Origin of the sequence: Mesorhizobium sp. M1406, assembly GCF_040317555.1 — a bacterium.
Classification (GTDB): domain Bacteria; phylum Pseudomonadota; class Alphaproteobacteria; order Rhizobiales; family Rhizobiaceae; genus Mesorhizobium.
The window spans coordinates 1-112,782 of the sequence record NZ_JAMYKW010000002.1; the positions used below are offsets into that span (position 1 = coordinate 1).

Genomic DNA, 112,782 nt, shown 5'->3' on the forward strand with positions numbered 1-112,782 from the left:
TGCTCGTCATTCTCAATGCAAAAGCACGCGACGCGCGCATCGATTTCGCAAATGCAACTTGACACCCCAGATAGTCGCTCATCCGTCTCGGCGCTGCGCGCCGATCCACCTTCTCCCACAAGGGGAGAAGGACAGGACTGCGCACTACATCCTCACCCGCTCCGACTTCGGGTCGTACATCGGCTTCAGCGATGCTTCCGCCGCAAAACGCTCGCCGGCGATCTCGATCTCGTAGGATGAGGCCAGCACATCCGCCTCGCTCTCTCCCGGGCACTTGATATAGCCCAGTCCGACGGCGCCGCCGAGATGATGGCCGTAATTGCCTGATGTGATCGGACCGACGATCTCGCCGTCGCGCAGGATCGCCTCGTTGTGGAAGAGCAGGGGTTGCGGGTCTTTCAGGCGGAACTGCACCAGCCTACGGCTCAGTCCGGCTTCCTTCTTGCGCAGCACGGCATCACGCCCAATGAAGTCGCCCTTGGCCGTTTTGACGGCGAAGCCAAGGCCGGCTTCCAGCACGTTGTCCTCATCGGTGATGTCGTGGCCGAAATGCCGAAAGGCTTTTTCGACGCGGCAGGAATCCAGTGTGTGCAGGCCGCAGAGTTTCAGGTCGACATCCGCTCCTGCCTCTTCGATCGCTTCGAACACATGGGCTGCCTGATCGGTCGAGACATAGAGTTCCCAGCCGAGCTCGCCGACATAGGTGACGCGGTGGGCGCGGGCTAGGCCCATGCCGATCTCGATCTCCTGGAACGTGCCGAACGGGTTGGTTTCGTTGGAGAAATCGTTGGGACTCACCTTCTGAATCAGCTTTCGCGCATCCGGTCCCATCAGGCAGAGCACGCTTTCGGCAGCGGTGATATCCGTGATGACGACGAATTCGTCGGTGTGGTGTTTTCTCAGCCAGGCGAGGTCGCGCTGCAGTGTTGCACCTGGGACGACGAGGAAGAAGGCCGTTTCCGACAGCCGCGAGACCGTCAGGTCGCTCTCGATACCGCCGCGCTGGTTGAGCATCTGAGTGTAGACGATCTTGCCCGGCGCCACGTCCAAGTCGTTGGCGCAGAGCCTTTGCAGGAAGGCGCAGGCATCGCGGCCCTCGACACGGATCTTGCCGAACGAGGTCATGTCGAACAGGCCGACCTTGTTCCTGACCGCGAGATGTTCTTCGCGCTGGTTATCGAACCAGTTCTGGCGCTTCCAGGAATAGCGGTATTCGCGCTCCTGGCCCTCGCGGGCGAACCAGTTGGCGCGCTCCCAGCCGGCGACTTCGCCGAAGACAGCGCCACGCGCTTTCAAATGCTCGTGCAGGGGAGAACGCCTGACATTGCGCGACGTCGCCATCTGTCGGTAAGGGAAATGGTCGGCATAGAGCAGGCCGAGCGTTTCGGAGACGCGCTCCCGGAGGTAACGGCGGTTCTTCTGGAACGGCTGGGCGCGACGGATGTCGACTTCCCACAGGTCGAAGGGGGCTTCGCCGTCATTGATCCACTGCGCCAGCGCCATGCCGGCGCCGCCGGAGGAGACGATGCCGATCGAATTGTAGCCGGTCGCCATCCAGTAGCCGGACAGCTCCGGCGCCTCGCCGAGATAGTAGCGGTCGTCGGGCGTGAAACTCTCGGGACCGTTGAAGAAGGTGTGAATGCCGGCGGTCGCCAGCATCGGCATGCGGTTGACGCCCATTTCGAGGATCGGCTCGAAATGCTCCATGTCCTCCGGCAACTGGTCGAAGCAGAAATCCTCGCGGATGCCATCCATGCCCCAAGGCTTTGCCACCGGCTCGAAGGCGCCGAGCATCATCTTGCCGGCGTCCTCCTTGTAGTAGGCGCATTCGTCGGGCACGCGCAGCACCGGCAGCCGACCCAGACCGGGGATCGGTTCGGTGACGAGATAAAAATGTTCGCAGGCATGCAGCGGAATGGTGACGCCGTTCTGGGCGCCCAGTTCGCGCGCCCACATGCCGGCGCAGTTGACGACGATGTCGGCTTCGATGGTGCCTTGTTCTTCGCCTTGCGCCCAGGACACGCCGGTGACGCGACCGGCCTTGGTGTGGACCTTGGTGACCTTCACATTCTCGACGATGGTGGCGCCGCGCTGGCGCGCGCCTTTGGCCAGCGCCATGGCGATGTTGGCGGGGTCGCACTGGCCGTCGAGCGGCAGATGCACGGCGCCGACGACGTCCGAGACATTGAGATGCGGGTACATCTCACTGACTTCATTGGGTGAAATCTCGCGGACATCGACATCGAAGGCGCGCCCCAGCGACGCTTGCCGATAGATCTCGTGTTTGCGCTCCTCGGTCAGCGCCACGGTGATGGAGCCGACCCGGCGCATGCCGGTGCCGACTTCGGTCTCGGCTTCCAGCTTGGCGTAGAGGTCGGCTGAATATTTCGCCAGCCGGGTCATGTTCTGCGAACCGCGCAACTGGCCGATCAGGCCGGCGGCGTGCCACGTCGTGCCCGATGTCAGCTGCTTGCGTTCCAGGAGCACGATGTCGGTCCAGCCGAGTTTGGCCAGGTGATAGGCGACCGAACAGCCGGAGACGCCGCCGCCGATGATGACGGCGCGGGCTTTGGCAGGGATGGCCTTGGCGGTCATGCGGCCTCGCGACGATAGCTGGAAGCGAAACGGCGCAGCCGAAGCGCTGCTTCTTGCAGCACGGGCTCCGGCTGGCAGAGGCTGATGCGAATGTGCCCGGCGGCCGCCTCACCGAAGCTGGAGCCGGGCATCACGCCAACCTTTTCCTTGTCGAGCAAGGCCCAGGCGAATTTCTCGTCGTCCGGTTCGACGGCTGAGATGTCGAGCATGACATACATGCCGCCCTCCGAACCGCGCACGGTGACATCGTTCATGCCACGCACCGCATCGAGCAGGACGGTGCGGCGCGCGGCGTAGCGCTCGGCGATCTCCTTGACGCCGTAACGATTCTCCAGTGCCTCGGCGCAGGCGATCGAGATGAAGGCCGGCAAGCCATAGGTCGTCACCAGGTTGAGGTTGATCAGCAGTGTGATCATCGCCTCCGGACCAGTCAGCCAGCCCATGCGCCAGCCGGTCATGCCGTGGCTCTTGGACATGGAATTGATCACCAGCGTACGCTCGGCCATCCCTGGCAGCGAGCGCGGCGAGACATGTTCGCCGACACCCAGCGTCCAGTAGACTTCGTCCGACAGCAGCCAGAGGTCGTGCTCCCGGCAAACCTCGGCCAGTTGCTCCAGCCGCTCGCGCGAATAGACAGCACCTGTCGGGTTGTTCGGCGTGTTGATCAGGATGGCGCGCGTGTTCGGTCGTAGCGCCGCGCGGATCGTCTCGGCACGCGGTTGGAAGCCGTCTTCGGCGGGCGTTTCGACGACGGTGAAACTGGCACCGGCGGCGCTGAACGTGTTGGGATAGGTGGCGTAATAGGGCGCCACGACGATGGCGTGGTCGCCCTGGTCGAGCACGCCCTGCACGGCCGCGTAGAGTGCGGCCTGGCCGCCCGGTGTGGCGATGACCTGATCCGGCGACGTCTCGACGCCGGTGCAGGCGCTCGAGGCTGCCGCCATCGCCTTGCGCAGGCGCGGCAGGCCGGGAAGCGGGGTGTAGTGATGATTGCTGCCGCGAACCGCGGCCACGCAGGCTTCGATCGTTTGCGAAGGTGTGTCGAAGTCGTGATCGCCGACCGACAGCATGATGATGTCGTCGCCGGCCTCCTTGCGCGTCCAGGCGGCGAAATGGACTTCCCAGCCGTCCTTGCCCGAAGGCACGATGCCGGAAATGCGCGATGATGGTCTAGGCATGCAAAACTCCTGAAATTTCGTAGCCGGCGTGTTCGAGCCGGTCGCGCAGAGCGGCGATATGCGGCGGTCCGACTTCGCAGCAGCCGCCAACGATGCTGGCGCCAGCCTCCACCCAGCCGATCGCCTGATCGGCATAGGCATCCGGGCCGAGGTCGTGACGAGCATGCAGCACATCGACTGTGCCGCCGTGCTTGAGTGCCTCGGTAGAGGTGAAGCCATTGGCATAGGCGCCGATCGGGCCGCCGAGGTCGATCAGCTCGGGCAAGGCCGCGGCGATCGCTTCCGGCCGGCAGCAATTGACCAACCGCGCCGCGACTGCGAGGCCGTCGAGCGCGCTTGCCGCGGCGGCTATTGCCTCGCCGCTGCGCAGCCGCGGTTTGCCGTGATCGGCCAGCGTCCACGACACCCATACCGGCTTGCCGCTTTCCGACGCCGCGGTGACGGCCGCGCGCGCCTCCTCGGCGGACGCCATGGTTTCGCACAGGAACAGGTCGACGCTATCCGCTTGCTCGGCAACGATGCGGCGGTAGATGTCGAGCGTCTCCTCGAAGGAAATGGTCAGTGCCGGCGCGTAGCTGCCGAAAAGCGGCGACAGGCAGCCGGCGATCGCCGCGTCGCCGGCCTCGTCGCGAGCCTGCCTGGCCAATTCGATGCCGCGCTTCTGCAACGGCTTGAAGAGGTCTTCCGCGCCCTCGCGCGCCAGGCGTTCGGGCGTCGCCGAATAGGTGTTGATGGTGATGACCCGGGCACCGGCACGGATGAATTCCGCGTGCAGGTCGCGCACCAGATCCGGCTCGTCGATCAGGACCCTGGCCGACCAAAGCGGCGTCGGCTCGGATTGGCTGCGGCGAACCAGTTCCTGTCCCATTCCGCCATCGGTGAGAATAACCTTCTTCATGCGCGCAGCCTCTCGTTCTTCGGATCCCACAGAGGCTCGTATTTCTGCACGACCGCCTGGAAACGCTCGCCGAAGATTTCGACCTCGACGGTCGTGCCGGGTTCGGTCAGGTCGGCGCGCAGCATGCCGAGCGCGATCGACTTGTCGACGCGGTGGCCCCAGCCGCCCGACGTCGTCTCACCAACGATCTGGCCGTCATGCCACAGCGTCGACATGTAGGGAGCGTCGCAGTCGCCGGGGTTTTCGACGACCAGCGTGACGAAACGTTTCTTCACGCCTTGCTGCTTCTCGTTCAGCAAAGCCGCCTTGCCGCGGAAGTCGGGTTTATCCCATTTGACAAAGCGCTCGAGCCCACCCTGCAGGATCGAATAGTCGGTCGACAGGTCGCCCTTCCAGGTGCGGTAGCCCTTTTCGAGCCGCAGCGAATCCAGCGCATACATGCCGAACGGCTTCAGTCCGTGCTGTTGTCCTGCAGCGCAGACCACGTCGAAGAGGGCGGCGGTGTCGTCGACCCTGGTGTGAATTTCCCAGCCGAGTTCGCCGGCGAAGGAGACACGCACAAGCTTCGCCCAGCGGCCGGCGATCTTCGTCTCCTGATGCGTCAGCCACGGCAGAGCGAGGTCGGCATCGCAGATATCGGCGAGGATTTTCCTCGAGTTGGGTCCGGCCAGGATCTGGGTGGAGAATTCCTCGGTCCGGTCGATCAGCCTGAAAGGCGCATCCTTGGGCATGCGCGATTTCAGCCACTCGAAATCATGCCATTGCGCGACCGCCGCGGTGATCAGCGTCATCAAATTCTCGTCGTGACGCACGACGGACATTTCGGTGACGATGCGGCCCTTGTCATCGGCGAAATAGACGAGGCCGATGCGGCCGGGCTTGGGCACCAGCCCGGTGACCTGCAGGCTCAGCCATTCGGCGGCGCCCGGGCCGTCGAGGTTGAAGCGCGAGAATCCGGGCAAGTCGAGGATGCCGGCGGCGTCGCGCACCGCCAGGCACTCCTCGCGCACGCGGTGTTGCCACGGTCCGTCGCGGCGGAAGGTCAGCGTCGCTTCCTCCGAAACATCGTCGCCGTCTTGCGCGTACCAGGTGGCGCGCTCCCAGCCATTATAGGCATCGAAGCGCGCGCCGAACGCCTTGATACGATCGTGGATCGGCGACAGCTTGCGGTCGCGGCCTTCAGGCCAGGCATGACGCGGAAACTGGATGGCGTATTCGTTGCCATAGATCTCCATGCCCTTGGCGACGCAATAGTCCGGCGCCGAGGCAAAGGACGTGAAGCGGCGCGGATCGCACGACCACATGTCCCATTCGGTCTGGCCTTCAGTCACCCATTCGGCCAGCACCTTGCCGGCGCCGCCGCCCTGGGCGATGCCGAAGGTGAAGACGCAGGCCTCGAAGGCGTTGGGAACGCCGGGCATCGGGCCGATCAGCGGATTGCCGTCCGGCGTGTAGGGAATCGGCCCGTTGATGACCTTGGACAGGCCGGCCGTGCCAAGGATCGGCACGCGGGCGACGGCGTCGGCCAGATAATGTTCCAGCCGGTCGAGATCGTCGGGGAACAGCTGGAAGGAAAAATCCTCCGGCATCGGATCATTGTGGGTCGCCCAATGCGCGCGGCAATTGCGCTCGTAAGGGCCGAGATTCATGCCGTTCTTCTCCTGGCGCAAATAGTAGGAGGTGTCGACGTCGCGCAGCAGCGGCAATTTCTTGCCCTGTTCCTTCGACCACGCCGCCAGTTCGGGGATCTCCTCGAACAATATGTATTGATGGCTCATCACCATCATCGGTACCTCGCGGCCGAACATCCGGCCCACTTCGGCGGCGCGGTAGCCGGCGGCGTTGACGACGATCTCGCAGCGGATCTCGCCTTGCGCTGTTACAACCACCCACTCGTCGTTCTCGCGGCGCACGCCTGTGACCGGGCAGAAGCGGATGATTTTCGCGTCCATGTCGCGCGCGCCCTTGGCCAGCGCCTGGGTGAGCTGCGCCGGATCGATGTCGCCATCGCTCGGGTCATAGAGCGCGCCCTTCAGATCATGCGTCTCGATGAAGGGATAGCGCCGCTTGATCTCGTCGACGCCGACGATGTCGATGTCCATGCCCTGATAGCGGCCCATGCCCTTGGCGCGCTGGAATTCCTGCATGCGCTCTTTCGCATGGGCAAGGCGCAGCGAGCCGGTGACGTGATAGTTCATGGGATAGTCGACCGCGTCGGCCAGCCCGCGATAAAGCTCGGTCGAATAACGCTGCATGTTCATCAGAGACCAGGACGAGGAGAAGGTCGGCACGTTGCCGGCGGCATGCCAGGTCGAGCCGGAGGTCAGCTCGTTCTTTTCCAGAAGCACGCAGTCGGTCCACCCCGCCTTGGCGAGATGATAGAGCGAGGAGGTGCCGACGGCACCGCCTCCGATGATCACCACGCGCGCCGTGCTCGGCAAACCCGCCATGTTCTTCTCCCAAACTTTAACTCAATAGACCGGCGGCGAAACCACCCAGATGACAATTGCCGGCTCGGCCCCCGGATTGCGCCAGCGGTAAGGCTTGCCTTCGAAGCGAAAGGAATCGCCCTCGCCAAGCCGATGCCAGACGCCTGCTATCTCGATGTCGAACAGTCCGGACGCGACGTATCCGGCTTCCTCGGTCGGCCGCTGCGCCTCGGCCTTCAGTTCCGCGCCCGGTGCGAAGACCGAACGCACCATCTCGAAGCTACCGCCGAGATCGGGCGACAGAAGCTCCTCCACCAGGCCGGATTCGCTTGTGCCAAGCGTGCGGCGCCTGCCGGCGCGCACAACCACGCCGCGCTCGCTTTCGACAGGTACGTCATGGCTGAAGAACAGGCTGATCGGCACGCCGAACAGTTCGGCGAAGGCCCTGAGGTCGCTGAGCGATGGCGTCGACAAGCCACGCTCGACTTGGCTGACCCAACCGACCGAACGGTCAAGCTTCAGGCCGATCTCTGCCAGCGTCAGACCACGCAGTTTGCGCAAGGCCCTGATATCGCCGGCCAGCACGCGTTCGTCAGGTCCCTGCAATGTTCTTGCGGCAGGCGAAGGCAAAGGGCTCACTTCGTGAAAAATTCCAGATAAATTTCATGAGAAGTCAAGCGCATGAAAAAATCAAGTGGATTTTCACAGATGCAGAAGATTTGCTTGCACGATTTTGACGGTTCATGCAAAGGCTCGGGCACGAACGGCGAGTGGGGACGTCTGGTCGAGACGAGGGTAAGGACGGCCCATGCTGGAAAACAACACTCGAATCGCGAGCGAAGCCGAGATTATCGACGAGGCGATTCTGTCGCGCCGTTCGGTGCGCGCGTTCCTCCCCGACATGGTCGACGACAATACGATCCGCGCCATTCTGGCGGTTGCGGCGCGCGCTCCGTCCGGTACCAACATGCAGCCATGGAAGGTCTACGTCACCAAGGGCGAGACCAAGCAGCGGATCACCGACGCCATTCTCAATTCCGGAATTCGCGCCGAAAAAGCCGATTGGGACGAATACCGCTACTATCCCACCCAGTTCTTCGAGCCTTATCTGACCCGCCGCCGCGCCAACGGCTTCGGCCTCTATGGTGCGCTCGGCATCGGCCGCCGCGAGGTCGACAAGATGCGCGCCCAGCACGACCGCAACTTCGTCTTCTTCGATGCGCCGGTCGGCATGATCTTCACCATCGACCGCCGGCTCAACCAGGGCTCGTGGATCGACTACGGCATGTTCCTGCAGAACATCATGGTCGCGGCGCGGGGCAGGGGTTTGCACACTTGCCCACAAGCAGCGTTTGCACCCTACCACCGGCAGATCAGGCCGGTGCTCAACATTCCCGACGAGGAGATCGTCGTCTGCGGCATGGCGCTTGGCCATGAGGACATATCCAAACCGGAAAACACCTTCCGCACCGACCGCGTGCCGCTGGAAGAGTGGGTGACGTTCAGCGAGTAAGCAAGGAAACCGGGTGCGCCTTGAGCGACACGCTCTATGCCGCGGCCCAAACAGAACGAAACCTGAAGTCATCCTGCGTGTGGAGCGTCCAATGAACGAGCTGGTGGCGGTTGTCCGCTTTTGGCGCGCCGTCGTGCAGCAGTCGTAGCCGACAGGGCGGAGTCTACTGCACCTCGTAGCCGACTTCCTCGCTCGCGTGACACAGCGCCTTCCAGAACGACCGCGCGAACGAGCGGAAGACATAGATGTCGAACTGGTCGGCGCCGGTGCGCTGGATCTGGGCGAAGACATCGTGATGGGCGGTCGAGCGACCGGCGCCGACCGGAAAGGCCGGCAGCGAAAAGTCGATGGCGAAGAACTTTGCCAGCACCCATTCGGCCTTCGGCCCGGCAATGCGGATGGCGGTGCGGCCATGCGAAAGGTCGGTGATCGTACCGATGGCCGGGGTGACCACCTTGGCAAAGGCAGCGGCCAACCCTTCGGCCTCGTCGGCCACGGTGAACTTTCCCGGCGCGAAGCCGAATACCGACTTCACGCCGTCGCTCAAGCCGCCGCCGGCGCCATCGGGCAGAGCAAGCCCGGTGACGGTTCGGATGGCTGATATCAGCTTCTTCTCCTCGCCAGGCCAGGCGGCGAGCTGTACGATCGAGCCCGGCTGCATCTCGGTCAGGATGATTTCGACGCCGTGCTCGAAATTGCCGTGCGAGCCGACATGAAATTCCGGATCGAGGGGCGATTGGCGCTCAACCATGCATGCGGCTCCCGTCCGGATCGAAGAAGTGGTTGGAGACGATCTCGACCGGTCCGAACCGGTTGCGCAAGGGATCGGAGACATGGGCGCGCGTGCCGCGCCGTGCCTTGCCGCCCTTGACCAGCGCCAGCGCGATATGCTTGCCGAGTGCCGGCGAATAACAGCACGCGGTGATGTGGCCGATCGAGCCGTGCGGATTGGCCTCGTCAACCTCTTCGACAATGTGCGCGCCGCCATTGAGCGGCCGGTTGTCGAGGGCGATCAGGCCGACCAGTTCCAGCCGGTCAGCCGCTATCAGGCCTTCGCGGTCCATCATCGCCGAGCCGATGAACGGCTTCTTCTTCGACAGCATCCAGTCGAGATGCAAATCGCGCGCAGTGGTGCGGCCATCGATCTCGGCGCCGGTGACATGGCCCTTTTCGATGCGCATCGTGCCCAGCGCCTCGAGCCCGTAGGTGACCAGACCGAACGGTCTGCCGGCCTCGATCAGCGCTTCCCAGACATGCGTGCCATGGCCGGCGCCGGAATAGACCTCGAACGCCATTTCACCGGAGAAGGAGAGCCGGCAAATCATCACCGGCACATCCGATATCTCGCCGCGAACGATGCCCATGAACGGCAAGGTGGCATTGTCGACCGATGTGCCGGTGACACAAGCGGCAAGGATCTCCCTGGCCTTCGGCCCGCCGATCGCGGCGCCCGCCCATTCGTCGGTCACCGAGGTGACGTGGACCTTCAGGTCCGGCCAGATCACGTCGAGGAAATATTCCAGGTGCTGCATCACCTTGCCGGCGTTGGCCGTGGTGGTGGTCATCAGGAAATCCTGCTCGCCGAGGCGCCAGGTGGTGCCGTCGTCGAAGGCGAGGCCGTCCTCGCGCAGCATCAGGCCATAGCGAGCCTTGCCGACGGCCAGCGTCGAAAACATGTTTGTGTAGACGCGATCGAGGAACGCAGCGGCGTCGGGCCCTTGCACGGCGATCTTGCCCAGTGTCGAGACATCGACGATGCCGGCGGTCTCGCGCGTCGCCTTGGCCTCGCGGACATAGGCTTGCTCGATTGTCTCGCCGGCAAGGCCGTAGATCATCGGACGGTACCAGAGGCCGGCGGAATACATGGTCGCGCCGTTAGCGAGATGCCAGTCATGCATCGGCGTCAGCCGCTCTGGCTTCAGGTCGCCAAAACGCTCCGCCGCCAGCGAGCCGATCGAAACCGGCGCAAAGGGCGGCCGGAAGCGTGTCGTGCCGACCTCGGGGATCGGCTTGCCCAGCGCTTCGGCCATGATGGCAAGGCCGGGGACGTTGGAACTCTTGCCCTGGTCGGTCGCCATGCCGAGCGTGGTGTAGCGCTTCAGATGCTCGACCGAGACGAAGCCTTCGCGGTGCGCCAGCCGAACGTCCTCTGCTGTCACGTCGTGCTGGAAGTCGACAAAGCTCTTGCCCTTGGCCCTGATCTCGAACACCGGAGCCGGATCGGGATCGCCTGGTACGGCTTCGACGGTCGGCAGCACGGACGGTGTGCTCTGCCCGCCGGCGGCGGCAAGGCCCGCGGCGCGGCCTTCGGCGAGTGCTTCGAGCGTCGAGAAACTGCCGGTGAACGCGCCGGCGCCGATCCATTTCTGTGTCGGCTTCGGCGGCAGGAAGGCTTGCCGCGCGGCATTCCATTCCGCCTTGGCGCCGGCCTGGCTGGCCAGATGGATGGTCGGCGACCAGCCGCCGGACATCAGCAGGCAATCGGCATGGATGCTGCGTGCGTCGCCGATGAGCGCGCCGTTGGTCATGTCGAAGCGTTGCAGCTTGAGGCCGGACAGCGCCTTGCCGCCTTCGGTGGCGACGACGGCATGGCCGGCGAAGATCTCTGCCTCGGCCTCTGCGGCCAGCTTGCGCATCTCTGGCGAAAGCTCCGGCCTGATATCGGCGATGGCGACGACCGCGGCTCCGGCTTTCTTCAAGGCGACCGCCGCCCGATAGGCGCTGTCGTTGTTGGTGAACAACGCGATCCGCTCGCCCGGCAGCACGCCGAACTCGTTGGCATAGCGCTCGGCGGCATGCGCCAGCATCACGCCTGGCCGGTCATTGCCCGGGAATACCAGCGGCCGCTCGAAAGCGCCGGTGGCCAGAACCACGGATTTGGCGCGTATCGCCCAGTAACGATGGCGCGGCTCGCCCTTGCCGGGCTGCTCCTTGTGGTCGCTGACCCGTTCGAGCGCGGCAAGCGTGTTGTTGTCGTAATAGCCCCACACCGTGGTGCGCGGTAAAAGCCGGATATTGTCGCGGCCTTCGAGCTGGGCGACGATGCGGCGGGCCCAATCGGCGGCCGGCGCACCGTCAATCGTTTCGTCGGACCAGTTGGCCGAGCCGCCGAAACGCGGCTCGAGATCGGCCAGCATGACGCGCGCGCCCTGATCGGCGGCGGCCTTGGCGGCCATCAGTCCGGCCGGGCCGGAGCCGACCACCAGCACGTCGCAAAAGGCGTTCATGCGCTCGTTGCGGGCCGGGTCCTTCGCCGATCCGGCGCTGCCGAGACCGGCGGCGCGGCGGATGAAATGTTCGCAGAACATCCAGAAGCGCGTGCCCTTCAGCGGGCCGAACGCCGGTCCCATGAAGGTCTTGTAGTAGAAGCCGGCCGATAGGATCTTGCCGCCGAGCTGGTTGACGGCGTTGATGTCCCAAGCAAGCGAGGGAAAGCGGTTCTGGCTGATGGCGACCAGCCCGTCATGGATCTCGACCATGGTCGCCGGAATGTTGGGCTCGCGGACCTCGCCCTTCAGCACCGTCACCAGGGCATTGGGCTCCTCGACGCCAGCCGTCAGCAGGCCGCGCGGGCGGTGGTATTTGAACGAGCGACCGAAGAGGGTGACGCCCTTGGCCAGCAGCGCCGATGCCAGCGTATCGCCGGCATGGCCGGTATAGGGCGCGCCGTCGAAGGTGAAGCGGATGGTTTTCACCCGGTCGATGCGACCGCCGATGTCGGTGCGGCGCGGGCTCATGACTTGCCCTCCGCCTTGCGGCGCGCGGCCGAGGTGTGATCGCCGCGCCCATGATCACCCCGTATGAAGGCGACGCTCAAAATCTCATGCGTCAGCGTGTTGCGCACGACCCTCAGATGCGCGCGGCAACCGCCGGAATGCTGCCAGATCTCGTTGTGGTCGCCGGCCGGGTTCAGCCTGTCATAGACGTAGGCGTTCCACGCCTCGAAATTCTGCGAGGCGGGGTCGGGACGCTCGCGGTTGCCGTCACCTTGATAGGTGAACTCGATGACGTCGCGCGGGCCGCAATAGGGGCAGGTGATCAGCACGGAATGCTCCTAATGAAGCCGCGGGTTTGCACCCTGGCCCTTGTCGTCGATCACCAGGCCGCGATGAAAGCGGTCGAGCGTGAAGGGGGCATTGAGATCGTGCGGCTGGTCCTTGGCGATGGTCCAGGCAAAGCACCAGCCGGAAGCCGGCGTCGCCTTGAAGCCGCCATAGCACCAGCCGCAGTTGAGATACATGCCGGGCAGGGGGCCGGTGACGATGATCGGCGAGCCGTCCATCGACATGTCGCAGACGCCGCCCCAGGAGCGCAGCATGCGAACGCGGGCAAGGCCCGGGAACAGCGCCAGCATCTCGCTCATCACTTCGTCGACGATAGGCAGATTGCCGCGCTGGGCATAGCTGTTGTAGCCGTCGATGTCGCCGCCATAGATGAGACCGCCCTTGTCCGACTGCGACATGTAGAAATGGCCCATGCCAAACGTCACGACGGTATCGATGAAGGGTTTCAGCGATTCGGTGACGAAGGCCTGCAGCACATGGCTTTCGATTGGCATCCTCTCGATGCCGGCCAGCTGCATGACGCGTCCGGTGCTGCCGGCGACCGCGACAGCCACCTTCTTGGCGCGTATGTCGCCGCGCGACGTCGTGACGCCTGTGATGCTGTCGCCATCGCGCAGGAAGCCGGTGACCTCGCAATTCTCGATGATGTCGACGCCGCGTCGGTCGGCGCCGCGCGCGTACCCCCAGGCCACCGCATCGTGACGGGCGGTGCCCGCGCGCCTTTGCATCAGGCCGCCGACCACCGGAAAGCGTGCGCTGTCGGAGATATCGAGCGCCGGTATCAGGCGCTTGATCCGCGCCGGCGTCATCAGCTCGGCGTCGACGCCGAGATGGCGCATGGCATTGCCGCGCCTTGCATAGTCGTCGAACTGGGCCGGCGTGTGTGCCAGGTTCAGGCAGCCGCGCTGCGAGAACATGACGTTGTAGTTGAGCTCGTGCGAGAGGTTCTCCCACATCTTCATCGAGTGTTCGTAGAAGCGGGTGTTAGCCGGCAGCAGGTAGTTCGAGCGCACGGCCGTCGTGTTGCGGCCGACATTGCCTGAGCCGAGCCAGCCCTTTTCCAGCACAGCGACATTGGTGATGCCGTGTTCCTTGGCGAGATAGTAGGCGGTGGCCAGCCCATGACCGCCGCCACCGATGATGACGACATCATAGGATGCCTTCGGGTCCGGCTTGCGCCAGGCCGGCTTCCAGTCCTTGTTTCCCTTGAGCGCGTTCGCGAGCAGCGAAAAGGCCGAGTACTCTGCCATCATTGTCATCCGGTTCGGGCGATGCGGCAGACTATAGAGCAGGCCGCATCCGCAAAGCCAATATTGCGCCATTGCCTTTCGACTGGCCGACGCCTGTGTGATCGGATGGGCCAGCGATGACTGCGACGGCTTGCCCCGTGATATGGCCGTCTTTATCAAGGACAGGCTTTCAAATTGCCTCGCCGCCCGTGAGTCGCCGTCAAAATCATGATCTTCCGATTGTTTCGCCTCATTTTGATTCTCGCGCTTGTCGTTTCGGCGACGCTGTCGTTCGACGCGGCGGCGCAAGGGCTTGGCCAGGCGCCAGCCGGACTGGTCGCCGACCAGCAGAAGATCATTCAGGGGCTGACGACCAAGACCGACAATTTCGAGAAGCAGATCCAGCAGGACGCCGAGGATGATGGCAGCCTCGTCGATATCCGGCTGCAGCTCGAGGAACTGTCGCGCCAATCGCTGACCAGCGCGCTGGCCTTCCGCACGCGCCTTGGCGAGATCAACAGCCGGCTTGAACAGATCGGGCCCGCGCCCGCCGCCGGCCAGCCGCCGGAGCCCGATATCGTCAGCGGCGAACGCCAGGCGCTGACATCGGAAAAGGCGGAGATCAACGCCGTTATCTCGCAAGCCCAGTCCTTGTCGATCCGCATCAGCGGGCTGATCGACAAGATCGGCAACATGCGCAGCGAGCTGTTCCGCAATGTGCTCACCAAGCGCTACGTGCTGTCCGACGCGCTGAGCCCGCAGGTTTTTTCGGACGCCAGGGACGAATTCGGCAATTTCTACAAGGCCGTGTCGTCCTGGCTGAGCTTCGCCTTCAAGTTCAAGTTCCAGGCCATCCTCGCGGCTACCTTCGTGGCGCTCGGGCTGGCTTTGGTGCTGCTGGTCGGTGGCAGGCGCCTGTTCGGGCGCGTGTTCGAAGCCGACCCCGCCAATGAAGATCCATCCTATCTCAGCCGTCTATCGGTGGCCTTTTGGTCTACCTTGCTGCCGACGCTGGCGGTCGGCGTGTTCCTGGCCTCCACGGTGTTCTTTTTCAATTATTACAATGTGTTGCGCGGCGACATCGGCCTCTTCTTGAATGCGCTCGCGGCCGTCATCGGCGTGGTGTTCTGCGTCAACCGGCTGACCAATGCGGCGCTTGAGCCGCGGCTGCCGAACTGGCGCCTTATTCCCGTCGAGACGGGGCCGGCGCGCTGGCTGGTGCGGCTGACGACAGCCATGGCCGTGGTCATCGGCGTCAACTATTTCCTGTCGGTGATCAACGACAAGATGGGCTCGCCGCTGTCGCTGACCATCGCCCGCAGTTTCGGCGCCACCATCATCGTCGGCATCATCCTGATCCTGATGGCGATGCTGAGGCCGTTCAAGGCGCGTGACGGAAGCTGGCGGCCGTGGCCGGCATGGCTGCGCTATACATCGCTCGCGCTCGGTCTTTTCACCATCGTCGCCGCGCTGCTCGGCTATATCGGCCTCGCCTTGTTCGTCTCGCTACAGGTCGTCGTCACCGGCACCGCGCTGATCACCGCCTATATCGGCTTCCTGTCGGCGCGGGCGATCGGCGAGGAGGGCGCTTTCGCCGACACCTCCGTCGGACGCTGGCTGTCGGCCAATTCGAGCTACGAGGACACCGCACTCGACCAGCTCGGCCTCGTCGTCAGCGTCGCCATCAATGTGATGATCGTGCTGGTCTTCCTGCCGCTGATCCTGTTGATGTGGGGCTTCCAGCCCGGCGATATCGAGGCCTGGGCCTACAAACTGGCAACCGGGATCAATCTCGGCTCGGTGACGATTTCGGTCACCGGCATCCTTTCGGGCATCGTCGTCTTCATCATCGGCTATTTCCTGACGCGCTGGTTCCAGGGCTGGCTCGACGGTTCGGTGATGGCGCGCGGCAAGGTCGATACCGGGGTTCGCAATTCGATCCGGCTGGCGGTCGGCTATGCCGGCGTCGCGCTGGCGGCACTGGTCGGCATATCGGCGGCGGGCATCGACCTCTCCAGTCTGGCGCTGGTCGCCGGCGCTCTTTCCCTCGGTATCGGTTTTGGCCTGCAGAATGTGGTGTCCAATTTCGTCTCCGGCCTGATCCTTTTGGCCGAGCGGCCGTTCAAGGTCGGCGACTGGATCGTCGCCGGCGATGTCAGCGGTACCGTGAAGAAAATCAGCGTGCGCGCCACGGAGATCGAGACCTTCCAGCGGCAATCGGTCATCCTGCCCAATTCGAACCTGATCAACAACGCCGTCGGCAATTGGACGCACCGCAACAAGCTCGGCCGCGTCGACATCAAGGTCGGCGTCGCCTATGGCAGCGACGTCAAGCAGGTTCATGCCGTCCTGCTGGACATCGCACGCGGCCATCCTATGGTGCTGAAAAACCCCGAACCCTTCGTGCTGTTTTCCAACTTCGGGCCTGCCGCACTCGAATTCGAGATCCGCGTGTTCCTGGCCGACGTGATGAACGGCAACATCGCGCAGAACGACATCCGATTTGCCGTGCTCGAAAAATTCAGCAGCGAGCACATCGAAATTCCATCGACGCCGCGCGCCGTCGTCGATGCCCACAAGCCCAAAGCCTGGCCGACCGACGACGACAAGATCGAGGCCGACTTCGCCGAACAGGAGCAGGCCAAGCTGGAAGCCGCGGCCGAAGCGAAACGGACCGCCAAGACAGGGCGCAAGCTGCGCAAGCCCGATCCCGACTAGGTGCCGATTGACGCGCTCGGACCGGCCAAAGCCAATTGCGGCATGAATGCGGCATTCAGTTGCGGTTCAGCTTCCATCTCATATAAGCTCCCATGCAAAGGCGAAAATGCCTTGCGAAATGCAACAGAGGCGGTGGGAACACCGATATTGCACCATGTGGAAGTCTCTCGTCGCTGCCGCCGCTTTGTTCGCCGTGAGCGGCTCGACCCATGCCGCAAGCGCGGTCAACAAGGACGCCGAGACCCGCACGCTGATCGTGACCGAGGGTGGCAGCAAAAGCGATCTGGCGCTGGCTGCTGGCGAAACCGTTGAATTCTGCCCGAATGGCTGTTTCGTCACCTTGCCCAATGGCGACCTCGAAGCCCTGACCGGCTCGGAAACGGTCGAAATCTCGGGTGGTGTCGCCCGCATCAAGTAATTTCGACGGCATGACAGGAAAGGCCGGGCATTTGCTCGGCCTTTTATCGTTTCCGGTATCGATTGTTTAACAATGAGGCCGGAAATACCGCCACGGCAGCCGTCTACAACCGTGCGTTTTAACGTTCGCTACGCCATCCCCCGCTATACCTGCCCTCAAGACGCCGAATAGCGGCGCGCAACGAGATTCCGGTTTCCCGGATCATACGCGGGCGGGGCAGGACGGACATGGATGCGCGGTCGGACAGGAACGCAATACCGCTTGCGGTCGATCTCGACGGCACGCTGATCGCGACCGACCTGTTGTGGGAAGGCCTGTTCATCCTTCTCAAGAAGAACCCGCTCTATATCTTCCTCGTGCCTTTCTGGGCCGCCGGCGGGCCGGGGCGGCTGAAGCAGGCGATCGCGCAGCGCATCGACATCGACCCGGCATCGCTGCCCTATCGCGAGATGCTGCTTTGCCGCCTCCGTTCAGAACACGCCGAAGGCCGCAAGATCGTGCTGGCGACCGGCACGCCGCGCAAGTTCGCGGACGCCATCGCTGCCCACCTCGGCATCTTCGACCGGGTGCTGGACACCGACTGTCTCGCCAATCTCACCTCGAGCAGGAAGCGCGCGTCGCTGATCGCGGCCTATGGCGATGGCGGCTTCGACTACGCCGGCAACAGCCGCCATGACCTCCAGGTCTTCGATGCCGCACGCAACGCGATTGTCGTCGCGCCCGACCGTCATGCCGCACGCTGGCAGGCAGCGCACGGCGCCGAGACGATGCTGGCGCCAAAGCCGACCTTGCGGACCATCGTAAAGATGCTGCGCGTCCATCAATGGCTGAAGAATTCGCTGATCGCGGTGCCGATGGTGCTCTCGCATGAATATTTCAACATCGATATGATCTGGGAATGCCTGCTGGCGTTCGTCTCGTTCAGCGCGGTGGCATCGGCCATCTATATCCTCAATGATTTCTTCGACCTCGCGCTCGACCGCAAACACCTCGCCAAGCGCAACAGGCCGTTCGCCAGCGGTGCGCTGTCGATCCCGTTCGGCCTTGGCGCGATCGCCGTGCTTCTGGCGATCGGCGTCGGCACCGGGCTGTTTTTATCGCCCGAATTCCTGGCCGTGCTCGGCGGCTACATCGTGGTCACCACGGCCTATTCGCTGTCGTTCAAGCGCATGCTGCTGGTCGACGTGCTGACGCTCGCCGGCCTCTACACGATCCGCGTCCTGGCCGGTGCGGCGGCGACCGGCGTCGATGTCTCGTTCTGGCTGCTCGCCTTCTCGATCTTTTTCTTCCTGTCGTTGGCGCTGGTGAAGCGTTTTGTCGAACTGCGCATCACCGCCATCCCGCATGGCGAGCGCATTGCCGGCCGCGGCTATCGCACCGAAGACCAGGAGATCGTTGCCCAGGCCGGCATGGCCTCGGCCTTCTCTTCGGCCCTGGTGCTGGCGCTCTACATGGACAGCGTCGCGGTGCGGGAGCTTTATCCGCATCCGTGGCTGATCTGGCCGCTGGCGCCGATCGTGCTGTATCTGACCATGCGAGTCTGGATCCTGGCGCGCCGCGACGAGATGCATGACGATCCGGTCGTCTTCATCATTCGCGACTGGCGCAGTCAGATCGTGGTGCTGATCGGCGCGGTGATGCTGGTCATCGGGGGCTGGTAGGCATGGCCACTGAGCGCTTCCCAAGCTTTGGCCTTGCCACATCGCCGGCGACGCGCGTCATCGGTACCGATGAGGCGATCGCGCTGCTGAAGGGTGGGCAGGCCGGGCCGGCGTCGCTGCTTGCCTATGGCAACGGGCGCTCCTATGGCGATTCCTGTCAGAACGAGGCCGGCGCGATCATCGACATGCGGTCGCTGAACAGGATCCGCGCCTTCAACGCCGAGACCGGTGTTCTGGAAGCAGATGCTGGCGTGCTGCTGTCCGACATCATCGCCCACGTCGCCCCTTACGGCTTCTTCCCGGCGGTTGTTCCAGGCACGCAATTCGTCACGCTCGGCGGCGCCATCGCCAATGACGTGCATGGCAAGAACCATCACCGGCGCGGAACATTCGGCTGCCATGTCGAGACACTCACGCTGCTCAAATCCGACGGGAAGACCCGTCGCTGCTCGACAACGGACAATGCGCGGCTGTTTCGGGCGACGATCGGCGGCATGGGGCTGACCGGTCTCATCCTGTCGGCCTCGATCCGGTTGATGCGGGTTCCTTCCCTCGACATCGTCGAAAAGGCGACACCGTTTCGCGATCTCGACGAGTTCTTCGGTTTGGCCGAGGCGGCCGATCAGGCCAATGAGTACGCGGTCGCCTGGATCGACCAGCTTGCCGGCGGCCGCAACAGCGGTCGCGGCCTGCTGTTGTCAGGCAATCATGCCGAGCACGGTTCGCATACCGCCTCACGCGCCGGCGGCAAGCTCTCGGTGCCGGTCCAGCTGCCGTTCAATGTGCTCAACCGGCCATTCCTGACCGCCTTCAGCGCCGCCTACAGGTGGAAGAAAGGGCGCTCGACTGCACCGCGCCAGACTGGCTACCAGGGCTTCTTTTTCCCGCTCGACGGCGTGCGCGACTGGAACCGGCTTTATGGACCTAAAGGGCTTTTCCAGCACCAGAGCGTGGTGCCGGAAGAGACGGCGCGCGAGGCGGTGCCGGCGCTGCTGGCGGCTGCAAGGCAAGCCGGGCAGGGCTCGTTCCTCACCGTGCTGAAACGCTTCGGCTCCATCCGCTCGCCGGCGCTGCTGTCGTTCCCGCGTCCCGGCTACACGCTGACGCTGGATTTCCCCAACAGGGGCGCGGCGACGCTGGCGTTGCTGCGGGAACTCGATCGCATCACGGTCGAGGCGGGTGGCGCGGTCAATCCCTACAAGGACGCCCGCATGGGCGCCGACATCTTCGCGTCGTCCTTTCCCGAATGGCCACGGCTGGAGGCGCTGCGCGATCCCGCCTTCCTATCGAGTTTCTGGGCGCGGACGGCAAGGAAGCTGGACCTGCGGCGGGGTGTCGTCGAAGCCGCGGAATAGATAAATTTCGAGTAATTCATGGTTATCGGACCGTTAAAAATACACGGTTCACTCAAAACATTCTTGCGGCTTCACGAAATGTTTGCGGGTTTGTAATAGGAAGCGCGAAGGGGTGGCTTGGAACACATGAAATACATCGTCTTCATTCTCTTTACGGTCATGACCAATGCTGCCGCACAGCTGATGCTGAAGCAAGGCATGATGTCGCTCGGGCCGATCTCGTTCGAGGGCGTCAATCCGCTCATCAAGCTGTTGCAGATCGTCTTCAGCCCATGGGTGTTCCTGGGCCTCTGTACTTTCGTCATCTCGATGGCCTCGCATCTCTATGTGCTGTCCAAGGTCGAGCTTTCCTTCGCGTATCCATTCCTCAGCCTCGCCTATGTGGCCGTCGCCATCTTCGCCTATTTCGTCTTCCGCGAGGACCTCAATGGCTGGCGCATCGCTGGCATCGCCTGCATCTGCGTCGGCACGGTGCTGATCGCCCAAAGTGGGCGAGGACATGCGGACCAGACGGCTTCCATCACGCCCGACAAGATCCAAGCAAACGAGACTGTTCGATGAGACATGTGATTTTCGGCGGCGACGGTTTCGTCGGCCGCCACCTTGCCCCGAAGCTGGTGGCCGATGGTGAAGAGGTTGTCGTCGCCGACATCGTCAAGAACGACCTGCCGCATTACCGCAATGTCGGCTTTATCCAATGCGACGTCACCGATCCGGCCTCGATCGCGGCTGTCGGGCTCAAGGCCGACGACATGGTCTACAATCTGTCGGCCAAGATGCTGTCGCCGATCCAGGTGCGCGCCAAGCGGCACGACTTCTTCTTCCCGGTGAATTTCCACGGTACCGAGCACATCCTGCAGGCCATGGACAGAGCTGGCGCAGCCAAGCTCGTCCACTATACGACCGATATGATCTACGGCCACACGGTCACCAAGCCGATGACCGAGGAGCATCCGGTCGCGCCGCTTGGCGAGTATGGCTGGTCGAAGCAGAAGACCGAGGAACTGGCCGCCGAATGGCGCAAGCGCGGCATGTCGATCTCGCTGTTTCGCCCGCGCCTGATCATCGGCCCCGGCCGTCTCGGCATTCTCGAAAAACTGTTCAAGCTGATCGACTGGAGTTTACCCGTGCCGATGATCGGCTCGGGCAAAAACCCCTATCAGTTCATTTCTGTTTTCGATTGTGCGGAAGCTGCCCGCGCGGCCTGGAAAGCCGGCGTGCCTGATGAGGCCTATAATCTGGGTTCGCTCAACCCGCCCCCCGTCAAGAAATTGCTCGGCGACCTGATCAGGCATGCCGGCTCGAAATCGATCCTGATCCCGACACCGGGGTGGGCGGTCAAGCGCACGCTCGACCTGCTCGACCTCATGAACATGCCGATCATGGATCCGGAACAATATCTGATCGCCGACGAGGAGTGCGTGCTCGACGTGTCCAAGGCCGGGCGCCAGCTCGGCTGGGTGCCGCAATATCGCGACGAGGACATGCTGATCGCCGCCTACAGCGAGTACCGCGCCAGGAAAGCCGGTCCCACTGTGGCCACCAAACATGTGCCTGCCGAATAGCGGCTCGCAAAACAGCTTTCGTTGCGCCCGATCCTGGTCGTGCGCGCAGACAGGAGATTGAAATGACCGTCATGGCCAAGCCCGAGCAGACCAACGTGCGCACCATGGTCAGCGCGCCGTCGCTGTCGCCCGCCACCATCGCCAAGCCCGATTTGATCAGCGTCGAGCAGGCCAAGGCGATGGATGTCGCCCGTATGACCGACCTGTTCAAGGCGCATCTCAACCCCGGCCAGCTGCATTTCATGAAGCTGCTCGGCTTCCACAAGATCAAGATCGAGCGCGCCGAAGGCATGTTCTACATCGACCAGAACGGCCGCAAGATCCTCGATTTCTTCGGTGGTTTCGGTTCGCTGGCCTTCGGCCACAACCATCCGCGCATCTTGGAAGCACGGAAAAAATTCCAGGAGGAGCAGCGCCAGGAAATCGCCATCGCCTTCATGTCGCAATACGCGGCGGCCCTCGCGCACAACATCGCGAAGTGCTCCCCCGGCGATCTCGACATGGTGTTTTTGGGCTCGTCCGGCTCGGAAGCCATGGAAGCGGCGGTGAAGCTCGCCGAGCGCGCCGCCGGCCCGAAGCGGCCGAAAATCGTCTATGCCGAGAATTCCTTCCACGGCAAGACCAAGGGCGTGCTGGGCATTACCGACGGCCAGCTCTATCGCGCCGACTTCAAGGTGGCGGACAACACGGTCCGCATTCCGTTCGCCGACATCGAAGCCGTCGGGCGCCTGTTCCGTTCCGACCCCGAGGTTGGCGTCATCGTGCTCGAAACCATCCAGGGCGGCGGCGGCATCATCCAGGCGCCGGCCGAATACTGGCGGAAGCTGCGCGCGCTGTGCGACCAGTATGGCGTGCTGTGGGTCGCCGACGAAGTGCAGTGCGGCTACGGCCGCTCGGGCCGCTTCTATGCCTTCGAGCATTACGGCGTCATTCCCGACGTGACCGCGCTGGCCAAGTCGCTCGGCGCCGGCAAGGCAGCGGTCGGCGCGATGATCGCGCGGCGCGAGGTCTACATGAAGGCCTATGGCACGCCGAAGACGGCAATGATCCACGCCATGGCGACCTTCGGCGGCATGGGCGAGGCCTGCGTCACCTCGATCGAAGGGCTCAACGTTCTCTATGACGAGGGGCTGATCGACAACGCCGCCGTCACCGGCGACTATCTGCTGCAGCGCCTGCAGGCGCTCAAGGAAAAATACCCGAAGATCATCAAGGATGTGCGCGGCAAAGGCTTTATGGTCGGCCTTGAGTTCCACGACTTCTCGCAGACCTTGCCGATGGTGCTGCGGCCTATCGTCAGCGTGCTCGACGACAAGCTGAAGGGCTCGCTGTCGGGCTTTGTCGGTGCGCTGCTGCTGCGCGACTATGACGTGCTGGTCGCCTTCACCGAATACAACCGCAACGTCATCCGGCTGGAGCCGCCGCTGATCTGCCGGCCTGAGCATGTCGACCGCTTCGTCGATGCTTTCGACAGCCTGCTGTCGCGCGGCATCGTGTCGATCGTCAAGGACTTCGTCAAAAGCCAAGTCCGCTAAAAGGAAGCTCGCTGAGTACAACGATGCTGACCAAGTCGCCCGCTCCGCAAAACCCACTCGACCGGCTCGCCGGGGCCGGTCTGGCGTGGGGCGAGGGGACCTATGCGCGGCTGGCGGCACCGATTGGCGCGGCGGCCTTCGCGCTCTACATCCTTTTGACGGCGTTCACCGCCTGGGTGATGCCAGACGCCAACTGGGACATGCTGCCTTATCTCGCCATATCAGAGGAAGGCACCTATCCCGATGCGCAGGCGCGGCATGACTACGCCTACAACACGGTCAAATCAGGTGTTTCGGCTGCTGACTACGAGGCGCTGACCGACGATGGCGGCGGCTTCCGCAGCCATATGACGGAGAATGCCGCCGACTTCCATTCGCTGCTTGGCATGTACCGGATCAAATTCCTCTACGCCGAGATCCTGTCGACGCTGAGCGCGGTGATGTCGCCGGTCGAGGCAATGCGCCTGGTATCGGTGTTCTCCGTGCTGCTGTTTGGCGCGATCACGCTGCTTTGGCTGCGCTCCGAGCGGGCTCTGGCCCTGGCGCCTTTGGTCGGCGCGGTGCTGATCATGGCCGATTTCGGCGATGCGGCGCGCGCCTCGACGCCGGACCTGTTGTGCTCGGCGCTGCTGCTGGGCGGGCTTTACGCCTATGTCCGCGGCCGCGAGGTGGCAACGGCGATCCTGCTCTTCCTCGCCTTCATGGTGCGGCCCGACAACGTTGTTTTCCTTGCTATTTTCGCTGTGCTGCTGGTCGTGTTCCGGCAGAAGGCATGGGGCGCGCTGGCCGGCTTTGCGGCTTCTTTCGTCGCCTACTTCGCCATTTCGCACTGGGCCCATCATCCTGGATGGTGGCCGCATCTGTGGTTCTCCAGCATCGAGCAGCAGTACAATATGGACGGGTTCGCGCCGCCATTCTCGGTCACTGCCTATCTCAAGGCGTTCGCCACGTCACTGCTGCGCGCCGTCAGCCTGAACAGCTGGGTCGGGGTGTCGGTGCTGGCACTGGCGGGCTGGTATGCGGCCGGCCGTGCCGGCTTCCGCCTCGATCGCCGCGCCGGCATCCTGTTTGCGGCGCTGGTGCTCGGTGCGCTGGCGAAGTTCACCGTCTTCCCGATTCACGACACCCGCATCTATTTCCCGCATCTGATCCCATCCTTCCTGCTGCTGGCGACACCGTTCATGGCTCTGTGGGCAACATTGGGGCATGGCCAGCATCGCGTCGCCTTGCCAATCATTCCCGGAGACAAGTCATGAGTTGGGTATCCAGCCTGGCGCGAATTGCCCTGTCGCTTGGTCTTCCCAAGGGAGTTCTCGATCGCGGGCCGTCGCTGCGCGGCACAAAGTTCCTGGCCAGGGCGGCGCTGAAGGCGCCGACTGGATTGTCTTCGAACAGCTCGACCTCAAGCGCTAACGCCCCGGCATGATCAAGGTCGAGGTCGGCGCGCTTTCGGCCGCCGAGGTCGGCCAGGTCGTGGTCAAGCTGAAGACCTCAGGCTATCAGGTCGGCTTCCAGGCCGAGGACATCTGGGCGTTCGCCTGAGTTAGCCCCAGCTCGGAAAGCGAACCGTCCAAGGCGCCCGACGTGAACCATTTCACCCTATGGTCGCTCGGCTTTTTGCCAATGTCGCAAACAGGCTTCATTCGCCCTGCCGCTCCGCCCTATAGTCCGCCCGCTTTATCACTTTGGAGTCGCGGACAATGGCAGAGTTTCCGAAAAAGGCGAAGGTCGTCATCGTCGGCCTGGGCGGTATTGTCGGCGCGTCGATCGCCCATCATCTGATCGAACGCGGCTGGGACGATATCGTCGGCATCGACAAATCCGGCATCCCGACCGATATCGGCTCGACGGCGCACGCCTCCGACTTCTGCTACACGACCAGCCACGATTTCCTGTCGTGCTGGACGACGCTCTACTCCATCGATTTCTACGAGAAGATGGGCCACTACGCGCGCATCGGCGGTCTTGAAGTTGCCCGCGTCGGCGACGATGGCCGCATGGAAGAAATCAAGCGCAAGATCGCTTCGGCCAAGGCGTTCGGCACGCGCGCGCGCCTGATCGAACCGGCCGAGATCAAGGAAAAATTTCCCCTCATAGAAGAAGCGATGGTGCAGGGCGGTCTGTGGGATCCCGACGCTGGTCTGGTCATCCCGCGCTCGCAGACCGTCGCCGGCAAGCTGGTCGACCAGGCGGAAGCGTCGGGCAAGTTGAAGTCGTTCGCCAACACGCCCGCCAGGTCGCTCATCGTCAAGGACGGCCGCATATCAGGCGTCGTGACCGATCGCGGCACCATCGAGGCAGACTATGTCGTCGTCTGCGCCGGCATCTGGGGCCGGCTGATCGCCGAAATGGTCGGTGAGGATCTGCCGGTCATGCCGATCGACCATCCGCTGACCTTTTTCGGCCCGTACAACGAGTTTGCCGGCACCGGCAAGGAGATCGGCTGGCCGCTGCTGCGCGACCAGGGCAATTCTGCCTATATGCGCGACACCGGCGACCCCAAGACAGCCGAGGGCGGGCAGATCGAATGGGGCTATTACGAAGAGACCAATCCGCGTCTCTGCCACCCGCGCGATTTGCTGGAGAAGGACCAGGCGCGGCTTTCACCTTCGCAGCGCGATCTCGACATGGAGCAGATCCTGGCGCCGCTCGAGCGCGCGATGGAGTTGACGCCGATCCTCGGCGAACTCGGCTACAATGAAAGCCACTCCTTCAACGGGCTTCTCCAGGTGACGGCCGATGGCGGCCCGTCCATGGGCGAAAGCCAGAAGGTGCGGGGCCTTTGGTATGCCGTCGCCATCTGGGTTAAGGACGGCCCCGGCATGGGCAAGCTGATCGCCGACTGGATGACCGACGGCCGCACCGCGATCGACCATCACGCCATAGACTATGCGCGTTTCTATCCGCACCAGACGAAGGAGCAGTTCATCTGGGATCGCTGCACAGAGACGGCGATGAAGGTCTATAATCCGGCCGTGCATCCGCGCGAACCGTTCTCCAAGGCCCGCAACATCCGGCGCTCGCCGTTCTGGGAGCGCGAGAAGGAACTCGGCGGCTACTTCATGGAACTGGGCGGCTGGGAGCGCGCCCATGGTTATGCCGCCAACGAGCATCTGCTGGAGAAATACGGCAACCGCGTGCCGGTGCGTGAGAACGAGTGGGACAACCGACATTTCTGGCGCGTTTCAAATGCCGAACATCTCGCCATGAGCGAGGATTGCGGCATCGTCAACCTGTCTCACTTTGCCATGTACGACATCGAAGGTCCGGACCATGTCGCGTTGCTGGAATGGCTTTGCGCGGCCAAGATCGGCGGCGACAACAACATCGGCAAGGGCATCTATACCCACTTCCTCGACGAGGAAGGCATGGTGCGCGCCGACTTCACCGTCATCCGCATGGCCGACCGCTGTCGTTTGATCGATGGCGCCGACGCCGGCCCGCGCGACTTCCAGTACATGCGCCGCACCGCGCAGGACAAAGGTTTCGACGTTACCATCACCGATGTGACCGAGAAATACGTCACCATCGGCATCTGGGGACCGAACGCCCGGGCGACCCTGCAGAAAGTTGTCGAGAATCCGGACGGGCTCTCGCATGGGAATTTCCCGTTCGCGGCGATCAAGCCGGTCAGGATCGGCGGCAAGGATGTCACCGCTTTCCGCATCTCCTATGTCGGCGAGCAAGGCTGGGAACTGCACATGCGCTACGAGGATGGCCTGGCCGTCTGGGATGCCCTGCGCTCGACCGGCGTGATGCCGTTCGGTGTCGAGACTTATGCCAACACCCGCCGCATGGAAAAGAGCCTGCGCCTGCAGAACGCCGACCTTTTGACCGAGTACAATCTGCTCGAAGCCGATCTGGCTCGGCCGAAGGTCAAGGAAAACGACTTTTGCGGCAAGGCCAAGCATGTCGAGTACCGCGCCCGCGAGCATCAGCCGGCCATGCTGTGCACGCTTGTGATGACCGAGAACGTCGATTCCAAAGGCGTTGCCCGGTATCCCGTCGGCACGATGCCGGTGATGGATCCGAAGACCGGCGAAACGCTGGTCGACGAACTCGGTCGGCGGTCCTTCACCACCTCGATGGCCTATGGCCCGACCATCGGCAAGAACATCGGTCTCGCCTATTTGCCGTGGGCGTACGCCCAGGAAGGCCGCAAGCTTACCATCGAGTATTTCGGCGAAACCTATCCGGTCGAAGTAGCGGCTGTCGGCTACAAGCCGCTCTACGACCCGGAGAACCTCAAGCCGCGCAGCTGATGCTGCAGGACCGTTAACGAACGCAAAGCCCGGCTATCGGCCGGGCTTTGCTCTTTTTAAACGGGCTGTTTTCGCTTACCCTTGGGGAATGTCTGCTTTTGCCCGCGCAAGACATTTCCTTTCAGGCTGCGCCGCGTTCGCGCTGGTGCTCTTGCTGACGCCAATATCCGCCGCAGATGAGCCGGTCGATGTCGAGCTGGTGCTGGCCGTCGATGTTTCGCTGTCGATGTCGCCGGACGAGCTCGAGATCCAGCGTCATGGCTACGCAGCGGCGCTGACGCACGACAATGTGCTGCAGGCCATTGCCGATGGCGCCCATGGCAAGATCGCGGTCACCTATGTCGAATGGGCCGGCACCAGCTGGCAGCGCGTCATCGTGCCGTGGACTGTGATCGCCAGCCGCGCTGACGCGGAGCGGGTGGTTGCGCAATTATCCGCGCGGCCGCCCAACAGTGCACGGCGCACCTCGATCTCCGGCGCGCTGGAATTCGGCAACGACCTGTTCGCCGAGAGTGGCTACCAGGGGACCAAGCGGGTGATCGACATTTCAGGCGACGGTCCCAACAACCAGGGCGCGCCGGTCAACCTCACCCGCGACGGGCTGGTCAAGCAAGGGATCGTCATCAACGGCCTGCCGCTAATGACCCGAGGCGGCTTCACAGGCGCCTACGATGTCAACAATCTCGATCGCTATTACAGCGACTGCGTAATCGGCGGCCCCGGAGCGTTCATGATCCCGGTCAACGACTGGACGCAGTTTCCCGAAGCCATCCGCCGCAAGCTGGTGCTGGAACTTGCCGGTCCGGCCTCGCAGCAATGGGCGGCGGAAGAAGCCGCGCATCCGCCGGTGGTCTCGGCGCAGGCGGAACCCGTCACCGACTGCCTGGTCGGTGAGAGAATGTGGCGCAACCGCAGCTGGATGTTCGACAGCCGCTAAAGCTCTTTTCAGTTTGAGCATGATCTTTTTCCGAAAACCGGTTCCACTTTTCGGGATCATGCTTCAGGCTTGCCACGCCGGCCGAAGCATTGGCAAATTGGCCGGACCGCGCTATCCAGCCGGAGGGGACCCGCGGTCGAAACGGAGGAAACATAAGATGAAACGTCTAGCCATCCTAACTGCTGTCGCGTCCCTGCTTTTTGCCGACGGCGCCAGCGCCCAATACAACGACGAGCCCGCCTGCATGATGTTCGAGCACGCGAATTTTCGCGGGCGGTCCATCGGTATGGGGTCCGACGATTCCGTGAACTTTCGCGGCGGCCAGTTCTGGAACGACCGTGTCTCGTCTGTGATCGTTCGCCGCGGCTGCACGCTCGTTGCCTATGAGGATTCCCGGATGGGGGGCCGTTCGATCGAGATCCGGCGCAGAATCCGCGATTTCGGCGGCAGCGACTGGAACGACCGCATCTCCTCGGCGGAGTGCTATTGCGACGGCTACTGAAGGCTATTTGGATTTCGGGCAGCCCGCCCCGTTTCGGGGATGGGCCGCCGATAGAGTTGACTACAGCCGCCGGCTCGGCGGTTGCCTCACCAAGCTGTTCATTGACAAGCCGATTGGCGTCTGTGAGACAGTTTCCTCAGCGAAAACAAAAGGGGAACTGACATGACTAGGATCGCCGTTATCGCCGCAACATTGACGCTTGCCGCCGGTTTGTCCGCACCGGCGATGGCCGCCACCTCGGTTACCATCGGCATCAGCGGCTGGACCGGCTTCGCGCCGCTGACACTTGCCAAGCAGGCAGGCATCTTCGAGAAGCACGGTCTGGATGTGACCTTGAAGAAGGTGCCGCAGGCGAGCCGGCCGCTCGCCATCGCCAGCGGCGACCTGCAATGCGCCGCCACCACGGTCGAGACCTGGCTGGTGTGGAACGCCAGCGGGGTTACTACAAAGCAGATATTCCAGCTCGACAAATCCTATGGCGCCGACGGCATCGTCGCGCGCAACGACATCAAGACCGTCGCCGACCTCAAGGGCAAGACTGTCGCGTCCTCGGCGCCGGGCACGTCACCTTATTTCATGCTCGCCTGGGTGCTGAACAAGGCCGGCATGTCGACCAAGGATGTGACCGTCGTCAATCTGGAGCCGGATGCGGCAGCGCAGGCCTTCCTCGCCGGGCAGAACGATGCGGCGGTGACCTATGAGCCGTTCATTTCGGCGGTGCGCGACAAGTCCGACCAGGGCCACATCCTGGCAACCACGCTCGACTACCCGATGGTGCTGGACACGGTCGGCTGTACGCCCGAATTCCTCAAAGCCAATCCGGATGCCGCCAAGGCGCTGGCCGACAGCTATTTCGACGCGCTCGACCTGATCAAGAGTGATCCGCAGAAATCCTATGAGACCATGGGCGCCGACGTGAAGCAGTCGGCCAAGGAGTTCGAGGATTCGGCGAAATACCTGAAATGGGCCGACAGGGCGGAGAACAAGCAGTTCTTCACCAAGGAATTCCAGGATTTTTCCAAGACCGCCGGCGAGCTTCTGCTGCAGATGGGGCTGATCAAGGAAGCGCCCGACGTCGCCACACTGGCCGACACCAGCGCGTTGTCGAACTGACGGTGCTGCCTTTGACCATCATGCGGCGCCGCCTGGCGCCGTCGCCTTCTCATGGACAAGTGACGAAGATGGGGACGATTTGACGATGCGCCCCTTGCATCCAGTCTCGCCGGGCATCCGAACCGTGCTCGGCATTTCCTTCTTCGTGCTGTTCGTCGCCTTCTGGGCGTGGATCACGCTCGGCGGCCACGTCAACCGCATCTTCCTCGCGGATCCGCTGTCGATGCTGAAGGATGGCTGGCGGCTGCTGGTCGAGGACCGTTTCTGGCTCGACATACTGATCACCATCTGGCGGGTTTTCGGCGGCTTCCTGCTGGCGTCGGTCGTCGCGGTGCCGATCGGCATTGCGATGGGCGCCTGGAAGCCGGTGGAGGCGTTTTTGGAGCCGTTCGTCTCCTTCGCCCGCTACCTGCCGGCCTCGGCCTTCATTCCGCTGCTCATCCTGTGGGCCGGCATCGGCGAGCTGGAAAAACTGCTCGTCATCTTCGTCGGCTCGGTGTTCCAGATCGTCCTGATCGTCGCGGTCAAGGTAGGCAGCACAAGACGTGACCTGGTCGAGGCGGCCTATACGCTTGGCTCAACCAACAACGGCATCGTCAAACGGGTGATCATGCCGGCCAATGCGCCCGAGATCGCCGAGACTTTGCGGCTGGTGCTCGGTTGGGCCTGGACCTACGTCATCGTCGCCGAGCTTATCGGCTCGTCCTCCGGAATCGGCTACATGATCATCAACAGCCAGTCGCGGCTGGCGACAGGGCAGATCATCTTCGGCATCATCGTCATCGGGCTGATCGGGCTGTTGTCCGACTTCGCCTTCAAGGCATTCAACCGCTGGCTCTTTCCGTGGAGCCTGGCGTGAGCAAGCTTCTCATCGAGGGCGTCTCGCGCACTTTTGCCGGCGTGAGCGGCGGAGAGCCGGTCAAGGCGTTGATGCCGATCGACCTTGCGGTCGCCGCCAACGACTTCATCACCATCCTCGGGCCATCCGGATGCGGGAAGTCGACATTGCTGCGGATCGTCGCCGGCCTCGAAGCGCCAAGCGAAGGCCGCGTGCTGCTCGACGGCAAGGCGGTGACCCGGCCTGGGCCGGATCGCGGCATGGTTTTCCAATCCTATACGCTGTTTCCCTGGCTGACGGTTGCCGAAAACATCGCCTTCGGCCTGCGCGAACGCGGCATGCTGGAGAAGGAGCGGGATGGGATCGTCGCCTCCTATGTCGACCTTGTCGGGCTGAAGGGGTTCGAGAACCATTGGCCGAAGCAGCTCTCCGGCGGCATGCAGCAGCGCACGGCGATCGCGCGGGCGCTGGCCAACGATCCCGAGATACTCTTGCTGGATGAGCCGTTCGGCGCGCTCGACAACCAGACCCGCGGTCTGATGCAGGAACTGCTGCTCGGCATCTGGGAACGCCGCAAGAAGACGGTGCTGTTCGTCACCCATGACATCGAGGAGGCGATCTTCATGGCCTCGCGCGTAATCGTGATGACGGCGCGGCCCGGCCGCATCAAGTCGGATGTCGCCATCGACCTGCCGCACCCGCGCCACTACACGCTGAAGACCAGCCCGGAATTCTCGGCGCTGAAGGCGCGGCTGACCGAGGATATTCGGGTCGAGGCGATGCGCACGGCGCAGGTGTAGTTCGCCTGGCTCACGCTGGATCGCGATCGGAAAAGATGCTCGGCTCGCTCAACAGGCGTTTCAGGCGTGAAAGGTCACGCGTCGAGGCATCCAGAGCCGCCATAAACGCAGCCCATTTCTTCGCGTCGAGGTGAAAGCTGCGCCGGTCGGCCAGTTTTTCGGATCGGGTCGTTCTCTTACTCACGTGACACCTGATCAGGCCGCCAGCAACTGCTTGCGGTCGACGCGTTCCTGCTGCGGCGAGCGGGCGTAGAGTTCGCGGTAGCATTTCGAGAAATGCGAGGCCGAGACGAAGCCGCAGGCGACCGCCACCTCGACCACCGGCATCGACGACTGGATCAGCAGATGCCGGGCGCGGTCGAGCCGGATTTCGAGATAATAGCGGGCAGGGGAGCGGCCCATCTCGGTGCGGAACAGCCGCTCGATCTGACGGCGCGACAGGTCGACATGGTCGGCGATCTCGATCAGCGACAGCGGCTCTGACAGATTGCCTTCCATCAGTTCGATGATGGTCAGCACTTTCGAGTTCTGGACGCCGAGGCGCGCGCGCAGCGGCAGGCGCTGGCGGTCGGTCGGACTGCGCACGCGGTCGGTCAGCACCTGCTCGCAGACGCGATTGACGAGGTTCTCGTCAAAGTCGTCGCCGATCAGCTTCAGCATCATGTCGAGCGCGGCGGTGCCGCCGGCGCAGGTATAGATGTTCTGGTCGATCTCGAAGAGGTCGGCAAAGACATTGGCCTTCGGGAACGCCTCGGAAAAGCCCGGCAGGTTCTCCCAGTGGATGGCACAGCGCTTGTTGGACAAAAGGCCGGCGGCGGCGAGGATGTGCGCGCCGGTGCACAGGCCGCCGACGGCGACCCCGCGATTGTATTCCTCGCGTAACCAGGCGAAGGCCGACTTGTTATGATAGCGCTCGACATCGATGCCGCTGCAGACGATGGCCATGTTCGGCCGGTCGGGGCCTGCCATCTTCTTGCGCTCATCCTCCAGCGAGGTGTTGACCGCGCATTCGACCCCGTTCGAGGCGCGCACCGGCTTGCCGTCGATGCTGGCGAGACGCCAGCGATAGGCCTCGTAGCCGAGCATGCGGTTGGCCGAGCGCAGGGGATCGAGCGCGGTCGCAAAAGCGATCATGGTGAAATCGGGAACAAGGAAGAATACAAACGATCGCTTGATCGGATGCTTTACGGCGTTCAAGGGAGCCTCACTCAGCCATGGCGCGAACAGGATGTCGCGAATAGCATAGCGACATCAGGAAAAACCATGTCTGTCAATCGGCTACACCGCCCGGACAAGATTAAATTTGCGACATGGGTCGCAAATGGGCAATCGGCGTGCAGCGAGCCCCGGAAGTGGCATCCCGCTGGTCAAAGGACAGGCAGCGTGCGGCCGGCGGCAGAACAAAAACGCCGCTCTGGCTGGAGCCAGGCGGCGTTACAGTTTTAAAGCAGCAGGGATGCGCTGCCTTGAAATCTTCAGGCGACGAAACCGAGGCGCGCCGCGTTCATGGCGCCGGTCTGGCCGGGCATGGTGTTGGCAAGGCGCTGGCGCTCGAGAGCGGTGGTCAGGTTCATTTCGCGGCGGGCGAAGAGGCGTGCAAAAAGCTTCATGATCATCTCCATTTGTTGCTCAGACGGGTCGCCTTCGCTTGATGGAGTGGGGCAGCTCGTTTGCTGGCGCTGATATAGGCTTGTGTAAGCAAAAACTAAATCGCAAATGCGAAGCGCTTGATATGAAATGCGACACCGATTGCGACAAATTTGGGCAAGATGCCCGAAATTTACCATTGTTTACAACGAACTAATTAGAAACAGAAGCTGCTATGCGGCTTTCTCATATGCGTCATGCGCGAGCGACATGGCTCCGAAACTCATTTGAATACAAATAAAATAGAGAAGGCCTGCCGGGCGGTTGCGCGGCAGGCCTTCAGCACATGGTACACACGATCTACTTTGCTCCAGCCCATGATCCGACGCCATTGCGAGTACCGGTCTTGGTGTCGGAAGCTTCAGGCCAGCCGATATCCTTCTGCAGTTCGATCGGCAGGGAGCGGATGGCGCGTTCGGTCTGGTAGCGGGCACGGGCCGCGCTGAATTCGGTCGCGATGCGACCAAGAGACGACAGGATAGACATTTCACTCTCCTTTGGCGGCTGGCGGGTGCCAGACAGCGAGTTGGTTACGTCGGGTCTGTTTCAACTTCATTTCGTGCCGAATGCAGGTCTGTGTCGTGGTGGTCATGGCCGCTCATGGCAGCTACCTGCTTCGATGGAGTTGACTATCTTCTCAATCTGATGTTCAATCAAACGAAATGGAATGATGTTTTGCATCAGAAAAATTGAAGGTCGGTTCCCATGAACGCCCCGCTCAATCATCCACTGCCATTGCTCGATCTCGACGTTTTGCGCACTTTCGTGGCGATTGCCGAGACCGGCAGCTTCACCACTGCCGCCAATGCGGTCTTCCGCACGCCGTCGGCCGTTTCCATGCAGATCAAGAAGCTGGAGGACATCCTTGGCCGCTCGGTGTTCGCGCGCGATGCCCGCTCGGTGTCGCTGACCACGGACGGTGAAATGCTGCTCGGCTATGCCCGCCGGCTGCTGTCGATCAACCGCGAGGTGGTGTCGAAGTTCATCATTCCCGAGATTGTCGGTGTGGTGCGGCTCGGTTCGCCGGACGACTACGGCGAGCGTGTGCTGCCGCATGTGCTGAAGCGCTTCGCGCAGTCGCATCCGTCGATCGCCGTCGACGTCACCATCGACCAGAGCAGCAATCTGCGCCGGCGCATGGACGACCGCGCGCTCGACATCACGCTGCTCACCAATTCCTACAAGACCAGCGCGCTCGGCGCCGAGGTGCTGCTTACAGAGCCGATCGTCTGGGCCGGCGCCAAGGGCGGCTGCGCGCATCTGCGTGAGCCCTTGCCGGTATCGCTGTGGGAAGAGGGCTGCGCCTGGCGCGCCGGAGCGCTTGACGCGCTTGGCCGCGAAGGCCGCAACTACCGCATCGCCTATATGAGCGCGCACACGGCCGGCCAGCGCGCCGCGATCATGTCCGATCTCGCAGTGGCGCCACTGCCGAAGTCGTTCCTCGGCAACGACATGGTCGAACTCTGCCCGAAGGACGGCATGCCCGACATCGGCACCTACAATCTGGCGATGGTGGTGGCACCGGATGCCAGCGCGCCGGTGAAGGCCGTTGCCGACCACATCCGCGCGACCTTCGAAGTGTTCCGGGAAACCGGCAAGTTCTGATCCGCCAGCAGCGCCGGGTCCAAGGAGAAAAGCGCTATTGCGCCGCCTCGGCGGAGGGCGCCTCGAACCTTGTTTCCGTATCTTGCCTGACCGGCAAGCGGCTCTCGCTGAGAAACGCGACGATGTGTTGGCGGGCGCGGCGTGCTTCCGGCATATCGATCAACGGCCAGACGTGGAACATGCCTTCCTCATAGACGACATCGACTTCGATGCCGGCGGCACGCGCTTTCTCGGCGAAGATAAGATTGTCGGGACTGAGCAGGTCGTGCGAGCCGGTCAGGAGCAGCGTTTTCGGCAGCACCGACAGATCGCCATAGACCGGGCTGATATGCCAGTCGCTGCGGTCGATGCCGGCGCTGTACATCCGGATCGCTTCCAAGCCGCCGGGAACGCCGAGCCACGGGTCGTTGCGTTCGGCCTCGAACAGCTTTGGATTGGAGAGCGACATATCGAGGCCCGGTGAAATCAGCACATGCCGCGACGGCGGCGGCAAGCCCTTTTCGGCAGCCATCATGGTCAGCACCACGGCCATATTGCCGCCGGCGGAATCGCCCATGAAGACGATGTCTTCGGCCTCCGTCTCGTCGAGCATCTGACGGTAGACGTCGCCGACCATGCCGAACATGGCATGGAAGTCATGTTCGGGGGCGATGGGATAGATCGGTACCGTGATGCCGTAGCCCAGCCGATCGGCCATGTCGGCAATCAGATGCCAATGATAGGGCGTGATTTCAAAGACATAGGCGCCGCCGTGCAGATACAAAATCCGCTTCTGCGCGCCGGCCCTGGGGGCGATTTCATAGACGGGGAAGCCATCGACCGTATGCATCCCGATGTCGAGACGCTGATGCAATGAGGCAGGCGGCTGGTGGTTCTCGGTCTTGCGCGCGGCAACGATCCAGCGCTGCAGGTTCTCCGGGCTGGCAAACGCCTGCTTGCGGCTGTGCCTGAGGACAAACGACACCACGTGGCTTTTCAAACTTGGCATACACGGATACACGAACTTCGGCTAAAGCCGACTAAGAGAACCCCGCTATCTCCGAAGATCGTGCCGTGGCGGAAAATGTCAAGATTTGCGCTGTGTCTACACGGTGGTGTGATCCGCGCCGCAGTGGTCAGCGGCGCGGCAGAAGTGCGGCACGCAGCCGGTTGCCGGTGGTCGCCGGGGACATGCGATATCCCCGGCGCATGCCAAGCAATTTGCATTTGTCGGCGAAGGTCATCAGCGCGGCGTACCCAGAAGCAGCGAGGTAAGCCCGGCTTGCGGATCGTTCGGTGGCGATGCCGGCCAACCAATGTCCTTCTGGACATGCGCCGGCAGGCTGTTCAGCGCTCGGATCGCCTTGTTCCTGGCGTGGGTCTGCCTGATGGTCACACCGAAGCGACCGAGATTTCCGAACATCGACATTTTCATCTCCCTTGAAGAACGGCAGCGGCCGAGGATTATCTTCGGCCGCCGTTCGATGCCCGGGTAAATGCACCTGCCATGTATCGGATGGATTTCGCGAAAACAGTGTTTCGGTTTCCGGATCTGGCGATCCGGAAACATTTGCATACAAATGAGTTTGGAAGGCGGCGGTCTGGGCGCGTCCGCTTATTCCCGCCCGCGCCGCCGCCCCTCGTGGCCTTCGCGCGAGCGCCGGCGCGGCGCGGCGTCGCCGGCAACGCCATCCTCGCTGACCGTCTTGCGCGGCGGCAGTTTCACCGCCGCGGACAGTTTCGGGAACGGGTCGACCTTGTTGGGCAGCGCCATGGCGTAGACGAAATGCTCCTGGAATTTCGGTTCCAGCGCCGTCTCGATCTTCTCGATCTTGCTGACCGTGTCCTCGATCTCGCGGCGATAGCCGCGATTGAGCAGCGCCATGCGGGCACCGGCGCCGGCGGCGTTGCCGACCGCCGAAACCTTGTCGAGGTCGCAGTCCGGGATCAGGCCCAGCACCATGGCGTATTTCGGATCGATGAAGGAGCCGAAGGCGCCGGCGAAATGGATGCGGTCGACATGGTCGGTGTTCTGCTTTTCCATCAGCAGCTTGGTGCCGGCATAAAGCGCCGCCTTGGCGAGCTGAATGGCGCGGACGTCGGTCTGGGTGATGGTGATCTTCGGCCCATCTTCCTTCAATACGGCGGAGCCTTCCTTCAGCACGTAGGAGAAGGTGCGGCCGTTGGCGGTGACACGCGGCGAGCGGGCCGAAAGTCCCCCGTCGATAACGCCGTCCTCGGAAATGATGCCGGCGAGATACATCTCGGCCACCACTTCGATGATGCCGGAGCCGCAGATGCCGGTGACGCCGGTCGCCTGGACGCTGTCGAGGAAGCCAGGCTCGTCGGACCACAGCTCCGAGCCGATGACGCGATACTTCGGCTCAAGCGTGTCGGGATCGATGCGCACGCGCTCGATGGCGCCGGGTGCTGCGCGCTGGCCGCCGGATATTTCAGCGCCCTCGAAGGCCGGGCCGGTCGGAGAAGAAGCAGCCACGACCCGCGCACGGTTGCCGAGCACGATCTCGGCATTGGTGCCGACATCGACGATCAGCATCATCTCGTCCTGGCGGTGCGGGCCTTCCGACAGCGTGACGGCCGCCGCATCGGCGCCGACGTGGCCGGCTATACAAGGCAGCATGTAGAGCCTGGCGCCCTGGTTTAGCTTCAGGCCGATATCGGATGCCTTGATGTGAACCGCACCCGAAACGGCCAGCGCGAAGGGAGCGCCGCCAAGCTCGGTCGGATCGATGCCGAGGAACAGATGGTGCATGATCGGATTGCCGACGAAGACGGAATCCAGGATGTCGTTGCGCTGCACATTGCCTTCGGCGCAGACCTTGTCGACCAGACCCGAGATCGCCTCACGCACGGCGACCGTCATGCCTTCGCGGCCGTCCGGGTTCATCATCACATAGGAGACACGGCTCATCAGATCCTCGCCGAAGCGGATCTGCGGGTTCGACGTGCCGGACGAAGCGGCGACGCGGCCAGACAGCAGCGACACCAGATGCATGGCGATGGTGGTCGAGCCGATGTCGCAGGCGAGGCCATAGGCTTCGTTCTTGAGGCCGGGCCACAGCGCCACGACACGCGCGGTCTCGCTGTCGGCATCCTTGTAGATGGCGGCGGTGGCGGTCCACTTGCCCTTGCGCAGGATGCCTTGCACCTGCGGCAGCAGATAGAAATCGAAATCGAGGCTTTTCAGGCCCCAGTCGTGCATCAGCGCGATCTTCAGGCGGTCGAGGTCGCCAAGCGGCTTGTGCATGTCGGGTTCTTCGATCTCGACATAGCACATGCGGATCGCTGAATCGCGGGCGATCACCCTGGTATCGGCATCCTTGCGGATGGTCTGCGCATTGATGACGGTGTCCTGCGGCACGTCAATGACGAGGTCGCCGAGGATTTGCGCCGAGCAGGAGAGGCGGCGCCGTTCGGGCAGGCCGCGGACGCGCTCGTAGCGCTCTTCCTTGGCACCCTTGGGCGTGATGTGGTCGTTGGAGGAAACGATCTTGTGCTTGGCGAAATTGCCTTCCTGCACCTCGATCTGGCAGCGTCCGCAGGTGGCGCGTCCGCCGCAGACGCTTTCGACATAGACGCCGAGCTGGCGCGCGGCATCGAGCACGGGCGTGCCGACAGGAAACCGCCCGCGCTTGCCCGACGGCATGAACAGCACGAGCGGGTCGGTGATGTTTGCAGGTGAATTCACGATTGCGCGCTTATCCTCGACCCATACGGGCTTCACGGCCACCACGACGGCGGCCACCGTTGTTGGCGCCTTCGCCCGGCGCATTGACTTGCGTAGGGGCAGCTACCGCCTGGCCGCCTTCGGCCGGCTTGTAGTCCTTGTAGGTCCTGATCCAGTTGGTGCAGTTCTCGTCGGTGCCGTTCAGCACGTTGGCGCCACGCACGGCTTCCATTTCCTGCGGACGCACCGGGTTCATGATGGCTGATGTCATGCCGGCACCGATCACCATCGGGATGAAAGCGGCGTTGATGCCGTGGCGATGCGGCAGGCCGAACGAGATGTTGGACAGGCCGCAGGTAGTGTTGACCTTGAGCTCTTCACGCAGGCGGCGCAGCAGCGCGAACACCTGGCGGCCGGCATCGCCCAGCGCGCCGATCGGCATGACCAGCGGGTCGACGACAACGTCATGCGCCGGAATGCCGAAATCGGCGCAGCGCTGCACGATCTTCTTGGCGACGGCGAACCGAACATCCGGATCCATCGAAATGCCGGTCTCGTCGTTGGAGATGGCGACGACGGGCACATTGTATTTCTTGATCAGCGGCAGGATGGCTTCGAGCTTTTCTTCCTCGCCGGTGACGGAGTTGACCAACGGGCGGCCCTTGGCGACCTTGAGCGCGGCTTCGATCGCGGCGGTGACCGACGAGTCGATCGACAGCGGCAGGTCGACCAGCCCTTGCACGATCTCCAGCGTCTGCACCAAAAGGCCAGGTTCGGTCTCGTTCGGGTTGACCGAGGTGACACCGGCATTGACGTCGAGCATGGTGGCGCCACAGGCTGCCTGCTCGAGCGCGTCCCTGATGACGGTCTCGAAATTGCCCGCGATCATCTCGGCGGCCAGCTTCTTGCGGCCTGTCGGATTGATGCGTTCACCAATCACGCAGAACGGCTGGTCGAAGCCGATGATGATTTCTCGGGTCGCCGAGGCGACGATGGTACGGGTCATGAATTCTTCTCCGCCATGATATAAAGATTTCTTTATATCGTTGTTTGTTTTCGTTCAAGCGAATGGGGGCCTTCCGCGCCGTCAGTGCGCGGTCTTCACCATGTCCACCTGCGTTTCGGTAATGTCGTCGTGCAATATGCTTTCGAGCCGGTCGGCAACCATCTGGTCGTCACGACGGATCTCGCGTTTCCATGGCTGGCGGCCCTTCAGCACGCCCGATTCATCGACGATCTCGGCGACGTATTCCTCCTGCCGGTAGGCCATCACATGGACGCCGGAAACGCCTGATATTTCCTTCACCTCGTTGATGATGTCGATGCAGAGCTGCTTGCCTTCCTTCTTCTGGTCCTGGGCGCCTTCCAGCCGCTTGATGACCGAATCGGGGATATGGATGCCCGGCACGTTGGAGCGGATCCACTTGGCCGTCTTGGCCGAGGCGAGCGGGCCGACGCCAACCAGGATGAAGCATTTTTCGGTGTAACCGAGATCGCGCACCTTCTGCATGTAGGTGCGGAACATCGGCACGTCGAAGCAATACTGGCTCTGCACGAATTGCGCGCCGGCGGCGATCTTCTTGCCCAGCCGATGCGGGCGGAAGTCGATCGGCGGCGCGAACGGGTTGATCGCAGCACCCAGGAAAAGCTGCGGCGGCGTCGTCAGCTTGCGGCCGGACAGGAACTTGCCGTTGTCGCGCATGATGCGGCAGGTCTCGAGCAGCGACATGCAGTCGAGGTCGAACACCGGCTTGGCGCCGGGCTGGTCGCCGGCCTGCACGCCGTCGCCGGTGAGGCACAGCATGTTGGCGACGCCCATAGCGGCACCGCCCAGCACGTCGCCCTGGATGGCGATGCGGTTCTTGTCGCGGCAGGCGATCTGCATGATCGGCGCGTAGCCCATGCGGGTGAGCAGTGCGCAGATGCCGACCGAAGACATGTGGCAGTTGGCGCCCGACGCATCGACGGCGTTGATGGCGTCGACCCACCCGTCGAAGATTTTTGCGCGATTATAGACGTCCTCCGGATCGGCGCTGTCGGGCGGATTGAGCTCCGTCGTCACCGCGAACTCGCCGCGCCGAAGCACGCGCTCCAGTCGGCCGCGCGAGGTGTGGCCGGGCAGGGGCTCGAGCGGCAGGTGGATGCCGGCCGGGTTCTCGTCGCGCTGGCGTCCGATCATGCCGATGCCCCGGTGTTCGCCGCGCCATTCTTGGCGGCAGCGGCGGCTTCGCGCGCGGCGGCGGCCTGCGCGGTCACCCGCAGCCAGGCCGAGGTTTCGCGCAGAGACTGGTCGACCGGCTTCTGTACCGTCAGGATCTTGTCGCCGTGAACCATGTTCTGCGAGCCTTCCCAGGCCTTGACCCAGACGCAGGGCATGTCAGGCTCGACCTCGCAATTGCCGTTGGCGCGGACGCCGCCGCAAGGGCCGTTGCGCAGTTGCTTGGGGCAGTTCATCGGGCACGACATTCCGGTCGACGACAAGATGCACTGCCCGCACATGCGGCAGTCGAACATGAAGCCCTTGACGCGCTTCTCGACGAATTTGATCGGCCCTTCGACGCGGCCGTAGCCAATGCCCTTCCACAGGGGATGGAGGAGCAGGAACATGTCGGCGAATTTGGCGTAGAACCATTCGAGCAATCGCGAATGCCTGATCGACCACAGCCGAACCGCGAAGGAACGCTGCACGCGCCGCTGCGGCGACACGTCGGCCGGCTTGTAGTCGGATTTCGGCGCTGCCTTCTTGACCAAAGTGGCCTGGGTAACCGCCGGGGTGGTGTCAGACATTTTCTTTGCCGCCCGCCTTGACCAGAGCGACCAGCCGCTCGCGGTCGTATTTGGTGTCGATGTCGTTGAACGCCTTCTCGACCTCGGCTTCGAGGTCGTCGCCGACCGGAATGGGATCGGCCTTGCGCCATTCGGCCAGATAATCGTCGGTGCCGCCGGCGCCGGTGCGCATGGCGCACATGTCGATCGCCTCGGTGAAGCGCAGCGGCAGTTCGCGCTTGGCGTTCTGCCGACCCTTCTTGACGATGATCTGGGCAGGGATGTCGCGCCAGTAGACGACGATCAGATCGGCCATGAATTCTCACTCCCGTAGAGCGCCCCGTGTCCACTTGGACGCTCTACCACTTCAATCTGCTGATCGAGCTTTCCGAAGATCGATTCCGTTTTTCGGGCCGATGCAGTTGTCGGAGCATTGCCGGAAGCGCGGTGGGGCCGCTTGTTATGGGACGACGCGCGCGCATTCAAAAGCGACGCATTTGGATGTCGTAAAATGAAAGGTGGGTTTATTCGTTTGCGGCGCGAGCCGGCGGCAGGTTCGACGCGTCGGAAAAGCCGGCGCGCGGCATGCGGATCCGGGAGAAGAGCGCGCTACCAGATGCCGGTTCTGAGGCCAGTCCAGAGGTAGAACCAGATCGTTGGGTGATACCATTGTTGCGACGGCAGGCCCGGGTCGATGGTGGTAAGTTTTCCGGCCAGCGCGTCGCTGACTGCCTCGACGCAGATGTCGCGCGAGAACGCGGCCTGACGAAGCGCGTAACTGGAGATGGTGTCGCCGCGTTTCGGCCGCCCGTGCACCTGTTTCAGCACGCCGCCCGTGTCGACGCCGGCATCGACCAGATGCACGGTGGTGCCGAAATTCTGCGAATCGCCTGAAGTCAGCGCCCAGTAGCCGCCATTCATGCCGCGGTATTTCGGCGTGATGCCGGCGTGATAGTTGAGCACCGGGCACGGCATCCGGGCCAACATGTCCTTCGACAACAGTCTGCAGCCGTTAAGCAGGACAACGCCAGGCCGGATCTTCTCGATTGCCTCGAGGCACTCCGGCCCATTGGCGGAAGCAACATGGATGATTTCCTGGCCTCGCCGCGGCTCGACCTCCAGCTTTTCTTCGGCAATAAGCTGGGCGGCGTGGATGGCGAGAAGCCGTTTGCCGAGTCTGCTGAGCACCATCGTGCCAAGTTGGCCCACGGCGGAGATCCAACCCTGACGGCGAGCCCGACCACGAAGCAATTGCCTTTTGGATTCAGGCGTTTCGAGGACGACGCTGATAGGGCCGACGCGGTCGGCGATCGCATTGACGATCGCCCAGACATGCTGGCCTCCTCCGGTGACGACCACGATCCGCGTACTGGATTCCGATGCTGCCATAGATCTTGCCCCCTCCAAGCAACCCGTTCTCGACAATGGGCGGGATGCTAGGGCGTTCGGGTTAATCCTTGGTGATCAGCTCTTGGATACATGGTCAGCGTTTGAACTCGATGATGTCGAGCTTCGATTCATAGTAGGGCGCCGGGAATTCGATGCGCCATTCCTTGGCGCTGTTGCGGAAGGCATAGCCGATCTGGTCGGTTTGCGGACCACTGCCATAGGGCTTTGCCGGATCGCTGTTGACATAGAAGGAGCCGAGATAGATCGCACGTTTCTCGCCATCGTCGAAGAAGCGCCCCTTGGTGCGCTGCGAGCCGCTGATCTTTTCCAGCCGCCAGCCCGAACCGTCATCGATCACCTTGCACTTGAACCAGCCATAGATGACGAGCGGCAAAGATCCGCCGGCCTTGATGGTGCGGCACTGCCAGTTGCCGGTCAGATCCTTGTCGGAGAAGACCACCAGCGGCTTCGCCAGCAAGGCGTCGAGTTGTCTAACCTCGGCGGGGTCGCCCGCTTTCGCCTCGGCGAGCGCCGCCTTGCGGGTCTCGCCATATTTGTCGAGTCGCGCCTTGTCGGCGGCGGTGATGAGTTTCTGTACCTCGCCATCGGCAAGGGCGGGAAGAGTGCAGCAGAGCAGGCCGACAAGGGCGAACAGCGGGCGAAGTGTCATAGGAGGCCTCCCGGTTGATGTCTGGCGCAGCGCCGGCTGGTGCATAACTTATCGGGTCGCTGGCGCCTGTCATCCGTGCTTAACAGCGTCACGGTCAAAAATCATGGTGTGACGAATGCGAATCTTGCTCACGGGATCGTCGGGTTGGCTGGGCAGCGCGCTGATGCCGCGGCTGCGCGCGCTTGGGCACGATGTCACCGGGCTCGATCCGGTGCCATCGGCGGAAACGCGGATGATCGGCTCGATCGCCGACCGCGACCTTGTCATGCGGACGGTCAGAGACAACCAGATCGAGGCGATCATCCACAGCGGCGCGCTGCACAAGCCCAACATAGAGAGCCGCGCCAACAGCGATTTCGTCGCCACCAATGTGCAAGGCACGCTGAACCTGCTCGACGCGGCGGTGGCGGCCGGCGTGCAGCGCTTCGTCTTCACCTCGACGACCTCGCTGATGATTTCGCAGGCGATACGCGACGGGTTCAGCGGTGGTGCGCGCAAGGCGGCATGGCTGACGGAGGCGATGGCGCCCGAGCCACGCAACATCTATGGCGTCACCAAGCTTTCGGCCGAGCATCTTTGCCGCCTCTATCACATCCAGCACGGGCTGCCGGTGGTCGTGCTGCGCACGGCCCGCTTCTTTCCCGAAGCCGACGACATGGCGCATGCGATCGAACAGTCGGACGCCAACACCAAGGCCAACGAATTGTTGTTTCGCCGGTTGACGGTGGAGGACGCGGCCGATGCCCACATCCTTGCCCTGGAAAAGGCGCCACAGCTCGGCTTTGATATTTTCATCGTATCGGCGCCAACGCCATTTCGACCGGAAGACTGCACTGAGCTAATCGCCGATGCGCCATCCGTCGTCGCGCGCTATTTTCCGGATTTTCCGGCCCTTTACGCGCGAAAAGGCTGGACGATGTTTTCCTCCATCGACCGGGTCTACGATGCGTCGCGGGCGAGGGACAGGCTGGGTTTCGTCTGCAAGACGAGCTTTGCCGATGTGCTAACGGAACTGCGGGCGGCCTAGCCGGTGACGGCGGCGGCCTGCGCCATTCCGGCCGTCAGGTCGCCATAGCCGGTGGCGCGGCGTTCGTAAACGAGACCGAGCATCTTTGCGGCCTTTTCGGCGACCTTGTCGAGATCGGGATCATCGGTCTGGGCGAGATAGATCAGCTTCTCGTAGTTGCCGAAATAGTCCTTGATCAGCTCCGGGTGCTTGTCGAGGCCGAGAGGCTTCATGAAGAAGGCGTCGAACTGCCGGCAGAGGAAGTCGGTCATGTAGAAGGACATCATGTCGTCGTCGGCGATCTTCGCGTAGGCATCCATGCCTTGATAGAAGGCGAAGCAATGCGGGCCGGCCATGCGCTCGACGCCGTGCTTCTCGCAGATGCGGTCGAGCAGGCCGCCGGTGCCGCAATCGGCATAGCCGACGAAGATGTTGGTGTAGCCTTCCGCTCTGGCCTTTTCGATCGCTTTGTCCATGGCCGGGGCGATGCGGTCCGGATAGAAATGGAATTCCGCAGGCAGGCAGGTCAGGTCGAGGTGATCCAGTCCGAGCTGTTCCTTGACGGCCAGAACTTCGCGCGCAATCATCCCACAGGCGATAACGAGCAGCCTGTCGTCTTGATTCGGTTTCGTTTTTTGCGTCTTGGCCATGGAACCAGTCGAGCGGCCTTCGTTGTTGTGGCGCTAATTTATCTGTTGAGGGAGACACCGTTCATGAAACTGCTACGCATCACGCCGATTGCCATCCTGGCTTGCGCCTTGACCCTTGCGGCTTGCGCGAACACCGTCCGTGGCGTCGGCAAGGACGTCAAATCGACGGCCAAGGCAGTCGAGGACACCGTTACCAAGCCCTGATCCACACACAGCCTTCCTCATCATCTGGGGACAAAAAAGCCGCGCTGCAAGGCGCGGCTTTTTTCATGGGGCATTTCGGGCCGGCCGGCTCAGGCCGAAGCGCGAACGTTGTGCTTGCGCTTCATGTAATCCTTGGCGGTCTCGACCGCCACCGCCGCGTCGCGGCAATAGGCATCGGCGCCGACGGCCTTGCCGAATTCCTCGTTCAGCGGCGCGCCGCCGACCAGCACGACATAGTCGTCGCGGATGCCCTTTTCCTTCATCGTATCGATGACGACCTTCATATAGGGCATGGTCGTGGTCAGCAGTGCCGACATGCCGATGATGTCGGGCTGGTGCTGCTCGATGGCATCGAGATATTTCTCGACCGCATTGTTGATGCCGAGGTCGATGACGTCAAAGCCCGCGCCCTCCATCATCATGCCGACGAGGTTCTTGCCGATGTCGTGGATGTCGCCCTTGACGGTGCCGATGACCATCTTGCCCTGCTTGGGCGCGCCGGTGGCGGCGAGCAGCGGACGCAGGATGAACATGCCGGCCTTCATCGCATTGGCCGACAGCAGCACTTCCGGCACGAACAGGATGCCGTCGCGAAAATCCTCGCCGACGATGCGCATACCCTCGACCAGCGCCTCGGTGAGCACCTTGTAAGGCACCCAGCCGCGCTCGAGCAGGATGTTGGTGCCTTCCTCGATTTCTTCCTTCAGCCCGTCATAGAGATCGTCGTGCATCTGCTGCACCAACTCGTCGTCGGAAAGTTCGGAAAGGATGATCTCGTCGTCGGACATTTGTATCGAGCTCCTGCCGGCATCGCGACCATGTCGCAAAGCACAAAATATTCACGGTCATTCCTAACCCGCTAGGGGCATGTATCCATAGCTGATTTGCGACTTCCCGCAAAAGGAAAGCGACCGCAACTCTCTTGGAATTCTTGTCGATTTTGCGACAGGCGTTGGCGCTGGCGGGCCGTTTCGAATAGGGTGCATGGCTACGATCTGGCAAGAAGCGGCGAGAGGCAGCCGCTATGGATTCCAGACAAGAACAGATTCAGGGAAGAACCACCATGAGCGAACACGCGGCAGTCGATCAGGAAGCGTCAAACGCGCGACGTGGGCGCGGCGCCAGCGGCGGAGCCGCTGCCCGGCGGGCAGCACGTTCGGGCGGTGGCCCGGGCACGCAGCTCACCTATATCAAGCGCAAGATCAACGTCTATGAGGTGCTGGATGAGGAAGGCCTGGCGCTGATCGAGAAGAATACCGACACGGTGCTCGAGGAGATCGGCATCATCTTCCGTGATGACGCGGAAGCGCTGCAGCTGTGGAAAGAGGCCGGCGCCGACGTCAAGGGCGAGCGCGTGCACTTTCCGAAGGGGCTCTGCCGTTCGCTGCTCAAGACCGCGCCGTCCGTCTACACCCAGCATGCCCGCAATTCCGAGCGCTCGGTGCAGATCGGCGGCAATGCCACGGTCTTCGCGCCGGTCTACGGTCCGCCCTTCGTGCGCGACCTCGATGGTGTCAGGCGTTACGCGACGATCGAGGATTTCCGGAATTTCGTGAAGCTCGCCTATATGGCGCCGTCGATCCACCATTCGGGCGGCACTGTGTGCGAGCCGGTCGACGTGCCGGTCAACAAGCGCCATCTCGACATGATCTACAGCCACATCAAATATTCCGACAAGCCGTTCATGGGCTCGGTGACCGCGCCGGAGCGCGCCGAAGACACCGTCGCCATGGCCAAGATCGTGTTCGGCGACGATTTCGTCGAAAACAACACGGTGCTGACCAGCCTGATCAACGCCAACTCGCCGATGGTGTTCGACGAGACCATGCTCGGCGCGCTGAAAGTCTATGCGCGCCACAATCAAGCCTGCATCGTCACGCCGTTCATCCTTGCCGGCGCGATGAGCCCGGTGACGGTGGCCGGCACGCTGACGCAGGTTCTGGCCGAGGTGCTGGCCGGTGCATCGTTCACGCAGCTGATCCGGCCGGGCGCGCCGGTGCTGTTCGGCACCTTCGCCTCGTCCATCTCGATGCAGTCGGGCGCGCCGACCTTCGGCACGCCGGAGCCGTCGCTGGTTTCCTATGGCGCGGCACAGCTGGCGCGCCGCCTCGGCCTGCCGTTCCGTACCGGCGGCTCGCTCTGCGCGTCCAAGGTCCCGGATGCTCAGGCGGCCTATGAAAGCGCCAACACGCTGAACTCGACCATCCTGGCCGGCACCAATTTCGTGCTGCATTCGGCCGGCTGGCTCGAGGGCGGGCTGGCGTCCTGCTACGAAAAATTCATGATGGACATCGACCAGCTCGGCATGACGCAGAAATTCTCCGAGGGGGTCGATCTGTCGGAAAACGGCCAGGCGATGGACGCCATCCGCCAGGTCGGTCCGGGCAGCCACTATCTCGGCTGCGACCACACCCAGGCGAATTTCCAGACTGCTTTCTACCGCTCCAACATCGCCGACAACAATTCCTACGAGCAGTGGCTGGCCGAAGGCGAGAAGACCGCGCCGCAGCGCGCCAACGAGCTTGCCCGCCGCTGGCTGGAGAGCTATGAGGCGCCGCATCTCGATCCGAGCATCGACGAGGCCTTGAAGGACTTCATCGCCAAGAAGAAGGGGTCGATGCCCGACGCCTTCACTTGAAAGGAGCCCGAGTCAGGCGGGGCTAAAGTCGCCAACATCATCCACAAGGAAGTCTGGCGGAGCGCGTTCTCCGATCCGGTCAAGAAGGAATGATTGCGCCTGCCTGCAGCGTTGACCGCATCTCTGCGGCGCTTCTCGCCAACGGCCTTGTCCTTCGCGGCGGTTTCAATTTCGCGCCCGGCGAAGCGTCGCCAACTGGATCATCGGGCGCGCCGGCCAGAGCCGTCCTGCTGGTGGGGCAGGCGGGTGCCGCGCCCTGGCCGCATTTCCTGCGCTGGCGGGAAAAGCAACCACGGAGCATCGCCAATCCGCTCGACACGTGGTCGCGCGAAGTGATCGGTGCCGTGGAGGCATTCGGGGCGCGGGCCGTTTCGCCATCGGACAAGCCCTATCTGCCGTTCCAGCAATGGGCGATGCGGGCGGAGGGGCTGAGGCCGTCACCGCTCGGCATCCTCATGCATCCGCGATACGGGCTGTGGCACGCCTATCGCGGTGCACTGCTGTTCGAGGACACGCTTCCGGTTCGCGCCGCCGAGGCAGCGCCTCACCTTTGCGATACCTGTGTCGAGAAACCATGCCTGAAATCTTGCCCAGTCTACGCCTATTCCGCGCAAGGATTTGCCTATCAGGTCTGTCTTGCGCATGTGCGGGGAACGGACGGCGAACCGTGCCGCAGCGGCGGCTGCCTCGATCGAAACGCCTGTCCCTATGGCACAACCTATCGCTATCCGCCGGAGGTCCAGGCGTTTCACATGGCGGCATTCGCGGAACTGTAAACCGACACGCAATCCTGCACGAAATGTTGACCGCCGGGTTCAGGGAACGCCTTGCCGTATCGGTTCGGCCGGATATGTATCGCGCATCTGACGAACGGAGCCGGGCGATGACGAAACAACAGCTTCACATCGAGACCAGGGATGGCGTTGCCAAGGCAGGGCTTTTCCGCTCGGCAAAGGCATCTTCGACCAAGGCCGGCGTCATTCTTTATCAGGACGCTTTCGGTCCGCGGCCGGCGCTCGACAGCATGGCCGAGCGGCTGGCGAATGAAGGTTATACGGTGCTGCTGCCGGACCTGTTCTACCGCAATGCGCCTTACGGGCCGTTCGACGCCAAGACCGCCTTCGTCGAGGAAAAGACCAAGGCGGCGCTGACGGCGCTGGTCAGCGGCACGACGCAGGAGATGACCATCAGCGACAGTGGTGCTTTCCTCGATGCTCTGGCTGCCGAGGGCGTCACCGGACCGGTCGGCACGGTCGGTTATTGCATGGGTGGCGGCCGGGCATTGAATGCCGCCGCGACCTATCCAGACAGGATAAAGGCAGCCGCGAGTTTCCATGGCGGCAATCTGGCCAGCGACGCCGCCGACAGCCCGCACCGCAAGGCAGCGTCCATCCAGGCGCGCGTTTATGTCGGCACTTCCGGTGTCGACAGAAGTTTTCCGCCGGAACAATCGGCGCGGCTGGCCGAGGCGCTCAGGGTTGCGGAAATCGACCACGTCATCGAAAACTATGTCGGTGTGGCGCATGGCTGGTGCGTGCCAGACCACAGCGTTTTCAATGCCGCGGGCGCCGAGCGCCACTGGAAGCGATTGACGACGCTGTTCGCCGAGACACTGATCTAGGGCCGGGATTCACTGCCAGGTCACAAGGCGCCCGTCGTGGCGATACTGACCGTGCTGAAGACGGCGGCAGATGATTTTCACCTTGCCGCCGCGTATCAGGCAGCGCCTAGGTTTCTGCCTTGCGATAGGCTGCGACGACAAGCCAAATGGCGGAAAGCAGAAAGTAGAACGCGCCGAACCCAGCATAAGGGGCGATGTCTAGAATCGTCGGCGCAACAGTGCCGAGGGATAGGCTGATCATGAAGCCGCCGGCGAGGGCCGATTGCGCACCACTTAGGATCATCGCCCATTGTGCGCCATAGTAGCGCCAACGCCTTAGTCCCGTATTCAGCTGCAGCAGGCCCGAGAGGATCGCCCAAATCCCAAACACGGCCAGAACGGCATACATGCCGTTGCGGACCGCCACGATGACGGCGAGCGCCGTTATCAGGCTGACCACGACATTCAATGCTTGAGACGAGTTGGCTTTCAGGCCGCCATTTACCCTGACGTCAACCAGGTTGGCGAACGCGTCCCATGCCGGGTAGATCACGAGCAGAAACGCGGCGGGACCGGGTCGCCCGCTGAAGAGAATGGCGGCAGCAATCCAGGCGATAGAGAATATGGCGCGTCCGAAATAATAGGATCGCAACCAGTTGGGCCGGGTCGAAGATTGGCTTTGCATTGGCAGGCTCCTTGTTGTTGTCTACCTATCAGTAGGGAGGCATCCGCCCATGAGTCAACCCGGCGCTCGGACACCTCTTCGTGAGAAGCAGGAGCGATGCACATACTTGACAATCTTCCTATCAGAAGGTAGGCGAAGGTATGGAATCAAAGACTTCGACGTCCGAAAAAATTCTCGACATCGCGCAGTCGCTCATCGTCGCAGGCGGCTATAACGGGTTCAGCTATGCCGATATCTCGGCTGCGATCGGCATCAGGAAGGCGAGCATCCACCATCACTTTCCGACGAAGGCCGAACTGGTCTCGGTGCTGGTGGATCGCTACAAGCGGCAGGCTGAATCCGGTTTGGAATCTGTCCGGAAGCAGTTCTCAAGCCCTGCAGAACAACTGCGATCCTATCTGAACTACTGGCAGACATGCATTCGCGATGCCTTGCCGTCATTTTGCGTCTGCGCGATGCTCGCTGGCGAGATGCAGATGCTGCCGGAAGAGGTCGCATCGCGCATTCGTGCTCATTTCCATAACCTGGCGAGATGGCTTACGTCGGTGCTGCGGGCTGGAGTGGAGCAGGGCTTGTTCCGGTTGAACAACCGGCCGGAGGAGGAGGCCCAAATGTTGATGGCATCGGTTCATGGGGCCATGCTCTCTGCGAGGGCTTTCAGCGATCCCGGGCTGTTCACCAAAATCGTTACGCCCCAGATCACCAAACTGCTGGGACAGGATTGCTAGAGAACTGTCAGGCCAAAGTGGTCAACTGCTCAGGGTCGAAAGCCGACGTCCGGTCTTCGCTTGGTTCCTGTCCCCAAACCTCTCCGCGACTATTCTTGCCTGTTGGCTGCCCGTCCCGTTCGCGGTATCAGGCAGCAGAAATGGCGCGGCCCCGGATGAGCGGGTCGAGCGGGAACGAATAGCCTGATGCAATTCTATGATGTCGTGATCATCGGCGCGGGTGCCGCCGGAATGATGTGCGCCGTGGAGGCGGCCAAGCGCGGCCGTTCGGTGCTGATCCTCGATCACGCGGCGATGCCGGGCGAAAAGATCCGCATCTCGGGCGGTGGCCGGTGCAACTTCACCAACATCCACGCCAGCCCGAAGAATTTTCTCTCGGGCAATCCGCATTTCTGCATTTCGGCGCTCAGCCGTTACACGCAGCGCGATTTCATCGCGCTCGTCCAACGCAATCGCATCGCCTACCACGAGAAGACGCTGGGGCAATTGTTCTGCGACGGCTCCGCCCGCCAGGTCATCGACATGCTGGTCTCGGAAATGCAGGGCAGGGGCGTGGAGCTGGCCTTGTCGACCAGCGTTGCGGATGTCCGCAAAACCGTGGAGGGGTTTATGCTCACCCTCTCCACCGGCACGGTCACTTGCCAGTCCGTTGTTGTGGCCTGTGGCGGCAAGTCGATCCCCAAGATGGGAGCGACCGGTTTCGGCTATGAGCTTGCCGAACGGTTCGGCCTAGCCATTGTCGAAACGCGGCCGGCGCTGGTGCCGCTGACATTCGACGCCAACACGCTCGAACGGCTGGCGCCGCTGGCCGGCAACGCCGTCGACGCGGAAGTCGCCTGCGGCAAGACGCGGTTTTCCGAAGCGATGCTGTTCACGCATCGCGGCGTCAGCGGACCGTCCATCCTGCAAATCTCGTCCTATTGGCGCGAGGGCGATGAAATCCGCATCGCCATGCTGCCGGGAATTGATGTGGCGGACGTTGTTCGTGCCGCCAAGCGCGACAATGGACGGCAGGCGGTGCAGACGGTGCTGGCAAATCATCTGCCGAAGCGGCTTGCCCAATCGATCACTGAACGAACCGGGATCGAGAGCAACCTCGCCGATCTCTCGGACGCCCAGATCGAGACCGTCGCCGCCGCGGTCAATGACTGGCGTATCAAGCCGGCCGGTTCAGAGGGCTACCGCACCGCCGAAGTGACGCTGGGCGGGGTCGACACCAACGGACTGGACCAGAAGACCATGCAGGCGAGATCCGTGCCGGGCCTGTTCTTCATAGGCGAAGTCGTCGATGTCACAGGTTGGCTGGGTGGCTATAATTTCCAGTGGGCATGGTCGTCGGGATGGGTGGCGGGCCAGGCTGCCTAGGACCCGTTACTTCTGCACCTTCGCCCGAGCACCCGCCGGCGCTTTCTTCTTCTTTTTGGCCCGGTTGTAGTCGATGGCGGCCCGGACAAGGTCTTTCAGGGCGCCCTCATCGAGCTTGTCGCCCTTAAGGATATCGATTGCCCGCCACACCTTGCCGCCAAAACCGTTGTTGAACAGCTTGTCGGGATCGGGCAGGCTGGCGCCATGGAAAAAGGTGAGCTTCACCTTGTCCTTGTGGGCATTGCCGACGACGATGTTCCCGTCGAGGCACCACACCGGGCTGCCCATCCACTTCCACTCCTCGACGATGTCCGGGTCGGCTGCAAGAATGGTCTTGCGGATGCCGGGGAGCGTCTCGGCGCGCCAGTCCTTGAGGCCGGCGATCAGCTGGTCGATCTGTTCGGATGGGTTCATTGGGTGCCTTCCTGTGCCTCGACGCGTTCAACCGCCGTCTTTTACCAGCGCGCCAGCTGGGTGATCTGAACGAGGTTGCCGCAGCTGTCGTTCAGCTGAGCGATGGTCGAGCCGGTTACCTCGGTCGGCGGCATGGTGAACGTGCCGCCCTTGGCCTTGATGCGCTCGTAGTCGCCCTTGATGTCGTCGGTGAAGAACATAACCGCGGGCTGCCCCTGCTTGAAGATGGCTTCCTGATAAGCCTTGGCCGCCGGGTTGTCGTTGAGCGCGAGCTGCAGCTCGGTCCCGTCAGGCTCTTCGGCCGAGGTCACGGTCAGCCAGCGATAGGGTCCATTGCTGAAATCGGCCTTCTTGGTGAAGCCGAGCACGTCGGTATAGAAGCGCAGTGCGTTCTCCTGGTTGTCCACGTGCACGCTGGTCAGCTTGATCTTCATGGCTATTTCTCCTCTGTCGTATTCGGTCGCTACGGGACCCAGCCGGGCAGGGCGGCGGCCTGCTTCACCCAGTCCGCCATCCGCGCCTCGTCGAACTGATCGTCTTCGCGGATGTCGATCCAGCGCACATCCTTGCTCTTCGCCGTGCCGCCGGGTGGGATCGGCCGCAACGACATGCCGCTGAAGAAGGTCACCTTCACGTAGTGGGTGAAGACATGAAACGTCACGAACCAGCCTTGGCCTTCGATGCCGTAGAACGGCGAATTCCATCTCACGGCTTTGCGCACGTCAGGCACGCTGCGCTGGATGAGCGCGTCGAGGCGCTCGCCGAGATCGCGCTTCCAGCCTGGCATTGCGGCGATGTATGCCTGCACGGGGGCGTCGCCGTCGCCCTTGGCGATTTGCGGGTTGCCGCCCGAGAGCAGCACCGGTGCAGCCTTGGCCTTGATGGATTGTCCCGGCGTCTTGGCCATTCTGCCCACACCTATCCGTCCGCGCGCTGCGCGTCGCGTCCCTTGGTGGCATAGGGCAGCACGAACATGTACAGGCCGCTGAACAGCAGCAGGAAGAGCGGTAACAGCGGAGAGTAGACCACCCAGGCGGGAGGCTGCCCGAATGCCATGGTGACGAAGTTGGCGATGACGGTCAGCGTAAAGACGATCGACAGCCAGCGATGAATTTGCCGAATCCACTTGTCCAATGGCACCTCCTGTCAACGGGCCGAAACGGACCCAGCGATCCGCTTGCCGGCGGGTTTCAATCCAGCCGCGCCAGGACATCCTCCAGGGCAGCAAGGAACCTCTGCCAGCCGACGGTGGCGCCGCGGAAATAGGGCTGCTGGTCCGACCGGAAGCCCGTCTGCTCCATGCGCAGATGGGTCCCCGTGCTCGTGGCGGTGAGCGTCCAGGTGACCACGCTCTCGAGATCCTTGGTATCCCAGGTGTAGGATAGCGTCTTGTTGGGCTCGACCGTCTGGACCCGACAGTCGACGCCGCCCCAGTCGGCGCTGAGATTGAAACGGTGGTCCACGACTGGCTTGAAGTTGTTCTTCATCAGCCACTCCTCGATCAGATGCGGTTGGGTGAGGGCGCGCCAGATCTTCTCCGGCGGATAGGGGATATCACGTTCGACGATGACGGAGCGCGTTTCGGTCGCTGTGCTGGTCATTGGTCCATTCTTTTGAGCAAATTTTCGAGGTCGTCGAACCGGCTCTGCCAGAACGCGTTCATCTGGTTCGTCCAGTCGGTTAGTGGGGAAAGTGCTGCGAGCTGGGCGCTGTAATGGGTCTGCCGTCCTTCATGGCGATCGCGCACCAGTCCGGCCTGCCTGAGAAGACCGAGATGCTTCGACACCGCGGGCTGCGAGACCCCGGATTGAGCCGTCAACGCTCCCACCGTCTGTTCGCCCTCGCGGCACAAGCGCTCGAAGATCGCCCGACGCGTCGGATCGGAGAGCGTTCTGAAGAGGACATCGTGAGCGTTCGTCATTTGGGATCGATAACCCGGTGGCTATTGGTTTAACGTATAACCACCGAGATATGGATGTGTCAAGCAGGGGCGTTGATGGTCACGATCCGGCCGTAGCCGAAAAATCTTTCCATTACCCCAAGGATTAGCCATTAGCCTTCGTCCAACAGGCAAATGATGGCGATGATGCTGGATGAGAGCGAAGCCTCCGACGCCGAATTGATCGGGCGGGCGAAGGGCGGAGACAGGGGGGCCTTCAGCACATTGCTGGAGCGCCATTACGACTTTGTCTATCGGGCCGCCTATCGATGGTGCGGCAGGAAGGCGGACGCCGAAGACATCGCCCAGGAGGTCTGCGTCCGGCTCGGCAAGGCGATCCGCGACTATCGCGGCGGCGGCGCCTTCACGACATGGCTCTATTCCGTGACGATGAACGCCGCGCGAGACACGATGCGAAAGACCGCGCGTGAGACGGTCAAGACCGAGGCCTACGGCATCCATGCGCTGATCACGGGCGATGCGTCGGCCGAACCGGAAGACCTCGCCGACGGCCTATGGGCAGCGGTTCGGCAATTGCCGGACAAGCAGCGTGACGCGGTGCTTTTGGTCTATGGCGAAGGGTTGAGCCACGCGGCCGCCGCCGAAGCGATGGCGATCTCGGAGACGACGGTTTCCTGGCACATCCATGAAGCGAAGAAACGGCTGAAGACGCTGATGCGCACGGCCGGGGAAGTGTGACCATGGTCGACGACAACGAACTCAAGAAACTGCGCGACATCGCGGCACCGGCGCCGGGCGGGAGCGCGAAGGCACGTGCTTTTGAGGCCGCCCTGCGCGCCTATGATCAGGAAAATATTTCTGCCGTCACCCAAGGATCGGTTGGCGGGCTTCGTCTCACAGAGCGAGCACAAAAGCTCTGGAGCGAGATCATGCAAAAGAAACTCATTGCCACGCCGGCCCTTGCCGGGCTCGTCGCCCTGCCGATCGCCGGATACGCCACCTTCCATATGCTGAGGGAGCAGCCGCCTAAATTCGGCGGCGACGAGAAGATCAGCGAGACGCTGGCCGACAAGCCGGCGACCCTGAAGCCGACCACCGCCGAGCCGAAGCCGGCTCCCACCGAATTGGCGAAGGACAAGAAGGCCGACGCCGATGTGGAAAGCCGCGATGCCACCGATGCGCTCGTGGCGCCGGCATCGCCGCCGAAATCCGAATCGACCGTTACCGGCGGTGCGGCACAACCGAACGCGTCGGCGACTCCCACCGTGTCGTCGAGGTTTGACCTAAAGACCTATAGTGGCAAAGAGACAGAGTATGGAACTTTGCCAGCTCCCAGGCCGGCGCCTGCGCCCAGCGGCGAGATTTCGCGGGAGAGTGCTGGCCTAATGCCGAGCGCGCCCCATGCCGCGCGGGCCAGTCGCGTCCAAGGGGCCGAGTCCAAGCTGATGGTGCCGCAGCCGTCGACCTTGCCGGCCGACCAGATGCAGCCGCAACAGGAAAACCGCGACCGCGTCGAGGACTTCAAGACCAATCCGGTGCATGCCGCGCTCGAGGATCCGGTCTCGACCTTCTCGATCGATGTCGACACGGCTTCCTATTCCTTTGTGCGCGGTTCGCTGAAACAGGGCACCCTGCCTCAGGCCGATACGGTGCGCGTCGAGGAGATGATCAACTACTTCCCCTATGACTGGAAGGGGCCGGATTCGGCCTCGACGCCGTTCAACTCGACCGTCAGCGTCATGCCGACGCCGTGGAACACGCACACCAGGCTGATGCACGTCGCCATCAAGGGATTTGACGTCAAGCCGGCCGAGCAGCCGAAGGCCAATCTGGTCTTCCTGATCGACGTCTCGGGCTCGATGGACGAGCCGGACAAGCTGCCGCTGCTCAAGTCGGCATTCCGGCTGCTGGTCAGCAAGCTGAAGGCGGACGACACCATCTCGATCGTCACCTATGCCGGTGATGCCGGTACGGTCCTGGAGCCGACCAAGGCGTCCGAAAAGGAAAAGATTCTCAGTGCCATCGACAATTTGAGGCCAGGCGGCAGCACGGCCGGCGAGGCGGGTATCAAGGAAGCCTACAGGTTGGCGCAGAAATCCTTCGTCAAGGACGGCGTCAACCGGGTGATGCTCGCCACCGACGGCGACTTCAATGTCGGCCAAAGCGATGACGATGATCTGAAGCGGCTGATCGAGAGCGAGCGCAAGACCGGTGTCTTCCTGTCGGTGTTCGGTTTCGGCCGAGGCAATTTGAACGACCAGATGATGCAGACCATTGCCCAGAACGGCAACGGCACCGCCGCCTATATCGACACGCTGGCCGAGGCCGAGAAAGTGCTGGTCGAGGATGCCTCTTCGACGCTGTTCACCATCGCCAAGGACGTGAAGATCCAGGTCGAGTTCAACCCGAACAAGGTCTCCGAATACCGCTTGATCGGCTACGAGACCCGCGCCTTGAACCGCGAGGATTTCAACAATGACCGCGTCGATGCCGGCGATATCGGCTCGGGCCACTCGGTCACCGCGATCTACGAGATCACACCCAAGGGCGGCGGCGGGGAACAGATCGATCCGCTGCGCTATGGCCAGGCGTCGGTCAACAATGGCGGTGTCGCCAATGCGGACGAATATGCCTTCGTCAAGATCCGCTACAAGCTGCCCAACGAGGACGTCTCGAAGCTGATCACCACACCGGTGACCTCGGCCAATGAGATTTCGTCGTTCGACCAGGCCAGCACCGACCAGCGTTTCTCCGTCGCGGTCGCGGCCTTCGGCCAGAAGCTGCGCGACGAGGATGCGACCGCGAAGTTCGGTTATGACAAGATCATGGAGATCGCCACTGCCGCTCGAGGAGCCGACCCGTTTGGGTACAGGTCCGAGTTCCTCTCGCTTGTGCGCCTTGCCTCGGCGCTGGGCGGTAACCGGTAGTGGTGATGACGGCCGGTTTCTTTCAGATGGGATCGTTCTGATAGGGGGAAACCGACCTACGGGCGGGTGAGGCAGGCCGGCAAGGGAATGAATCCCTCGCCGGCCTTTTTTGCAATTTCCCGGGTCGTTAAATTGCGCCGCATTTCCGGTACCGGATCGCAACCCCCTCCTTGCTACACGGGACATGTCTACGGGGCTTGAGGAGCCGGAATTGCAGATCAGGACTATCGCCAACTCGATACCGCCAGCACGCGACGCCTCCGCGGTTTCATCAGCCCCATCATCCGAATCAAGGCGCATCAGCGACGATGTCGCGCAGGCGCGCGACACCGCCATGTCGGCGCTGACCAACGACCGCTTCCGCATCATGCTGGAGCAGATAGCCGATCCGGTTTCATCCGGCGCGCTGATGACCATGCGCGGCGACAATGTGGTCGACTTCAAGTCGGCGCAGTCGAGCTACGCCGACAACAGCGAATAGTCGAAAACCGATGGGTCAGGCCCGGCCGCGGCGGCGCTCGCGGCGGGCTTCGCTGGTCTCGGCGGTGTTTTCCGTCGCCACCTTGTTGCGCATCGGACCGATGCGCTCGACGATCGCGGCAACAGTCGGACGATCCGCCTTGGTGTGGGCGTCGAGCGCCTTGCGCATCGCGGCAAGGTGCTGGAACGAGGTGCCGCAGCAGCCGCCGATAATCTTGGCGCCGCCATCGACGGCGAGGCGCACATAGTCGGCCATCAGTTCGGGCGTGCCGGAATAGTGGATTTCGGTGCCGCGGAATTCGGGAATGCCGCAATTGCCCTTGACGATAACCGTCGCCTCCGGCTTCGCTTCGGTCATATCGAGCAGTGAGGCCAGGATATCGGAGGCGCCGACACCGCAATTGGCGCCGACACCGAGCGGTGCCTGCGAAAGTCCGTCGGTGACGCCGTGGATATCCTTCGGCAGCAGGCCCATCATGGTGCGGCCGGCGGTGTCGAAGGAACCGGTGTAGGTGTAGGGGAGGCCGACGCGTATGGCAGCCTCGGCCGCGGCGCGGATCTCGTCGGGAGCCGACATCGTCTCGATCCAGGCAACTTCGGCGCCACCGGCCTTGAGGCCCTCGATCTGCTCGGCGAAGGCGTCGACCGCCTCGTCATAGGTCATGGCGCCAAGCGGCACCAGCAATTCGCCGGTCGGGCCGACCGAGCCGGCGACGATCACCTTGCGGCCGGCCTTGTCGGCGACGGCACGGGCGAGCTCGGCGGCGCGCTTGTTCAGCGCATGCGCGCGGTCCTGCGCATGGTGCAGCTTCAAGCGGTGACGGGTGCCGCCGAACGAGTTGGTGAGGATGATGTCGGCGCCGGCATCGACGAAATTCTGGTGCAGGCTGGTGATGGTGTCGGGCGCCGTCTCATTCAGCAGCTCGGGTGCCTCACCGGCCTCCAGACCCATGGCGAACAGATTGGTGCCGGTGGCGCCATCGGCCAGCAGCACGCCCTTTTCAGCCAGCAGCGCGTCGATTGGGTTGGTGGTCGTCATCGGATTGGCTTTCATGTTTCGAATTCGAATAAGGATATAAAGAAGTCTTTATGTGTAGTCAATGAAATAGCAGTGGCGGCGGCACCCCGCCCGCCCAAAGGATCGTGATCGCCCAAGCTCAGACAGTGCCTGTTGGGAACGACATGCCGGCCAGTCTGTGCGCGAAGCCTGCCGCCTCGTGCGCGTTGATGTCGGCGGCGCGGATCAGATTGTCGAAATGCTGGATCAGCGTCTGGATCGGCTGGGTGGCGTTGAGCACCAGATACATGTCGCCGACATAGATGGCGGCGCGATAGGGTCCGAAGATGGTGTAGGGGATCGAATAGCGCATCCGCCCGTCATAGAGAAACAGCCGGAAGGTTGGATAGAGGTCGTCGAGCAGCGTCGCCATGTGCAGGAGTTGGGCGCGGCGGTCGGCTTCCGGGAAACGATCCCAGACGCCCAGCCCGCGTGCAAAGATCTCCAGCGTGTGGCGTGGCATGCAGACTTCCATGTCGGTTTCCGGCCGCCTGTTGTAGTCGATGCGGTATTGTGTTTCGCCGGCCTGCGCCAGGCGGCTCTTGTTGGCGATGCCCGCCTCATACTCGATCAGCGCCTCGGTGCGCAGAAGATCGGGAATGCCGGCGGGCACGTAGCGGATCTTGGTGCCGGCGGCCTCGGCGTGCCATTTGGCCAGCAGCGTGCGGTCGAACCCGTCCGGTGCCTCCTCGATCTCAAGGCTCTCGCGGATTTCGCCGGTGAGGCCCTCATCCTGGCTGAGGCCGAGAAGCCAGTCGAGCGACACCTTGAACTCGGCGGCGATATTGAGCAGCGTTTCGGCGCGGGGCAGGCGGGTCGAGGCGCCCGACAGCAGCTGCGACAGCGCCGAGCGGTCGATGCCGACCGCCGTCGCGAAGGCCGACTGGTTGAGGTCGGAGCGTGTCAAGAGCATTTTCAGGCGCTCGCGGAAGATGGTCGACAGGTCGCGCTTGTCCATATCGGTGCTCCGGTCCGATTGAGGAAAAATTTGCGCTGAAGCGTCTTCACGTGCTTCTCAGGCGTAAATAAATCCCTAAGTCTGTTTACAATGTATAACATGTGCGGTCAAAAATGCGCAATCGCAACAGTTTGTGCACTTTGTCTCGTTGAGAGGAATCAATTCTCCTGACACAATGCTGTCAGGAACCAATTGGGGCTCCGGCGACTGAGGGGCAGTGGTCGATAGCATGACGAGCAAGAGCATCAGGCGACACAGAGTACCGGCCATCGAGTGGCCGACCGTGGTACTCGCCTTCTTCTGTTACGCAACTTGGCTCGCCACCGGTTTCCTGCTCTGGCCATCCTACCCCATCCTGGCGCTCGCCGTCCTCGCCTTCACCGCCGCGCTGCAATCCTCGATCATGCACGAAGCGCTGCACGGACATCCGACGCGCAACGCGCGGGTCAACGAAGCCTTCGTCTTCCTGCCGATCGGCCTGGTCTGGCCGTTCCGCCGCTTCAAGACCATCCATCTGCGCCACCACGCCGACGAGCGGTTGACCGATCCGCTGGACGATCCGGAAAGCTATTACCAGGCGCTGTGGCAGCATCACGAGCTGCCGCCGACGATGAAATTCGTGCTCAAGATCAACAACACCATGGCCGGCCGGTTCGTGCTCGGCCCCTGGCTGTCCTGCATCGGCTTCTTCATCGACGACGCCAAGCAGATGATCGCCGGCGACAAGGCGATCCGCAAGGCCTGGCTGTTGCATGCGATCGGCCTTGCCATCGTGGTGCCGATCGTCCAATTCGGCTTCGGCATCCCGCTGTGGCTTTACATTCTGGTGCCGGTCTGGCTCGGCCAGTCGCTGATCTCGATCCGCACTTTCGCCGAGCATCAATGGTCGGAACATCCGGAAGGCCGCACGGTAATCGTCGAGCGCTCGCCGCTGTCGTTCCTGTTCCTCAACAACAATCTGCACTTCGTCCATCACAAGACCCCGACGGTGGCCTGGTACAAGCTGCCCAAGCTGTTTCGTGACCGCCGTGAGGAATGGCTGCGGATGAACAATGGCTATGCCTATCCGAACTATTTCGCGCTGATCAAAGCCTATGCGTTCAAGGCGAAGGAGCCGGTCGTGCACCCGGTGCTGCGGCGCCAAGCGGAGCCCGGCAGGGCGTTCAAGCCACGCGTCAGGGCGCGCAGCATCAGCGGGCTTGGCAGTGCGCCGGTTCCCGCGGAGCCGCCCAAGGAATGAGTTTTTGTGGCAGGCAGGTGCTGCGTGCTAGACTGGCTGCGGTCGGTTCCCTTCAATCCCGGGCATAGCGGTCGGATTCCGACATGAGCGAATTGGTTGCGGCGTTGCCGATGTATGACTGGCCTGAAGTGCGCGATGACGTCGACGCGCAATGGGCGCTGCTGCGCGATGCCTTCCGGCAAAAGGGTATCGACGCGCCGCAAACCATCGCGCGCCGCAATGGTGACCTGCCGCCGGTGCCGGGCGGCATTCACGATGCCCAGGGAAAACTGATTGCATCCGATCGGGCGACATTGTCGCCGGACGAACTCGACTTTCTCAAATTGTGGCTGCATCCGGCGCTGCTTTTCTCGCAGACCTGCTGGGGGCCGATGGAACTAGGCCTGTCCAGGCATGTGCAAGTGGTCGGCCAGCCGAGCTACGACTCCTATGAAGGCGGGCAGGGTGAGCTCTACTCCAGCGCTATCGTCATGCTGGCGGATGGCGCGCCGTCGGTTGCCTCGCCAGATGACGGCAGTCCGCTGATCCCGCTCGATCGCATCCGTGGCAGGCGCTTCACCTTCAACAATCTCGATTCCATGTCCGGCCTGATCGGACTGACGCGCGACCTGGAGGCGATGGGCGAGAGCCTTGACCTCTTTGCCTCGCGCAGCGAAAGCGGCGGGCACCGTTCCTCGATCGTCGCGATTGCAGAGGGCAAGGCCGATGTCGCGGCCATCGACTGCGAGAGCTGGGTGCTGGCACAGCGCTTCGAGCCGGCAGCTCGGAAAGTAAGGGTCGTTGGCTGGACGGGACGGCGCAAGGGCCTGCCTTACATCACCGCCGCAACGACGCCGGAAAAGACGATAACCGCGCTGCGCGAGGCCCTTGCCGGCCTAGCCGAGCAGCCGCTCGTCAAACGGGTAGTTTGAAAGCTGCTCGTTGCCGGCCGCGGTGATCAGGATCTGTTCCTCGATCTTGACGCCTTCGCGCCCGCCAAGCCTGCCGATATAGCTTTCCGCGCATAGCACCATTCCGGGTTCCAGCACGCCGTCCGGCGTATCCGATGTCCAGTCGCTGGCATGCGGCAAGGTCGGGTATTCATCGGCCAGGCCGACGCCATGATAGAGCACGCCATAGCGCGTCGGGAAGCAGTCACCCGGCGGCACCGCCGAGCGTTCGACGAGGTCGCGGAACGAGATGCCCGGTTGCATCAATGCCGTGTTGTGCGCGATCTGGTCGGCGGCGATGCGGAACAGCTCTCGCTGCTCGTCAGACGGTTTTGCGTCGCCGCACAGCCAGGTGCGCGACAGGTCGGCGCAGAAGCCGTAGGGGCCGACCAGGTCTGTGTCGAAGGCGACGAGGTCACCGGCCTCGATCTTTCGAGACGAGCATTCCTGGAACCATGGATTGGTGCGCGGCCCTGACGTCAGCAGCCGGGTCTCGATCCATTCGCCGCCGCGCGCGATGTTGCCGCGATGCAGTTCGGCCCATAGCTCATTTTCGGAAATGCCGGGCGTCAGGGCCTGTTCCATCTCGCCCATCGCTGATTCACACGCGACGATGGCGCGGCGCATGGCGAGGATTTCGTCCGGCGACTTGATCAGCCGCGCATTCTCCATCACCGCTTCGCCATTGCCGATCGAAACACCAAGGCGTGCCAGTTCCTCGACGCCTTCAGGGTTGATGTGATCGACGGCGATGCGGCTGTTTCCGCCGCCATGTTCCCTGACCAGATCGGCGATGCCGGCGGCCCAGCGGCGGACCTTTTGCTCCGTAAGCTCGCCGCTATAGAGATACATCCACGACACCGCCGGCCGCACCTCGTCGACGACGCCGGAATGATCGGACAGGTGTTCGCAGGAGAAATAGTCGAACAGTATCACCGGTCCGTCGGTGGCGACGAAGCAATGCCGTGTCGGATTGTGCGCCACCCACAGCTGCATGTTGGTGCTGTCGGTGGCATAGCGGATGTTGACGGGGTCGTAGAGCAGGGCGCCGGCATAGCCGCGGCGCTTCAGCTCGGCGCGGATACGGTCCAGCCGGTATTGGCGCATGGCCGGCAGGTTGGGAGCGGCAATGCCCGCCGCAGCCCATTCGGCTTCCGCCTGCGCGCCATAGCCCAGAACATGCTGGTTGAGCGAAGCCGCCTTCTGGCGGGAGGCGTCGCGCAGCGCCTCGATCGAGCCCGGCTCGAACGGCATGATCTTGCGATGCCGGCCAAAGCTGCCCTTTGGCCCCGCGCTGTCCATGGTCGAACCTCAGGTCCGCATCTTCTCGCCGCTCGGATCGAATGGTGCTTCGACATTGATGCGGGCCGGACGCCGGTGTCCAAGGATCTCGATCTCGAACAGTCCGGCACTTTCGTCCTCGGCAAGTGCTGCTGGTACATAGCCTTGCGCCATCGACTTCTGCACATAGTGGGCATAGCCGCCCGACGTAACCCAGCCGACCACGCGCCAGTCGCCGTCTACGATGCCACGTACAGCCGAAGCGCCTTCGGCGGCCTTGGAGCCGCGTATCTCCTTGCCGCCCGTGTCGAAGCGCGGCGCGCCATAGCCGCCATGCGGCTTTTCAACCGTGCCGTAGTCCTTGCTGACCTTGGCCCAGATCGGCTCGTCGCCCATGACGTCGGCATCGGCTGCATCGACGATGAAGGAGACGCGGCGCAGTTTCGGTCCCTCGGCGTGCTCCTTGGCGGCAGCCTCTCGGCCGATGAAATCGTTCTTCTCGAGCTTGATGAAGCGGTCCATCGCGCCTTCGAACGGCCCGTAGATCGGCCGCAGCTCGCGGAACCAGGTCGGGAAGTTCTTTTCCAGGCGCATGGAGAGCAGAGCGCGCATACCGAAATCGACGAGACCGAATTCCTCGCCGGCGTCCTTGATCGCCTGGTAGACCAGGCGCTGATAGGCAGGCGCCATCCAGATCTCGTAGCCGAGGTCGCCCGTGTAGGTGATGCGGTTGACGAGACAAGGCGCGCCGCCGACCGCCATTTCGCGGAAATCCATGAAGCGGAAGGCTTTTGTCGAGATGTCGACATCGACCAGCTTTTGCAGCAGGTCACGCGATTTCGGTCCGGCGATCGAAAGGCCGACCAATGTCTGGTCGAAGCGGTGGATGCGCACCGATCCATCCTTCGGCAGATGTTTTTCGAACCAGCGCATGTGGTATTTCTGCGCGGCCGACGAACCCCAGATCATGAAGCGGTCTTCTCCACCCCTGGGGGCGGCCTTGGCGATGGTGAAGTCGCCGATCAGCTTGCCGAATTCGTTGAGCATCGGCGTCAGCACGATGCGGCCGGTCTTCGGCATGCGGTTGGTCATCAACCGGTTGAGGAAATCCTCAGCCGCTGGCCCAGACACTTCGTATTTGGCGAAGTTGGCGATCTCGGTGACACCGACGCGCTCCCGCGTGGCGCGCACTTCCTCGCCGACCGGCCCAAAATCGTTGGAGCGATGGAAGGAGACGATATCCCTGGGCTCCTTGCCTTTCGGTGCGAACCACAGCGGTGTCTCGAGGCCCCAGGAGTCGCCCATGACGGCGTTGTTGGCTAGCATGGTGTCGTAGAGCGGCGTCGTCTGTGCGGGGCGCGCCGCCGGCAGTTCCTCATTGGGGAAGCGGATGGAGAAGCGCCGCGAATAGTTTTCACGCACCTTGGCGTTGGTGTAGCGCAGGCCGGCCCATTCGCCGAAGCGGGTGACATCCATGCCCCAGACGTCGAAGCCGGGATCGCCATGCACCATCCAGTTCGACAAAGCGAGGCCGACGCCGCCGCCCTGGCTGAAGCCGGCCATGACCGCGCAGGCGCACCAGAAATTGGTTAGGCCCTGCACCGGCCCGACCAGCGGGTTGCCGTCGAGCGCGAAGGTGAAGGGGCCGTTGATGATCTGCTTGATGCCGGCCTTCTCGATGCCGGGGAAATGCTTGAAACCGATTTCCAGCGACGGCGCGATGCGGTCGAGGTCCGGCGGCAGCAGTTCGTGGCCGAAATCCCACGGCGTGTTGACCGGCGACCACGGCTTGCAGGCCTTTTCATAGGTGCCGAGCAGGATGCCGTTGCGCTCCTGGCGGGTGTAGATCTCGCCCTTGAAGTCGAGCACGCCGATCATTTCGCGCCCGGTCGATTTGTTGAATTCCTCGACCTCCGGCATCGGCTCGGTCAGGAGATACATATGCTCCATGGCCAGCACCGGCAGTTCGACGCCGACCATGCGGCCGATCTCGCGCGCCCACAGGCCGCCGCAGTTGACGACATGCTCGGCCTTCACCGTGCCTTGCTCGGTGACGACGTTCCAGGTGCCGTCGACCTCCTGCGTCAGTTCGACAACGCGGTTGCGCAGCACGATCTCGGCGCCGAGCTTCTTCGCCGCCTTGGAGTAGGCAATGGTCGTGCCGGACGGGTCGAGATGGCCTTCGACCGGATCCCACATGGCACCGACGAAATTGGTCTCGTCCATCAGCGGGAACATCGCCTTGGCTTCGGACGGGGTGATCAGCTCGGTGTCCATGCCAAGATAGCGGCCCTTGGCGTGGGCAAGGCGCAGGAAATCCATTCGTTCCGGCGTATCGGCCATCATCACGCCGCCGGTCAGGTGAAGCGAGCAGGATTGGCCTGATATTTCCTCGATCTCCTTGTAGAGCTGCACCGTATAGGCCTGCAGCTTGGCGACATTGGGGTCGCCGTTCAGCGTGTGGAAGCCGCCCGCCGCGTGCCAGGACGAGCCGGAGGTTAGCTCCGAGCGCTCGATCAGCATGATGTCGGTCCAGCCAGCCTTGGCCAGGTGATAGAGAACCGAGCAGCCAACGACGCCGCCGCCGATGACAACCGCTTTTACATGAGATTTCATCAAGATAGGTCCGTTTTTGAAGGAATTGAATCGAGTGGGCGCGGTGTGCACCCTTCCTCAACCCCGTCGATCGGGGAAGAGGTGTCGAGCGAAGCTCGACGGAGTGGGGGTCGGCTATTCATCAAGGCAATGATCAAAAATCGGTTGGCGCGCCGCCTTCGGACCGCCGCTTGGCGACGAAGGCGTTGAGTTCCTCGCGGATGGCCGGATCCATGTAGGGCTCTTCGTAGGACGCAAGCCGTTCCTTCCAGACTTTGTTGGCCTTTTCGAGCGCTGTCGGCGAGCCGGCTTCCGCCCAGGTCTCGTAATTGCGCCAGTCGGACAGGATCGGCGAGTAGAAGGCGGTCTTGTAGCGGTCCTGCGTGTGCTGGGTGCCGAAGAAATGGCCGCCAGGGCCGACGGACTGGATGGCGTCGAAGCCGAGCGCCTCCTCGGAAAGGTCGAGCGGGGTCAGGAATTCGGCCACCATCTGCAGCAGGTCGATGTCCAGAATGGTCTTCTCGTAGGAGCAGCGCAGGCCCCCTTCGAGCCAGCCGGCGGCGTGCATCATCAGATTGCCGCCGCCCTGGATGGCGCCCCACAGCGAGAACACGCTTTCGTAGGCCGCCTGCGCGTCGACCGTGTTGGCGGCGCAGGTGTTGGAGGTGCGGTAGGGTATGTTGTAGCGGCGGGCAAGCTGGCCACCAACGAGCTGCGCCTTCATGTATTCCGGCGTGCCGAAGGCCGGTGAACCGGACTTCATGTCGACATTGGAGGTGAAGCCTCCATAGCCGACGGGCGCGCCCTTGCGCACCATCTGCGCGAAGGCGATGCCGGCAAGTGCTTCGGCGTTTTGCTGCACCAGCGCGCCGGCGATGGTGACCGGCGCCATGGCACCCGATAGGGTAAACGGCGTCACGACCACGACCTGGCCCTTGCTCGACATCTGGATGATGCCTTCCATCATCGGCACATCGAGCTTGAGCGGCGAATTGGTGTTGATGATGGTGAAAACGGACGGCTCTTCGAGCAGCTGCTCGTGGCTGATGCCGCGCGCGATCCTGGCGATCTCGATGCCGTCGACATTGCGCTCCTTGCCGAGCGAATAGATGTGGAACACCTTGTCGGTGAGCACGCTGAGATCGCGGATGCATTCAAGGTGGCGGACGGATGGATGGATATCGGTCGGCTCGACCGGATAGCCGCCCGTGCAGTTCAAGATATTGTGCATCTGCGCGAGCTTGAGGAAATTGCGGTAGTCCTGCTGATTGCCAGGCCGGCGGCCACGATCGATGTCGGAGCAATTGGGCGCCGACGCCATCATCGAGATGATCACATTGTTGCCGCCGAAGCGCACATTGTGTGCCGGGTTGCGGGCATGGATGGTGAACTCCGACGGGCAATGCGACACCAGTTCCAGGATCATGTCGCTGTCGAAGCGCACCCGCTCGCCGCCATCGCGCACGTCGGCGCCATGCGCTTTCATGATGCGGCGGGCTTCGTCATGCAGCACGTCGACGCCGATTTCCCGCAGCACGCGCAACGAAGCGAGGTGGATCGATTCCAGCTCGTCGTCGGAGACCAGCCTGGTCGGCGTCAGCGGGTTTTTCAGCTGGCGGAAAGCCGGCTGCTCGAACGCGGCCGAGCCGCCGGCGCGCTTTCCGGCGCGGCCACCGCGACGGGCGCGATCGGTGGCCAATGCCGGTTCTGCTGGTTGTAGGGCGGCGCTCATGGTGGTCCTCGTACGATGCGATAGCGGGCGGCATAATGGACCGGCGGCTGTCCAGCCATTGCGGAGGCGGCGACCACTAGGGCGAGGGAAGCGACATACCGGAACGGCAGTTGCGCGGCCCCGATTGCGTTGCCCCGTTGGCGCAGGCGGATTTCGCTGGCCGGCCTTTCTTGTCGCTGTCGCCGGCTTTACGCTCTGTGCGGTGATCCTGCATGCCGTCTCATCAAAGCTCACCGGTTTCGAGATGACGGCCAGCGGCCTTATCGGGTTTGCCAAGCTGGCGCCGGCGCTGCTGCATGCCGTGCTGATCTCGGCCGCGGTCCAGCAAGCACCTATGCGCCGGTCCCGGTCTTCGGCGCCAGTTACGGCCTGGCGCAAGCCGTACTGGCCTCGCTGATGATGGCGCTTTCGCTGGGCAACATCCCGCTGCAGATCCCGCTCGGCCTTTCCGCTCGGACTGCCGGTCGTTACCGCCGGCCTCGACGCGGTGCCGGTGATGTTCGCGCTGTATCGCTCGTCCGGGCACCGAGCCTCCTGACAGGCCGAGCCTCCTGACAGGCATTGTCTGGAGCAAGCAGTTTTCTCCCGCCAGGGGACTTACCACCAGATGACGCAGTCGCTAATCCTGCAACCCCGATAGCGGTGCGCACAATGAACCTGGCGGAATCGAACGACGAGACGATGCAGTGGGCGGCGATCACGGGGGTGATCGCGACCGTCTCGGTGTTCGCCATCGCGCAGGGGCTGTCCTATCCGCTGCTGAGCTTCATCCTGCAGCGTCAGGGCGTTTCGCCGGCGATGATCGGCCTGTCTGCGGCGATGACGCCGATCGGCTTCATCGTGTCGTCGCCGCTGATCCCGGCGCTGGCGCGGCGGTTCGGGGCAGGGCGCACGGCGCTCATTTGTGCTGCTCTGTCGGCAATCGTGCTGGCGCTGATCGGCTGGACGCAGAACGTCTATCTCTGGTTTCCGCTGCGCTTCCTGATCGGCGTGGTGACCAATCCGCTCTATGTGCTGAGCGAGATCTGGGTGATCGCGCTGGCGCCGCCGACGCGGCGCGGCCGCGTCATGGGCGTTTATTCGACGATCATCTCGGCCGGTTTCGCGGCCGGGCCGCTGTGCTTGCTTGCCGTCGGCACGGAAGGCTGGCCGCCCTTCCTCGTCGGCATTTTCGCCTTCGTGCTGTGCGGCATCTGCCTGGCCTCGGTGCTGCAGCGCCTGCCAAAGGTCGACGAGGCGGGGAACCAGGTTTCGGTGCTTGGCTTCGTGCCGCTGGCCTGGCTGCTTTTGTTTGCCGTCATCGTGGCCGCCGGCTTTGAACAGGGGGCGCTGGCCTTGCTGCCGGTCTATGGCACCCATCACGGCATCACTGAAACCCGCATGTCGGCGCTGCTGTCGGTGATGATTGCCGGCAACATCGCCATGCAGGTGCCGCTTGGCTTGCTGGCGGAAAGGCTTTCCGCGCGCCTGGTGCGGCTTGTCTGTGTTGCCTTGACGGTGCTCGGCTGCGCGCTTTTGCCGCCGCTCATCGAGACGCCGCTGGTCTGGCCGATGATCTTCATCTGGGGTGCTGTTTCCTACGGCATCTACACGATGTCGATCATCGAGCTCGGCGAGCGCTTCACAGGCTCGACACTGGTCGCCGGCAACGCTGCGTTCTCCTTGATGTGGGGCGTCGGCGGCATCGCCGTGCCGCCGCTGGCGGGCGGCGCCATGGATATTCTGGGCGCCGGCGGGCTGCCGATCACGCTCGGCCTGATGTGCCTGGCGCTGGCGATCGCGAGCCTGGCTGGCCGGCGGAAAGCCTCAATCGTGCGTTGAACATATTGAATATCGGACATGGCATATCGATGTTGGCAATGCCAAAAGCGACGCGTTTATCGGAGACCTCATGACCAAGCCCATCCAAAAACCAAGATCCGCCACCGAGACCAACGATCCCTTCCTCTGGCTGGAGGACAGGACAGCCACGCAGTCGCTCGACTGGGTGCATCGCCAGAACGAGGTCACGGTTGGCGAGCTGCAGGGTGATCCATCCTATCAGGCGTCGTTCCAGACCGCGCTCGACCTGATGACGGCCGAGGACAACATCGCGGTCGGCGCCGCACGCAAAGGCCATGTCTACAATTTTTGGCAGGACAAGACCAATTTGCTCGGCCTCTGGCGCCGCACGACGGTCGCGTCCTACAAGACCGAGAAGCCCGACTGGGAAACGATCATCGACTTCGACCAGCTTGCGGCGAAGGAGGGGATCAAATGGGTGTTCAGCGGCGCCAGCCGGCTCTATCCGGACTTCAGTCGCTGCCTTGTCTCGATGTCGCCCGATGGCGGGGACGCCAGCGAGATGCGCGAGTTCGACATCGAAACCAAATCCTTTGTAGAAGATGGGTTTCGCGCGCCCGCATCCAAGTCGGGTTTCAGCTGGCTGGACAAGGACATGGTCATCGTTTCGGCGGCCTTCGAGGAAGCCGACAAGACTGAGTCCGGTTATCCACGCGTGGTCAAGCTCTGGAAGCGCGGCACGAAGCTCGAAGACGCGACACCGATCTTCGAGGCGCAGAAAGAGGATCTGGCCGTTGGCGCAGCTGTCGAGTTCGACGGCGACAAGCGCTATTTGATCCTGGCCCGGACGCTGAATTTCTTCGCTTCGCACATCTTCCTCCGGCTGCCTTCCGGTGAAAACAGACGTCTGCCTTTGCCGGACGACATGACCGACACCGCGATCTTCAGGGATCAGCTCGTCTTCGGCTTGCGCAGCCCGTGGACGGCGCCCGACGGCACGTTGTGCAAGCCTGACGGCCTCTATTCGCTGGATCTGGCGCACTGGGTCAAGACCGACGCGCTCGGCCCGGTGGAGACTTTGTTCGAGCCGGCGTATCGCGTTTCCATCGCCGGCATTGCCCGCACGCAGGACCGGCTGTTCATCAACCTGATGGACAATGTGCGCGGCAAGGTCGTCGTCTGCGAGCGGACCGATCGAGGCTGGTCGCTGAAACCGGTCGCGTTGCCCGAAAACGGCAATGTCGGCATCAGCCATGCCGAACAGTTCGGCTCGAGCGTTTCCTTCTCCTTCACCGATTTCCTGACGCCGAGCTCGATCATCTGGTCGGACGACAATGGCGAGACGCTGGCCACCGTGAAATCGCAGCCGGCGCGTTTCGATGCCTCGCCGCTGATCTCGGAACAGTTCGAGGCGCGCTCGAAGGACGGCACGATGATCCCCTATTTCGTCGTCAGGCGGCGCGACCAGAAGGGTCCGGTGCCGACGCTGCTCTATGGCTATGGCGGTTTCGAAGTGCCGCTGCTGCCGGGCTATGCCGGCGTGCGCGGCAGGCTGTGGCTGGAGAAGGGCAACGCCTATGTGCAGGCCTGCATCCGCGGCGGCGGCGAGTTCGGCCCGGCCTGGCATCAGGCAGCGCTCAAGGGCAATCGCCAGAATGGCTTCGACGATTTCGCCGCGGTTGCGCAGGATGTCGTTCGACGTGGGATTGCGACAGCAGCCTCGCTCGGCATCCAGGGCGGCTCGAATGGCGGCTTGCTGACCGGCGTTTCCTTGACGCAGCGCCCCGAGCTTTTCGGTGCCGTCATCATCGAGGTGCCGCTCCTCGACATGCTGCGCTACACCGAATTGCCGCCCGGTGCCTCCTGGATGGCCGAGTATGGCGACCCGTCGAAACCGGAAGACGCGAAGTGGCTTTCCGCCTATTCGCCCTACCAGCATGTCGATGCCGGTGCCGCCTATCCGCCGGTTCTGCTGACCACCTCGACCGCCGATGACCGGGTCCATCCCGGCCATGCGCGCAAGATGGCCGCGCGTCTGCAGGAAGCCGGTCATGCCAAGACGATGTTCTTCGAGGAGACAGAAGGCGGTCATGGCGGCCGCGGCGACCGCCGGCCGCAGGCGGCGCAGACCGCGATGAAATATGTGTTTCTACAAAGGGCGTTGAGCGGCGAAGCCTGACCTCTTTCCATGGCGCCGCCTGAGCAAAGGAGTGGTTCACCTCGACCGCCCTTTGCTCTAAGGTGTCTGCCATGGCTCTCGCTAGGCTATCAGCTCGTGCATTCCGGATCGCGGTGACACCGTCATCGCGCACGCTGCGCGCCGAGCTTTTGCGGCTGTGTGCCCGCATCGGTTATTCGCCACCTGCTTTCCTCTAACGCATTCGCCCGGCTTGGGCCGGATAGAATCCAGAGGAAAGATCACATCCATGACCTATCAGAATTATTCGCTGAAGCAGCTTCAGCAGATCGACGCCGCGCATCATCTTCACCCGTTCACCGACCACAAGGACCTGCGCGAGGCCGGCTCGCGCATCATCACCCGCGCCAACGGACCATTCATCTACGATTCCGAAGGGGCTGAAATCCTCGACGGCATGGCCGGGCTGTGGTGCGTCAACGTCGGCTATGGCCGTGACGAGCTGGCCGAGGCCGCCTATGTCCAGATGAAGGAATTGCCTTACTACAACTCCTTCTTCAAATGCTCGACGCCGACGCCCGTGCTGCTGTCCAAGAAGCTGGCGGAGATCGCACCGAAGAACGTCAGCCAGGTGTTCTACGGCTCCTCCGGCTCGGAAGCCAACGACACGGCGCTGCGCCTTGTCCGCCACTATTGGGTGCTGGAAGGCAGGCCGGAGAAGAACCGCATCATTTCGCGCAAGATGGCCTATCACGGCTCGACCGTTGCCGGTACCTCGCTCGGCGGCATGGATCCCATGCACAAGCAGCTCGGCGGCGCGGTGCCCAACATCGTCCATGTCATGATGCCCTATGCCTATGAACTGGCGCTGCCTGGCGAGAGCGATCATGATTTCGGCTTGCGCGCGGCCGGGGCTATCGAGGACGCGATCCTCGAAGCCGGTGCTGACAAGGTTGCCGCCTTCATCGGCGAACCGGTCATGGGAGCGGGCGGCGTGAAGATACCGCCGGCCAGCTACTGGCCGGAGGTACAGCGCATCTGCCGCAAATACGATGTCCTTCTGATGCTGGACGAGGTCATCACGGGCTATGGCCGCACCGGCGAGTGGTTCGCCGCGCAGACGCTCGGCATCGAGCCGGACACGATCACCACGGCCAAGGCGCTGACCTCGGGCTATCAGCCGCTGTCGGCATTGCTGGTCGGCGACCGTATCGCCTCGACGCTGGTCGAGAAGGGCGGCGAGTTCAATCACGGCTACACCTATTCCGGCCACCCGGTGGCCTGCGCAGTGGCGCTGAAGAACCTCGAGATCATCGAGCGGGAAGGGCTGGTCGACCGCGTCCGGAACGATACCGGCCCCTATTTCGCAAAGGCGTTGCAGGAGCGCGTTGCCGGGCATGATCTCGTCGGCGAGGTGCGTTCGATCGGGCTGATGGGGGCGATCGAGATCGTCAAGGACAAGGCGACCAAGGAGCGCTTCCTGCCGGCGGGAAGTGCGGCGGTGACCGTGCGCGACCATGCGATCGCGAACGGCATGATGCTGCGAGCCACCGGCGACACGATGATCCTGTCGCCGCCGCTGATCTGGACCCGCGATACGATCGATATGGCTTGCGACCGTATCTCGAAGGCGCTGGATCTGGCGCAAGCCGATCTGCGCAAGCGGTAGGGCTCGAGCCCCGACCGGGCGTTCCTCGGCGGGAGCGCCCGGCCTCGACAACTTGATCAAGCGATAAGGGAACGAATTTCCATCCCCAGCGCGTAATGTGTGGGGCAGCGGCTGATTCGGCCGCGACAAGGGGTTTGTTTTCATGAGAAAGACCGGCAACAGCCGACGGACGCAAGACGCGGCCAGCATCGGCGGTGACCTGATGCTGGCGCCTCTGGTGGCGATGATGCGGCTGCCGTTGATGGCGATGGATGGCGGGAGCAGCCAGCCATGGAATACGGAGACGGCGCGTGCGGTGAACGAGAAGACCGTCGCGATGGCCGAAGGCGCGTTCGCGGCGCAAATGTCTTTCCTGCAGTCGGCATCGCGGTTCTGGCCGGAGATATATTCCGGTCGCACCCCGTCTCTGTTCAACGGCGTTGCGGCGGAACGCTCGATCAGCGCCGCGCTGAAGCCGGCGAGCCGTGCCGTGAAGGCGAACTTTCGCCGGCTGTCCGACAAGACCTGACTGACGTTGCAGAACTTTGATTTTGCGCATCAAGCAGCGCATGCGCTAGAACCAGTCGGTACAGTTACCGAAGGGGGACACGATGGCCGGACAACCGCTCAACCAGCCGGCTGAAATTCCAGCCGAACTCGACCGCTGGAACTGGGGCGCCTTCTTCCTCAACTGGATCTGGGGTATCGGCAACAGCACGTTCATCGCGCTGCTGGCGCTGATCCCATTGGTCAACATCATCATGATCATCGTGCTGGGCGCGCGCGGCAGTCGCTGGGCATGGCGGAACCGCGCCTGGCGCGACGCGGAACAGTTTCGCAAGACGCAACGCAACTGGGCAATCGCCGGCCTTGTCGTGTGGGTGGTCGGGATCGGCGGCTGTGCGACGATGGTCGGCAGCATCCCCTACGTCCTGAAAGGCAGCGATGCCTATCACATGACGATGGACAGGCTCCGCGCCGACGACCGCGTCAAGGCCGCCCTCGGTGATGATGTGACCGACAGTTTCTGGGTCGGCGGCCATCTTAATGTGAATGCGAATGGGGCTGGTGACGCCCAGTTCAGCATTCCGGTCCACGGCGCCAAGGGCAAGGGCACCGCCTACTCAACCGCTGTCCGCACCGCCGGCACGTGGGGCCTGCGCCTGCTGGTCGTCAGGCTCGAGGGAGCCGATGCACCGATCGTGCTGATCAACGAAGATCATGTCCCGATCCCGAATGCGGCAATCGGAATATAAAACCAGACCGCGCGGATAAACCGGCGGAAACGCAAAAACCGCGCTCCATCGGGAACGCGGCTTTGCCAGATACGCATGGCGCTTCGCTACTCAAACACTTTGCGAAACCTACAGGCACTTGTCGAAACTTACGGGCTCCGGTACGCGAGACCTGATCCGGAGCGCCGGGCGGATGCGATATGTCCGCCTCGAAATCCGTTTTATAGGGACATCGTTACCGCAGAGTTATCGAGAGCTTAAGCAAATCTAAATTTACATTTTTTCTGCCGAAAGAAATCGTAAAAAGCGTGCCAAATCCGTCGGTTACGCTGAGTTACCGCGCAGAAAATTAATTATGCCGGAGAAATCGGCGCCGCCATGTCCCTGGGCGTTGAACAAGGCATAGAGCTGGGCTGCCTCGGCGCCAAGTGGCGTCACCGCGCCGGCGCTTTGCGCGGCTTCCTGGGACAATTTCAGGTCTTTCAGCATCAGTGCGGCTGCAAATCCTGGGTTGTAGTCCCTGTTGGCGGGCGAAGTCGGCACCGGGCCGGGCACCGGGCAATAGGTGGTCAGGGACCAGCATTGCCCCGACGAGGTCGAGGCGACGTCGAACAGTGCTTGGTGCGAGAGGCCGAGCTTTTCCGCCAGAACGAAGGCTTCGGCGACACCGATCATCGAGATGCCGAGGATCATGTTGTTGCAGATCTTTGCGGCCTGGCCGGCGCCGTCGCCGCCGCAATGGACGATGCGGCCGGCCATCGGCTTGAGAACCGGCTCGGCGGCGGCGAAGGCATCGCCGGAGCCTCCGGCCATGAAGGTCAGCGTGCCGGCCGCGGCACCCCCGGTGCCGCCCGAGACGGGCGCATCGATGGACAGCAGGCCGTGTTTGGCGGCAATGGCGTGCGCCTTGCGCGCCGATTCGACGTCGATGGTCGAGGAGTCGATGAACAACGCGCCTTTTTTCGCCTTGGGCGCTATGTCCTCATAGACCGACAGCACGTGCTTGCCGGCCGGCAGCATGGTGATCACCACATTGGCGCCCTTCACCGCGGCCGGTGCGTTGGCCATGACGACGACGCCATGCTCGCGCGCGACGGTCAAATTCTCCGGCATCAGGTCGAAGCCATGCACTTGATGCCCAGCCTTGACCAGATTGGCGGCCATTGGATTGCCCATGTTGCCGAGGCCGATAAAGGCGATGGTGGTCATAGTGGTGCTCCGAGATTGGCAGTAGACAGTAGGCAGTAGGCAGTAGGCAGTAGGCAGTAGGCAGTAGGCAGTAGGGCTGTCTATTCCGGCGTAAGTCTGACAATGAGTTGGCGAAGCATTTTGCCGATGCCCTCGGTGGATGTCAGCAAATGATTAGCTTGATCATGCGTGGCAAGCCCAATGCGTTCGGCGAGCTGGAGATGTGTCTCGAACTCCTTCAGCGAGCCTTGGGCTATCCGGAGAAACTGCTGATAAGAGCCTCTATTGTCTCGACCATAACCTTCGGCGATGTTTGCAGGGATAGAGGTCGCTGAACGGCGGATTTGGCTGGTCAGCCCATACAACTCCTCTTTTGGCCATGTCTTGCTCAAGGAATAGGTGGCGACAGCCAGATCCATCGCCTGCTGCCATACGATAAGATCCTTGTACGAATTGATCTTGCCGGTCATCTCGCTGCCTACTGCCTACTGCCTACTGCCTACTGCCTACTGCCTACTGCCTTCCAGTTAATGCCCGCGCGATGATGACGCGCATGATCTCGTTGGTGCCTTCGAGGATCTGGTGCACCCGCAGGTCCCGCACCAGCTTCTCGATGCCGTAGTCGTGCAGGTAGCCGTAACCGCCGAGCAGTTGCAGCGCGTCGTTGGCGACATTGAAACCGGTGTCGGTGACGAAACGCTTGGCCATCGCCGACCATTTGCCGGCATCCGGCGCCTTGTGGTCCAGTTTCGAGGCGGCGGCATAAAGGAAAATACGTGCCGCCTGCAGCTCCGTCTCCATGTCGGCCAACTTGAACTGCAAAGCCTGGAACTGGTTGATCTTCGAGCCGAAAGCCTTGCGCTCGGCGGTGTAGGCGAGCGCCTTGTCGAGCGCCGACTGCGCGCCGCCAAGCGAACAGGCGGCAATGTTCAACCGGCCGCCATCGAGCCCGGCCATGGCGATGCCGAAGCCGGCGCCTTCGCCGGACAGCAGATTTTCCGCCGGCACCTTGCAATCCTCGAAGATGACCTGGCGGGTCGACTGCATGTGCCAGCCCATCTTGTGCTCGTTGGCGCCGAAGGAGAGGCCTGGTGCATCTTTCGGCACGACGATGGTGGAAATGCCTTTCGGCCCCTCCGTGCCGGTGCGCACCATGACGGCGTAGACATCGCTGTCGCCGGCGCCCGAGATGAACTGCTTGGTGCCGTTGAGGACATAGTCGCCGCCGCTCTTCACCGCGCGTGTCTTGAGCGCCGCGGCATCGGAGCCGGAGCCGGGCTCGGTCAGGCAGTAGCTCGCCAGCCATTCCATCGAGGTGAGCTTCGGCAGGAAGCGCTGGCGCTGTTCGTCATTGCCGAAACGGTCGATCATCGACGCCACCATGTTGTGGATCGAGATGAAGGACGAAAAAGCCGGATCGGCATGCGACAGCGCCTCAAAAATCAGCACGGCATCGAGCCGGCCAAGTGCCGAACCGCCGACATCGTCCCTGATATAGATGCCGCCGAGCCCGAGAGGTCCGGTCTCGCGGATCACGTCGGCCGGGAAATGCTTGTTGCGGTCCCAGTCGAGCGCATTCGGTGCGACGCGGTCGGCGGCGAAGGCCTGCGCCATCTCCTGAATGGCACGCTGCTCTTCATTGAGTTCGAATTGGCTGGTGCTCGCATCGACCGCGGCGTCCATGGCGTGCTCCCTATGTGCTGGCCAGCTCGCTGGCCTGTCGTTTTTGGCTTTGCGCGCGCACCAATCTAGACCAATGATGCCGCCGCGCAACCCGACCCCATCAACCCGCCCATTTGGGGAGCGGCTGTGCACCAATGCATGTCCGGAGCAAGATGTGACGACAAAATTCGATGAACTGCTGGGACGCTTCCGCGCCTATCTCGCTTCCGTGGATAGCGCTCTGGTGCGCGATACCGTGGCGCGCATCGCCTGGGAGATGCCCGCCCGCACGCTGGAGCCGCATCCGCTTGCCTGCCTGCGCCATCTCGATCGCGCCGCCGAACTGGCGCCGCCGGATGCCAAGCCGCTGGTGCAATTGCTTGCCGAGCGTCGATTTGATTTCCGCTGGGGGCAGACCTACAGCGAGGCGGATTTCGGAGCGGAGTTCATCGACAATTACGGCTGGCTGGAAGTGTTCGGCACGCGTGGCCACTTCGCCAATGACGAGGTCGCCGCCGGCCTGCTGATCCTGGGGCCCGATATCGTCTATCCCGACCACCATCACGTCGCCGAGGAAATCTACATTCCGCTGACCGGCGGCGCCGAATGGCGGATGGGCGAGAGCGGATTTTGCATGCGTACGGCGGGCGAGGTGGTCCACCACGCTTCCAACGTCAATCACGCCATGCGCACCGGCAAGGAGCCGTTGCTGGCGCTCTACATCTGGCGCGGCGGGCCGCTGGCGCAGAAGTCCAATATCACCGGAACCGTGGCGCAGGGCAGGGACTGATGGCCAGGGCGATCATGCTGCAAGGCACGGGCTCGGATGTCGGCAAGACGGTGCTGGTCGCCGGCCTGTGCCGCGCGGCAAAAAAGCGTGGGTTGAAGGTGCGGCCGTTCAAGCCGCAAAACATGTCGAACAATGCCGCTGTCGCCGACATTCCGGGTGACAACAATGCCCGCGGCGGCGAGATCGGCCGCGCGCAATGGCTGCAGGCGATCGCTTGCGGCGTCGCTCCTTCGGTCCATATGAACCCGGTGCTGCTCAAGCCGCAGACCGATGTCGGCGCGCAGGTCGTCGTGCAGGGTAAGGTGTTCGGCGAAGCGCGGGCGCGCGACTACCAGGCGATGAAGGGCCGGCTGATGGACGCGGTGCTGGGCTCCTGGGGCAAGGTCGGCGAGGGCGCCGATCTCGTCATCGTCGAGGGCGCCGGCTCGCCGGCCGAGATCAACCTTCGCAGCCGCGACATCGCCAATATGGGCTTTGCCACGCGCGCCGATGTGCCGGTGGTGCTGGTCGGCGACATCGATCGCGGCGGCGTCATCGCGTCGATGGCCGGCACGCATCTGATCCTGCCGGAAGAGGACCGGCGCATGATCGTCGGCTATCTCATCAACAAGTTTCGCGGTGACGTTTCGCTGTTCGACGACGGTATCAGGTCGATCGAGAAATTCACGGGATGGCGCTGTTTTGGCGTCGTGCCGTGGCTCAAGGCAGCGGCACGGCTGCCTTCGGAGGATTCGGTCGTGCTGGAACGTCTGGCGTCCGGCGAGACCCGCGCGCTGAAGGTGGCCGTGCCGATGCTTGGCCGCATCGCCAATTTCGACGATCTCGACCCGCTCAAGGCCGAACCGCAGGTCGAGGTGGTGTTCGTGCCGCCGGGAAGACCGCTGCCCGCCGATGCCGGGCTGGTGGTCATTCCAGGCTCCAAGTCGACGATCGGCGATCTCCTGAAGTTCCGCGAGAACGGTTGGGATCGCGACCTTCTTGCCCATCGCAAGCGCGGCGGCCATGTCGTCGGCATTTGCGGCGGCTTCCAGATGCTCGGCCGTACCGTGCGGGATCCCGACGGCATCGAAGGCAGCGTCGCCGGGGCCGAAGGGCTCGGCTTGCTCGACATCGAAACCGTGATGGAACCGGAGAAGACAGTGCGCAACGTCAGCGCCCGCTCGGTACAATTCGACCTGCCGCTCGAGGGCTACGAAATCCATCTCGGCCGCACCACCGGACCGGATACGCTGCGGCCGTCGGCCGTCATCAATGGCATCGAGGACGGGGCTGTTTCCGCCGACGGTAAGGTGATGGGCACGTATATGCACGGGCTGTTTGGCGCGGATGCCTTTCGCGGGAAATTCCTCGAAAGCCTCGGCATAAAGGGCGGCGGTATCGACTATCGCGCCGAGGTCGAGCGGGCTTTGGACGAGGTCGCGGCCGAGTTGGAGACCCATCTCGACTGCGACGCGATCTTTGCGCTGGCGCGTTAGATCCGCCCATCACTTCGTCATTCACGGGCGGAGCAAGGAGGGTAGCGACGCGGCGCAGACCCGATGTTCCATGCCGCGACTTCAAAGCGTTGCTGCGCTACAGAATTCTGCTCCGCTGCACTGCGCGGGAACCGCCTGGGGACGGATCGGTCCTGCTCTTGCTGGGGGTTGCATCTCTACTGGAATCAAAAGCGCCCGGCTTTGGCCGGGCGCTCTCGTCCCCACTTCAAGGGAATATGTCAGGCGCCGCGCATCAAGCAGCCGCCGGCAAGCACGATGAAAGCGATAAGCACAATCCACACCGATGCGAGTGGAATAAACGCAAGAATGCCAAGCGCGGCGAGAACGCCGATGATGGCGATTACAACTGAAATGATAAAAACGATCTGGGTAGGTGCGCTAAGATTCATGTCTGGCTCCTCGCAACATGATTCGAACAGTGACAGTCTATCAGTGCACGTGATCACACACCAATCATGGCACGCAGCGGGTTCGCCGGGTCGGCCAGCAGCTTCACCGCCAGTGCGAGGCACACGATCACCAGCAGCGGCTTGATCAGTCTTGCGCCGATGCGCATGGCCAGGCTGGCGCCGACGCGGGCGCCGAGGAACTGGGCAATGCCCATCATCAGGCCGATCTTCCAATAGACGACGCCGACCGCGGCGAAGACGATGAAGCCGCCGATGTTGGAGGCGAAGTTGAGCAGTTTGGTGTGCGCCGTCGCCTTGAGCACGCCGTAGCCGGCAAGTGCCACGAAGGCCAGCATGTAGAAGGAGCCGGCGCCTGGTCCGAACAGCCCGTCGTAGAAGCCAATGGCGGGCACCAGGGTCAGTCCGAACAGGAACGGTGACAGGCGCTCGGCACGATCGACATCGTTCATGTTGGGCTTGAACGCGAAGTAGAGCGCGATGGCGATCAGCACGATGGGCAAGGCAGCCCGCAGAATGTCACCGGGCACGATCGTTGCCAGCAAGGCACCGATGGCGCTCCCGACAAGGGCCAAAAGCGCCGATGGCAATTGCCGGCGCAGGTCGACATGACCCTTCGACGCGTAGTGGATGGTCGCCGAACCCGAGCCGAACATGCCTTGCAATTTGTTGGTGGCGAGCGCCTGGACCGGTGTGAAGCCGGCAAGCAGCAGCGCCGGCACGGTGATCAGCCCGCCGCCGCCGGCGATCGAATCGACAAAGCCCGCGGCAAAGGCGGCGAAGGCGAGCATGGCGACGGTCTGGATGCTAAGCTCGATCATGTGATGTATGGAGGTGTCCGGCCGGCTGAAATATCAGGCGTTCGACCACGACCGCCCTGTTTGCGCAAGACCGATTCCGCGCTACCTCTATGAAGAGGAATTGGAAAGGGACCATGATGGCGTTCGCATTGCTGGACCAGATACGTCAGATCTTCGATGGCGACCCGGGCGTGCGCAAGGTGGCGGACGATCCAGTCCTGTCGGCGGAACTGCTGATGCTGTTTCGCATGATCCTGGCCGACGGGTCGGTCAGCGAGAGCGAGATGGTTGCTTTCCGGCGCATCTGCAAGGACGCCTTCGGCATTGCCGAAACCAGCATCGACGCCGTCATCGAATATCTCAACGAGTTCGGCTACGAGACCAATGGCTCGCAGGCGATTGCACTGTTTCGCGATCTCGACATCGAGCGGCGCAAGCAATTGGCCCGCCATATGGCTGAGATCGCCAAGGCGGATTCGCAGCTGGCCGAGAGCGAGGTGCGCCTGCTGCGCCGCACGCTCGACTTGCTCGATATCAGCCCGGTCGATGCGGTGAAGCCGGAAGAATAGGCTTTGCCTGGGGCAACGGTTCGCTAACGCCAAAGGAGTGTTCAAATGGCCTTTGCCGACAGCTATCTGGGACAATTGCGGGCGTTGATCGGAAGCCGTCTGGTGTTGATGCCGGGTGCGCGCATCGTCATCGAACACGCCGACCGTCGCATCCTGTTGCAGAAACGGACTGATTTTGGCGTGTGGGGCCTGCCTGGCGGCAATGCCGAGGAAGGCGAGGGCCTGGAGGCGGTGGTGATCCGGGAGGTACTCGAGGAAACCGGGTTGATCGTCAGCGATGTCGAACCATTTGGGTTCGGCTGCGACCCGAACTATGAAACCTTCCAGTTTCCGAATGGCGATCGCGCCCAGTTCTTCGCGCTGATGTTCTACACGCGCTCCTTTGAAGACGAGCCGGCCGTCACCGATGACGAAAGCAGCGCTGTCGGCTGGTTCCTGCCTGACAGCTTGCCCGAGATGCTGCCTAACATGGCGCGCAGCATCGAGGCCTATCTCCGGTTCAAGACCACCGGAAAATTCCAGATGATCTGAGAGACTGTTTGGAAATTCTACTCCGGCGGCCATCTGGAGGCGTTTTCTGCGCTTCCCAGTGCTCTCGGGCCCAAATGTCCGCTCCGCTCGTCGCTCCGCGACCCCGATACAGCCACCAGCTGGCTCGCCAGAGCGAATTTCGAAACAGCCTCTGAGACGCTCTAACCCTGTTCCTGCATTCGCCGAGCGATAGCCCGGTGCAGATCAGGAGCGGCACTGACAAGCGCCTTGGCCGCCTCGGACTGCGGGTGATCGAGCACCTCGTTCGTCTTGCCGCGCTCGACGATCTTGCCGTCATGCATGACCAGCACCTCGTCCGTGATGGCGCGGGCGACGGTCAGGTCGTGGGTGATGAAGAGATAGGCGATGCCGAGCTTTTGGTTGAGCTCGGCGAACAGGTCGAGGATCTGGGCGCGGATCGAGACATCGAGCGCCGAGACCGGCTCGTCGGCGACGACCAGTTTCGGGCGGGTGATTATGGCGCGGGCGATCGATAGGCGCTGACGCTGGCCGCCGGAAAACTCGTGCGGATATTTGTCCATGTCGCGCTGGTCGAGCCCGACTTCGTGCAGCGCATGCGCCACCATTTCGCGGCGCTCGGCGCGCGTCGGCTTCTTGTCCTGTACATGCAATGGTTCCGCGACCAGCTTTTCGACCTTCTGACGCGGGTCGAAGGAGCCATAGGGATCCTGGAAGACAACCTGCATGTTACGCCGGGCCGGCTTCAGCTCTGTCTCGCCTTTACCGGTGATGGTCTCGCCGCGAAACCGGATCGTGCCCGAGCTTGGCCGGTCCAGTGCCAGGATCATCCGGGCGAGTGTTGACTTGCCGCAGCCGGAGCGGCCGACCAACGCCACCGATTGACCCGGCGCCATCGACAAGGACACATCGTCGACGGCGCGGATACCAGGCGCGCGCCTGAACAGCGAGGTGCGCCGGCCGGCATAGTCGCGGGTCACGCCCTCGACCTGGAGCAAAGGTCGGCCCGTCTCGATACCATGCGGCCTAGCGCGCGCCGGAACATGCATCGAGGCCTGCGCCAGCTGCCGCGTGTAGGGGTGAAGCTGTTCGGACAGCGTGCGGGCCGTGTCGCCGGTTTCCATGACCTCGCCGCGGCGCAGGATGGTGATGCGGTCGGCCATCTCAGTCACCACGGCAAGGTCGTGCGAGATCAGCAGCAGCCCCATGCGGCTTTCAGCGACGAGGTCGCGCAGGAGGTCGAGTATCTGCGCCTGCAGCACCACGTCGAGCGCCGTGGTCGGCTCGTCGGCGATCAGCAGCTTCGGCTTCAGCGCGCAGGCGATGGCGATGACAACGCGCTGGCGCTGGCCGCCCGACAGTTCGTGCGGATAGCGCGACATTGGGAATTTCGCTTGCGGCAAGCCGACCCGGTCGAGCATTTTTCGCGCCCGGTCTTCGGCCTCGGCGCGGCTTGCCTTGGTGTGCCAGCGAATGCCTTCCGCGACCTGTTCGCCGATGGTCTTGACCGGATTGAGTGCCGTCATCGGCTCCTGGAACACCATGCCGATGTCGTCGCCGCGCAGCGCGCACATCTGGTCCTCGGTTGCCGCGAGGAGGTCGATGCCGTCGAACGAGACGCGTCCGGTGGCGCGCGCGGCATGGGGCAGAAGCTGCATCACCGTCAGCGCGGTCATCGACTTGCCCGAACCGGATTCGCCGACCAGCCCCATCACCTCGCCGGGCGCGACGGAAAGTTCCATGCCCTTGAGGATCGGTGTGTCGCCGATGGTCAGCGACAGGTTCTCGATGTCGAGCAGGCTCATCGCTGCCGCCGCGATTTCGGATCGAGGATGTCGGCGATGCCGTCGCCCAGGAGGTTCAGCCCCAGCACGGTGACAACGATCGCCATGCCGGGAAAGATTGCCATCCATGGCGCCACCACCATGCGGGTCTGTGCGTCGAACAACATGCGGCCCCAACTCGGCATTGGCGGCTGGGCGCCGAGGCCCAGGTAGGAAAGCCCGGCCTCCGCCAGGATGCCCAGCGCGAACTGGATGGTGCCTTGCACCAGGAGCAGCGTGGCGATGTTGGGCAGCACATGTTCGATTGATATCTGCGTGCTGCTCTTGCCGGCGGCGCGCGCGGCAAGAATGAACTCGCGCGGCCATATCGCCAGTGCGCCGGCACGGGCGACACGGGCAAAGACCGGGATGTTGAAGATGCCGATGGCGATGATGGCGTTGACGGCGCCCGGCCCGAAGATCGCGGTTATCATGATCGCCGACAGCAGCGCCGGGAAGGCGAAGACGAGATCGTTCAGCCGCATCAGCGCCTCGTCGACGAGGCCGCCGCGTGCCGCGGCAAAGGCGCCGAGCGGTACGCCGACCCCCATGCCGATGCCGACAGCGACCAACGCCACGGCAATCGAATTGCGGGCGCCGACCATGACCATCGACAGGATGTCGCGACCGAAATGGTCGGTGCCGAACCAGTGCGCCAGCGAGGGTGCCTGTGTCTTGTCCGATATCACCAGCTTCGTGACGTCGTAGGGCGTCCAGCCATAGGAGACGATGGCCATTGCCAGGATCAGCAAGGTGATGACGAAACCGGCAACGAAGGCGGTATTCCTGAATGCCTTGGCCAGGATGCTGCCGAGCGTCTCCTCGGGGATGTCGATATGGAGCGTCATTGCCGGCTTCTCAGGCGCGGATCGACGACCGCATAGGAAAGGTCGACGAGGAGGTTGACGGTAATGACGGCGGCGACCAGCAGCATGACCACGCTTTCGACGACGATCAGGTCGCGCTGGGTGATCGCCTGGAACACCAGCCGGCCGAGGCCGGGCAGGTAAAAGACATTCTCGATGATGATGGTGCCGGCAAGCAGGAAGGCGAATTGCAGGCCCAGGATGGTCAGCACGGGGATCATGGCGTTGCGCAGCGCGTGTCGCCACAAGACGGCGCGATAGGGCAAGCCCTTGGCGCGGGCGGTGCGGACATAATCCTCGTTCAGCACCTCGATCAGCGCCGAGCGGGTGACGCGCGCCAGGATCGCGGCTTGCGGCAAGGCGAGAGCCACTGCCGGCAGTAGTAGTGATTTCAGCGCCAGCCAGATGCCGGCACTCCAGCCGGGAAAGCCGCCGGCCGGAACCAGCCGCAGCCAGACGGCGAAGACATAGATCAGCATCAGCGCGAACCAGAAATTCGGCACGGCGACGCCAAGCTGGGCGGCGCCCATGGAAATCGTATCACCGGCGCGTCCACGCCGGCTGGCGGAAAACAGGCCGACGGGAATGGCGATCATGGTGGAGAGCGCAAGCGCAATCAGCGCCAGCGGCAGCGAGACGGCAAGCCGTTCGCGCACCAGATCGATGACCGGCACCGAATAGGTGTAGGAGCGTCCGAAATCGAGACTGAGCAGGCCGCCGGCCCAGTGGAGATAGCGCAAGGCCAGCGGCGCGTTGAGGCCCATCTGGTTGCGCAGCAATTCGACCTGATCGGCACTGGCGTTCATGCCCAGCATCAGCCGTGCCGGATCGCCGGGCAGTATCTCCAGCACGGCGAACACCACCATGGAAGCCAGCAACAGCGTGGCGAGCGCAATGGCGAGGCGCTTGAGGAGGTAGGCGGTCATGGAAGGTGAGGCACTGTTGTTTTGCCCACCGGGCGATGGTTGCGTTCCCGCCCACCCCCCTCTGTCCTGCCGGACATCTCCCCCGCAAGGGGGGAGATTGAGCTCTCATTTACGCTCTCGCCAATCGCCGAAATGGCATGGCTGTCGGCGACGCAGAAACTGCCGATCTCCCCCCTTGCGGGGGAGATGCCCGGCAGGGCAGAGGGGGGTGTGACGGAGCGCAAATTCCGCCAGGCAGCCTGAGTCTTCAATCCGACCACTTCACCTTGGTCAGGTCGTTCGCCTGGATGGGCGCGTTTTCCCACAGCCCTTGCAGCTTGGCGTCCCATACTCCGACCTTCGGCAATTCGTAGAGGAAACCGACCACGGCGTCGTCGGCCAGGATCTTCTGTGCCTGTCCCAGCAATTCCTTGCGCTTGGCCTCGCCGGAGGTGAGGTTCAGATCGGCGATCACCTTGTCGAAGGCCGGGTTGTCGTAGTTGAAGTAATAATCCTTGCGCGAATAGATATCGATGTCGTTGGGTTCGGTGTGGGAGACGATGGTCAGGTCGTAGTCCTTCTTGGTGAATACCTGATCCAGCCACTGCGCCCATTCGACAGGAATGATTTCGAGGTCGATGCCGATGTCGCGAAGCTCGGAGGCGATGATCTCGCCGCCAAGCCGCGCGTAAGAGGGCGGCGGCAATTTCAGCGTTGCCTTGAAGCCGTTCTCCAGCCCCGCTTCCTTCAGCAGTTCCTTTGCCTTCGCGACATCATGCGGATAGCGGCCGGTGAGATCGACATAGTCCTTGTTGGCGGGCGACATGTGCGAGCCGATCGGCACGCCGAGGCTGGCGGAGGCGCCGTCGATGATCGCCTTGCGGTCGAGCGCATAGGAGATCGCCTGTCTCACCTGCAATTTGTCGAAGGGTGGCTTCTTGTTGTTGATCGACAGGATGGTTTCGCCCTCGGTCGCGCCGATCACCACCTTGAAGCGCGGGTCGTCCTTGACCTGCGCGACGCTGTCGGCGTCGAAGAACGGGAAAGCCTGGATGTCGCCCGAGAGCAGTGCCGGCACATAGGCCGCGGCATCCGGCACGATGCGGAATTCGGCCTTGTCGAGGGACGCCGGCGTGCCCCAGTAACTGTCCGATTTGACCAGGGTGATCGAGGATCCCTTGGCCCAGCCCTGGAATTTGAACGGGCCGGTGCCGATCGGCTTCTCCTTGTTGGTGTCGGCTGTCTCAGGCGCCACGATCACCGCGTCGCCCCAGCCCATATTGTAGAGGAAGGAGCCCTGCGGGTTCTTCAGCGTGACCTTGACCGTTGCCGGGTCGACGATTTCGACCGTGTCGATAGCCGCGAACAGGCCCTTTTGCGCATTGACCGAATTGTCGGCGCGGGCGCGGTCGAGCGAGAATTTCACGTCGCTGGCATCGAAGTCGGTACCGTCGTGGAATTTCACGCCGGTGTGCAGCTTGAAGGTGTAGACCTTGCCATCATCGGAAATGGTCCAGCTTTCGGCCAGATCCGGCAGCACCTCGCCATTCGGCCCGATGCGCGTCAGGCCCTCGAACACATTGGCGTAGAGAACCTCGTCGATCGCCGCGGCTGCACCCGCGGTCGGATCGAGATGCGGGGGTTCGAGCGGGATGCCGATGACGAGGTCGGTTCGCGCGGCAAACGCCTGACAGTCAGCGGCTAGTGCAAGGATCGTCGCGGCCAGAATGGTTTTCCACAATTTCATCGTGCAACTCCCCATGCGTTTCAGACACGTGCTCAAACCCGGGCGATAGAAGCGTGATTTTGCCGCGGAGTAAATTGCGTTTCGTTCTGCCCGTTGCCGTAGCTGGGAATGTTTTTGTCCTGACAGCCCTATCGGCAGTCGAAGCTTGTCGCGATGTGGGGCTATCCCGTGGCTGTGCCGCGCAACAGCACGTTGAGCCCGATCGCCATCACCTTGGCCGATTCCACCATGTCCGATATCCCGACCCATTCGTCCGGCGGTGGGCTAGGTCGAGAATGCCTGGGCCATAGGCGATGCAATCGTAGATGTGGCCGATGCGGGCAATGTGCTTCTGGTCGTAGGTGCCCGGCGAAATGACGTAGTCGGGTTCGCGGTCGAAGACCGCCATGATGCCTTGCGCCACCGCCTTGACCACCGGCGCGTCGCGCTCCGTCATCAGCGGCAGCACTTCCATCAGGTCGCGGATTTCATAGTCGAATTTGTTCCGCTCGCGCTTCAGGCGGTCGAGAATGCCGGTTACTTCACCTTTGACGGTATCGAGATCTTCCTCGAGCAGGAAGCGACGATCGATGGTCAGCCGGCAGGAATCGGGCACGTTGGGCGAGGGCAGGCCGGGCCGGAAATCCTCCGTCTGGCCGCCATGGATCGAATTGATGTTCATGGTCGAGCGTTTTGCTCCTTCGGGCACGACCGGCATGCGCGTCATCTTGCGGTCGAGCGCAGGGAACAGTTCGTCCTCGAATGCCCTGAGCACGGCACCCATATGGCGTACAGCATTGTCGCCGAGAAACGGCATCGAGCCGTGCGCGATCTCGCCCTTGGTCTCGATCTCCGCCCACCAGACGCCGCGATGACCGAGGCAGATGCGGTCCTTGTTCAGCGGCTCGGGAATGATGACGTGGTCGACCCTGGGTTTCGAGAAATAGCCGAGCCTGGCCAGATGGGCGACGCCGCCGAAGCCGCCGGACTCCTCGTCGACGGTGCCGGATATTTCGATGGCGCCGGGAAAGTCGGGAAACACTTCCAGGAAGGCTTCGGCGGCAATGATCGAGGCGGCAAGACCGCCCTTCATGTCGCAGGCGCCGCGGCCATAAACCTTGCCGTCCCTGACGATGCCGGCAAAGGGATCGACGGTCCAGCCGTCGCCGGCTTCGACCACGTCGATATGCGAGTTGAAGTGGACGCAGGCGCCGGGAGACCTGCCGTCGAAACGGGCAACGACATTGACGCGCGGGTAGCGGTTGGTGTCGCCGGGGGTGCCTTCGGCTCGAATGAATTCGGTCTCGAAACCGCTCTTCTTCAGCCGCGCGCCGAGATATTCGGCGCATGGCCGGTAGGCTTCACCGGGCGGGTTGATGGTCGGAAAACGGATCAGCTCGGCGGTCAGCGCGACGATATCGTCGCGCCTGTTATCGATTGCCTGGAGGAGTCGCTCGTTCATGCGGCGGAGTTGAGAGCGATCGTCCCGATTTTGCAAGCCCGCTGGTGATCGAGCCCGTGCGGCGTGTCGTTGCGGCAACTATCGCGGGAAATCGTTCAAATTGGCTGCTTTGGATTGGCGAATTGGTCAAGGAGTGTGTGCTACCCCGTTCACCTGCCATTAAAAAGATGAAAAACAACGTGATGGCAGGCGAGTAAGGGGCAATCAAAGGGGTTTGATCGCATGAAAAAGACAGTTCTCATGGCGGCCATTTTTGTCGCGATGCTGTTCGGTGCTTCGGGGCAGGGCTGGGCGGCCAGCCTCGTTGCAAACATAGACGTGTCGTCGCAGACGATGACGGTCAGGTATGGCCTGTCGGTTTACCGGTGGAGTGTCTCCACCGCCCGCGCTGGCTATTTCACGCCGCGCGGCAGCTATCGGCCGCAGCGTACGGCGCGGATGTGGTATTCGCGCAAATACCATATGTCGCCGATGCCATACTCCGTCTTCTTCCATGGCGGCTATGCCATCCACGGGACCGGCGCCGTCAGGCAACTCGGCCGCCCGGCGTCGCATGGCTGCGTGCGGCTGCATACGGCCAATGCCGCAACCTTCTATTCGATGGTGCGGGAAGTGGGTTTCGGCAACACGCGGATTGTAGTGACGAACTGAGGTGATCCAGATTCGCTGAAGTCGGCATCATCGGCTGGGGTAGGACCAATCTCCCCGCCAGCGGCGAGGCTTAAGCGTTTGCGGCCGGAGCGGGCTTCGGCCGGCGCTTTGGTCGCCCGCCGCCGATCTCCCACCTTTTGTGGAACCACATCCACTGGCCGGGATCTTCGCGTACCCAGCGTTCGACCACGTCGTTGAGACGCTGGGTGGTGGCGTGGACATCGACACTGCCGTCAGCGGTGCGCGGCAACGTCAGCTTGTCCTCGATCTCGAGCCGGAAGCGATTGCCTGGCAGCCTGACGCAGCGCGCCGGATAGACGTCGCAGTCGTAGTGACGGGCAAGGGTGGCCAGCACCCGGTTGCTCTGGCAGGGACGGCCGAAGAAGGTCGTATCCAGGCCGTTGGAGAATTTCTGGTCGACAAGGATGCCGATGTTGCCGCCATTCTCCAGGACCCCCGCCAGCGCGAATGAGGCGCCGGCCATCGATGGCAGCAAAGAGCCCATGGTCGAGCGGCGCGTCGAGAGGATGTAGTCGGCGAGATAGGGATTGTTGGGCGGGCGAAACAGCGCCGTGATGTTCATGCCGAAGGTCGCCGCCGCCACCGGCAGCAACTCGAAATTGCCGAGATGGCCGGTGAAGACGATATGCGGCTTCTGTTCACCCGCGATTTCGACGAAATGCTCTGTTCCCTTGACCTCGACGCGGCCGGGCGTGCTGGCCGCGGGATCGTAGTCGAACAGGGCGTCGAGAAAGATGTATTCGGCGGCAAGGCGGGCCATGTTGCCCCACATGTCGGAGGCGATCGCCTGGATTTCGGCTTCGCCCTTTTCCGGATAGGCCTTGCGCAGATTGTCGACGGCGACCTGATGGCGTCCCACCCAGGGGCCGACGCGGCGTGCGACGCGGTCGGCGAAATTCAGCGCGCTGTCGGCCGGCAGCAGACGCAGGATCGAGATGATCAACATCGCCGCGCGCGCAACCAGCCAGTAGTTGAGCTGGCGCAGCTGCCTGCCGTAGCGAAATTTGAGATCCCGGCGAAACTTCTTGAACACGGAAGTCAAGGCTCTAGCCGACGCGCAGGATGATCTTACCGAACACGTCGCGGCCTTCCATGCGCTTCAGCGCGGCATCGATACCGTCGAAGTCGACTTCGGTATCGATGACCGGTGCGACTTGTCCCGCCGCCATCTTCTGCATGGCGTTGGCCATGTTCTCCATGCGGCAGCCGAAGGAACCGAGCAGTTTCAATTGCTGCTGGAACAGCTGCATGAGGTTGATCTGCGTCGACACGCCCGAGGTCGAACCGCAGGTCACCAGGCGGCCGCCACGCTTCAGGCACAGCATGGAAGCGGCAAAAGTGTCGGCGCCGACATGTTCGAACACGACATCGACGCCCTTTTTCTTGGTCAACTTGCGCACGACGCCCTCGAAACGGTCGTCACGGTAGTTGATGACATGGTCGGCGCCGAGCGCCTTGGCCTTGTCGATCTTATCGTTGGAGCCGACCGTGGTGATGATCGTGCAGCCCATCCGCTTTGCCAGCTGGATGGCCGCCGAGCCGATGCCGGATCCGCCGGCATGAATGAGGATGGTCTCGCCGGGCTGCAGCCTGGCATTGTCGAACAGCATATGCTCGACAGTGCCGAAGGTGACGGGCGCCACCGCTGCGCCGATGTCGGTCACGCCGGGCGGGGCAGGAACCAGCAGGCGAGCGGGCAGGTTGATCTTTTCCTGCGCGAAGCCGTCGAGATGGAAGCCGTGAACGCCCGAAACATGCTCGCAGAGATTGTCTCGGCCTTCGCGGCAGGCTCGGCAAAGTCCGCAGGTGCGGGCGCCGTAGATCGACACCAATTGTCCGGGCAGCAGGCTGGAAACACCGGGGCCGACCGCCTCGACCTCGCCCGAGGCTTCCGCGCCGACGACCAGCGGCAGCTTGCGCTTGGCGAAGGCCATGCCGCGCCAGCCCCAGACGTCAATGTGGTTCAGCGCCACCGCCTTGATGCGCAGCGTGACTTCGCCGAGTGGCGGCGGTGGGGGAGGCGGCAGGTCCACCGTTTCAAGACGGCGGTCCTCGATAAGTTGCAATGCGCGCATGGGGCCTGTCGGTTCAGTCTGGCTGAGAAAGGTCGCTTAGACCGGTTCCCGCGCCATGACAAGGCAAGTATTCTGGCCGCCGAAGCCGAAGGAGTTCGACAGAACGGTGCGAACCTCGGCGTTGCGCTTCTTGTTCGGCACCACGTCGAGCACGATCGCGGGGTCGGGATTGTCATAGTTGATGGTCGGCGGAATGACGCTCTCGCGCATCGTCATCAGTGAGAACGCCGCCTCGACGGCGCCGGCCGCCGACAGCGTGTGGCCGATCATCGACTTGTTCGACGAGACCGGCATCGAGCCGATCCGCTCGCCGAATACCGTCGACAGCGCCAGATGTTCCATCTTGTCGTTCTCCGGAGTCGACGTGCCATGGGCGTTGACATAGTCGATCTCGTCTTCACTCAGGCCGGCATCGGCGAGGGCAGCGCGAACCGCGGCGATGGCCGGCGAAGCGTCCGGCTTCGAACGGGTGCGGTGGAAGTCGTCGGCCTTCTCGCCGCAACCGCCCAGGATGCCGAGGATAGTGGCGCCGCGAGCCAATGCCGTCTCAAGCGATTCCAGCACCAGCGCCCCGGATCCCTCGGCCAGCACGAAGCCGTCGCGGTCCCTGGAGAAAGGCTTCGACGCCTTTTCGGGAATGTCGTTGTGCGTGGAGAGCGCCGAAAGCAATGAGAAACGGATCAATGCCTCGGCGGTCGCGGAACCGTCCGCGCCGATCGATAGCGCACGGTCGCATTCGCCGCGTCGGATCGCCTCGACACCGAGCTGGATCGCGGTGGCACCTGAAGCGCAAGCCGTCGACAGCGTGATCGGCAGACCACGTGTACCGAGGCGGTCGGCAAGGCGGCCGGCGATCGAACCGAACTGGGTGGTCTCGAAAATATCCAGCTCTTTCAAGCTACGCGCCACCCGAAGCAGACTTTCGGCGGCGGTGTCATCCTTGTTCTTGTCGGAATTGTAGAGTGAGAAGCGCTCGGCCCAGTCGAGTTCGACCGGCGGCGAGGCGAGGAAGAGCGGTCCGCCGAAATCGCTGGAATCAAGACCGGCTTCGGCCACCGCTTCAAGGCCCGCAAGCTCGGCCAACTCATAAGTGAGGGGGCTAGCGCCCTTCGAACTCGACGGCAGGAAATCGACCATGCCGGAGATGCGGGTATTCAGTTGATCGATCGGAAAGCGGGTGATCGGGTGGATGCCTGACTTTCCCGAGGTCAGCGCTGCCCAATTGTCCGTCTTGCCGACGCCAAGCGAGGTCACCACGCCGATGCCGGTGACGGCGACAATCGGCCTGCCCATATGATCGTTCAGATTGGCCATCCGGGAGCCCTCGACCTTTTATCGTTACAGCATGGATCTCGGAGCGCCGCCTCAGGCGGCGTTGACCAGCGCCATGCCCTCGAATTGGTGGTAGCCGATCGCCGTTGCAAGGACGGTTGCGGGAACGCCTTCGAACGGCGTCTCGGTTGCGGCATCAAAAACAGGGTAGGCGGCCTTGCGGTCGACAGCGAGTGCCGCCAACGCCACGGCGAAGGGAAACTGCGCTTCCTTCATGTGCCCGGTCAGCGTCGAAAAACCGCGCGCGGCGATCGCCGGATTGGCATCGAGCGCTGCTTTCTCGGCTGATGTCGCCGCATGGGCGCCCGATGCGCCCGACAGGGCCAGCAATTTGCCGTTCGGCAATGCAGCCTGCTTGAGCAGCGCGGCGATCTCGGCATCGAGTTCTCCCCGTGGCCGCCTGGCGCGGCCGGAGACGATCGGCCCAAGCTCAGCATAGATTTTCCGGCCCCGGCTTGTCGCGTGTTCGCGTTGCTCCAGCACCAGGAAGGCGCCGCCGGAGCCGGTCACAACGCCGCCGCCCTCAGCGCCTTGCCGTTGCCAGACCGGCTTCCACGGGCCGCGATGCAAATAGCCGGCAAGCTCATAGCCGAGCAGCATGTCGGAATGTTCGGTCTGGAAGGCGCCGCCGACCAGGATATGCGTCGACTGGCCCGAACGGATGCGCGCGGCGGCCGTCTCGACGGCGGCGACGCCGGCACCTTCCTCACCCATGAAAGTTCTGGACGATCCCGTCACCTTGTGGACGATGGAGATGTTGCCGGCGAGCAGGTTGGAAAGCTGGGCCAGGAACAAGGTCGGCCGCAATTCGGTGGTCAATTTCTCGTTGAGCAGCACATCGCGGTCGTTGCGGCTTTCCGAAGCGGCGAGAATGGCGGCATCGACCGCCTCGTCGCGCTCGCCGCCGCCGGCGGCCACGACCATGTCCATGGTCGTGCAGAGTTCGTCATTGCCCTTGATGCCGGCGTCGTCCAGTGCAAGCCCGGCGGCGTAGGTGCCGAGCCTCTGCCAGGTTTCCATCTGACGCTGATCGCCGCGTTTGGCGATCTGCAGGTTCCAGTCGATCTCAGGCAATGGATGGACGGTATAAGGCGCGAAGCGTGCCGCCTCGAGCACCGGTTCGAGACCCGGCTGCGCGAGCTTCTGCCAATGGGCGTCCGGACCTTCCCCCAGCGAGGAGACAAGGCCGATACCAGTGATGACGACGTCGCGGGGGCTGCTCATGTGCGGCTTTGTGGGTCAGGCGGCAGAGCGCGTCAAGATCGCGCGCTCAACCGAAGTCAGGCGTTCTTGGCGGCGACCAGCGCGTCGATCTTGGCGCACAGGTTCTTCATGACGAAGTAATCGTCGGTCGAAGCCTTGCCGTCATTGACCTCCTGGGTCCACTTTTCCAGCGGCACCTTGATGCCGAATTCCTTGTCGATGGCGAAGACGATGTCGAGGAAATCGAGGCTGTCGATGCCGAGATCGTCGATCGTGTGGCTCTCTGGGGTGATGGTGTCGATATCGATCTCGCTGGTGTCGGCAATGATCTTGGCGACTTTGTCGAACGTGGTGGACAAGGGCTTTTCCTTCGGTTGCGGGCGGAATCTGTCCGCATCTTGTTTGGGCGCTGTCTAATCGGTTTTTTCCGGCAGGAAAAGGCCTCATACGCCGGGTGCAGATGGGAACCCTGCTCTGCAAAGGCAAGAAGGGCCACCGGCTGACCGGCGGCCCTTCCCGTTGACGTCACGTCAGTCTTTGTCTCGATGCATGTCGTTTCCCAAAACCGGAACCATTTTGGGCGACATGCATCAGCTGTCGCGGAGCTTGACCAGATCGTTGAGCAGTCCGCCCGTTCCGTTGTGGACGGTCAGCCGCTCGACCTTTCCGGCGATGGTTTCCAGAGCCTCGAGCTCCTTCAGCCGCAGCATCACCGGGTTTTCCGCCATCACCCTGGCCGTGTTGAGCAGCGAACGCGTGGCGTTCGTCTCCTCGCGGCGACGGATGATGTTGGCCTCGGCCTGCTTTTCGGCCGACACCACCTGGTTGAGGATCTCGCGCATCTCGCCCGGCAGGATGACATCCTTGAGGGCGATATCGCTGACTTCCACTCCGATCTCGGCCATATCGGCGCGAACCTTGGCCGCCGCCTCCTCGTCGATCGTCACCTTCCTTTCAAGGATCTGGTCGAGCGTCAGCGCGCCAAGCGTCTTGCGGAAGGCATACTGCAGGGCGCGGTAGAGGGCTTCGGAGAAGTCCTTCACCATGCTCACCGCCTTGACCGGGTCGACGACCCGGTATTCGGCGGCGATGTTGACGCGGATCGTGACGCGATCCTTGGTCAGCACTTCCTGCCCGGCAACGTCGAGCGACTGGCGCTTGAGGTCGACGACCTTGATCTGCACCATGCGTCCGACGTTCCAGAAGCCATGCACCCCCGCCGTCAGCGTCCTGACCAGGACACCATCGAAGAAGAGCAGTCCGGCCTGACCGTCGACGACCGGATGGACGGACATCAATTCCGCCTTCCGCGCCTGGCCGAGCCGGCGCATGACCGCCGCGTCGATCGCGAGATCGACCGATGTGTCGATCAGCGTCACCTTCCACGGGCCGGCATCCGTCCACAGCACGAGCTTGCGATCCGGCGCCAGAACGGCGTGCAAATTGCCGTCACGCTCGATGACGGCAACGTCCGTTCGCCCGGTGCGAACCACGGTGAAATGACGCGCGGCCACATCCGGGAGCTTGTCGAACAACGCCTTCTCGTATGCCGAAACGAATTCCGGGTTCTTCAGATCGTGCCGGGACACTTCAAGGCTGCCGCGCCGGTTGGCGAGCCAATGTTCGCCCGGTATCAGGACAGCCTTGATCTCACCCTTGTGGAGGGTGAGGGCACGTTCGTTTTCCCTTACGAGGACGCGCTCGCGTCCAAGAACCTTGTCGAGAACAGTCATTGTCTCACTCCTGTCGGGCATGGCCCCATGCGAGGCGTCAAGTCATGCGTCGATCTTCCCTTCGTTTCTCGTTTCACATCGTCGTCTTGCGTCATCGTCCGGGCACGAATGATCCGGGGACTGGTGGCATCAATCCGTGGCGGACCTTCGGGAGCGGATCGCGGGGCAGCGAGGCGGGCGCCGGAAGCCGAAGCTTCCTTTGCCGGCTAAACTGCGCCTTGATCGTCACCGCGGGCCTGGCCGCGAGCCGATGGCGTCAGACTTTCGGGATGATCCGTGCCCGAGGGCTTGGGCCATCCGTCCAGTCTTTCGCATTCCAGTCCCCGGACCGTTTTTCAGATAACACCGTGGAAGGGTGCTGGCTTATCAGGCCAATGGAGAAGGATTTGAACCTTCGACAGTCAGATTCTCGATCTGATGCTCTACCCAACTGAGCTATCCGTGGTGCAGATGAAGGGACTTGAACCCCCGACCTCCGGACCCAAATCCGGCGCTCTCCCGCTGAGCTACATCCGCGATCCCAATCCCCAAAGCGGCGCCGTATACAGGGCGGCAGTGCCGCCTGCACGGGCGGAGACGAAAGCTCCAACCGTTGTGCTCACTCCAGTTCTCGTGACCGGGAGCGCGCCTATAGCCCCTGCGACGGGTTGTCGCAAGCGGCATTGTCGTGCCGGATTTGCAGCTTCTTTCAATGGTGGCATTTCGGCAACACCGATCCAATGCTGAAGGGAGCGTCGAAACTTCAGAAGGTGACGCGGCCGAGTACGCGCAGGCCGTCGCCCTGCGGCTCTACGACCACGGCCTCGCCTTCGCGGGGCGAAACGCCGGTCAGGGCCTGGATATTTTCCAGATGGGTGACCATGACCAGATTGTCGGAGCCGGAATAGTCGCGGATCTCCTTCAGGATCGCTGCGATCTGAGCGGCATTTTGCGTCTCGTCGCCCTTCAGGAGGTCAAGCGGCGCAAACAGCTTCGGTTCGGCCTCGAAAGCGATGCGGGCAGTGTCGAGGCAGCGGCAGTAGCGGCTGGACAGCACGCGCTCGATAGGTGCCGCACGAGCAGCGAACAAGGCGCCAATCTTGCTCGCCTGCTGCTTGCCGCGCGCCGACAGGTTGACCTGGGTGGTACAGCTGTCGATGTCGAAATTGACCGGATCGGTGGTGCCGGTGACCATAGCATGACGCAGCAGCACGACATGGCCGCCGTCGCGTAATAGCGCCCAGCCGGCGTCGGTGGCGTGGGCTGCGGCCGGGATGGCCATCAGAAGCAAAGCCAGCACAAATCGAATCATAGGCTATCCTTCTCCGGTTCCCGGCAATGGGTTCCGGTGACCGGACATATAGGGACGTAAAGCCATCCGAAAGACAAGGCGCGGTCGGGCGGAGCCCTACTTCTTGGCCATCTGCTTCTTCGCCAGATCGATTTTCTGGTCGGTCAACGGAATGGGCATCGTGTAGCCGGCTTCGGTAAACCCCCGCTTGGCGTTCTCGAAGAATTCGATGGCTTTCAGATATTCCGGCTTACCCGCGCCGTAACTGGCGTGGTTCCAATGGACGTCGCCGAGGTTGTTCTGTTCGAAGGCCCACTGCAAGGGCTGACTCTCGCGGGTGAATACCTTCAGCGTCGCCGTGAAGGCTGCCTCTGCGTCATTGAGGTATTTATCGGTGCGTTCGAGATTGCCGAGGTTGAGAAGACTCATGCCTATGCCGTTCTGAGCGTTGGCCCAATCTATGGGGGCTGCTTCGATAGTCAGCACCTCAAGCGCTGCCCGCCGGGCCGCGATTGAATCCTGCAGGGTTTTGGGATTGGCATCGCTCATGCTCAGCCAGTGCAGCGCCGAACCGAGACCGGCCTCACTCAGCGCCCATTGCCGCGGGTTCGTCTCGCGCTTGTACTCGCGCAACGCATCGCGGTAGGCGGCAATGGCCTCGCCGTAATGTTCCGGCTTGTCGGTCACACCGCCGAGAAGCTGCAGCGTGTTGCCCAGATTGTAGTGGCTCATTGCCCAGTCGAGCGGGAATTTTCGCCTGACATAGACCCGCCGTGCGGCCTGGAAGGCGCTCACCGATTGCTCGAGCCTGGCCGTGTCTTGGGTGCGCTGGCCAAGCGTCTGGTAGATCGAACCGAGATTGTTCTGCGCCGACGCCCAGTCCATCGGAAAACGCTGCCGGGTAAACACCGTCAGTGCATCGTCATAGGCCGCCGCCGCCTCTTCGAGCGCGCCGGTTCCCATATCGAAGCGGGCGACACCGCTTAGCGCGTTGCCGAGGTTGAGCCGGCTGGTTGCCCACGAGACCGGGAAGGTTTCACGGGTTCGCACCTCTAGCGCGGCCCGGAAGGCGTCGGCCGCCTCGTTGATGGTTGCGTTGTCGTTGAGCTGGATGCCAAGCGACACAAGCGTGTTGCCGAGATTGTTCTCGACCATCGCCCATTCCACCGGTGCTTTTTCGCGCGTGTATTCCTCAAGCGCCAGCCGGTAGGCGGCTTCGGCTTGCGTCAGATGCTCGCCGGCGGCCTCACGCTCGGACAGTGCATAGAGCGCCAGGCCGAGGTTGTTTTGCGAAGCCGCCCAGTCGAGCGGCACCTTGTCGCGCGGGCGCTTCCCGAGGGTGGCTCGCATCGCCACCACTGCTTCATTCAGGCGCTTAGGATCGCTCTCGCGTTCGCCGATTTTCAACAGCACATTGGCCAGGTTGTTCTGCGCGGCGGCCCAGTTGAGATCGTCCTTCTCACGCTCGAACACGACAAGGGAATCGCGAAAGATCCGCGCTGCCTCTTCAAGGCGCGCGGTCTCCGTCTCGCGCTCGCCGATGGTCTGCAGCACAACCGCCATGTTGTTGCGGGTGATCGCCCAGTCGCGATTCTGTTCGCCATTGGGGATGAAGTTCAGGATGGTGCGATAGGCCTCGATGGAATTTTGCAGCGCATCCAGGTCACCGGTGGCGTAGCCGTAAGCGTTCAGCGCCTCGGCCTCCTGGTTTTTGTAGTTCCAGCGCAGTTTGTCGTCCCATTTTTCGGCCAGCGAGAAAGCCTTGGCATAATCGGCGGCGGCGGATCTGTAGTCGAAGACCAGCCCCGAGGCATCGGCGCGTCTGGCGTAGATCGCGGCATCGGCAAGACGCTTCTGCTTGACGAGATCCTCGGCTTCATCGACCGCCTCGATCGTCTGCTCGACCCGGCCGACCGCGTCGTCGAGGAATGTGCGTGCCGTCACGATGGCGCCCTGGCCGATCGCTTTGTCGGCGGAGGCGACCAGCCGTTTGATCTCCGGATCGTCGGTGCGCAGCGCGGCGCGCTCGGACATCATCTTCTTCAGGCGTTCAGCCTGCGCGTCGAGCACTTTTTGCAGGTCGGTCGGATCTTCGGGGATCCTTTCCGTGCCGAGCGCCTTCAGCACGCCATAGAGTGCATCGAGCGGCACGCCTTCCTGCAGCGAGGCCAGTTCCACTTGCCCACGTTTCGGGTCGGGCAACTCGGAAATGGTCAAGAGCAACTGGCGGCGCTCGCCGGTGATCAGCCCGTCGTCGCCGGTCGGCTCCGCTGGCGCGACGCCGAAATAGAGCAGTCGGCGCAGGCTTTCATTGACCCAGGGGCGCTGCTTTGCCTTGGTGTCGAGATAGACCTCCTCGGTCACCATGCGCATGACCGAGCCGAACTCGGTGCCCTTCATCGCCGCGAGGTGGCGCAGCAGGGCGGACGCGTAAGGGCTGTTTTCGCCGGCGGTGCCATCGAGCGCTGGACGGCCCGGCTCGGCGGCGAAGCCGACCACGGTGCCCAGGCTCGCATCGGCCGCCGGCGTATTGCCGAGCGCCTTGGCGCCGCGTACCGGCTCCAGACCGCCGGCACCAATCGGCGAGGCGGAGGCGGTCGGCGCGCGCCGCACCACGGCATCCGCGGGGAACGGATTGGTGCGGCAGGCATCGAGCAGCACGATCGTCACAGGCACGGTCGCTTTCAGCGCGTCCATGACGGCGGAAATCGGCACCAGCGCCTGGTTGGCATCTCCGAGGGACGATACGTCGGCATCGACTGGAACCAGATAGTTCTCGCCGCCGGCCTCGATGCCGTGGCCGGAATAATAGATGAAGGCGACATCGGCGCCTTCGGCATCTTCCGAGAAGCGCTCCAGGTCACGCTTCAGCTTCGCGGCGTCGCGATCGGTGACGCTGCGGGCATCGAAGCCGAGATCGGTCAGCATCTTGGCCATGTCGCGGGCGTCATTGGCCGGGTTGGGCAGCGCGGCTATGTGCTCGTATTTCGACTGGCCGATGATCAGCGCCACGCCCTTGAGGCTTTTGGTTTCGGCTATGGCAAGCGCCGTCACGGCAAGGCAAATCAGTGCGGCGACGAAAGCCGTCAGCCACGCCTGCCGCAAAAGATTACGCTTCAAGGTTTCGACAAAGGCCATTTGTCGTTGGTGTCCGCCCTGATGATCCAAACCCTCTACAATGCTGCCAGTCTACCATGATCAAATTCGGGCATGATCAAATTCGGGCATGATCAAATTCGGGCGCGATTGCGCCGCGAGCGTGGCTCGCCTATCACGGGAAAAATGTCTCCGCTCACCGAAACCGTCCTTTTCGTCTTCAGCCTTGTCGCGCTCGGCTACCTCGCCGGGTTCACCGGCTATCTGAAGCCGGCGAGCGGCGAGGGCATAGCCGATTTCGCGGTAAGCGTAGCGATGCCGCTGCTGTTGTTCCAGACCATGGTGAACGCGGATTTCCACGGAGTGGCACCTTGGTCGCTGTGGGGCGCCTATTTCGCGGCCGTGGCAATCACCTGGGCCGCCGGCCATCTCGTCACCACGCGGATATTTGGGCGAGATGCACGCGCCGGCGTCGTCGGCGGAGTTTCATCGGCCTTTTCCAATATCGTGCTGCTCGGCGCTCCCTTTATCCTCGGCATATTCGGAGCGGATGGTTTTGAAGTGCTGTCCTTGCTGGTTTCGGTGCATCTGCCGATCATGCTGATGGCCTCGATCGTGTTGTTCGAAGCCTTCGGCCGCGCCAGCGGCGATCCGGTGCATCCCTTGCGCGTTATCCATAGCTTCCTCAAGCGGCTTTTCATGAATCCGTTGATCATTGGCATTCTGGCAGGGCTTGCATGGCGCATCACCGGTGCCCCGCTGCCTGATGTCGCCATGCGCCTGGTCGATGCGCTGGCCGGTACGGCGGGGCCGGTGGCGTTGTTCGCCATGGGGCTCAGCCTGCGCCGCTTCGGCATTTCGGGCAATGTCAGGCCGGCGCTGGTGCTTTCGGCGCTGAAGCTGTTCCTGATGCCGGCGCTGGTCCTCGCCTTCGTCTGGTTGCTCGGCCTGCCGCCCTTGACCGCCAAGGTGGCGGTGATGGTGGCCGCGATGCCATCCGGCGTCAATTCCTATCTGATCGCGGTGCAGTTCAACACCGGCCAGGCGCTGGCGTCGAACCAGATGACCATCGCCACCGCCTGCGCCGCCGTCACCACCGCTTTTTGGCTGACGGTGGTGCTCCACGTTTTCTGATAGGTCAGGATGCACACCGGCCTGCTCTCGCCTCGGGCTGGTCCAACCCCTATATGCCATGTAGCGATTGCTTGCGGGCCTTGCCCTAGGTAAAGAGCAGTGGCTCCGGCGTGCCGGCCCCAGTCCATGGCGCACGCTCACCGAAGACTTCACAGACCGGCCGTCAGCGCGCCGAACGGAGGATAGACCATGCTTCAGAAAACCAGCCATTTCATGCGGCAGGCCAATCTCATCAATGGCGAATGGGTGCAGGCCGACAGCGGCCAGACGGTCGACGTCAACAATCCGGCCACCGGCCTCAAGATCGGCACCGTACCGAAGTCGGGCAAGGCCGAGACGCGCCGCGCCATCGAAGCCGCCGATGCCGCCTTCAAGTCGTGGCGCAAGACCACCGCGCTCGAGCGCTCGAAGCTGCTGCGCAAGCTGCACGACGCGATGATGGACAATCAGGATGTGCTGGCCGAGTTGCTGACCATCGAGCAGGGTAAGTCGCTGTTCGAATCGAAGGGCGAGATCGGCTCGGCCGCGTCCTACATCCTTTGGTTCGCCGAGGAAGGCCGCCGCACCTATGGCGACGTCGTACCGTCGCCATGGGCGGATCGCCGCATCCTCGTCACCAAGGAACCGGTCGGCGTCATCGCCGCCATCACCCCGTGGAATTTCCCGTCCTCGATGCTGGCCCGCAAGCTCGGCCCGGCGCTCGCCGCCGGCTGCACCGCGGTCGTAAAGCCCGCCTCGCAGACGCCTTACTCGGGCCTTGCCTGGGGCGCGCTCGCCGAGGAAGTCGGCTTCCCCAAGGGCGTCATCAACATCCTGACCGGCTCGGCCAGCGAGATCGGCGACGAGATCTGCGCAAATCCGCTGGTGTCGAAGATCACCTTCACCGGCTCGACCGAGGTCGGCAAGCTTCTCATTCAGAAGTCGTCCGTCACCGTCAAGAAGGTGTCGATGGAACTCGGCGGCAACGCGCCGTTCATCGTCTTCGACGACGCCGATCTCGAGCGTGCCGTCGCCGGTGCGATCACCGCCAAGTATCGCAATTCCGGCCAGACCTGCGTTTGCACCAACCGCTTCCTGGTCCAGGCTGGTGTATATGACAAGTTCGTCGAGAAGCTCGCCGCCGCCAGCGACGGGCTTAAGGTCGGTTCCGGCCTCGAGGACGGCGTGCAGCAGGGACCGCTGATCGACGAGAAGGCGGTCGAGAAGGTCGAGGAACTGATCGCCGACGCGACTTCCAAGGGCGGCAAGGTCGTCGCCGGTGGCAAGCGCCATGCGCTCGGCGGTTCGTTCTTTCAGCCGACGGTCATCGCCAACGCGACACCCAAGATGCGATTCATGAAGGAAGAGATCTTTGGCCCGGTAGCACCGGTGTTCAAGTTCGAGGCCGAAGAGGAAGCCATCTCGCTCGCCAACGACACCGAATTCGGCCTCGCCTGCTATTTTTACACCGGCGATCTCGGCCGCGCCTTCCGCGTCATGGAAGGGCTCAGATACGGCATGGTCGGTGTCAATGAAGGCCTTATCACCACGCCGGAGGCGCCGTTCGGCGGCGTCAAGGAATCGGGTCTCGGCAAGGAAGGCGGGCATCAGGGCATCGAGGATTACCTCGACACCAAATATGTCTGCATCGGCGGCCTCGGCCTCTGATTAGCTACCTGAGATGGGGAGGCCAATGGCCTGCCCATCTTGCATGGTAAAACCAGCCGACTGGATCAACTGGCATTTGCGGGCATGGCGATGAAGGACGGCGAGGTTTTCGGTACGACGCAGGCAGGCGAGGCGGTGCGGCGCTTCACGATCAGGGGCGGCGGTATCACCGCCAACATCCTTGGCCTGGGGGCGATCATCCAGGATCTGCGCCTGACTGGGCACGATGCGCCGCTGGTGCTCGGCTATGACAATCTGGGATACTATGAGACCGATACGGCCTTCTTCGGCGCGGTCGTCGGCCGCTATGCCAACCGCATCCGCGACGGCCGTTTCACCATCGCCGGCAGTCGCTATCAGACCGAGCAAAATTTCCTCGGCAAGCATACGTTGCATGGTGGCTCGCAGGGCTATTCTCACAGGCCGTGGGCGGTTTCGCTGCATGGCAGGGATTTCGTCACGCTGACGCTGCATGACCCCGATGGCACGATGGGCTTTCCCGGCGCGCTCGACGTCACCTGCACCTATCGGCTGAAGATTCCTGGCACGCTCAGCGTCGAGCTGACCGCCACCTGCGAGGAGCCGACGCTGTGCAACCTCACCCAGCATTCCTATTTCAACCTGGATGATGGTGGCGCTTCCGACATTCTCGACCACAGGATGATGCTGAATGCCGGTGCCTATCTGCCGGTCGATGGCGACATGATCCCGACAGGGGTAGTCAAGCCGGTTGACGGCACGCCGTTCGATTTCCGCCAGGCGCGGCTGCTACGCATGGAGACCGAGGGCGAGCAACTGCCCTATGACCAGAATTTTTGCCTCGCCTCGTCACGTGGACCCCTCAAGCAGGCGGCATGGGTTCAAGGCGCCAGTTCCGGTGTCGAGATGGAGGTCTGGACCACCGAGCCCGGCGTTCAGCTTTATACGGGTCAGTATGTGACGCCGCGCACCGGACTGGAAGGGCGCAGCTACAAGGCCTTTTGCGGTTTCTGCCTGGAGCCGCAGATATGGCCGGATGCGCCGAACCGGCCCTATTTCCCGCAGGCAACGCTGTGGCCGGGCGCGATCTACCATCATGTGACTGAATATCGTTTCCGGCTGCCTTAAGGTCCGCCGATATTCAGGTGAGGCCGGCCTGACCTGAATCGCGACAGACCTTAGCTTAGCCTTCGAAAGCCGCTCGCAGCATGTCGAACGGCGCTAGCGCGCCGCGCACCTGCACCACGGCGGCGGCGACGCGATGGGCACGGCGCGCGGCTTCCAGCGGGTCGTGCCCGGCAAGTCGAGCCGCAAGGTAGCCGCCGTTGAAGGAATCGCCAGCTCCGGTCGTATCGATGGGGTCGGCGACATGGATCGCCGGGACCTCACACAGCGTTTCTCCCTGGGCAATCAGTGCCGGCGCTTCACCATTCTTGACGATGACCTCATCGACCAGTTGCCCGAGCCGCTCGGCGGTCGCTTGCGGTGTTGCATCGCCGAACAGCATCTGCTCGTCGGGGAAGGTCGGCAATGCGATGTCGGTGACGGCAAGGGCTTCGATGACCGCTGCCTGCGCCTCCTCGCGATTGCGCCAGAGCCGCGGCCGGTAGTTGGGGTCGAAGGCGACAGTCGAGCCCGCCGAGCGCGCCTTGGCGACGGCCGCCAGCAACGTGGCGCGCGCGGCGTCGTCCAGAATTGCCAAAGTGATTCCGCTGAAATAGACAAGCGCTTGATTTTCCAGGCTTTTCGACAGCGCGGCCGGGTTCGAGGCGAGCTGGCGCGCGGCGGCATCGCCACGCCAATAGGTGAAGGAGCGCTCCGCGCCGGTCAGCGTGATGGCATAGAGGCCGGGCCGCGCACCCGCTATGACCGGGCTGGAGCCGATGCCGATGCCGTTTTCGGCGAAGAAATCGATCTGGCCTTGCGAGAACGGATCGTCGCCGAAGGCCGAGACATAGGTTGCCGGCCGCTCAGTGCTCAACGCATGCAGCGCCCACAGCGTGTTGAACGTGTCGCCGGCAAAGCCCATGCGCCAGTTCGGTCCCGTCTGGCCCGACAGTTCGAGCATGCATTCGCCGATCGAGGCGACGCCGTTTCCCGCCATCTGCAATCCTCCAGTGATCTCGGTGCTGTAGCTTTTTGCCATCGGCAGCGCCATGCTTGGCAAGCAGGGTTTTTTCCGCCATGGCGTTTTCCCACAGCTGGCGGGATGCGATCCGTCCGGCAGAGCGTTGTCCGCAGAAGAGGAAACGGTTTGGCATCGATATGGCGCTATCTCCTGGCAGGTCTTGGTCTGGCTGCCCTGCTGGTCGGGATTCTCGCGGTCGTCTATCTGACGGCGCCGCGGTCGTCGCATTCTGCCGGCCCCGATATTTCGCGGACGAAGAACACCGACAACGGTCTGTTCGTGGCAAGTTTTTTGCCGGAGCGGGGCGTTGTGCGGCAAGGCCAACTGCAATCCTGGCTGCTGACGCTGAAGACAAAGTCTGGAGCGCCGGTGGAAGGGGCCGCGATCGCGATCTCCGGCGGCATGCCGCTGCACAGTCATGGCCTGCCGACCAGCCCGCAGGCGACCGACTATCTCGGCGACGGCCGTTATCGCATCGAAGGGGTGAAGTTCACCATGAGCGGCTGGTGGCAGCTGCATTTCGCGATTTCGGCCACCGCCGGTTCCGACACCGTGCTCTTCAACGTGGTGCTGTGAGCAAGAAATGAGGCGGCTTTCACGTTTTCTGGCGCTGATGGTTGCCGTTATCCTTGCCGGTTGCGGCAAGCCTGACTTTTCCGACGTCGAGAAGAAGACCATCGTCTCGCTGGCACTGTCGGCACTGCCGCCGCTGAAACCCGACACCACCAATCGCTTTGCCGACGTGCCGGCCGCCGCAGCACTCGGTTCGACGCTGTTCTTCGATCAGGGCATGAGCCGTGACGGCACGGTATCCTGTTCGACCTGCCACAAGATCGACCGGCAATTCCAGGACGACCTGCCACAAGCCGTCGGCGTCGGCCACACCAACCGGCGCACCATGCCGCTGGCCGGAGTGGCGCGCGATCCCTGGTTCTTCTGGGATGGCCGCCGCGACAGCCTGTGGGCGCAAGCGCTGACGCCGCTCGAAAACCCGCTGGAGCAGGCAGGAAACCGCACCGCCTACGCCCATTACATCAAGGCGCGCTTCGGCGAACGCTATGAGCGCATCTTCGGGCCGCTGCCCGATTTTTCCGGCATGCCGGCGAATGCCAGCCCGCTTGGAAACGATGCCGAGAAGGCTGCCTGGGACGCGATGAGCGGTGCGCAGCGTGACGCCATCAACGGCGTCTTTGCCAATATCGGCAAGGCGATCGCCGCTTTCGAACGGTCGATCGAGCCGGCGCCAACGCGCTTCGATCGGTTTGCGCTGGACCTCGTCACCGGCGCCGGGCCGAAGGGCGATGCCGTCTTCTCGAAGGAGGAAATCCTTGGGCTGAAACTGTTCATCGGCAAGGCCAACTGCGTGACCTGCCACAACGGCCCGCGCTTCACCGACAACGGCTTTCACAACACCGGCGTGCCCCCCGTTGCGGGCCTGCCGCCGGACCGCGGCCGCATCGATGCCGTGCGCCAAGTCGAGGCCGACCCGTTCAACTGCTTCGGCGCCTTTCGGGATGGTGACTCTAGCGCCTGCGGCGAGTTGCGTTTCATGGTCAAGGATGCGCCGCAACTCATCCGCGCCTACAAGACGCCGTCGCTGCGCGGCGCCGCGACGCGGCCGCCCTATATGCATGCCGGGCAGTTTTCGTCGCTCGATGAAGTGGTGGCGCACTACGCCAAGGCAGCCCCTAGCGTGGAGGGAACGTCCGAAGTTCATCCGCTGGAGCTGTCGGACCGCGAACGCGCGGCGCTAGTGGCGTTTTTGAAGACGCTTTCGGATTAAAGCTGCCAACGATATCGGCAATTGAAAGATATTGCAAAAAAGATATATTTCGATCAATGAGCTGGTCGGTCGTATTTCTCAATACCGAGGTAAGACGGGAGCTTGAGGCTCAACCGAAAGATATCTTGGCCAGCTTTCTGCGGATATCGCGTTTAATCGAGGCGCACGGGTTGCAGAAAGTCCACGAGCCATACGTCAAGCATTTGGAAGGCAGGCTTTGGGAAATGCGCATGAAGGGCCGGGATGGCATTGCTCGTGCAGTCTATGTGACCGCGGCAGAACGCCGTGTGGTGGTGGTGCGAGTGTTCGCCAAGAAGACGCAGAAGACTCCACGAAACGAGATCGAGTTGGCTCTTAAGCGAGCGAAGGAGGTTCTATGAGCCGGAAAACAATCTCCGTTGAGGACGTTGCCAAGGAATGGTTCAAGGACCCGGAATTCGTTGCCGAATACGAAGCCTTGGAGGAGGAGTTCGCAATCGCCGCAGCTTTGATTAAGGCCCGGGGTGAAGCTGACATGACGCAGGAAGAGGTCGCCGCCGCGATGGGGACGACACAGGCCGTAATCGCTCGTTTGGAGAGTGGTCGAAACATGCCTTCGACCCGAACGTTGCAACGTTTCGCCAAGGCGACCGGCTCGAAACTCCGCATCAGCTTCGAACCTGGGAAGCCGAAGTCGCGCACCGGTCATTGAACTCTACCGATCCTTCACCGTCTCCATTGCCACGAAGGTCGAGGTCTGGGCGACGTGGGGCAGGGCAGAAATGCGCTCGCCCAAGACGCGGCGGTAGGCGGCGATATCCCGGGTGCGGACTTTCAGCAGATAATCGAAGCTCGACGCCATCATGTGGCATTGTTCGATCTCCGGCACGGCCTGCACGGACCGGTTGAAGGCATCGAGAGCGGCGGATCGGGTGTCGGACAATTTCACCTGGACGAAGGCGACATGGCCTTCGCCCATACGCTCGCGGTCGATGATCGCCTGATAGCCCCTGATATAGCCGTCCTTTTCCAGCCGCTTCACCCGCGCCTGGACTGGCGTCTTCGACAGGCCGACCCTTGCGGCCAGTTCTGACATGGAAAGCCGGCCATCGCTTGCCAGCGCCGCCAGGATATTCCTGTCGATGCGGTCCAATTGGTCTTCTGTCACCGAGGATGCAGTCCATATGTCAATTTCTAGGCGCTCTAGATAGGGCAAATGAGCTGCAGTGTCGATTTCTTTGGACCGGCTGAAATTTCGAACTTGTGCTAGCTTGCGCCATTCGGTCCGGTGACCGCCGGCCCGATCCCTTTTGCTCGATCCACGGGACCGCCATGCCAGCGCTCGATGCCATCCGCCTGCAGATCCGCGCCAACTACCTGCCCGACGAAGACGAGGCCGTGAGGCGGCTGGCCGAGGCGACGGGGCTCTCCGCGAAAGACCGCAAGGCGATCTCGGCCCGCGCCGCCGATCTGGTGCGGGCGGTGCGTGGATCGTCGGATCCAAGGCTGATGGAAGTCTTCCTCTCCGCCTACGGTCTTTCCACCAAGGAAGGCGTGGCGCTGATGTGCCTGGCCGAGGCGTTGTTGCGCGTGCCCGACACCGAGACGATGGACGACCTCATCGCCGACAAGATAGCGCCGCACGACTGGTCGGCGCATTCGGGCGGCTCGAGCTCCATTTTCGTCAACGCCTCGACCTGGGCGCTGATGCTGACCGGCCGTGTGCTTGACGAAGGCGAGGGCGGCATCGAAGGCACGCTGCGCTCCATGGTGCGGCGGTTGGGCGAGCCGGTCATCCGCAAGGCGGTGGCCGCCGCCATGCGCGAGATGGGCGAGCAGTTCGTGCTCGGCCGCACCATCGCTGAAGCCGTCAAGCGCGGCCGGCCGATGACGCAGAAGGGTTATCTCTATTCCTTCGACATGCTGGGCGAGGCGGCTCGCACCGAGGCCGACGCCTTGCGTTATCACAAGGCCTATGCCGACGCGATTTCCTCGCTCGACGCCGGTTCCAATGGCCGTGATATCCGTCAGAACCACGGCATCTCGGTCAAGCTGTCGGCGCTGCATCCGCGCTATGAGGTGGCGCAGAAGGACGAGATGCTGCCTGTGATGGCCGAGCGTCTGCTGTCGCTGGCGCTTGCCGCGCGGCATTCGCGCATGGGTCTCAACATCGATGCCGAGGAGGCGGATCGCCTCGATCTTTCGCTCGACGTCATCGAAAAAGTGCTGGCCGAGCCGGAACTCGCCGGCTGGAACGGTTTTGGTGTGGTGGTGCAAGCGTATGGGCCACGCGCGGCCTACGCCATCGACTGGCTCTACGCATTGGCCAGGAAATACGACCGCAACATCATGGTGCGGCTGGTCAAGGGCGCCTATTGGGACACCGAGATCAAGCGGGCACAAGCGCTGGGGCTGACCGGCTACCCCGTTTTCACGCGCAAGGCCAACACCGATGTCTCCTATATCGCTTGCGCGAAAAAACTGCTTGGCATGACCGACCGCATCTATCCGCAATTCGCCACCCATAATGCCCACACCGTCGCCGCCATTCTGTCGATGGCGGACAATCGCGATACCTTCGAGTTCCAGCGCCTGCACGGCATGGGCGAGGCTCTGCACGAGACGGTGCGCCGGGCCGAAGGCACGCGCTGCCGCATCTATGCACCGGTCGGTGCGCATTCCGATCTGCTCGCCTACCTGGTCCGCCGACTGCTGGAGAACGGTGCCAACTCCTCCTTCGTGCACCAACTCACCGACGAGGACGTCGAGCCGGAGGACATTGCCCGCGATCCGCTCGAAACCGTCGAAAGCCAAGGCCCCGCCGCCAACCCCGCGATTCCCCGGCCGTCCCAGATTTTTGGCGACGGCCGCCGCAACTCGAAGGGATTTGATATCACCGACACGGTGACGCTGGCGGCGATCGACAAGGCCAGGGCTGCATTCGCTGGTCCCGACCGCTGGCATGCCAAGCCGATCACGCGGGCTGCCGGCTATGGCAAGCAGCGCCCGATCGTCAACCCGGCAAAGCCCTCCGAAGTGGTCGGCACCGTCAGCGAAGCCGCCGCCAAGCAGGTGGCGACCGCCGTGCGCTTTGCGGTGGAAGCGCAGCCGGCCTGGGCGAAACGTCCCGTGACCGAGCGCGCCGCGATCCTCAACCGCGCCGCCGATCTCTACGAGACGAATGCTGTCGAGTTCTTTGCACTCGCCACCCGCGAGGCCGGCAAATCGCTGGCCGACGGCGTAGCCGAAGTGCGCGAGGCCGTCGACTTCCTGCGCTACTACGCCACTGAGGCGGCCAATGCGGAGGCCGGCACGCAAGCGCGTGGCGCCATCGTCTGCATTTCGCCGTGGAATTTTCCGCTCGCCATCTTCACCGGCCAGATCGCGGCGGCACTTGTCACCGGCAATTCGGTGATCGCCAAGCCGGCCGAGCAGACGCCGCTGATCGCCTTCCGCGCTGTCGAGCTGCTGCGCGAGGCCGGCGTGCCGCAAGACGTCATTCAGCTTCTGCCTGGCGACGGCCCATCGGTCGGCGGGCCACTCACCGCCGATCCGCGCATTGCCGGCGTCTGCTTCACCGGCTCGACCGAGGTCGCGAAGCTGATCGAGAAACAACTGGCCGAGACCGCCGCGCCCGACGCCATGCTGATCGCCGAGACCGGCGGTCTCAACGCCATGATCGTCGATTCCACCGCGCTGCCCGAACAGGCGGTGCGCGACATCCTGGCCTCGGCCTTCCAGAGTGCCGGCCAGCGCTGCTCGGCGCTGCGCGTGCTCTACGTGCAGAAGGACGTCGAAAAGAAGATGCTGGAGATGCTGAAGGGCGCCATGGAAGCGCTCAATATCGGCGATCCCTGGCGGATTTCGACCGATGTCGGGCCTGTCATCGACGACGAGGCGCAAAGCTCGATTCGCGAGTACTGCACGAAGATGGGCCTGCAGGGCCGGCTGATCGCCAAGCTTGAAGCGCCCAAGGACGGCCGCTTCGTCGCGCCGCATGTCTTCCGGGTCAAGGGCATCGAGGACATGGAGCGCGAGGTGTTCGGGCCGGTACTGCATGTCGCCACGTTCGACGCCGACGAGATAGATGCGGTCATCGCTGCCATCAACCGCAAGGGCTATGGCCTGACCTTCGGCCTGCACACCCGCATCGAGGGCCGCGTGCAGCATTTCGTCGACGGCATCCACGCCGGCAACATCTATGTCAACCGCAACCAGATCGGCGCCGTGGTCGGTTCGCAGCCGTTTGGCGGCGAGGGGCTGTCCGGCACCGGACCCAAGGCCGGCGGTCCGCACTATCTCAGGCGCTTCCGCAAGGGGCCGGAGGCCGGAACCCGTGTGCAGGATGGCCATAAGGTGACGGCGACCGAACTTGCCGATAATCTGCCTGATCCCACACTTGGCGGCTGGTCGACGCGCTCAGACCGGATCGCCATTCTGAGGAAGCATCTGCGCGGCAAGGGTGCCGCGGCCATTGGCGCTGCCTCCGGGATCGACTTCGGCCAGGTCGACCTGCCGGGACCGACCGGCGAAGCCAACACGCTCTCGCTGTCGCCACGCGGACGAGTGCTATGCCTTGGTCCCGATGGCGATACGCTGCTCGCGCAGACGATCCAGGCACTCGCCGCCGGCAATGCGGTGCTGGCCGTGGCGCCCGGCGCCCCGGCGGCGCTCTCCCCGCTGACCGGCAAGGGCCTGCCGTTGGCAGCTATCGACGGCCGCCCTGATCCGGTCGAAGCGCGTTCGCTGCGCGTCGATGTTGTCGCCTTTTCCGGCACGCCCGAGGCCGCGCGCATCGTTCGCAAGGTCATCGCCGATCGCTCCGGCCCGATCGTACCGCTGGTCAGCGAGGTGCTGAACCCTGCGGCCTATGCGCATGAGCGGGCCGTCTGCGTCGATACGACGGCTGCCGGGGGCAATGCGAGCCTGCTGGCCGGAGCCTGACCCGGCCAGAGTTAGAGCCATTCACCGTTTCGTGGAAACGATGAATGGCTCTAACTCTTTTGTTTTTATGCATGTCGTTGTCCCAAAACCGGGACCACTTTTGGGCGACATGCATTACGCGCCTTCGACGACCGAAAACCCCTCGAACTGAGGGTGGCCGAGATAATGGACCTTTGTCGTGCCCACATTTCGGTGGGCGGCACGGAAATTCTCCGACTTGGTCCAGGCGATAAAATCCTCGTGGCTCGCCCACACGGTGTGCGACGCAAACAGCGTGTAGCCTTTGGCCTCGTTGACCGGGCCACGCAGCAGATGGAATTCCCGAAAACCCTTCATCTCCGCGAGGCTGGAGTCGCGGTTCTTCCACACGGCCTCGAAATCGCTCTCCGAGCCGGCCTGCACCTTGAAGCGGTTCATGGCGATGTACATGGTGGTTCCTTTCATGCTTGACGATCAATGGATGGCGTAACGGTCGACGGAGACTCAGAATGGGCCGATTGGTGCTTTGAACCGCCAGCTTAACATTCCGGTCTCCGACGGAATGGGAGGGAAGGGTGCCTGTTTTCGCACCAGCTCCAACGCGAATTGATCGAGTTCCGGAGAGCCTGAGCTTTTGGCAAGTTGCAAGTCGCTGATGTTTCCATTGGCCAGCACCACAAATGCCACCATAGCGTTGTTGCGGGCTGTCGATTGCGCGGCTTTCGAAACGCGGCGATTGGCGCGAGCCAATTTGTTGGCCACCTCGCCACTATAGCGAGACGTTGCCGCGTTGCCGGCATCGGCTTGTTTTCTGCCTTTGCTGGCAATTGCCGCTTCTATTTCGCGGCCGTCCGCTGTGCCGCGCTTCTCGTATGGTTCGCCTGCAGCTGCTGGGGCAGCTGCCCGAGTTGGCCTGGCGCTGGGGATCGGCGGCTGCTCCGGAACGGCCACAGGCGCCTCGGTGCTCTCGGGCTGAACGGTCGGCTGTGCCGGCGTTTCGGTCTTGGGAGCCACGCTCTGGTCATCGGGGCGTGGGGCGCCGGCCACCAATATGTCCGGGGTGATCGTCTGCTGTTTGA

General features: G+C 62.9%; 104 protein-coding genes, 2 tRNA genes and 1 pseudogene (1 of these 107 only partly in view). 47 read left to right on the plus strand and 60 right to left on the minus strand.

Annotated features, from left to right (window positions below):
- Window positions 1-144 precede the first annotated feature (144 nt).
- Genes NKH03_RS02510 through NKH03_RS02530 form a run of 5 tightly spaced genes read right to left on the minus strand, consistent with a single transcriptional unit; the run spans window position 145 to window position 7,706 of the window.
- Window positions 145-2,595 (minus strand): GcvT family protein, encoded by a 2,451-nt coding sequence (locus NKH03_RS02510; RefSeq protein WP_352966994.1) that lies wholly within the window; start codon window positions 2,593-2,595, stop codon window positions 145-147.
- Entirely contained in the window at window positions 2,592-3,773 is a 1,182-nt protein-coding gene (locus NKH03_RS02515) for a pyridoxal phosphate-dependent aminotransferase (protein ID WP_352966996.1), read from the minus strand. Before NKH03_RS02515 ends, NKH03_RS02510 begins: the two co-directional genes overlap by 4 nt.
- Window positions 3,766-4,671 carry a homocysteine S-methyltransferase family protein gene (locus NKH03_RS02520; RefSeq protein ID WP_352867421.1) on the minus strand — a complete coding sequence of 302 codons (906 nt, stop codon included), beginning with the start codon at window positions 4,669-4,671 and terminating at the stop codon, window positions 3,766-3,768. The genes NKH03_RS02515 and NKH03_RS02520 overlap by 8 nt, the downstream gene beginning before the upstream one ends.
- On the minus strand, window positions 4,668-7,121 hold the full coding sequence (locus NKH03_RS02525; RefSeq protein ID WP_352966998.1) for a GcvT family protein: 2,454 nt from the start codon (window positions 7,119-7,121) through the stop codon (window positions 4,668-4,670). Before NKH03_RS02525 ends, NKH03_RS02520 begins: the two co-directional genes overlap by 4 nt.
- Window positions 7,122-7,142: 21 nt before the next feature.
- Window positions 7,143-7,706, minus strand: a complete 564-nt coding sequence (locus NKH03_RS02530; RefSeq protein ID WP_352966999.1) for a helix-turn-helix domain-containing protein — start codon at window positions 7,704-7,706, stop codon at window positions 7,143-7,145.
- A gap of 202 nt (window positions 7,707-7,908) precedes the next feature.
- Here NKH03_RS02530 and NKH03_RS02535 point away from each other — a divergent pair, with 202 nt between their 5' ends.
- Window positions 7,909-8,613: a nitroreductase gene (locus NKH03_RS02535; protein WP_352867427.1), complete on the plus strand. Its 705-nt coding sequence runs from the start codon at window positions 7,909-7,911 to the stop codon at window positions 8,611-8,613.
- A 163-nt stretch (window positions 8,614-8,776) separates the two neighbouring features.
- On the opposite strand, the gene NKH03_RS02540 is transcribed toward NKH03_RS02535, so the two are convergent.
- From NKH03_RS02540 to NKH03_RS02555, 4 genes are read right to left on the minus strand one after another with little or no spacing between them, the layout of a single operon-like run.
- Window positions 8,777-9,364 carry a sarcosine oxidase subunit gamma gene (locus NKH03_RS02540; protein WP_352967000.1) on the minus strand — a complete coding sequence of 196 codons (588 nt, stop codon included), beginning with the start codon at window positions 9,362-9,364 and terminating at the stop codon, window positions 8,777-8,779.
- Window positions 9,357-12,350, minus strand: a complete 2,994-nt coding sequence (locus NKH03_RS02545) for a sarcosine oxidase subunit alpha (RefSeq protein ID WP_352967001.1) — start codon at window positions 12,348-12,350, stop codon at window positions 9,357-9,359. Before NKH03_RS02545 ends, NKH03_RS02540 begins: the two co-directional genes overlap by 8 nt.
- Window positions 12,347-12,658: a sarcosine oxidase subunit delta gene (locus NKH03_RS02550; RefSeq protein ID WP_352867434.1), complete on the minus strand. Its 312-nt coding sequence runs from the start codon at window positions 12,656-12,658 to the stop codon at window positions 12,347-12,349. Before NKH03_RS02550 ends, NKH03_RS02545 begins: the two co-directional genes overlap by 4 nt.
- A 9-nt stretch (window positions 12,659-12,667) precedes the next feature.
- Window positions 12,668-13,927, minus strand: a complete 1,260-nt coding sequence (locus NKH03_RS02555) for a sarcosine oxidase subunit beta (RefSeq protein ID WP_352967199.1) — start codon at window positions 13,925-13,927, stop codon at window positions 12,668-12,670.
- Window positions 13,928-14,134: 207 nt separating this feature from the next.
- On the opposite strand from NKH03_RS02555, the gene NKH03_RS02560 reads away from it, so the two are divergent.
- From NKH03_RS02560 to NKH03_RS02630, 15 genes are all read left to right on the plus strand, one after another.
- Window positions 14,135-16,624 carry a mechanosensitive ion channel family protein gene (locus NKH03_RS02560; protein ID WP_352867438.1) on the plus strand — a complete coding sequence of 830 codons (2,490 nt, stop codon included), beginning with the start codon at window positions 14,135-14,137 and terminating at the stop codon, window positions 16,622-16,624.
- A 154-nt stretch (window positions 16,625-16,778) separates the two neighbouring features.
- Window positions 16,779-17,042, plus strand: coding sequence for a hypothetical protein (locus NKH03_RS02565; RefSeq protein WP_352867440.1), 264 nt, complete (start codon window positions 16,779-16,781; stop codon window positions 17,040-17,042).
- Window positions 17,043-17,269: 227 nt separating this feature from the next.
- Window positions 17,270-18,703, plus strand: coding sequence for a UbiA family prenyltransferase (locus NKH03_RS02570; RefSeq protein ID WP_352867442.1), 1,434 nt, complete (start codon window positions 17,270-17,272; stop codon window positions 18,701-18,703).
- Between the two features lie 2 nt (window positions 18,704-18,705).
- Complete coding sequence (locus tag NKH03_RS02575) at window positions 18,706-20,058, plus strand: FAD-binding oxidoreductase (protein ID WP_352967002.1); 1,353 nt, start codon at window positions 18,706-18,708, stop codon at window positions 20,056-20,058.
- Between the two features lie 126 nt (window positions 20,059-20,184).
- On the plus strand, window positions 20,185-20,619 hold the full coding sequence (locus NKH03_RS02580; protein WP_352867448.1) for an EamA family transporter: 435 nt from the start codon (window positions 20,185-20,187) through the stop codon (window positions 20,617-20,619).
- Window positions 20,616-21,623, plus strand: coding sequence for an NAD-dependent epimerase/dehydratase family protein (locus tag NKH03_RS02585; RefSeq protein ID WP_352867451.1), 1,008 nt, complete (start codon window positions 20,616-20,618; stop codon window positions 21,621-21,623). Before NKH03_RS02580 ends, NKH03_RS02585 begins: the two co-directional genes overlap by 4 nt.
- A 104-nt stretch (window positions 21,624-21,727) precedes the next feature.
- On the plus strand, window positions 21,728-23,158 hold the full coding sequence (locus NKH03_RS02590) for an aspartate aminotransferase family protein (protein ID WP_352867675.1): 1,431 nt from the start codon (window positions 21,728-21,730) through the stop codon (window positions 23,156-23,158).
- Window positions 23,159-23,181: 23 nt separating this feature from the next.
- Window positions 23,182-24,414, plus strand: coding sequence for a hypothetical protein (locus NKH03_RS02595; RefSeq protein WP_352867454.1), 1,233 nt, complete (start codon window positions 23,182-23,184; stop codon window positions 24,412-24,414).
- On the plus strand, window positions 24,411-24,584 hold the full coding sequence (locus NKH03_RS02600; protein WP_352867457.1) for a hypothetical protein: 174 nt from the start codon (window positions 24,411-24,413) through the stop codon (window positions 24,582-24,584). Before NKH03_RS02595 ends, NKH03_RS02600 begins: the two co-directional genes overlap by 4 nt.
- 274 nt (window positions 24,585-24,858) lie before the next feature.
- Window positions 24,859-27,420 carry a GcvT family protein gene (locus NKH03_RS02605; protein WP_352867459.1) on the plus strand — a complete coding sequence of 854 codons (2,562 nt, stop codon included), beginning with the start codon at window positions 24,859-24,861 and terminating at the stop codon, window positions 27,418-27,420.
- An 88-nt stretch (window positions 27,421-27,508) separates the two neighbouring features.
- Window positions 27,509-28,357, plus strand: coding sequence for a DUF1194 domain-containing protein (locus NKH03_RS02610; RefSeq protein WP_352967004.1), 849 nt, complete (start codon window positions 27,509-27,511; stop codon window positions 28,355-28,357).
- A gap of 157 nt (window positions 28,358-28,514) precedes the next feature.
- Window positions 28,515-28,859, plus strand: a complete 345-nt coding sequence (locus tag NKH03_RS02615; RefSeq protein ID WP_352867463.1) for a peptidase inhibitor family I36 protein — start codon at window positions 28,515-28,517, stop codon at window positions 28,857-28,859.
- 162 nt (window positions 28,860-29,021) lie between these two features.
- Window positions 29,022-29,972: an ABC transporter substrate-binding protein gene (locus tag NKH03_RS02620; protein ID WP_352867466.1), complete on the plus strand. Its 951-nt coding sequence runs from the start codon at window positions 29,022-29,024 to the stop codon at window positions 29,970-29,972.
- Between the two features lie 85 nt (window positions 29,973-30,057).
- Window positions 30,058-30,831 carry an ABC transporter permease gene (locus tag NKH03_RS02625; RefSeq protein ID WP_352867469.1) on the plus strand — a complete coding sequence of 258 codons (774 nt, stop codon included), beginning with the start codon at window positions 30,058-30,060 and terminating at the stop codon, window positions 30,829-30,831.
- Window positions 30,828-31,610, plus strand: coding sequence for an ABC transporter ATP-binding protein (locus tag NKH03_RS02630; RefSeq protein WP_352867471.1), 783 nt, complete (start codon window positions 30,828-30,830; stop codon window positions 31,608-31,610). Before NKH03_RS02625 ends, NKH03_RS02630 begins: the two co-directional genes overlap by 4 nt.
- A gap of 10 nt (window positions 31,611-31,620) precedes the next feature.
- On the opposite strand, the gene NKH03_RS02635 is transcribed toward NKH03_RS02630, so the two are convergent.
- The 4 genes from NKH03_RS02635 to NKH03_RS02650 form a co-directional block, all read right to left on the minus strand.
- Window positions 31,621-31,878, minus strand: a complete 258-nt coding sequence (locus NKH03_RS02635; RefSeq protein WP_352867473.1) for a type II toxin -antitoxin system TacA 1-like antitoxin — start codon at window positions 31,876-31,878, stop codon at window positions 31,621-31,623.
- Window positions 31,806-32,744, minus strand: a complete 939-nt coding sequence (locus NKH03_RS02640; protein WP_352867678.1) for a GlxA family transcriptional regulator — start codon at window positions 32,742-32,744, stop codon at window positions 31,806-31,808. Before NKH03_RS02640 ends, NKH03_RS02635 begins: the two co-directional genes overlap by 73 nt.
- Before the next feature lie 341 nt (window positions 32,745-33,085).
- Entirely contained in the window at window positions 33,086-33,220 is a 135-nt protein-coding gene (locus tag NKH03_RS02645; protein WP_013531161.1) for a hypothetical protein, read from the minus strand.
- A 337-nt stretch (window positions 33,221-33,557) separates the two neighbouring features.
- Window positions 33,558-33,743 carry a hypothetical protein gene (locus NKH03_RS02650; protein WP_032930657.1) on the minus strand — a complete coding sequence of 62 codons (186 nt, stop codon included), beginning with the start codon at window positions 33,741-33,743 and terminating at the stop codon, window positions 33,558-33,560.
- 219 nt (window positions 33,744-33,962) lie between these two features.
- Here NKH03_RS02650 and NKH03_RS02655 point away from each other — a divergent pair, with 219 nt between their 5' ends.
- Entirely contained in the window at window positions 33,963-34,862 is a 900-nt protein-coding gene (locus tag NKH03_RS02655; RefSeq protein WP_013531163.1) for a LysR substrate-binding domain-containing protein, read from the plus strand.
- Between the two features lie 34 nt (window positions 34,863-34,896).
- Here the strand turns inward: NKH03_RS02655 and NKH03_RS02660 are convergent, their stop codons facing one another.
- From NKH03_RS02660 to NKH03_RS02700, 9 genes are all read right to left on the minus strand, one after another.
- Window positions 34,897-35,850: an alpha/beta hydrolase gene (locus NKH03_RS02660; RefSeq protein ID WP_352967005.1), complete on the minus strand. Its 954-nt coding sequence runs from the start codon at window positions 35,848-35,850 to the stop codon at window positions 34,897-34,899.
- Window positions 35,851-36,084: 234 nt separating this feature from the next.
- On the minus strand, window positions 36,085-36,270 hold the full coding sequence (locus tag NKH03_RS02665) for a hypothetical protein (RefSeq protein ID WP_352867481.1): 186 nt from the start codon (window positions 36,268-36,270) through the stop codon (window positions 36,085-36,087).
- Window positions 36,271-36,456: 186 nt separating this feature from the next.
- Window positions 36,457-38,550 carry an ASKHA domain-containing protein gene (locus NKH03_RS02670; protein WP_352967006.1) on the minus strand — a complete coding sequence of 698 codons (2,094 nt, stop codon included), beginning with the start codon at window positions 38,548-38,550 and terminating at the stop codon, window positions 36,457-36,459.
- A gap of 10 nt (window positions 38,551-38,560) precedes the next feature.
- Window positions 38,561-39,535, minus strand: a complete 975-nt coding sequence (locus NKH03_RS02675) for a methyltetrahydrofolate cobalamin methyltransferase (RefSeq protein ID WP_352867486.1) — start codon at window positions 39,533-39,535, stop codon at window positions 38,561-38,563.
- Window positions 39,536-39,616: 81 nt separating this feature from the next.
- Complete coding sequence (locus NKH03_RS02680; protein ID WP_352867487.1) at window positions 39,617-40,708, minus strand: methylenetetrahydrofolate reductase; 1,092 nt, start codon at window positions 40,706-40,708, stop codon at window positions 39,617-39,619.
- Window positions 40,705-41,316: a methylenetetrahydrofolate reductase C-terminal domain-containing protein gene (locus NKH03_RS02685; protein WP_352867490.1), complete on the minus strand. Its 612-nt coding sequence runs from the start codon at window positions 41,314-41,316 to the stop codon at window positions 40,705-40,707. The genes NKH03_RS02680 and NKH03_RS02685 overlap by 4 nt, the downstream gene beginning before the upstream one ends.
- Entirely contained in the window at window positions 41,309-41,611 is a 303-nt protein-coding gene (locus NKH03_RS02690; protein ID WP_027034742.1) for a virulence factor, read from the minus strand. Before NKH03_RS02690 ends, NKH03_RS02685 begins: the two co-directional genes overlap by 8 nt.
- Before the next feature lie 293 nt (window positions 41,612-41,904).
- Complete coding sequence (locus tag NKH03_RS02695; RefSeq protein WP_352967007.1) at window positions 41,905-42,684, minus strand: formyl transferase; 780 nt, start codon at window positions 42,682-42,684, stop codon at window positions 41,905-41,907.
- Between the two features lie 94 nt (window positions 42,685-42,778).
- Window positions 42,779-43,354 (minus strand): DUF4893 domain-containing protein, encoded by a 576-nt coding sequence (locus tag NKH03_RS02700; RefSeq protein ID WP_352967008.1) that lies wholly within the window; start codon window positions 43,352-43,354, stop codon window positions 42,779-42,781.
- Window positions 43,355-43,469: 115 nt separating this feature from the next.
- Here NKH03_RS02700 and NKH03_RS02705 point away from each other — a divergent pair, with 115 nt between their 5' ends.
- Complete coding sequence (locus NKH03_RS02705; protein ID WP_352967009.1) at window positions 43,470-44,381, plus strand: NAD-dependent epimerase/dehydratase family protein; 912 nt, start codon at window positions 43,470-43,472, stop codon at window positions 44,379-44,381.
- Here NKH03_RS02705 and NKH03_RS02710 read toward each other — a convergent pair.
- Complete coding sequence (locus NKH03_RS02710) at window positions 44,378-45,010, minus strand: DUF1638 domain-containing protein (RefSeq protein WP_352867499.1); 633 nt, start codon at window positions 45,008-45,010, stop codon at window positions 44,378-44,380. The two genes, NKH03_RS02705 and NKH03_RS02710, sit on opposite strands and share 4 nt — an antisense overlap.
- Window positions 45,011-45,073: 63 nt before the next feature.
- On the opposite strand from NKH03_RS02710, the gene NKH03_RS34980 reads away from it, so the two are divergent.
- Window positions 45,074-45,214 (plus strand): EncA/B family entericidin, encoded by a 141-nt coding sequence (locus tag NKH03_RS34980; protein ID WP_502910928.1) that lies wholly within the window; start codon window positions 45,074-45,076, stop codon window positions 45,212-45,214.
- Between the two features lie 89 nt (window positions 45,215-45,303).
- On the opposite strand, the gene NKH03_RS02720 is transcribed toward NKH03_RS34980, so the two are convergent.
- Complete coding sequence (locus NKH03_RS02720; RefSeq protein WP_126069400.1) at window positions 45,304-46,002, minus strand: cobalamin B12-binding domain-containing protein; 699 nt, start codon at window positions 46,000-46,002, stop codon at window positions 45,304-45,306.
- Window positions 46,003-46,277: 275 nt separating this feature from the next.
- Here NKH03_RS02720 and NKH03_RS02725 point away from each other — a divergent pair, with 275 nt between their 5' ends.
- The 3 genes from NKH03_RS02725 to NKH03_RS02735 all read left to right on the plus strand — a co-directional run bounded on the left by NKH03_RS02725 (window position 46,278) and on the right by NKH03_RS02735 (window position 49,473).
- Window positions 46,278-47,852 carry a trimethylamine methyltransferase family protein gene (locus NKH03_RS02725; protein WP_352967010.1) on the plus strand — a complete coding sequence of 525 codons (1,575 nt, stop codon included), beginning with the start codon at window positions 46,278-46,280 and terminating at the stop codon, window positions 47,850-47,852.
- A gap of 89 nt (window positions 47,853-47,941) precedes the next feature.
- On the plus strand, window positions 47,942-48,628 hold the full coding sequence (locus tag NKH03_RS02730; protein ID WP_352967012.1) for a hypothetical protein: 687 nt from the start codon (window positions 47,942-47,944) through the stop codon (window positions 48,626-48,628).
- Between the two features lie 107 nt (window positions 48,629-48,735).
- Window positions 48,736-49,473 carry a dienelactone hydrolase family protein gene (locus NKH03_RS02735; protein WP_352967014.1) on the plus strand — a complete coding sequence of 246 codons (738 nt, stop codon included), beginning with the start codon at window positions 48,736-48,738 and terminating at the stop codon, window positions 49,471-49,473.
- A gap of 106 nt (window positions 49,474-49,579) precedes the next feature.
- Here the strand turns inward: NKH03_RS02735 and NKH03_RS02740 are convergent, their stop codons facing one another.
- Window positions 49,580-50,137 carry a DUF308 domain-containing protein gene (locus NKH03_RS02740; RefSeq protein ID WP_352877006.1) on the minus strand — a complete coding sequence of 186 codons (558 nt, stop codon included), beginning with the start codon at window positions 50,135-50,137 and terminating at the stop codon, window positions 49,580-49,582.
- Between the two features lie 140 nt (window positions 50,138-50,277).
- On the opposite strand from NKH03_RS02740, the gene NKH03_RS02745 reads away from it, so the two are divergent.
- Together NKH03_RS02745 and NKH03_RS02750 are read left to right on the plus strand one after the other, a co-directional pair.
- Window positions 50,278-50,865 carry a TetR/AcrR family transcriptional regulator gene (locus NKH03_RS02745; RefSeq protein ID WP_352967015.1) on the plus strand — a complete coding sequence of 196 codons (588 nt, stop codon included), beginning with the start codon at window positions 50,278-50,280 and terminating at the stop codon, window positions 50,863-50,865.
- A gap of 186 nt (window positions 50,866-51,051) precedes the next feature.
- The gene (locus NKH03_RS02750; protein WP_352967016.1) at window positions 51,052-52,230 is read left to right on the plus strand and encodes a BaiN/RdsA family NAD(P)/FAD-dependent oxidoreductase; all 1,179 of its coding nucleotides are present in this window, start codon (window positions 51,052-51,054) and stop codon (window positions 52,228-52,230) included.
- 6 nt (window positions 52,231-52,236) lie between these two features.
- On the opposite strand, the gene NKH03_RS02755 is transcribed toward NKH03_RS02750, so the two are convergent.
- The 6 genes from NKH03_RS02755 to NKH03_RS02780 are packed head-to-tail and all read right to left on the minus strand — an operon-like array spanning window position 52,237 to window position 54,565.
- On the minus strand, window positions 52,237-52,644 hold the full coding sequence (locus NKH03_RS02755; RefSeq protein WP_352967017.1) for a DUF1801 domain-containing protein: 408 nt from the start codon (window positions 52,642-52,644) through the stop codon (window positions 52,237-52,239).
- Between the two features lie 41 nt (window positions 52,645-52,685).
- Entirely contained in the window at window positions 52,686-53,078 is a 393-nt protein-coding gene (locus tag NKH03_RS02760) for a VOC family protein (RefSeq protein WP_352967019.1), read from the minus strand.
- A 29-nt stretch (window positions 53,079-53,107) separates the two neighbouring features.
- Window positions 53,108-53,551, minus strand: coding sequence for a DUF1801 domain-containing protein (locus NKH03_RS02765; RefSeq protein WP_352967020.1), 444 nt, complete (start codon window positions 53,549-53,551; stop codon window positions 53,108-53,110).
- Window positions 53,552-53,562: 11 nt separating this feature from the next.
- Window positions 53,563-53,784, minus strand: a complete 222-nt coding sequence (locus NKH03_RS02770; RefSeq protein WP_352967021.1) for a hypothetical protein — start codon at window positions 53,782-53,784, stop codon at window positions 53,563-53,565.
- A 50-nt stretch (window positions 53,785-53,834) separates the two neighbouring features.
- Window positions 53,835-54,245 (minus strand): SRPBCC family protein, encoded by a 411-nt coding sequence (locus tag NKH03_RS02775; RefSeq protein WP_352867520.1) that lies wholly within the window; start codon window positions 54,243-54,245, stop codon window positions 53,835-53,837.
- Window positions 54,242-54,565 carry an ArsR/SmtB family transcription factor gene (locus NKH03_RS02780; protein ID WP_023757734.1) on the minus strand — a complete coding sequence of 108 codons (324 nt, stop codon included), beginning with the start codon at window positions 54,563-54,565 and terminating at the stop codon, window positions 54,242-54,244. The genes NKH03_RS02775 and NKH03_RS02780 overlap by 4 nt, the downstream gene beginning before the upstream one ends.
- Before the next feature lie 156 nt (window positions 54,566-54,721).
- Here NKH03_RS02780 and NKH03_RS02785 point away from each other — a divergent pair, with 156 nt between their 5' ends.
- From NKH03_RS02785 to NKH03_RS02795, 3 genes are all read left to right on the plus strand, one after another.
- The gene (locus NKH03_RS02785) at window positions 54,722-55,282 is read left to right on the plus strand and encodes an RNA polymerase sigma factor (RefSeq protein ID WP_352967200.1); all 561 of its coding nucleotides are present in this window, start codon (window positions 54,722-54,724) and stop codon (window positions 55,280-55,282) included.
- A 2-nt stretch (window positions 55,283-55,284) separates the two neighbouring features.
- The gene (locus NKH03_RS02790) at window positions 55,285-57,471 is read left to right on the plus strand and encodes a vWA domain-containing protein (RefSeq protein WP_352967022.1); all 2,187 of its coding nucleotides are present in this window, start codon (window positions 55,285-55,287) and stop codon (window positions 57,469-57,471) included.
- A 211-nt stretch (window positions 57,472-57,682) separates the two neighbouring features.
- Complete coding sequence (locus NKH03_RS02795; RefSeq protein ID WP_352967023.1) at window positions 57,683-57,952, plus strand: hypothetical protein; 270 nt, start codon at window positions 57,683-57,685, stop codon at window positions 57,950-57,952.
- 15 nt (window positions 57,953-57,967) lie between these two features.
- Here NKH03_RS02795 and bmt read toward each other — a convergent pair whose 3' ends face one another.
- Together bmt and NKH03_RS02805 are read right to left on the minus strand one after the other, a co-directional pair.
- On the minus strand, window positions 57,968-58,990 hold the full coding sequence (gene bmt / locus NKH03_RS02800) for a betaine--homocysteine S-methyltransferase (protein WP_352867684.1): 1,023 nt from the start codon (window positions 58,988-58,990) through the stop codon (window positions 57,968-57,970).
- Window positions 58,991-59,108: 118 nt separating this feature from the next.
- Window positions 59,109-59,966 carry a helix-turn-helix domain-containing protein gene (locus NKH03_RS02805; RefSeq protein WP_352867524.1) on the minus strand — a complete coding sequence of 286 codons (858 nt, stop codon included), beginning with the start codon at window positions 59,964-59,966 and terminating at the stop codon, window positions 59,109-59,111.
- A 229-nt stretch (window positions 59,967-60,195) separates the two neighbouring features.
- Here NKH03_RS02805 and NKH03_RS02810 point away from each other — a divergent pair, with 229 nt between their 5' ends.
- Complete coding sequence (locus NKH03_RS02810; protein WP_352967025.1) at window positions 60,196-61,206, plus strand: fatty acid desaturase; 1,011 nt, start codon at window positions 60,196-60,198, stop codon at window positions 61,204-61,206.
- A gap of 83 nt (window positions 61,207-61,289) precedes the next feature.
- Complete coding sequence (locus NKH03_RS02815; protein WP_352967027.1) at window positions 61,290-62,117, plus strand: phosphate/phosphite/phosphonate ABC transporter substrate-binding protein; 828 nt, start codon at window positions 61,290-61,292, stop codon at window positions 62,115-62,117.
- Here NKH03_RS02815 and NKH03_RS02820 read toward each other — a convergent pair.
- The 3 genes from NKH03_RS02820 to NKH03_RS02830 all read right to left on the minus strand — a co-directional run bounded on the left by NKH03_RS02820 (window position 62,082) and on the right by NKH03_RS02830 (window position 67,743).
- On the minus strand, window positions 62,082-63,437 hold the full coding sequence (locus tag NKH03_RS02820) for a M24 family metallopeptidase (RefSeq protein ID WP_352967028.1): 1,356 nt from the start codon (window positions 63,435-63,437) through the stop codon (window positions 62,082-62,084). The two genes, NKH03_RS02815 and NKH03_RS02820, sit on opposite strands and share 36 nt — an antisense overlap.
- A 9-nt stretch (window positions 63,438-63,446) precedes the next feature.
- Window positions 63,447-66,032, minus strand: coding sequence for a GcvT family protein (locus NKH03_RS02825; protein WP_352967029.1), 2,586 nt, complete (start codon window positions 66,030-66,032; stop codon window positions 63,447-63,449).
- 133 nt (window positions 66,033-66,165) lie between these two features.
- Window positions 66,166-67,743 (minus strand): trimethylamine methyltransferase family protein, encoded by a 1,578-nt coding sequence (locus NKH03_RS02830; protein ID WP_352967030.1) that lies wholly within the window; start codon window positions 67,741-67,743, stop codon window positions 66,166-66,168.
- 651 nt (window positions 67,744-68,394) lie between these two features.
- Here NKH03_RS02830 and NKH03_RS02835 point away from each other — a divergent pair.
- The 5 genes from NKH03_RS02835 (at window position 68,395) to NKH03_RS02855 (ending at window position 74,566) form a co-directional block, all read left to right on the plus strand.
- Complete coding sequence (locus NKH03_RS02835) at window positions 68,395-69,564, plus strand: MFS transporter (RefSeq protein WP_352867534.1); 1,170 nt, start codon at window positions 68,395-68,397, stop codon at window positions 69,562-69,564.
- A 70-nt stretch (window positions 69,565-69,634) separates the two neighbouring features.
- Window positions 69,635-71,704: a prolyl oligopeptidase family serine peptidase gene (locus tag NKH03_RS02840; protein WP_352967031.1), complete on the plus strand. Its 2,070-nt coding sequence runs from the start codon at window positions 69,635-69,637 to the stop codon at window positions 71,702-71,704.
- A 247-nt stretch (window positions 71,705-71,951) separates the two neighbouring features.
- Window positions 71,952-73,331 carry an aspartate aminotransferase family protein gene (locus tag NKH03_RS02845; RefSeq protein ID WP_352967032.1) on the plus strand — a complete coding sequence of 460 codons (1,380 nt, stop codon included), beginning with the start codon at window positions 71,952-71,954 and terminating at the stop codon, window positions 73,329-73,331.
- Window positions 73,332-73,473: 142 nt separating this feature from the next.
- Window positions 73,474-73,839, plus strand: coding sequence for a hypothetical protein (locus NKH03_RS02850; protein ID WP_352867538.1), 366 nt, complete (start codon window positions 73,474-73,476; stop codon window positions 73,837-73,839).
- Window positions 73,840-73,921: 82 nt separating this feature from the next.
- On the plus strand, window positions 73,922-74,566 hold the full coding sequence (locus NKH03_RS02855) for a cytochrome c oxidase assembly factor Coa1 family protein (protein WP_352967033.1): 645 nt from the start codon (window positions 73,922-73,924) through the stop codon (window positions 74,564-74,566).
- A 303-nt stretch (window positions 74,567-74,869) separates the two neighbouring features.
- On the opposite strand, the gene mmsB is transcribed toward NKH03_RS02855, so the two are convergent.
- From mmsB to NKH03_RS02870, 3 genes are all read right to left on the minus strand, one after another.
- On the minus strand, window positions 74,870-75,754 hold the full coding sequence (gene mmsB / locus NKH03_RS02860; protein ID WP_352967034.1) for a 3-hydroxyisobutyrate dehydrogenase: 885 nt from the start codon (window positions 75,752-75,754) through the stop codon (window positions 74,870-74,872).
- Window positions 75,755-75,834: 80 nt separating this feature from the next.
- The gene (locus NKH03_RS02865) at window positions 75,835-76,203 is read right to left on the minus strand and encodes a four helix bundle protein (protein WP_352867543.1); all 369 of its coding nucleotides are present in this window, start codon (window positions 76,201-76,203) and stop codon (window positions 75,835-75,837) included.
- Window positions 76,204-76,246: 43 nt separating this feature from the next.
- Window positions 76,247-77,416 carry an isobutyryl-CoA dehydrogenase gene (locus tag NKH03_RS02870; RefSeq protein ID WP_352967035.1) on the minus strand — a complete coding sequence of 390 codons (1,170 nt, stop codon included), beginning with the start codon at window positions 77,414-77,416 and terminating at the stop codon, window positions 76,247-76,249.
- A 154-nt stretch (window positions 77,417-77,570) separates the two neighbouring features.
- Here NKH03_RS02870 and NKH03_RS02875 point away from each other — a divergent pair, with 154 nt between their 5' ends.
- Window positions 77,571-78,185, plus strand: coding sequence for a dimethylsulfonioproprionate lyase family protein (locus NKH03_RS02875; protein ID WP_352967037.1), 615 nt, complete (start codon window positions 77,571-77,573; stop codon window positions 78,183-78,185).
- Window positions 78,185-79,660 carry a cobyric acid synthase gene (locus NKH03_RS02880; RefSeq protein WP_352967038.1) on the plus strand — a complete coding sequence of 492 codons (1,476 nt, stop codon included), beginning with the start codon at window positions 78,185-78,187 and terminating at the stop codon, window positions 79,658-79,660. Before NKH03_RS02875 ends, NKH03_RS02880 begins: the two co-directional genes overlap by 1 nt.
- A gap of 239 nt (window positions 79,661-79,899) precedes the next feature.
- Here the strand turns inward: NKH03_RS02880 and NKH03_RS02885 are convergent, their stop codons facing one another.
- Both NKH03_RS02885 and NKH03_RS02890 read right to left on the minus strand, forming a co-directional pair.
- Complete coding sequence (locus tag NKH03_RS02885) at window positions 79,900-80,070, minus strand: hypothetical protein (RefSeq protein WP_023757712.1); 171 nt, start codon at window positions 80,068-80,070, stop codon at window positions 79,900-79,902.
- Window positions 80,071-80,123: 53 nt separating this feature from the next.
- Complete coding sequence (locus NKH03_RS02890) at window positions 80,124-80,909, minus strand: TSUP family transporter (protein WP_352867551.1); 786 nt, start codon at window positions 80,907-80,909, stop codon at window positions 80,124-80,126.
- A gap of 116 nt (window positions 80,910-81,025) precedes the next feature.
- On the opposite strand from NKH03_RS02890, the gene NKH03_RS02895 reads away from it, so the two are divergent.
- Both NKH03_RS02895 and NKH03_RS02900 read left to right on the plus strand, forming a co-directional pair.
- On the plus strand, window positions 81,026-81,457 hold the full coding sequence (locus NKH03_RS02895) for a TerB family tellurite resistance protein (RefSeq protein ID WP_352867686.1): 432 nt from the start codon (window positions 81,026-81,028) through the stop codon (window positions 81,455-81,457).
- Window positions 81,458-81,502: 45 nt separating this feature from the next.
- Window positions 81,503-81,988: an NUDIX domain-containing protein gene (locus tag NKH03_RS02900; RefSeq protein ID WP_352967040.1), complete on the plus strand. Its 486-nt coding sequence runs from the start codon at window positions 81,503-81,505 to the stop codon at window positions 81,986-81,988.
- 161 nt (window positions 81,989-82,149) lie between these two features.
- Here the strand turns inward: NKH03_RS02900 and NKH03_RS02905 are convergent, their stop codons facing one another.
- The 5 genes and pseudogenes from NKH03_RS02905 to NKH03_RS02925 all read right to left on the minus strand — a co-directional run bounded on the left by NKH03_RS02905 (window position 82,150) and on the right by NKH03_RS02925 (window position 88,749).
- Window positions 82,150-83,772, minus strand: a complete 1,623-nt coding sequence (locus NKH03_RS02905; protein WP_352876950.1) for an ABC transporter ATP-binding protein — start codon at window positions 83,770-83,772, stop codon at window positions 82,150-82,152.
- The gene (locus tag NKH03_RS02910) at window positions 83,769-84,638 is read right to left on the minus strand and encodes an ABC transporter permease (protein WP_352867554.1); all 870 of its coding nucleotides are present in this window, start codon (window positions 84,636-84,638) and stop codon (window positions 83,769-83,771) included. The genes NKH03_RS02905 and NKH03_RS02910 overlap by 4 nt, the downstream gene beginning before the upstream one ends.
- Window positions 84,635-85,582 (minus strand): ABC transporter permease, encoded by a 948-nt coding sequence (locus NKH03_RS02915; RefSeq protein ID WP_352967042.1) that lies wholly within the window; start codon window positions 85,580-85,582, stop codon window positions 84,635-84,637. The genes NKH03_RS02910 and NKH03_RS02915 overlap by 4 nt, the downstream gene beginning before the upstream one ends.
- Before the next feature lie 247 nt (window positions 85,583-85,829).
- Complete coding sequence (locus NKH03_RS02920) at window positions 85,830-87,308, minus strand: ABC transporter substrate-binding protein (protein ID WP_352967044.1); 1,479 nt, start codon at window positions 87,306-87,308, stop codon at window positions 85,830-85,832.
- A gap of 161 nt (window positions 87,309-87,469) precedes the next feature.
- A pseudogene (locus NKH03_RS02925) lies at window positions 87,470-88,749 on the minus strand (acetylornithine deacetylase/succinyl-diaminopimelate desuccinylase family protein).
- Window positions 88,750-88,971: 222 nt separating this feature from the next.
- Between NKH03_RS02925 and NKH03_RS02930 the strand changes: the two are divergent.
- The gene (locus NKH03_RS02930; RefSeq protein WP_352867562.1) at window positions 88,972-89,400 is read left to right on the plus strand and encodes a L,D-transpeptidase; all 429 of its coding nucleotides are present in this window, start codon (window positions 88,972-88,974) and stop codon (window positions 89,398-89,400) included.
- A 70-nt stretch (window positions 89,401-89,470) separates the two neighbouring features.
- Here NKH03_RS02930 and NKH03_RS02935 read toward each other — a convergent pair whose 3' ends face one another.
- The 10 genes from NKH03_RS02935 to NKH03_RS02980 form a co-directional block, all read right to left on the minus strand.
- Window positions 89,471-90,454: a lipid A biosynthesis lauroyl acyltransferase gene (locus NKH03_RS02935; RefSeq protein ID WP_352967202.1), complete on the minus strand. Its 984-nt coding sequence runs from the start codon at window positions 90,452-90,454 to the stop codon at window positions 89,471-89,473.
- 13 nt (window positions 90,455-90,467) lie between these two features.
- On the minus strand, window positions 90,468-91,496 hold the full coding sequence (locus NKH03_RS02940; protein ID WP_352867564.1) for a zinc-binding dehydrogenase: 1,029 nt from the start codon (window positions 91,494-91,496) through the stop codon (window positions 90,468-90,470).
- Window positions 91,497-91,532: 36 nt separating this feature from the next.
- A complete protein-coding gene (locus NKH03_RS02945) occupies window positions 91,533-92,810 on the minus strand; it encodes a beta-ketoacyl-ACP synthase (protein WP_352967045.1) in 1,278 nt (425 codons plus the stop codon).
- A 51-nt stretch (window positions 92,811-92,861) separates the two neighbouring features.
- Window positions 92,862-94,052, minus strand: a complete 1,191-nt coding sequence (locus NKH03_RS02950; RefSeq protein ID WP_352876940.1) for a beta-ketoacyl-ACP synthase — start codon at window positions 94,050-94,052, stop codon at window positions 92,862-92,864.
- Between the two features lie 56 nt (window positions 94,053-94,108).
- Complete coding sequence (locus NKH03_RS02955) at window positions 94,109-94,390, minus strand: acyl carrier protein (RefSeq protein WP_006335407.1); 282 nt, start codon at window positions 94,388-94,390, stop codon at window positions 94,109-94,111.
- 231 nt (window positions 94,391-94,621) lie between these two features.
- Entirely contained in the window at window positions 94,622-95,764 is a 1,143-nt protein-coding gene (locus tag NKH03_RS02960) for a slipin family protein (RefSeq protein WP_352967046.1), read from the minus strand.
- Between the two features lie 371 nt (window positions 95,765-96,135).
- Window positions 96,136-96,204 (minus strand) — tRNA-Leu (locus NKH03_RS02965).
- Between the two features lie 2 nt (window positions 96,205-96,206).
- Window positions 96,207-96,280: transfer RNA gene (locus NKH03_RS02970), tRNA-OTHER, on the minus strand.
- A 226-nt stretch (window positions 96,281-96,506) separates the two neighbouring features.
- Window positions 96,507-97,055 (minus strand): histidine phosphatase family protein, encoded by a 549-nt coding sequence (locus tag NKH03_RS02975; RefSeq protein ID WP_352967047.1) that lies wholly within the window; start codon window positions 97,053-97,055, stop codon window positions 96,507-96,509.
- 96 nt (window positions 97,056-97,151) lie between these two features.
- Entirely contained in the window at window positions 97,152-100,172 is a 3,021-nt protein-coding gene (locus tag NKH03_RS02980; RefSeq protein ID WP_352967048.1) for a caspase family protein, read from the minus strand.
- 144 nt (window positions 100,173-100,316) lie between these two features.
- Here NKH03_RS02980 and NKH03_RS02985 point away from each other — a divergent pair, with 144 nt between their 5' ends.
- The 3 genes from NKH03_RS02985 (at window position 100,317) to NKH03_RS02995 (ending at window position 104,018) form a co-directional block, all read left to right on the plus strand.
- Complete coding sequence (locus tag NKH03_RS02985; protein WP_352867574.1) at window positions 100,317-101,264, plus strand: AEC family transporter; 948 nt, start codon at window positions 100,317-100,319, stop codon at window positions 101,262-101,264.
- 189 nt (window positions 101,265-101,453) lie between these two features.
- Complete coding sequence (locus NKH03_RS02990) at window positions 101,454-102,911, plus strand: NAD-dependent succinate-semialdehyde dehydrogenase (RefSeq protein WP_352967049.1); 1,458 nt, start codon at window positions 101,454-101,456, stop codon at window positions 102,909-102,911.
- A gap of 84 nt (window positions 102,912-102,995) precedes the next feature.
- Window positions 102,996-104,018, plus strand: coding sequence for an aldose epimerase family protein (locus tag NKH03_RS02995; RefSeq protein ID WP_352876928.1), 1,023 nt, complete (start codon window positions 102,996-102,998; stop codon window positions 104,016-104,018).
- A gap of 55 nt (window positions 104,019-104,073) precedes the next feature.
- On the opposite strand, the gene NKH03_RS03000 is transcribed toward NKH03_RS02995, so the two are convergent.
- On the minus strand, window positions 104,074-104,994 hold the full coding sequence (locus NKH03_RS03000) for a sugar kinase (protein WP_352967203.1): 921 nt from the start codon (window positions 104,992-104,994) through the stop codon (window positions 104,074-104,076).
- 150 nt (window positions 104,995-105,144) lie between these two features.
- On the opposite strand from NKH03_RS03000, the gene NKH03_RS03005 reads away from it, so the two are divergent.
- From NKH03_RS03005 to NKH03_RS03020, 4 genes are read left to right on the plus strand one after another with little or no spacing between them, the layout of a single operon-like run.
- A complete protein-coding gene (locus NKH03_RS03005; protein WP_352967050.1) occupies window positions 105,145-105,594 on the plus strand; it encodes a FixH family protein in 450 nt (149 codons plus the stop codon).
- 7 nt (window positions 105,595-105,601) lie between these two features.
- Window positions 105,602-106,801, plus strand: coding sequence for a cytochrome-c peroxidase (locus NKH03_RS03010; protein WP_352967052.1), 1,200 nt, complete (start codon window positions 105,602-105,604; stop codon window positions 106,799-106,801).
- A gap of 56 nt (window positions 106,802-106,857) precedes the next feature.
- On the plus strand, window positions 106,858-107,181 hold the full coding sequence (locus tag NKH03_RS03015; protein ID WP_352867587.1) for a type II toxin-antitoxin system RelE/ParE family toxin: 324 nt from the start codon (window positions 106,858-106,860) through the stop codon (window positions 107,179-107,181).
- Window positions 107,178-107,492: a helix-turn-helix domain-containing protein gene (locus NKH03_RS03020; protein ID WP_352867590.1), complete on the plus strand. Its 315-nt coding sequence runs from the start codon at window positions 107,178-107,180 to the stop codon at window positions 107,490-107,492. The genes NKH03_RS03015 and NKH03_RS03020 overlap by 4 nt, the downstream gene beginning before the upstream one ends.
- A 3-nt stretch (window positions 107,493-107,495) precedes the next feature.
- Here the strand turns inward: NKH03_RS03020 and NKH03_RS03025 are convergent, their stop codons facing one another.
- On the minus strand, window positions 107,496-107,948 hold the full coding sequence (locus NKH03_RS03025) for an Lrp/AsnC family transcriptional regulator (RefSeq protein ID WP_352967054.1): 453 nt from the start codon (window positions 107,946-107,948) through the stop codon (window positions 107,496-107,498).
- Between the two features lie 164 nt (window positions 107,949-108,112).
- Between NKH03_RS03025 and putA the strand changes: the two genes are divergently transcribed.
- The gene (putA, locus tag NKH03_RS03030) at window positions 108,113-111,724 is read left to right on the plus strand and encodes a bifunctional proline dehydrogenase/L-glutamate gamma-semialdehyde dehydrogenase PutA (RefSeq protein WP_352967055.1); all 3,612 of its coding nucleotides are present in this window, start codon (window positions 108,113-108,115) and stop codon (window positions 111,722-111,724) included.
- Window positions 111,725-111,838: 114 nt separating this feature from the next.
- Here the strand turns inward: putA and hmuQ are convergent, their stop codons facing one another.
- Window positions 111,839-112,153 carry a heme-degrading protein HmuQ gene (gene hmuQ / locus NKH03_RS03035; RefSeq protein WP_352967205.1) on the minus strand — a complete coding sequence of 105 codons (315 nt, stop codon included), beginning with the start codon at window positions 112,151-112,153 and terminating at the stop codon, window positions 111,839-111,841.
- 54 nt (window positions 112,154-112,207) lie between these two features.
- A protein-coding gene (locus NKH03_RS03040; protein ID WP_352967056.1) for an energy transducer TonB family protein crosses the window boundary here: on the minus strand, window positions 112,208-112,782 show its 3' portion. 211 nt of this gene lie beyond the right edge of the window; the window shows 575 of its 786 coding nt (coding positions 212-786); its start codon lies beyond the right edge, outside the window; the stop codon is at window positions 112,208-112,210.

Excerpts from the sequence above, each read along its gene's own strand:
- NKH03_RS02510 (WP_352966994.1), bottom strand. The coding sequence starts at position 2,595 with ATGACCGCCAAGGCCATCCCTGCCAAAGCCCGCGCCGTCATCATCGGC.
- NKH03_RS02515 (WP_352966996.1), bottom strand. The coding sequence starts at position 3,773 with ATGCCTAGACCATCATCGCGCATTTCCGGCATCGTGCCTTCGGGCAAG.
- NKH03_RS02520 (WP_352867421.1), bottom strand. The coding sequence starts at position 4,671 with ATGAAGAAGGTTATTCTCACCGATGGCGGAATGGGACAGGAACTGGTT.
- NKH03_RS02525 (WP_352966998.1), bottom strand. The coding sequence starts at position 7,121 with ATGGCGGGTTTGCCGAGCACGGCGCGCGTGGTGATCATCGGAGGCGGT.
- NKH03_RS02535 (WP_352867427.1), top strand. The coding sequence starts at position 7,909 with ATGCTGGAAAACAACACTCGAATCGCGAGCGAAGCCGAGATTATCGAC.
- NKH03_RS02540 (WP_352967000.1), bottom strand. The coding sequence starts at position 9,364 with ATGGTTGAGCGCCAATCGCCCCTCGATCCGGAATTTCATGTCGGCTCG.
- NKH03_RS02545 (WP_352967001.1), bottom strand. The coding sequence starts at position 12,350 with ATGAGCCCGCGCCGCACCGACATCGGCGGTCGCATCGACCGGGTGAAA.
- NKH03_RS02555 (WP_352967199.1), bottom strand. The coding sequence starts at position 13,927 with ATGGCAGAGTACTCGGCCTTTTCGCTGCTCGCGAACGCGCTCAAGGGA.
- NKH03_RS02560 (WP_352867438.1), top strand. The coding sequence starts at position 14,135 with ATGATCTTCCGATTGTTTCGCCTCATTTTGATTCTCGCGCTTGTCGTT.
- NKH03_RS02565 (WP_352867440.1), top strand. The coding sequence starts at position 16,779 with ATGTGGAAGTCTCTCGTCGCTGCCGCCGCTTTGTTCGCCGTGAGCGGC.
- NKH03_RS02570 (WP_352867442.1), top strand. The coding sequence starts at position 17,270 with ATGGATGCGCGGTCGGACAGGAACGCAATACCGCTTGCGGTCGATCTC.
- NKH03_RS02575 (WP_352967002.1), top strand. The coding sequence starts at position 18,706 with ATGGCCACTGAGCGCTTCCCAAGCTTTGGCCTTGCCACATCGCCGGCG.
- NKH03_RS02580 (WP_352867448.1), top strand. The coding sequence starts at position 20,185 with ATGAAATACATCGTCTTCATTCTCTTTACGGTCATGACCAATGCTGCC.
- NKH03_RS02585 (WP_352867451.1), top strand. The coding sequence starts at position 20,616 with ATGAGACATGTGATTTTCGGCGGCGACGGTTTCGTCGGCCGCCACCTT.
- NKH03_RS02590 (WP_352867675.1), top strand. The coding sequence starts at position 21,728 with ATGGTCAGCGCGCCGTCGCTGTCGCCCGCCACCATCGCCAAGCCCGAT.
- NKH03_RS02595 (WP_352867454.1), top strand. The coding sequence starts at position 23,182 with ATGCTGACCAAGTCGCCCGCTCCGCAAAACCCACTCGACCGGCTCGCC.
- NKH03_RS02600 (WP_352867457.1), top strand. The coding sequence starts at position 24,411 with ATGAGTTGGGTATCCAGCCTGGCGCGAATTGCCCTGTCGCTTGGTCTT.
- NKH03_RS02605 (WP_352867459.1), top strand. The coding sequence starts at position 24,859 with ATGGCAGAGTTTCCGAAAAAGGCGAAGGTCGTCATCGTCGGCCTGGGC.
- NKH03_RS02610 (WP_352967004.1), top strand. The coding sequence starts at position 27,509 with ATGTCTGCTTTTGCCCGCGCAAGACATTTCCTTTCAGGCTGCGCCGCG.
- NKH03_RS02615 (WP_352867463.1), top strand. The coding sequence starts at position 28,515 with ATGAAACGTCTAGCCATCCTAACTGCTGTCGCGTCCCTGCTTTTTGCC.
- NKH03_RS02620 (WP_352867466.1), top strand. The coding sequence starts at position 29,022 with ATGACTAGGATCGCCGTTATCGCCGCAACATTGACGCTTGCCGCCGGT.
- NKH03_RS02625 (WP_352867469.1), top strand. The coding sequence starts at position 30,058 with ATGCGCCCCTTGCATCCAGTCTCGCCGGGCATCCGAACCGTGCTCGGC.
- NKH03_RS02635 (WP_352867473.1), bottom strand. The coding sequence starts at position 31,878 with ATGCTACCGCGAACTCTACGCCCGCTCGCCGCAGCAGGAACGCGTCGA.
- NKH03_RS02640 (WP_352867678.1), bottom strand. The coding sequence starts at position 32,744 with ATGATCGCTTTTGCGACCGCGCTCGATCCCCTGCGCTCGGCCAACCGC.
- NKH03_RS02645 (WP_013531161.1), bottom strand. The coding sequence starts at position 33,220 with ATGAAGCTTTTTGCACGCCTCTTCGCCCGCCGCGAAATGAACCTGACC.
- NKH03_RS02650 (WP_032930657.1), bottom strand. The coding sequence starts at position 33,743 with ATGTCTATCCTGTCGTCTCTTGGTCGCATCGCGACCGAATTCAGCGCG.
- NKH03_RS02655 (WP_013531163.1), top strand. The coding sequence starts at position 33,963 with ATGAACGCCCCGCTCAATCATCCACTGCCATTGCTCGATCTCGACGTT.
- NKH03_RS02660 (WP_352967005.1), bottom strand. The coding sequence starts at position 35,850 with ATGCCAAGTTTGAAAAGCCACGTGGTGTCGTTTGTCCTCAGGCACAGC.
- NKH03_RS02665 (WP_352867481.1), bottom strand. The coding sequence starts at position 36,270 with ATGTCGATGTTCGGAAATCTCGGTCGCTTCGGTGTGACCATCAGGCAG.
- NKH03_RS02675 (WP_352867486.1), bottom strand. The coding sequence starts at position 39,535 with ATGACCCGTACCATCGTCGCCTCGGCGACCCGAGAAATCATCATCGGC.
- NKH03_RS02680 (WP_352867487.1), bottom strand. The coding sequence starts at position 40,708 with ATGATCGGACGCCAGCGCGACGAGAACCCGGCCGGCATCCACCTGCCG.
- NKH03_RS02685 (WP_352867490.1), bottom strand. The coding sequence starts at position 41,316 with ATGTCTGACACCACCCCGGCGGTTACCCAGGCCACTTTGGTCAAGAAG.
- NKH03_RS02690 (WP_027034742.1), bottom strand. The coding sequence starts at position 41,611 with ATGGCCGATCTGATCGTCGTCTACTGGCGCGACATCCCTGCCCAGATC.
- NKH03_RS02695 (WP_352967007.1), bottom strand. The coding sequence starts at position 42,684 with ATGGCAGCATCGGAATCCAGTACGCGGATCGTGGTCGTCACCGGAGGA.
- NKH03_RS02700 (WP_352967008.1), bottom strand. The coding sequence starts at position 43,354 with ATGACACTTCGCCCGCTGTTCGCCCTTGTCGGCCTGCTCTGCTGCACT.
- NKH03_RS02705 (WP_352967009.1), top strand. The coding sequence starts at position 43,470 with ATGCGAATCTTGCTCACGGGATCGTCGGGTTGGCTGGGCAGCGCGCTG.
- NKH03_RS02710 (WP_352867499.1), bottom strand. The coding sequence starts at position 45,010 with ATGGCCAAGACGCAAAAAACGAAACCGAATCAAGACGACAGGCTGCTC.
- NKH03_RS34980 (WP_502910928.1), top strand. The coding sequence starts at position 45,074 with ATGAAACTGCTACGCATCACGCCGATTGCCATCCTGGCTTGCGCCTTG.
- NKH03_RS02720 (WP_126069400.1), bottom strand. The coding sequence starts at position 46,002 with ATGTCCGACGACGAGATCATCCTTTCCGAACTTTCCGACGACGAGTTG.
- NKH03_RS02725 (WP_352967010.1), top strand. The coding sequence starts at position 46,278 with ATGAGCGAACACGCGGCAGTCGATCAGGAAGCGTCAAACGCGCGACGT.
- NKH03_RS02730 (WP_352967012.1), top strand. The coding sequence starts at position 47,942 with ATGATTGCGCCTGCCTGCAGCGTTGACCGCATCTCTGCGGCGCTTCTC.
- NKH03_RS02735 (WP_352967014.1), top strand. The coding sequence starts at position 48,736 with ATGACGAAACAACAGCTTCACATCGAGACCAGGGATGGCGTTGCCAAG.
- NKH03_RS02740 (WP_352877006.1), bottom strand. The coding sequence starts at position 50,137 with ATGCAAAGCCAATCTTCGACCCGGCCCAACTGGTTGCGATCCTATTAT.
- NKH03_RS02745 (WP_352967015.1), top strand. The coding sequence starts at position 50,278 with ATGGAATCAAAGACTTCGACGTCCGAAAAAATTCTCGACATCGCGCAG.
- NKH03_RS02750 (WP_352967016.1), top strand. The coding sequence starts at position 51,052 with ATGCAATTCTATGATGTCGTGATCATCGGCGCGGGTGCCGCCGGAATG.
- NKH03_RS02755 (WP_352967017.1), bottom strand. The coding sequence starts at position 52,644 with ATGAACCCATCCGAACAGATCGACCAGCTGATCGCCGGCCTCAAGGAC.
- NKH03_RS02760 (WP_352967019.1), bottom strand. The coding sequence starts at position 53,078 with ATGAAGATCAAGCTGACCAGCGTGCACGTGGACAACCAGGAGAACGCA.
- NKH03_RS02765 (WP_352967020.1), bottom strand. The coding sequence starts at position 53,551 with ATGGCCAAGACGCCGGGACAATCCATCAAGGCCAAGGCTGCACCGGTG.
- NKH03_RS02775 (WP_352867520.1), bottom strand. The coding sequence starts at position 54,245 with ATGACCAGCACAGCGACCGAAACGCGCTCCGTCATCGTCGAACGTGAT.
- NKH03_RS02780 (WP_023757734.1), bottom strand. The coding sequence starts at position 54,565 with ATGACGAACGCTCACGATGTCCTCTTCAGAACGCTCTCCGATCCGACG.
- NKH03_RS02785 (WP_352967200.1), top strand. The coding sequence starts at position 54,722 with ATGGCGATGATGCTGGATGAGAGCGAAGCCTCCGACGCCGAATTGATC.
- NKH03_RS02790 (WP_352967022.1), top strand. The coding sequence starts at position 55,285 with ATGGTCGACGACAACGAACTCAAGAAACTGCGCGACATCGCGGCACCG.
- bmt (WP_352867684.1), bottom strand. The coding sequence starts at position 58,990 with ATGACGACCACCAACCCAATCGACGCGCTGCTGGCTGAAAAGGGCGTG.
- NKH03_RS02805 (WP_352867524.1), bottom strand. The coding sequence starts at position 59,966 with ATGGACAAGCGCGACCTGTCGACCATCTTCCGCGAGCGCCTGAAAATG.
- NKH03_RS02810 (WP_352967025.1), top strand. The coding sequence starts at position 60,196 with ATGACGAGCAAGAGCATCAGGCGACACAGAGTACCGGCCATCGAGTGG.
- NKH03_RS02815 (WP_352967027.1), top strand. The coding sequence starts at position 61,290 with ATGAGCGAATTGGTTGCGGCGTTGCCGATGTATGACTGGCCTGAAGTG.
- NKH03_RS02820 (WP_352967028.1), bottom strand. The coding sequence starts at position 63,437 with ATGGACAGCGCGGGGCCAAAGGGCAGCTTTGGCCGGCATCGCAAGATC.
- NKH03_RS02825 (WP_352967029.1), bottom strand. The coding sequence starts at position 66,032 with ATGAAATCTCATGTAAAAGCGGTTGTCATCGGCGGCGGCGTCGTTGGC.
- NKH03_RS02830 (WP_352967030.1), bottom strand. The coding sequence starts at position 67,743 with ATGAGCGCCGCCCTACAACCAGCAGAACCGGCATTGGCCACCGATCGC.
- NKH03_RS02835 (WP_352867534.1), top strand. The coding sequence starts at position 68,395 with ATGAACCTGGCGGAATCGAACGACGAGACGATGCAGTGGGCGGCGATC.
- NKH03_RS02840 (WP_352967031.1), top strand. The coding sequence starts at position 69,635 with ATGACCAAGCCCATCCAAAAACCAAGATCCGCCACCGAGACCAACGAT.
- NKH03_RS02845 (WP_352967032.1), top strand. The coding sequence starts at position 71,952 with ATGACCTATCAGAATTATTCGCTGAAGCAGCTTCAGCAGATCGACGCC.
- NKH03_RS02850 (WP_352867538.1), top strand. The coding sequence starts at position 73,474 with ATGAGAAAGACCGGCAACAGCCGACGGACGCAAGACGCGGCCAGCATC.
- NKH03_RS02855 (WP_352967033.1), top strand. The coding sequence starts at position 73,922 with ATGGCCGGACAACCGCTCAACCAGCCGGCTGAAATTCCAGCCGAACTC.
- mmsB (WP_352967034.1), bottom strand. The coding sequence starts at position 75,754 with ATGACCACCATCGCCTTTATCGGCCTCGGCAACATGGGCAATCCAATG.
- NKH03_RS02865 (WP_352867543.1), bottom strand. The coding sequence starts at position 76,203 with ATGACCGGCAAGATCAATTCGTACAAGGATCTTATCGTATGGCAGCAG.
- NKH03_RS02870 (WP_352967035.1), bottom strand. The coding sequence starts at position 77,416 with ATGGACGCCGCGGTCGATGCGAGCACCAGCCAATTCGAACTCAATGAA.
- NKH03_RS02880 (WP_352967038.1), top strand. The coding sequence starts at position 78,185 with ATGGCCAGGGCGATCATGCTGCAAGGCACGGGCTCGGATGTCGGCAAG.
- NKH03_RS02885 (WP_023757712.1), bottom strand. The coding sequence starts at position 80,070 with ATGAATCTTAGCGCACCTACCCAGATCGTTTTTATCATTTCAGTTGTA.
- NKH03_RS02890 (WP_352867551.1), bottom strand. The coding sequence starts at position 80,909 with ATGATCGAGCTTAGCATCCAGACCGTCGCCATGCTCGCCTTCGCCGCC.
- NKH03_RS02895 (WP_352867686.1), top strand. The coding sequence starts at position 81,026 with ATGGCGTTCGCATTGCTGGACCAGATACGTCAGATCTTCGATGGCGAC.
- NKH03_RS02900 (WP_352967040.1), top strand. The coding sequence starts at position 81,503 with ATGGCCTTTGCCGACAGCTATCTGGGACAATTGCGGGCGTTGATCGGA.
- NKH03_RS02905 (WP_352876950.1), bottom strand. The coding sequence starts at position 83,772 with ATGAGCCTGCTCGACATCGAGAACCTGTCGCTGACCATCGGCGACACA.
- NKH03_RS02910 (WP_352867554.1), bottom strand. The coding sequence starts at position 84,638 with ATGACGCTCCATATCGACATCCCCGAGGAGACGCTCGGCAGCATCCTG.
- NKH03_RS02915 (WP_352967042.1), bottom strand. The coding sequence starts at position 85,582 with ATGACCGCCTACCTCCTCAAGCGCCTCGCCATTGCGCTCGCCACGCTG.
- NKH03_RS02920 (WP_352967044.1), bottom strand. The coding sequence starts at position 87,308 with ATGAAATTGTGGAAAACCATTCTGGCCGCGACGATCCTTGCACTAGCC.
- NKH03_RS02930 (WP_352867562.1), top strand. The coding sequence starts at position 88,972 with ATGAAAAAGACAGTTCTCATGGCGGCCATTTTTGTCGCGATGCTGTTC.
- NKH03_RS02940 (WP_352867564.1), bottom strand. The coding sequence starts at position 91,496 with ATGCGCGCATTGCAACTTATCGAGGACCGCCGTCTTGAAACGGTGGAC.
- NKH03_RS02945 (WP_352967045.1), bottom strand. The coding sequence starts at position 92,810 with ATGGCCAATCTGAACGATCATATGGGCAGGCCGATTGTCGCCGTCACC.
- NKH03_RS02950 (WP_352876940.1), bottom strand. The coding sequence starts at position 94,052 with ATGAGCAGCCCCCGCGACGTCGTCATCACTGGTATCGGCCTTGTCTCC.
- NKH03_RS02960 (WP_352967046.1), bottom strand. The coding sequence starts at position 95,764 with ATGACTGTTCTCGACAAGGTTCTTGGACGCGAGCGCGTCCTCGTAAGG.
- NKH03_RS02975 (WP_352967047.1), bottom strand. The coding sequence starts at position 97,055 with ATGATTCGATTTGTGCTGGCTTTGCTTCTGATGGCCATCCCGGCCGCA.
- NKH03_RS02980 (WP_352967048.1), bottom strand. The coding sequence starts at position 100,172 with ATGGCCTTTGTCGAAACCTTGAAGCGTAATCTTTTGCGGCAGGCGTGG.
- NKH03_RS02985 (WP_352867574.1), top strand. The coding sequence starts at position 100,317 with ATGTCTCCGCTCACCGAAACCGTCCTTTTCGTCTTCAGCCTTGTCGCG.
- NKH03_RS02990 (WP_352967049.1), top strand. The coding sequence starts at position 101,454 with ATGCTTCAGAAAACCAGCCATTTCATGCGGCAGGCCAATCTCATCAAT.
- NKH03_RS02995 (WP_352876928.1), top strand. The coding sequence starts at position 102,996 with ATGGCGATGAAGGACGGCGAGGTTTTCGGTACGACGCAGGCAGGCGAG.
- NKH03_RS03000 (WP_352967203.1), bottom strand. The coding sequence starts at position 104,994 with ATGGCGGGAAACGGCGTCGCCTCGATCGGCGAATGCATGCTCGAACTG.
- NKH03_RS03010 (WP_352967052.1), top strand. The coding sequence starts at position 105,602 with ATGAGGCGGCTTTCACGTTTTCTGGCGCTGATGGTTGCCGTTATCCTT.
- NKH03_RS03015 (WP_352867587.1), top strand. The coding sequence starts at position 106,858 with ATGAGCTGGTCGGTCGTATTTCTCAATACCGAGGTAAGACGGGAGCTT.
- NKH03_RS03020 (WP_352867590.1), top strand. The coding sequence starts at position 107,178 with ATGAGCCGGAAAACAATCTCCGTTGAGGACGTTGCCAAGGAATGGTTC.
- putA (WP_352967055.1), top strand. The coding sequence starts at position 108,113 with ATGCCAGCGCTCGATGCCATCCGCCTGCAGATCCGCGCCAACTACCTG.
- hmuQ (WP_352967205.1), bottom strand. The coding sequence starts at position 112,153 with ATGTACATCGCCATGAACCGCTTCAAGGTGCAGGCCGGCTCGGAGAGC.